This window comes from Caulobacter sp. ALps2, assembly GCF_058681635.1.
The window spans coordinates 3,185,980-3,297,543 of record NZ_CM178743.1 but is presented as its reverse complement, the minus strand read 5'-3'; the positions used below and the strand labels follow the sequence as shown (position 1 = coordinate 3,297,543).

Annotated in this window: 108 protein-coding genes and 1 pseudogene (2 of these 109 cut by a window edge); 45 read left to right on the top strand and 64 right to left on the bottom strand. The window is 68.2% G+C overall.

Annotated elements, in window-relative coordinates; genetic code table 11:
- Positions 1–207: the beginning of a Sec-independent protein translocase protein TatB gene (tatB, locus tag ACW173_RS15670; protein ID WP_492080930.1), read on the bottom strand. The gene continues 408 nt to the left of window position 1, outside the view; only the first 207 of its 615 coding nucleotides appear in the window; its start codon is at positions 205–207; its stop codon lies beyond the left edge, outside the window.
- Between the two features lie 92 nt (positions 208–299).
- The gene (tatA, locus tag ACW173_RS15665) at positions 300–524 is read right to left on the bottom strand and encodes a twin-arginine translocase TatA/TatE family subunit (RefSeq protein WP_492080929.1); all 225 of its coding nucleotides are present in this window, start codon (positions 522–524) and stop codon (positions 300–302) included.
- Between the two features lie 283 nt (positions 525–807).
- On the opposite strand from tatA, the gene ACW173_RS15660 reads away from it, so the two are divergent.
- Positions 808–1,122, top strand: coding sequence for a hypothetical protein (locus ACW173_RS15660; RefSeq protein ID WP_492080928.1), 315 nt, complete (start codon positions 808–810; stop codon positions 1,120–1,122).
- On the opposite strand, the gene scpB is transcribed toward ACW173_RS15660, so the two are convergent.
- The 5 genes from scpB to ACW173_RS15635 form a co-directional block, all read right to left on the bottom strand.
- Positions 1,123–1,797 carry an SMC-Scp complex subunit ScpB gene (scpB, locus tag ACW173_RS15655; RefSeq protein WP_492080927.1) on the bottom strand — a complete coding sequence of 225 codons (675 nt, stop codon included), beginning with the start codon at positions 1,795–1,797 and terminating at the stop codon, positions 1,123–1,125.
- Positions 1,794–2,618 (bottom strand): segregation and condensation protein A, encoded by an 825-nt coding sequence (locus ACW173_RS15650; protein ID WP_492080926.1) that lies wholly within the window; start codon positions 2,616–2,618, stop codon positions 1,794–1,796. The genes scpB and ACW173_RS15650 overlap by 4 nt, the downstream gene beginning before the upstream one ends.
- Positions 2,615–3,655, bottom strand: a complete 1,041-nt coding sequence (gene nagZ, locus ACW173_RS15645; RefSeq protein ID WP_492080925.1) for a beta-N-acetylhexosaminidase — start codon at positions 3,653–3,655, stop codon at positions 2,615–2,617. The genes ACW173_RS15650 and nagZ overlap by 4 nt, the downstream gene beginning before the upstream one ends.
- Positions 3,652–4,440, bottom strand: a complete 789-nt coding sequence (gene ftsN, locus ACW173_RS15640) for a cell division protein FtsN (protein WP_492080924.1) — start codon at positions 4,438–4,440, stop codon at positions 3,652–3,654. The genes nagZ and ftsN overlap by 4 nt, the downstream gene beginning before the upstream one ends.
- Before the next feature lie 194 nt (positions 4,441–4,634).
- Positions 4,635–5,819, bottom strand: coding sequence for a deoxyguanosinetriphosphate triphosphohydrolase (locus tag ACW173_RS15635; RefSeq protein WP_492080923.1), 1,185 nt, complete (start codon positions 5,817–5,819; stop codon positions 4,635–4,637).
- A gap of 88 nt (positions 5,820–5,907) precedes the next feature.
- Between ACW173_RS15635 and erpA the strand changes: the two genes are divergently transcribed.
- Positions 5,908–6,240, top strand: coding sequence for an iron-sulfur cluster insertion protein ErpA (erpA, locus tag ACW173_RS15630; RefSeq protein ID WP_492080922.1), 333 nt, complete (start codon positions 5,908–5,910; stop codon positions 6,238–6,240).
- A 25-nt stretch (positions 6,241–6,265) separates the two neighbouring features.
- On the opposite strand, the gene ACW173_RS15625 is transcribed toward erpA, so the two are convergent.
- Positions 6,266–6,889: a hypothetical protein gene (locus tag ACW173_RS15625; RefSeq protein ID WP_492080921.1), complete on the bottom strand. Its 624-nt coding sequence runs from the start codon at positions 6,887–6,889 to the stop codon at positions 6,266–6,268.
- A gap of 269 nt (positions 6,890–7,158) precedes the next feature.
- Positions 7,159–7,497, bottom strand: coding sequence for a hypothetical protein (locus tag ACW173_RS15620; protein WP_492080920.1), 339 nt, complete (start codon positions 7,495–7,497; stop codon positions 7,159–7,161).
- A gap of 35 nt (positions 7,498–7,532) precedes the next feature.
- Between ACW173_RS15620 and xth the strand changes: the two genes are divergently transcribed.
- From xth to ACW173_RS15605, 3 genes are all read left to right on the top strand, one after another.
- On the top strand, positions 7,533–8,321 hold the full coding sequence (xth, locus tag ACW173_RS15615; RefSeq protein ID WP_492080919.1) for an exodeoxyribonuclease III: 789 nt from the start codon (positions 7,533–7,535) through the stop codon (positions 8,319–8,321).
- 47 nt (positions 8,322–8,368) lie between these two features.
- Positions 8,369–9,358 (top strand): hypothetical protein, encoded by a 990-nt coding sequence (locus ACW173_RS15610; RefSeq protein WP_492080918.1) that lies wholly within the window; start codon positions 8,369–8,371, stop codon positions 9,356–9,358.
- Positions 9,359–9,480: 122 nt separating this feature from the next.
- A complete protein-coding gene (locus ACW173_RS15605; RefSeq protein WP_492080917.1) occupies positions 9,481–11,451 on the top strand; it encodes a potassium transporter Kup in 1,971 nt (656 codons plus the stop codon).
- Here the strand turns inward: ACW173_RS15605 and ACW173_RS15600 are convergent.
- Positions 11,441–12,325 carry a LysR family transcriptional regulator gene (locus tag ACW173_RS15600; protein WP_492080916.1) on the bottom strand — a complete coding sequence of 295 codons (885 nt, stop codon included), beginning with the start codon at positions 12,323–12,325 and terminating at the stop codon, positions 11,441–11,443. The genes ACW173_RS15605 and ACW173_RS15600 overlap by 11 nt on opposite strands.
- 118 nt (positions 12,326–12,443) lie before the next feature.
- On the opposite strand from ACW173_RS15600, the gene ACW173_RS15595 reads away from it, so the two are divergent.
- Entirely contained in the window at positions 12,444–13,628 is a 1,185-nt protein-coding gene (locus tag ACW173_RS15595) for an MFS transporter (protein ID WP_492080915.1), read from the top strand.
- On the opposite strand, the gene ACW173_RS15590 is transcribed toward ACW173_RS15595, so the two are convergent.
- Positions 13,625–14,542, bottom strand: a complete 918-nt coding sequence (locus ACW173_RS15590) for a Gfo/Idh/MocA family protein (RefSeq protein WP_492080914.1) — start codon at positions 14,540–14,542, stop codon at positions 13,625–13,627. The two genes, ACW173_RS15595 and ACW173_RS15590, sit on opposite strands and share 4 nt — an antisense overlap.
- Positions 14,543–14,670: 128 nt before the next feature.
- Between ACW173_RS15590 and ACW173_RS15585 the strand changes: the two genes are divergently transcribed.
- Positions 14,671–15,696: an NADP-dependent oxidoreductase gene (locus tag ACW173_RS15585; protein ID WP_492080913.1), complete on the top strand. Its 1,026-nt coding sequence runs from the start codon at positions 14,671–14,673 to the stop codon at positions 15,694–15,696.
- A gap of 6 nt (positions 15,697–15,702) precedes the next feature.
- Here ACW173_RS15585 and ACW173_RS15580 read toward each other — a convergent pair whose 3' ends face one another.
- The gene (locus tag ACW173_RS15580) at positions 15,703–16,050 is read right to left on the bottom strand and encodes a copper-binding protein (protein WP_492080912.1); all 348 of its coding nucleotides are present in this window, start codon (positions 16,048–16,050) and stop codon (positions 15,703–15,705) included.
- Between the two features lie 284 nt (positions 16,051–16,334).
- Between ACW173_RS15580 and mdoH the strand changes: the two genes are divergently transcribed.
- Positions 16,335–18,326, top strand: a complete 1,992-nt coding sequence (gene mdoH, locus ACW173_RS15575; protein ID WP_492080911.1) for a glucans biosynthesis glucosyltransferase MdoH — start codon at positions 16,335–16,337, stop codon at positions 18,324–18,326.
- A gap of 87 nt (positions 18,327–18,413) precedes the next feature.
- On the top strand, positions 18,414–19,310 hold the full coding sequence (locus tag ACW173_RS15570; RefSeq protein WP_492080910.1) for a cobalamin biosynthesis protein CbiG: 897 nt from the start codon (positions 18,414–18,416) through the stop codon (positions 19,308–19,310).
- Here ACW173_RS15570 and ACW173_RS15565 read toward each other — a convergent pair.
- The gene (locus ACW173_RS15565; protein WP_492080908.1) at positions 19,307–20,707 is read right to left on the bottom strand and encodes an MATE family efflux transporter; all 1,401 of its coding nucleotides are present in this window, start codon (positions 20,705–20,707) and stop codon (positions 19,307–19,309) included. The two genes, ACW173_RS15570 and ACW173_RS15565, sit on opposite strands and share 4 nt — an antisense overlap.
- A 146-nt stretch (positions 20,708–20,853) precedes the next feature.
- Here ACW173_RS15565 and ACW173_RS15560 point away from each other — a divergent pair, with 146 nt between their 5' ends.
- Entirely contained in the window at positions 20,854–21,870 is a 1,017-nt protein-coding gene (locus ACW173_RS15560) for an SDR family oxidoreductase (protein ID WP_492080907.1), read from the top strand.
- Here ACW173_RS15560 and ACW173_RS15555 read toward each other — a convergent pair.
- On the bottom strand, positions 21,867–22,370 hold the full coding sequence (locus tag ACW173_RS15555) for a hypothetical protein (RefSeq protein ID WP_492080906.1): 504 nt from the start codon (positions 22,368–22,370) through the stop codon (positions 21,867–21,869). The two genes, ACW173_RS15560 and ACW173_RS15555, sit on opposite strands and share 4 nt — an antisense overlap.
- Positions 22,371–22,474: 104 nt before the next feature.
- On the opposite strand from ACW173_RS15555, the gene ACW173_RS15550 reads away from it, so the two are divergent.
- The 3 genes from ACW173_RS15550 (at position 22,475) to ACW173_RS15540 (ending at position 24,386) form a co-directional block, all read left to right on the top strand.
- Positions 22,475–22,885, top strand: coding sequence for a VOC family protein (locus ACW173_RS15550; protein ID WP_492080904.1), 411 nt, complete (start codon positions 22,475–22,477; stop codon positions 22,883–22,885).
- Entirely contained in the window at positions 22,870–23,943 is a 1,074-nt protein-coding gene (locus ACW173_RS15545) for a ThuA domain-containing protein (RefSeq protein WP_492080903.1), read from the top strand. The genes ACW173_RS15550 and ACW173_RS15545 overlap by 16 nt, the downstream gene beginning before the upstream one ends.
- 62 nt (positions 23,944–24,005) lie before the next feature.
- Positions 24,006–24,386 (top strand): helix-turn-helix domain-containing protein, encoded by a 381-nt coding sequence (locus ACW173_RS15540; protein ID WP_492080902.1) that lies wholly within the window; start codon positions 24,006–24,008, stop codon positions 24,384–24,386.
- 53 nt (positions 24,387–24,439) lie between these two features.
- On the opposite strand, the gene ACW173_RS15535 is transcribed toward ACW173_RS15540, so the two are convergent.
- Both ACW173_RS15535 and ACW173_RS15530 read right to left on the bottom strand, forming a co-directional pair.
- The gene (locus tag ACW173_RS15535) at positions 24,440–24,808 is read right to left on the bottom strand and encodes a hypothetical protein (RefSeq protein WP_492080901.1); all 369 of its coding nucleotides are present in this window, start codon (positions 24,806–24,808) and stop codon (positions 24,440–24,442) included.
- Between the two features lie 64 nt (positions 24,809–24,872).
- Positions 24,873–25,550 carry a helix-turn-helix domain-containing protein gene (locus tag ACW173_RS15530; RefSeq protein ID WP_492080900.1) on the bottom strand — a complete coding sequence of 226 codons (678 nt, stop codon included), beginning with the start codon at positions 25,548–25,550 and terminating at the stop codon, positions 24,873–24,875.
- A gap of 162 nt (positions 25,551–25,712) precedes the next feature.
- On the opposite strand from ACW173_RS15530, the gene ACW173_RS15525 reads away from it, so the two are divergent.
- Positions 25,713–26,138 carry a hypothetical protein gene (locus ACW173_RS15525; RefSeq protein ID WP_492080899.1) on the top strand — a complete coding sequence of 142 codons (426 nt, stop codon included), beginning with the start codon at positions 25,713–25,715 and terminating at the stop codon, positions 26,136–26,138.
- Between the two features lie 329 nt (positions 26,139–26,467).
- Positions 26,468–28,855: a TonB-dependent receptor gene (locus ACW173_RS15520; RefSeq protein WP_492080898.1), complete on the top strand. Its 2,388-nt coding sequence runs from the start codon at positions 26,468–26,470 to the stop codon at positions 28,853–28,855.
- Between the two features lie 46 nt (positions 28,856–28,901).
- Here ACW173_RS15520 and ACW173_RS15515 read toward each other — a convergent pair whose 3' ends face one another.
- Both ACW173_RS15515 and ACW173_RS15510 read right to left on the bottom strand, forming a co-directional pair.
- A complete protein-coding gene (locus tag ACW173_RS15515) occupies positions 28,902–32,126 on the bottom strand; it encodes an amidohydrolase family protein (protein WP_492080897.1) in 3,225 nt (1,074 codons plus the stop codon).
- A 13-nt stretch (positions 32,127–32,139) separates the two neighbouring features.
- Entirely contained in the window at positions 32,140–34,368 is a 2,229-nt protein-coding gene (locus ACW173_RS15510; RefSeq protein ID WP_492080896.1) for a TonB-dependent receptor, read from the bottom strand.
- Positions 34,369–34,663: 295 nt separating this feature from the next.
- On the opposite strand from ACW173_RS15510, the gene ACW173_RS15505 reads away from it, so the two are divergent.
- The gene (locus ACW173_RS15505) at positions 34,664–36,337 is read left to right on the top strand and encodes an amidohydrolase (protein ID WP_492080895.1); all 1,674 of its coding nucleotides are present in this window, start codon (positions 34,664–34,666) and stop codon (positions 36,335–36,337) included.
- On the opposite strand, the gene pdxR is transcribed toward ACW173_RS15505, so the two are convergent.
- Positions 36,334–37,812 carry a MocR-like pyridoxine biosynthesis transcription factor PdxR gene (gene pdxR / locus ACW173_RS15500; protein ID WP_492080893.1) on the bottom strand — a complete coding sequence of 493 codons (1,479 nt, stop codon included), beginning with the start codon at positions 37,810–37,812 and terminating at the stop codon, positions 36,334–36,336. The two genes, ACW173_RS15505 and pdxR, sit on opposite strands and share 4 nt — an antisense overlap.
- Positions 37,813–38,002: 190 nt before the next feature.
- On the opposite strand from pdxR, the gene ACW173_RS15495 reads away from it, so the two are divergent.
- Positions 38,003–38,635 carry an FMN-binding negative transcriptional regulator gene (locus ACW173_RS15495; RefSeq protein ID WP_492080892.1) on the top strand — a complete coding sequence of 211 codons (633 nt, stop codon included), beginning with the start codon at positions 38,003–38,005 and terminating at the stop codon, positions 38,633–38,635.
- Between the two features lie 68 nt (positions 38,636–38,703).
- Here ACW173_RS15495 and ypfJ read toward each other — a convergent pair whose 3' ends face one another.
- From ypfJ to ACW173_RS15480, 3 genes are read right to left on the bottom strand one after another with little or no spacing between them, the layout of a single operon-like run.
- Entirely contained in the window at positions 38,704–39,552 is an 849-nt protein-coding gene (ypfJ, locus tag ACW173_RS15490) for a KPN_02809 family neutral zinc metallopeptidase (protein ID WP_492080891.1), read from the bottom strand.
- A gap of 15 nt (positions 39,553–39,567) precedes the next feature.
- Complete coding sequence (locus ACW173_RS15485; RefSeq protein ID WP_492080889.1) at positions 39,568–39,954, bottom strand: hypothetical protein; 387 nt, start codon at positions 39,952–39,954, stop codon at positions 39,568–39,570.
- 57 nt (positions 39,955–40,011) lie between these two features.
- A complete protein-coding gene (locus ACW173_RS15480) occupies positions 40,012–40,572 on the bottom strand; it encodes a tetratricopeptide repeat protein (protein ID WP_492080888.1) in 561 nt (186 codons plus the stop codon).
- 164 nt (positions 40,573–40,736) lie between these two features.
- On the opposite strand from ACW173_RS15480, the gene cuyA reads away from it, so the two are divergent.
- Together cuyA and cuyB are read left to right on the top strand one after the other, a co-directional pair.
- Positions 40,737–41,735: a D-cysteate sulfo-lyase gene (cuyA, locus tag ACW173_RS15475; protein WP_492080887.1), complete on the top strand. Its 999-nt coding sequence runs from the start codon at positions 40,737–40,739 to the stop codon at positions 41,733–41,735.
- Positions 41,732–42,406, top strand: a complete 675-nt coding sequence (cuyB, locus tag ACW173_RS15470; protein WP_492080886.1) for a cysteate racemase — start codon at positions 41,732–41,734, stop codon at positions 42,404–42,406. The genes cuyA and cuyB overlap by 4 nt, the downstream gene beginning before the upstream one ends.
- Here cuyB and ACW173_RS15465 read toward each other — a convergent pair.
- On the bottom strand, positions 42,390–42,572 hold the full coding sequence (locus tag ACW173_RS15465) for a hypothetical protein (protein WP_492080885.1): 183 nt from the start codon (positions 42,570–42,572) through the stop codon (positions 42,390–42,392). The two genes, cuyB and ACW173_RS15465, sit on opposite strands and share 17 nt — an antisense overlap.
- A 555-nt stretch (positions 42,573–43,127) precedes the next feature.
- On the opposite strand from ACW173_RS15465, the gene ACW173_RS15460 reads away from it, so the two are divergent.
- Entirely contained in the window at positions 43,128–44,768 is a 1,641-nt protein-coding gene (locus tag ACW173_RS15460; RefSeq protein WP_492080884.1) for a pectate lyase, read from the top strand.
- A 1-nt stretch (position 44,769) separates the two neighbouring features.
- Here ACW173_RS15460 and ACW173_RS15455 read toward each other — a convergent pair whose 3' ends face one another.
- From ACW173_RS15455 to ACW173_RS15440, 4 genes are all read right to left on the bottom strand, one after another.
- Positions 44,770–45,345 (bottom strand): SRPBCC family protein, encoded by a 576-nt coding sequence (locus ACW173_RS15455; protein ID WP_492080882.1) that lies wholly within the window; start codon positions 45,343–45,345, stop codon positions 44,770–44,772.
- A gap of 53 nt (positions 45,346–45,398) precedes the next feature.
- A complete protein-coding gene (locus ACW173_RS15450; protein ID WP_492080881.1) occupies positions 45,399–45,656 on the bottom strand; it encodes a helix-turn-helix domain-containing protein in 258 nt (85 codons plus the stop codon).
- Between the two features lie 103 nt (positions 45,657–45,759).
- Positions 45,760–48,585, bottom strand: a complete 2,826-nt coding sequence (locus ACW173_RS15445; protein ID WP_492080880.1) for an ATP-dependent DNA helicase — start codon at positions 48,583–48,585, stop codon at positions 45,760–45,762.
- Between the two features lie 51 nt (positions 48,586–48,636).
- Positions 48,637–49,617 carry an SEL1-like repeat protein gene (locus ACW173_RS15440; RefSeq protein WP_492080879.1) on the bottom strand — a complete coding sequence of 327 codons (981 nt, stop codon included), beginning with the start codon at positions 49,615–49,617 and terminating at the stop codon, positions 48,637–48,639.
- A 147-nt stretch (positions 49,618–49,764) separates the two neighbouring features.
- Here ACW173_RS15440 and ACW173_RS15435 point away from each other — a divergent pair, with 147 nt between their 5' ends.
- Positions 49,765–52,311 carry a ligase-associated DNA damage response DEXH box helicase gene (locus ACW173_RS15435; RefSeq protein ID WP_492080878.1) on the top strand — a complete coding sequence of 849 codons (2,547 nt, stop codon included), beginning with the start codon at positions 49,765–49,767 and terminating at the stop codon, positions 52,309–52,311.
- The gene (pdeM, locus tag ACW173_RS15430) at positions 52,308–53,015 is read left to right on the top strand and encodes a ligase-associated DNA damage response endonuclease PdeM (protein ID WP_492080877.1); all 708 of its coding nucleotides are present in this window, start codon (positions 52,308–52,310) and stop codon (positions 53,013–53,015) included. The genes ACW173_RS15435 and pdeM overlap by 4 nt, the downstream gene beginning before the upstream one ends.
- Positions 53,016–53,033: 18 nt before the next feature.
- Here pdeM and ACW173_RS15425 read toward each other — a convergent pair whose 3' ends face one another.
- The 4 genes from ACW173_RS15425 to ACW173_RS15410 form a co-directional block, all read right to left on the bottom strand.
- Entirely contained in the window at positions 53,034–53,495 is a 462-nt protein-coding gene (locus tag ACW173_RS15425) for a DUF3429 domain-containing protein (RefSeq protein ID WP_492080876.1), read from the bottom strand.
- A 3-nt stretch (positions 53,496–53,498) separates the two neighbouring features.
- Positions 53,499–54,260: a TIGR02186 family protein gene (locus ACW173_RS15420; protein WP_492080875.1), complete on the bottom strand. Its 762-nt coding sequence runs from the start codon at positions 54,258–54,260 to the stop codon at positions 53,499–53,501.
- The gene (locus ACW173_RS15415) at positions 54,257–55,180 is read right to left on the bottom strand and encodes a sulfite exporter TauE/SafE family protein (protein ID WP_492080874.1); all 924 of its coding nucleotides are present in this window, start codon (positions 55,178–55,180) and stop codon (positions 54,257–54,259) included. The genes ACW173_RS15420 and ACW173_RS15415 overlap by 4 nt, the downstream gene beginning before the upstream one ends.
- A 130-nt stretch (positions 55,181–55,310) precedes the next feature.
- Entirely contained in the window at positions 55,311–58,256 is a 2,946-nt protein-coding gene (locus ACW173_RS15410) for a peptidoglycan-binding protein (protein ID WP_492080873.1), read from the bottom strand.
- A 209-nt stretch (positions 58,257–58,465) separates the two neighbouring features.
- On the opposite strand from ACW173_RS15410, the gene ACW173_RS15405 reads away from it, so the two are divergent.
- Positions 58,466–58,681 carry a hypothetical protein gene (locus ACW173_RS15405; RefSeq protein WP_492080872.1) on the top strand — a complete coding sequence of 72 codons (216 nt, stop codon included), beginning with the start codon at positions 58,466–58,468 and terminating at the stop codon, positions 58,679–58,681.
- Here the strand turns inward: ACW173_RS15405 and ACW173_RS15400 are convergent.
- Entirely contained in the window at positions 58,678–60,342 is a 1,665-nt protein-coding gene (locus tag ACW173_RS15400) for a phosphatidylglycerol lysyltransferase domain-containing protein (RefSeq protein ID WP_492080871.1), read from the bottom strand. The two genes, ACW173_RS15405 and ACW173_RS15400, sit on opposite strands and share 4 nt — an antisense overlap.
- Positions 60,343–60,516: 174 nt before the next feature.
- Between ACW173_RS15400 and ACW173_RS15395 the strand changes: the two genes are divergently transcribed.
- The 5 genes from ACW173_RS15395 to ACW173_RS15375 all read left to right on the top strand — a co-directional run bounded on the left by ACW173_RS15395 (position 60,517) and on the right by ACW173_RS15375 (position 65,442).
- On the top strand, positions 60,517–61,722 hold the full coding sequence (locus tag ACW173_RS15395; protein WP_492080870.1) for an acyl-CoA dehydrogenase family protein: 1,206 nt from the start codon (positions 60,517–60,519) through the stop codon (positions 61,720–61,722).
- Between the two features lie 4 nt (positions 61,723–61,726).
- Positions 61,727–62,338, top strand: coding sequence for a 2-hydroxychromene-2-carboxylate isomerase (locus tag ACW173_RS15390; protein ID WP_492080869.1), 612 nt, complete (start codon positions 61,727–61,729; stop codon positions 62,336–62,338).
- Positions 62,338–63,465: an acyl-CoA dehydrogenase family protein gene (locus ACW173_RS15385; RefSeq protein WP_492080868.1), complete on the top strand. Its 1,128-nt coding sequence runs from the start codon at positions 62,338–62,340 to the stop codon at positions 63,463–63,465. Before ACW173_RS15390 ends, ACW173_RS15385 begins: the two co-directional genes overlap by 1 nt.
- A gap of 121 nt (positions 63,466–63,586) precedes the next feature.
- Positions 63,587–64,255, top strand: a complete 669-nt coding sequence (locus ACW173_RS15380) for an SH3 domain-containing protein (protein WP_492080867.1) — start codon at positions 63,587–63,589, stop codon at positions 64,253–64,255.
- Between the two features lie 500 nt (positions 64,256–64,755).
- Complete coding sequence (locus ACW173_RS15375) at positions 64,756–65,442, top strand: Crp/Fnr family transcriptional regulator (protein ID WP_492080866.1); 687 nt, start codon at positions 64,756–64,758, stop codon at positions 65,440–65,442.
- Positions 65,443–65,488: 46 nt separating this feature from the next.
- On the opposite strand, the gene pyk is transcribed toward ACW173_RS15375, so the two are convergent.
- From pyk to ACW173_RS15360, 3 genes are all read right to left on the bottom strand, one after another.
- Entirely contained in the window at positions 65,489–66,919 is a 1,431-nt protein-coding gene (gene pyk, locus ACW173_RS15370) for a pyruvate kinase (RefSeq protein WP_492080865.1), read from the bottom strand.
- Positions 66,920–66,941: 22 nt separating this feature from the next.
- Positions 66,942–69,413, bottom strand: coding sequence for a glycoside hydrolase family 3 protein (locus ACW173_RS15365; protein ID WP_492080864.1), 2,472 nt, complete (start codon positions 69,411–69,413; stop codon positions 66,942–66,944).
- 307 nt (positions 69,414–69,720) lie between these two features.
- Entirely contained in the window at positions 69,721–70,752 is a 1,032-nt protein-coding gene (locus ACW173_RS15360) for a LacI family DNA-binding transcriptional regulator (protein ID WP_492080863.1), read from the bottom strand.
- A gap of 150 nt (positions 70,753–70,902) precedes the next feature.
- On the opposite strand from ACW173_RS15360, the gene ACW173_RS15355 reads away from it, so the two are divergent.
- Positions 70,903–71,679 (top strand): hypothetical protein, encoded by a 777-nt coding sequence (locus ACW173_RS15355; protein ID WP_492080862.1) that lies wholly within the window; start codon positions 70,903–70,905, stop codon positions 71,677–71,679.
- Positions 71,680–71,684: 5 nt separating this feature from the next.
- Here the strand turns inward: ACW173_RS15355 and glk are convergent, their stop codons facing one another.
- The 9 genes from glk to fliL form a co-directional block, all read right to left on the bottom strand.
- Complete coding sequence (gene glk, locus ACW173_RS15350; RefSeq protein ID WP_492080861.1) at positions 71,685–72,680, bottom strand: glucokinase; 996 nt, start codon at positions 72,678–72,680, stop codon at positions 71,685–71,687.
- Between the two features lie 14 nt (positions 72,681–72,694).
- Positions 72,695–74,497, bottom strand: a complete 1,803-nt coding sequence (gene edd / locus ACW173_RS15345) for a phosphogluconate dehydratase (protein WP_492080860.1) — start codon at positions 74,495–74,497, stop codon at positions 72,695–72,697.
- A gap of 5 nt (positions 74,498–74,502) precedes the next feature.
- Complete coding sequence (gene pgl, locus ACW173_RS15340; RefSeq protein WP_492080859.1) at positions 74,503–75,189, bottom strand: 6-phosphogluconolactonase; 687 nt, start codon at positions 75,187–75,189, stop codon at positions 74,503–74,505.
- Between the two features lie 4 nt (positions 75,190–75,193).
- Complete coding sequence (zwf, locus tag ACW173_RS15335; RefSeq protein WP_492080858.1) at positions 75,194–76,657, bottom strand: glucose-6-phosphate dehydrogenase; 1,464 nt, start codon at positions 76,655–76,657, stop codon at positions 75,194–75,196.
- Positions 76,658–77,006: 349 nt separating this feature from the next.
- Positions 77,007–79,865 (bottom strand): tetratricopeptide repeat protein, encoded by a 2,859-nt coding sequence (locus ACW173_RS15330; protein ID WP_492080857.1) that lies wholly within the window; start codon positions 79,863–79,865, stop codon positions 77,007–77,009.
- Positions 79,866–79,874: 9 nt separating this feature from the next.
- Positions 79,875–80,678, bottom strand: a complete 804-nt coding sequence (locus tag ACW173_RS15325; protein WP_492080856.1) for a MotE family protein — start codon at positions 80,676–80,678, stop codon at positions 79,875–79,877.
- Positions 80,678–81,262: a DUF6468 domain-containing protein gene (locus ACW173_RS15320; RefSeq protein WP_492080855.1), complete on the bottom strand. Its 585-nt coding sequence runs from the start codon at positions 81,260–81,262 to the stop codon at positions 80,678–80,680. Before ACW173_RS15320 ends, ACW173_RS15325 begins: the two co-directional genes overlap by 1 nt.
- Positions 81,259–82,401, bottom strand: coding sequence for a flagellar motor switch protein FliM (gene fliM, locus ACW173_RS15315; RefSeq protein ID WP_492080854.1), 1,143 nt, complete (start codon positions 82,399–82,401; stop codon positions 81,259–81,261). Before fliM ends, ACW173_RS15320 begins: the two co-directional genes overlap by 4 nt.
- A gap of 27 nt (positions 82,402–82,428) precedes the next feature.
- The gene (fliL, locus tag ACW173_RS15310; RefSeq protein ID WP_492080853.1) at positions 82,429–83,046 is read right to left on the bottom strand and encodes a flagellar basal body-associated protein FliL; all 618 of its coding nucleotides are present in this window, start codon (positions 83,044–83,046) and stop codon (positions 82,429–82,431) included.
- A gap of 227 nt (positions 83,047–83,273) precedes the next feature.
- Here fliL and flgF point away from each other — a divergent pair, with 227 nt between their 5' ends.
- From flgF to ACW173_RS15285, 5 genes are all read left to right on the top strand, one after another.
- A complete protein-coding gene (flgF, locus tag ACW173_RS15305; protein ID WP_492080852.1) occupies positions 83,274–84,011 on the top strand; it encodes a flagellar basal-body rod protein FlgF in 738 nt (245 codons plus the stop codon).
- Between the two features lie 12 nt (positions 84,012–84,023).
- Positions 84,024–84,812, top strand: coding sequence for a flagellar basal-body rod protein FlgG (flgG, locus tag ACW173_RS15300; RefSeq protein ID WP_492080851.1), 789 nt, complete (start codon positions 84,024–84,026; stop codon positions 84,810–84,812).
- A gap of 4 nt (positions 84,813–84,816) precedes the next feature.
- On the top strand, positions 84,817–85,596 hold the full coding sequence (flgA, locus tag ACW173_RS15295) for a flagellar basal body P-ring formation chaperone FlgA (RefSeq protein ID WP_492080850.1): 780 nt from the start codon (positions 84,817–84,819) through the stop codon (positions 85,594–85,596).
- A gap of 15 nt (positions 85,597–85,611) precedes the next feature.
- Complete coding sequence (flgH, locus tag ACW173_RS15290; RefSeq protein ID WP_492080849.1) at positions 85,612–86,346, top strand: flagellar basal body L-ring protein FlgH; 735 nt, start codon at positions 85,612–85,614, stop codon at positions 86,344–86,346.
- A 116-nt stretch (positions 86,347–86,462) separates the two neighbouring features.
- Positions 86,463–86,930, top strand: coding sequence for a hypothetical protein (locus tag ACW173_RS15285; RefSeq protein WP_492080848.1), 468 nt, complete (start codon positions 86,463–86,465; stop codon positions 86,928–86,930).
- Between the two features lie 25 nt (positions 86,931–86,955).
- Here ACW173_RS15285 and ACW173_RS15280 read toward each other — a convergent pair.
- The 7 genes and pseudogenes from ACW173_RS15280 to ACW173_RS15250 form a co-directional block, all read right to left on the bottom strand.
- Positions 86,956–87,038, bottom strand: a pseudogene (locus ACW173_RS15280) (hypothetical protein); the annotation flags it as partial.
- Between the two features lie 64 nt (positions 87,039–87,102).
- Positions 87,103–89,025, bottom strand: coding sequence for a 1-deoxy-D-xylulose-5-phosphate synthase (gene dxs / locus ACW173_RS15275; protein ID WP_492080847.1), 1,923 nt, complete (start codon positions 89,023–89,025; stop codon positions 87,103–87,105).
- 17 nt (positions 89,026–89,042) lie between these two features.
- Positions 89,043–89,942: a polyprenyl synthetase family protein gene (locus ACW173_RS15270; RefSeq protein ID WP_492080846.1), complete on the bottom strand. Its 900-nt coding sequence runs from the start codon at positions 89,940–89,942 to the stop codon at positions 89,043–89,045.
- Positions 89,943–89,979: 37 nt separating this feature from the next.
- Positions 89,980–90,234 (bottom strand): exodeoxyribonuclease VII small subunit, encoded by a 255-nt coding sequence (locus tag ACW173_RS15265; protein WP_492080845.1) that lies wholly within the window; start codon positions 90,232–90,234, stop codon positions 89,980–89,982.
- Positions 90,235–90,331: 97 nt separating this feature from the next.
- Positions 90,332–91,012: a histidine phosphatase family protein gene (locus tag ACW173_RS15260; RefSeq protein WP_492080844.1), complete on the bottom strand. Its 681-nt coding sequence runs from the start codon at positions 91,010–91,012 to the stop codon at positions 90,332–90,334.
- On the bottom strand, positions 90,987–91,907 hold the full coding sequence (locus ACW173_RS15255) for a histone deacetylase family protein (protein ID WP_492080843.1): 921 nt from the start codon (positions 91,905–91,907) through the stop codon (positions 90,987–90,989). Before ACW173_RS15255 ends, ACW173_RS15260 begins: the two co-directional genes overlap by 26 nt.
- A gap of 3 nt (positions 91,908–91,910) precedes the next feature.
- Positions 91,911–92,252 carry a winged helix-turn-helix transcriptional regulator gene (locus ACW173_RS15250; RefSeq protein ID WP_492080842.1) on the bottom strand — a complete coding sequence of 114 codons (342 nt, stop codon included), beginning with the start codon at positions 92,250–92,252 and terminating at the stop codon, positions 91,911–91,913.
- A gap of 117 nt (positions 92,253–92,369) precedes the next feature.
- Between ACW173_RS15250 and ACW173_RS15245 the strand changes: the two genes are divergently transcribed.
- From ACW173_RS15245 to ACW173_RS15235, 3 genes are all read left to right on the top strand, one after another.
- Positions 92,370–93,377, top strand: a complete 1,008-nt coding sequence (locus tag ACW173_RS15245; protein WP_492080841.1) for a zinc-binding alcohol dehydrogenase family protein — start codon at positions 92,370–92,372, stop codon at positions 93,375–93,377.
- 42 nt (positions 93,378–93,419) lie between these two features.
- Complete coding sequence (locus ACW173_RS15240; RefSeq protein WP_492080840.1) at positions 93,420–93,926, top strand: GNAT family N-acetyltransferase; 507 nt, start codon at positions 93,420–93,422, stop codon at positions 93,924–93,926.
- A gap of 179 nt (positions 93,927–94,105) precedes the next feature.
- Positions 94,106–95,284, top strand: coding sequence for a vWA domain-containing protein (locus ACW173_RS15235; RefSeq protein ID WP_492080839.1), 1,179 nt, complete (start codon positions 94,106–94,108; stop codon positions 95,282–95,284).
- Here ACW173_RS15235 and ACW173_RS15230 read toward each other — a convergent pair.
- Together ACW173_RS15230 and ACW173_RS15225 are read right to left on the bottom strand one after the other, a co-directional pair.
- A complete protein-coding gene (locus ACW173_RS15230; RefSeq protein WP_492080838.1) occupies positions 95,281–96,699 on the bottom strand; it encodes a calcium-binding protein in 1,419 nt (472 codons plus the stop codon). The two genes, ACW173_RS15235 and ACW173_RS15230, sit on opposite strands and share 4 nt — an antisense overlap.
- 12 nt (positions 96,700–96,711) lie before the next feature.
- Complete coding sequence (locus ACW173_RS15225; RefSeq protein ID WP_291870269.1) at positions 96,712–97,056, bottom strand: helix-turn-helix domain-containing protein; 345 nt, start codon at positions 97,054–97,056, stop codon at positions 96,712–96,714.
- Positions 97,057–97,213: 157 nt separating this feature from the next.
- Here ACW173_RS15225 and ACW173_RS15220 point away from each other — a divergent pair, with 157 nt between their 5' ends.
- The gene (locus ACW173_RS15220; protein WP_492080837.1) at positions 97,214–98,200 is read left to right on the top strand and encodes a glycosyltransferase family 2 protein; all 987 of its coding nucleotides are present in this window, start codon (positions 97,214–97,216) and stop codon (positions 98,198–98,200) included.
- Between the two features lie 30 nt (positions 98,201–98,230).
- Positions 98,231–98,731, top strand: coding sequence for a hypothetical protein (locus tag ACW173_RS15215; RefSeq protein ID WP_492080836.1), 501 nt, complete (start codon positions 98,231–98,233; stop codon positions 98,729–98,731).
- Here ACW173_RS15215 and ACW173_RS15210 read toward each other — a convergent pair.
- Positions 98,728–99,225 carry a surface-adhesin E family protein gene (locus ACW173_RS15210; protein WP_492080835.1) on the bottom strand — a complete coding sequence of 166 codons (498 nt, stop codon included), beginning with the start codon at positions 99,223–99,225 and terminating at the stop codon, positions 98,728–98,730. The genes ACW173_RS15215 and ACW173_RS15210 overlap by 4 nt on opposite strands.
- Positions 99,226–99,357: 132 nt before the next feature.
- Between ACW173_RS15210 and ACW173_RS15205 the strand changes: the two genes are divergently transcribed.
- The 4 genes from ACW173_RS15205 to ACW173_RS15190 all read left to right on the top strand — a co-directional run bounded on the left by ACW173_RS15205 (position 99,358) and on the right by ACW173_RS15190 (position 102,168).
- Complete coding sequence (locus tag ACW173_RS15205; protein WP_492080834.1) at positions 99,358–100,041, top strand: TetR/AcrR family transcriptional regulator; 684 nt, start codon at positions 99,358–99,360, stop codon at positions 100,039–100,041.
- Positions 100,042–100,132: 91 nt separating this feature from the next.
- On the top strand, positions 100,133–101,023 hold the full coding sequence (locus ACW173_RS15200) for a transglutaminase family protein (protein WP_492080833.1): 891 nt from the start codon (positions 100,133–100,135) through the stop codon (positions 101,021–101,023).
- Between the two features lie 31 nt (positions 101,024–101,054).
- The gene (locus tag ACW173_RS15195; protein ID WP_492080832.1) at positions 101,055–101,201 is read left to right on the top strand and encodes a hypothetical protein; all 147 of its coding nucleotides are present in this window, start codon (positions 101,055–101,057) and stop codon (positions 101,199–101,201) included.
- A 112-nt stretch (positions 101,202–101,313) separates the two neighbouring features.
- Positions 101,314–102,168, top strand: coding sequence for a hypothetical protein (locus ACW173_RS15190; RefSeq protein WP_492080831.1), 855 nt, complete (start codon positions 101,314–101,316; stop codon positions 102,166–102,168).
- On the opposite strand, the gene ACW173_RS15185 is transcribed toward ACW173_RS15190, so the two are convergent.
- On the bottom strand, positions 102,169–103,311 hold the full coding sequence (locus tag ACW173_RS15185) for a hypothetical protein (protein ID WP_492080830.1): 1,143 nt from the start codon (positions 103,309–103,311) through the stop codon (positions 102,169–102,171).
- 95 nt (positions 103,312–103,406) lie between these two features.
- Here ACW173_RS15185 and ACW173_RS15180 point away from each other — a divergent pair, with 95 nt between their 5' ends.
- Entirely contained in the window at positions 103,407–104,822 is a 1,416-nt protein-coding gene (locus ACW173_RS15180; protein WP_492080829.1) for an MFS transporter, read from the top strand.
- On the opposite strand, the gene ACW173_RS15175 is transcribed toward ACW173_RS15180, so the two are convergent.
- The 6 genes from ACW173_RS15175 to ACW173_RS15150 all read right to left on the bottom strand — a co-directional run bounded on the left by ACW173_RS15175 (position 104,797) and on the right by ACW173_RS15150 (position 109,147).
- Positions 104,797–105,000, bottom strand: coding sequence for a UvrB/UvrC motif-containing protein (locus tag ACW173_RS15175; protein WP_492080828.1), 204 nt, complete (start codon positions 104,998–105,000; stop codon positions 104,797–104,799). The genes ACW173_RS15180 and ACW173_RS15175 overlap by 26 nt on opposite strands.
- A 47-nt stretch (positions 105,001–105,047) precedes the next feature.
- Positions 105,048–106,109, bottom strand: coding sequence for a Leu/Phe/Val dehydrogenase (locus ACW173_RS15170; protein WP_492080827.1), 1,062 nt, complete (start codon positions 106,107–106,109; stop codon positions 105,048–105,050).
- A 61-nt stretch (positions 106,110–106,170) separates the two neighbouring features.
- A complete protein-coding gene (locus tag ACW173_RS15165) occupies positions 106,171–107,229 on the bottom strand; it encodes an alpha/beta hydrolase (RefSeq protein ID WP_492080826.1) in 1,059 nt (352 codons plus the stop codon).
- A complete protein-coding gene (locus ACW173_RS15160) occupies positions 107,226–107,810 on the bottom strand; it encodes a uracil-DNA glycosylase family protein (RefSeq protein ID WP_492080825.1) in 585 nt (194 codons plus the stop codon). Before ACW173_RS15160 ends, ACW173_RS15165 begins: the two co-directional genes overlap by 4 nt.
- A 48-nt stretch (positions 107,811–107,858) precedes the next feature.
- Positions 107,859–108,785, bottom strand: coding sequence for a S1/P1 nuclease (locus tag ACW173_RS15155; RefSeq protein ID WP_492080824.1), 927 nt, complete (start codon positions 108,783–108,785; stop codon positions 107,859–107,861).
- Positions 108,786–108,835: 50 nt separating this feature from the next.
- Positions 108,836–109,147 carry a DUF3253 domain-containing protein gene (locus ACW173_RS15150; protein WP_492080823.1) on the bottom strand — a complete coding sequence of 104 codons (312 nt, stop codon included), beginning with the start codon at positions 109,145–109,147 and terminating at the stop codon, positions 108,836–108,838.
- Positions 109,148–109,252: 105 nt separating this feature from the next.
- On the opposite strand from ACW173_RS15150, the gene ACW173_RS15145 reads away from it, so the two are divergent.
- Positions 109,253–109,705, top strand: coding sequence for a PaaI family thioesterase (locus tag ACW173_RS15145; protein ID WP_492080822.1), 453 nt, complete (start codon positions 109,253–109,255; stop codon positions 109,703–109,705).
- Here ACW173_RS15145 and ACW173_RS15140 read toward each other — a convergent pair.
- The 3 genes from ACW173_RS15140 to ACW173_RS15130 all read right to left on the bottom strand — a co-directional run.
- Positions 109,702–110,325 (bottom strand): glutathione S-transferase family protein, encoded by a 624-nt coding sequence (locus ACW173_RS15140; protein WP_492080821.1) that lies wholly within the window; start codon positions 110,323–110,325, stop codon positions 109,702–109,704. The two genes, ACW173_RS15145 and ACW173_RS15140, sit on opposite strands and share 4 nt — an antisense overlap.
- A gap of 39 nt (positions 110,326–110,364) precedes the next feature.
- Positions 110,365–110,778 (bottom strand): endonuclease domain-containing protein, encoded by a 414-nt coding sequence (locus ACW173_RS15135; protein ID WP_492080820.1) that lies wholly within the window; start codon positions 110,776–110,778, stop codon positions 110,365–110,367.
- A gap of 70 nt (positions 110,779–110,848) precedes the next feature.
- Positions 110,849–111,564: the 3' portion of a NupC/NupG family nucleoside CNT transporter gene (locus ACW173_RS15130; protein WP_492080819.1), read on the bottom strand. It continues 565 nt past the right edge of the window; 716 of the gene's 1,281 nt are visible here — the last part of the coding sequence; its start codon lies off the right edge, out of view; the stop codon is at positions 110,849–110,851.

The window sequence follows — 111,564 nt, the reverse complement described above, 5'->3', positions numbered from 1 at the left end:
GGCCTGCACTTCGCGACGCAGTTCATCCAGTTCGGACTGGCGAGCCATCTCGTCGAAACTGGCCCGGAACTCCGAGGCCATGCCGCGCATGCGCCCGACGAACTGGCCGAGCTTGCGCAAGAGAACGGGCAAATCCTTGGGACCGACCACGATCAAGGCGACGGCGGCGATGACAAGGAGTTCTGTGCCGCCGATATCAGGTAGCATGGACGCGCCTTACGAACGGCGGAGCCTTGAACAGCCCCCCGCGAGGTTGGATCGTCGCGCGCGGAGAACCCCTCCCCGCGCGCCTCGAAGCCTTACGACTTGCGAAGCTCTTCGGCTTCCTGCTCGGTGCGCGGCAGGGCGCCCTTGGCCTTGTTGTCGGCGACTTCATCGCTGGTGTCGTCCTTCAGGCCGTCCTTGAACGCCCGGATGCCCTTGGCCGCGTCACCCATGATGCCCGACAGCTTGCCGCGGCCACCGAACAGCAGCAGCACGACGATGGCGACGATGATCCAGTGGATAGGACCGAAACTTCCCATAACCTAGACTCCTTGCGACAGCGCCAGATAGCCGCTGCGACGCGTCGTTACAACATGTCGGAGAATATAGGCGCTCCGGGGGCCGCCGACCATCGTTACCCCATGAAGCGCCCGTGCGGTGAGAAGTCGCGTGAGCATCGGCAAGATCTGCTCGGTCAAGTTGACCGGCCAGTGCCGCTTTCGCCAAACCCTTACGCCACAAGCCTTTGAAAAGCATAGCGAAGCGCAACTGGCGCGCTTCTTGCCAGAGTGTCGCACCCCTTGTGTCCGGGAGTGCGTTCGTATGTCGATTTCCTCGATCGGTTCTTCCTCGCCGTATGCCGGCGCCTATGGCGGCGTCAGCGCCTCGACCTCGTCGCCGGTCGGCGAGATGTCGGCCAAGGACGAGTTCCTGAAGTTCCAGGCCATGACGCCGGCCCAGAAGATGCGGGCCATGATGCTGGCCAAGCTGGGCGTGACGGAGGATCAGCTGAAGGCGATGTCCCCCGAGGACCGCAAGAAGGTCGAGGACAAGCTGAAGGAAATGATCAAGCAGCAGGTCCAGAACGATCCGGAAAAGAAGGATCAGAAGGGCCTCGTCGCCAACATCATGGCGTAGCTAGCCATCGGCCTTCTCCGGCTCGCCCAGGAAGTCCTGGGCGAATTCCGGCGTTTCTCCGTCGTCGAGGTCCAGCGGATCCTCTTCCTCGTTCGGGCGCAGGCCCAGCGGATCGGGCACGTTGAAGCCCGGCGGCAGGTTCATTTCCAGCAGACCCGCGGCCTTCATCTCGGCGATGCCGGGCAGGTCACCCAGGTTGGCCAGGCCGTAGTGCTCTAGAAACGCGTCCGTCGTCCCGAACGTCACGGGCCGGCCCGGCGTGCGGCGGCGGCCCCGCATGCGGATCAAGCCCAGCTCCAGCAGGACGTCGATCGTGCCCCGGCTGGCCTGGACGCCGCGCACGGCCTCGATCTCGGCGCGCGTCACCGGCTGGTGATAGGCGACGATGGCCAGGGTCTCCTGGGCGGCCTTGGACAGGCGGCGCGGCTCCTCGCGTTCTTCGGTCATCAGGAACGACAGGTCGTTGGCCGTCTGGAACCGCCAGCGCCCGGCGACGGCGACCAGTTCGATCCCCCTGCCCTCGTAGCGCGCCCGCAGCGCCGCGATCGCGACCGCGATGTCGGCGCCTTCCGGCAGGCGCTTGGCCAGGTCGACGTCGCTGAGCGGCTCGGCCGCCGCGAACAGCAGCGCCTCGATGCAGCGCTCGACGAAGAGGGGTTCCAGTTCGACGGTCATTCGACGATTTCCAGCGGTTCCGCCCGGGTCCGCAAGTAGATGTCCTCGAACGCCCCCATCTGACGGGCCTCGAGTATGCCTTCCTTCACCAGCTCCAGCGAGGCCGACAGGGTCGAGGCCAGGTACGATGCGGGCGTCGGGCCGTCGTCCTCTTCCAGCGCCCGCTCGATCGGAGCGACGGTGGAAAGGACGGTCCAGTCCTCCATCTTCGGCAGCAGGCCGCGCAGCCGGTCGCGGGCGTCTTCCAGCGGATAGGCGGTCGGCGGGCGCGGGGCGTAGTGGCGGCTGTGCTCGCGTTTGCGCTGTTCGATATAGGCGCTCATCAGGCCGTAGAGACTGCCCTCCAGCCGGGTCGAGGAGACGATCTTCACGGCTTCCGGGTCGCCGCGCATGAAGACGTCGCGGCCGATGATCGGGCGCTCCTTCAGGGCTTCGACGGCCTTGCGCATGACGTCCAGCTTGGCCAGGCGGAAGGCCAGCTGCGCGGCCATCTCCTCGGCGGGCGGCTCCTCGGCCTTGGCGCGCTCGGGCTTGGGCAGCAACAGGCGGGACTTCAGATAGGCCAGCCAGGCGGCCATCACCAGATAATCGGCGGCCAGCGAGAACCGCACGCGGCGGGCCTGCTGCACGAAGGCCAGGTACTGCTCGGCCAGCTTGGTGATCGATAGCTGCAGCAAGTCGACCTTCTGGCTACGGGCCAGCGCCAGCAACACGTGCAGCGGGCCTTCGTAGCCGTCGATGTCGATGACCAGCGCCGCGCCGTCTTCGGCCGCTTCGTCGGCGGCGGCAAAGTCGAAGGTGGGCTGGAAGCCCGTGCTCAAGCGTATTTGCCGTCGAAGGCGGCGTCGAAGCGGGCTCGGGCCTGCGCCACATCGAAGGGTTCCGGAACCTTGACCAGGCGGCCCATCACGGCCTGAGCCCGGCGGCGGGCTTCCTTGGAGAGCTTGCCGACGCCCGACATCACGGCCTTCATCTCGGCCATGTCGCCATTGCAGTGCAGGACGACGTCGCAGCCGGCGGCCAGGCTGTCCTTGGCGCGCTGCTTGAAGTCGCCCGACAGCGCCTTCATCGACAGGTCGTCGCTCATCAGCAGGCCGTCGAAGCCGATGGATTCGCGGATGATTTTCTTGATGGCCTTCTTGGACGTCGTGGCCGGGTTCTTGCGGTCGATGGCCGTGTAGACGACGTGGGCCGTCATCGCCATCGGCATGTCGGACAGCACGCGGAACGGCGCGAAGTCGCGGATTTCCAGCTCGAGCAGCTTGGCCTTGACCACCGGCAGCTCCAGGTGGCTGTCGCTGAGGGCGCGGCCGTGGCCGGGGATGTGCTTGATGATCGGCAGGACGCCGCCAGCCAGCAGGCCCTCGGCGGCCGCGCGACCCAGGGTCGCCACCTGCTCGGGCGTGTCGCCATAGGCGCGGTCGCCGATGATCTCGTGGCCCTTGGGGTCGGGCACGTCCAGCACCGGCACGCAGTCGACATTGACGCCGATCGACCGCAGGTCGTGGGCGATAAGGCGCGAGCCCAGGCGGGTGATCTCGCGCGCCGTCAAAGGGTCGTTGGCGACCAGCTCGCCATAGGCGCGGCCTGGCGGATAGATGCGCCAGTGCGGCGGCTGCAGGCGGGCGACGCGGCCGCCCTCCTGGTCGATCAGGATCGGCGCGTCGGGCCGTCCGATCGTCTCGCGCAGAGCGGCGGTCAGCGCTCGCACCTGCTCGGGGTCGGCGATGTTGCGCTTGAACAGGATGAAGCCCCACGGCTTCACGTCCCGGAAGAAATCGGCCTCTTCACGCGAAAGCGTGGTCCCGGCGCAGCCGAGGATAGCGGCGGAAGAGGAGGCGCCCATCAGCAGGCTCATTTGACGAAGCAGGACTTGCCCGAGGCCGAGATGGCCTCGCAGAACGCCCTGGCCGCTTCACGCGAAGCAAAGCCGGTGACCGAGGTTCGGTAGAGGGTCGCGCCATTCTTGTCGATCGCTTCCACCTTCTTGCCCTTGCCGGCGGCCAGGCCGGGGGCCAGGCGAGTGGCTTCGATCCAGGCCTTGTCGGCCAGGGCGGGCGAGGACAGCGCGCCGATCTGCACCGAGGCCGGACCAGACGCCGTGGCGACGGGCTTAGGCGCAACTGCGGCGACCTGAGCCGGCTTCGGCTGGGCCACGACGGGCTTCTGGTTGGCGGCGGTGGCCAGGGACTCGATGGTCGGGGCCGGCTTGGCGCCCTGGGGGGTTGGCGGGGTAGCCGGCTTGGCGGCCGGCAGGGCCGCGCTCTGCACCGGCGTCGTCGGCAGCGGCGCGGCTGGGCGAGCCTGAGGCGTTTCCGGCGGCGCGGCGAAGGTCGCCGACGGCTGCGGGTCCTCATTGTGATAGATCTGCAGGCCCGCGGCCGGATCCTGCGGCTGGCTGGCGGCGGCCGGCGGGGTCTTCATCTGGGCCACTTCCGTCCCGACGGCTTGTGGCGGCTCGTTCGGATTCCGGATGCCGCCGCGATAGATCATCACCACCGCGACGACCAGGGTCACCAGCACCACCGCGCTGATGATCAGGGTCATGGGCAGGGGGCGAGCGCCGCGCACGGGCTGACGCGCGTCGAACGACAACGGCGCGTCGGTAGGCGGCGTATAGGCTCCGCGGTGCGGGTCGGACATCTCGAACAGGCTCCAGATACTCTTGGGCCCCAAAAAACGGGGGGCGCACGGATCGAACGCATCGAATCAGACGCGCGCGACCCTAGGTTACCCTTCGCCGGCCCGTCTCAGAAGCGCCCGCCCCGCTCAGGTGGCAGACTTCAAGCCGCTCGCGTCCCCGTTCCGAGTCCAAGGAAGGCCCTGGGGCCTAAGGCTCAGTTCCAGACGTCGAGATGGAACAGCTTGCGATGTTCTTCTATCGCGAAGCGGTCGGTCATGCCCGCGATATAGTCGCAGACCACGCGGGCTCGGCCAGCTTCGTCGCGATTCTGCGACTTGGCGAACCAGACGGTCGGCAGGACCTCCGGCTCCTTCAGGAATAGCGTGAACATTTCGCCCAGAATACGGCGAGCCTGGCTGCGGGTGCGGTTCACGCGCCAGTGGCGGTACATGCGCTCGTGCAGGAAGGCGCGAAGGCGAGCCAGGTCCTCGGCCATGTCCGGCGAGAAGGCGACCAGGGCGTGGTCCAGGCCGCGCACGTCGTCGGCCGACGATACCCCGGTGGCCGCCGCGCGCTGCAGGGTCTCGCCCATCACGTCGTCGATCATCGCGCCGATCATCCGGCGGATGGCTTCCAGATGGGTCAGGCGCGGGTCGAGGTCGGGACGCTCGCTCTTCACCGCCGCCAGGATCGGACCGATCAGCGGCACGTCCATCAGATCGTCCAGAGTGAACAGACCCGCGGTGACGCCGTCATCGACGTCGTGGTTGTTGTAGGCGATGTCGTCGGCCAGCGCCGCGACCTGCGCCTCGGCCGAAGCCCAGGTGTCCAGGCCCAGGCCGTACTCGTCGTCGTACTTCTGGATCGCCTTCCACGAAGGCTTGCCCAGCTTGTTGGTCACCGGACCGTTGTGCTTGATGATCCCTTCCAGGGTTTCCCAGGTGAGGTTGAGGCCCAGGAAGTCCGGATAGCGGTGCTCCAGCTCGGTCACCACGCGGAAGGTCTGCACATTGTGGTCGAAGCCGCCGTACGGCTTCATCTGGATTTCCAGCTCGTCCTCGCCGGCGTGGCCGAACGGCGGGTGGCCCAGGTCGTGGCCCAGGGCGATGGTCTCGGCGAGGTCGCTGTCCAGGCCCAGAGCCGTCGCCAGCGAGCGGGCCACCTGCGCCACTTCCAGCGAATGAGTCAGGCGGGTGCGGAAATTGTCGCCCTCGTGCGCCACGAAGACCTGGGTCTTTTCCTTCAGTCGACGGAAGGCCGAGGTATGGATGATGCGGTCGCGATCCCGCGCGAACGGCGTCCGGGTGCGGCTCTCGTCCTCGTTGAACCGGCGCCCCTTCGACTTGAAGGGATCTTCGGCGTAGGGCGCGCGAGGAACGAAGAACGGAGCCTGTGACATAAACCGCCTTTATCGCTTTGGACGATTTGGCCCCTTCCGAAGAGGCCGCGACACCCTCATATAGTCCGAAGGTGACTTTTCCACAGCCATGACCCAGACAGACTTAACGCTTTCCGAAAACGCAGCCCGCCGGATCAAGACCATCGCCGCCAGCGAAGGTCGTCCTTTGATGCTGCGCGTCGCCGTCGACGGCGGCGGCTGCTCGGGCTTCCAGTACCGCTTCGACCTGGTCGACACCGTCGAGGACGACGACCTGAAGGTCGAGCGCGACGACGCCGTGGCCCTGGTCGACGTCGTCTCCCTGGCTCTGCTGAAGGGCTCTGAGATCGATTTCGTCGACGAACTGGCCGGCGCCGAGTTCCGCGTCCGCAACCCGAACGCCAAGACCAGCTGCGGCTGCGGGGTCAGCTTCTCGATCTGAAGCCGCCCCGCCCGGCGGTCTTAGTTCATCGACATTGGAAGAAGCAGGCCACGGCGTAGGTCCCGTACGGCAGGCTGAAGATGCAGCCGAGGAACGCGGCGACCTTCTGGTACCAGAAGCGCTTCTTCATCGCCGTATTCCAGCAGCTCTGCCACTTGGTCTTGATGTTGTTCCAGACGCCCTGGGTGATCTTGCCGATCATGCAGGGGAAGAAGCAGTCCCAGAACCCGCCGCAGGCCATGGCCGCCGCCGTCGCGGCCTGGGCCTGGGTGCGCTCGATATAGGGCGCGGGGCTGTCGCCCTCCATGATCGAGGTGCTGTGGGTCGCGCCCTTGGGCCCGATCGACTCGACCTTCGCCGCGCCCTTCTCGCCGCCGCTGACCCGGAACAGATGCCGCTCGCCGTTGGCCAGCACGACCGCGAAGCTCTCGGCCATCACGCCCTTGGCCAGCGGCTTGAACTTGGCCGCCTCGGCCTTGGTCAGTTCGGTCGTCTTGCCCTCGCGGGCGTCCAGCTTGGGCTCTGGTCCGGCGGCCAAACCGATGGCCGGCGCAAAACCGAAGAAGGCCAGGCCCGACCAGGCCGCCGCGCGCATCAATCCACGCCTGTCCATAGGCGAAGCAACGACATGCGAAATCTTGGTTTTCATGTGTTTCCTCCTTGCCCGCTCAATGAGCCGAGCACCAGCGGCCCGGACGCGGGGTCGCGACCGGGAGAAAAATCGGCGTTAAACGCTCGTTTTACCTAGGAAAGCGGCCCGAACACTTGCAACGCTCGGGAACAGGTCCAGCGGATACGGTAAGCTCCGTGGAGGACGTGAATACAGCGCCTTGCAATTCTGGCTGTCAAGCTGACGCCGCTCGCGCTCATGGCGAGAGTCTTGGGCGAGAGTCTGGGGCGAGAGTCTGGGGCTAGCGTTCAGACCGGCACGAACTGCAGCAGGGTCAGCGCCACCGCGCCCCAAGCCAGCGGGATGGCCATGGCCGCCCAGGCCAGAGGCGTGTCGCCCTTGCGCCACAGGATCCAGCCGGCCAGCGGGGCCAGCAGGCACACCACCCAGAAGGCGGCGGCGAACACGAAACCCAACCAGGCGACGGGGTTCATTAGGTTGCCCGAGCGGTCGAAGACCAGCGGCGTGAAGATCGCCAGGATGCCGCCCAGCACGGCCAAGCCCAGGCATGCGATCGTCGCCAGGACCATCAGCAGGACCTGTCTCCTGTCGATCGATCGTTTGCTCGACTTGAGCGCGCCCGTCATGAGCTCTAGCCTCCGCCCGCTGTCTGGAGCCGTCAATGCGTATCGCCACCTGGAACGTCAATTCGATCAACGCTCGCCTGGAAGGCGTGCTGGCCTGGTTCGAATCGGAAGCGCCGGACGTCGCGGTGCTCCAGGAGATCAAATGCGTCGACGAGAAATTCCCGACCGAGGCCTTCGAGCGCCTGGGCTACAATGTCGTGGTCCACGGCCAGAAGACCTATAACGGCGTGGCCCTGCTGTCGAAGTTCCCGTTGGACGACGTGCGCAAGGGCCTGCCCTTCCTGGTCGACGACGAGATCGACGAGCAATCGCGTTATGTCGAGGCCGTGATCAACGCGCCGACGCCGTTCCGGGTGGTCGGTATCTACCTGCCCAACGGCAATCCGATCGGAACCGAGAAGTTCGACTACAAGCTGGCCTGGATGCGCCGGCTGCACGCCCACGCGCGAGGCCTGCTGGCCTTCGAGGAGCCCCTGGTGATCCTGGGCGACTACAACGTCATTCCCGAGGCCGAGGACGTCGCCAATCCGGAAGCCTGGCTTGGTGACGCGCTGTTCCAGCCCGAAAGCCGCGGCGCGTTCCGGGCGCTGAAGAACCTGGGCTTCACCGACGCCTACATGCAGGTCGACGGCGCGCCGGGCGGCTACACCTTCTGGGACTATCAGGCCGGCGCCTGGCCCCGGAACCTGGGGATCCGCATCGATCACCTGCTGTGCTCGCCCCAGGCCGCCGACCGCCTGGAGGCCGTGGTCATCCACCGCGATGAGCGCGACAAGGAAAAGCCCTCCGACCACGTGCCGGTTGTCGGCCACTTCCGCGACTAGCCGCCGCCTGTCGCGAAAACACGACTCTCGCTAGCCTGAGCTTCATTATGAGCGAGCTTGCCCGCCTCCTGTTGTTTGTCGCCATCGCCGGCACGGCGGTGACGTTCCTCGGCAGCCTGGCCATCTGGTACGGCGACGAGGACCGCCGCATCCGCCGGGCCCTGCGCAATGTGCTGAAAAGCGAACCGGAAGGCGTGGTCGTCGCGCGCGGCCGGGGGCGCGGCGCGGGATTCTCGTTCGCCACCAACCTGCTGGCCGTGGCCTGGGACCGGGGCGCCTGGTGCCTCGTCTATCGCCTGGATGAGATGATGGGCGCCGAACTCCTGGTCGACGGCCAGGTGATGGGTCGGGTTTTCCGGGGCGAAGGCCGCCGGGCCATCGACCATGTCGCGCCCCAGGCCGAGCGGGTCACCCTGCGCCTGATCTTCGACGACCCGCGTCATCCCGACTTCACCCTGGACCTGTGGGCGCCCGGCGACGAGCAGCGCCGCGAGAGCGCCTCGCCCAGCGAACTGGTGCAGGAGGCCAACCGATGGCTGGCCCGCTGCGAGGCGATCGTCCGCCGTCCCCTGCCGCCGCGTCCGGAGCGTCCGGCGCCCGCCGCGCCCGCCGCCCCCGCCGCGCCCGCCGTCGCGTCGCGCCAGGCCCCTCCGCCTCCGCCTCCGCCTCTGGTGGTCGAAGACGATTCCGACGACGTGTTCGATGCGGACGACACGTTCGAGGATGACGACGACTTCCGCCCATCACCGCCCCTGCCCGACACCCCGCCGCCGCCGCCGCGCCGCTCGTCGTTCAACGAGATCCCCCGCGCCGCGGCGGCCCGTCCGATCTCGCGCCCGACCACGCCGCCCCCGAGGCCCGAGCCCGCCCGCGCGCGCCCGGTGGAGCCCGACATGTTCGACGACCCGCCCTGGGACGACGAAAGCGACGCCCCGCCCGCGCCCGCGCCCGCGGAGCCCAGCTACAAGCCCGTCTCCAAGGCCCGCCGCGAAACCGCCGCCGACCAGGACGAGCTGCCGTTCGACCTGGACGACTAAAGGCCATCACGGTTTCGAGACCGGCGACCACCGTTCTGCCTTTTTCGATTGCTGCGGCGCACAAGCGGGCGTAAAGCGCCGGCCGCCGGTCGTGAGCCGGCGCTTTGGAGCCTCGTGCTTGCATGGCGGGTAAAGACCCCCTCGCCGCGTCCGATCCAACCACCCCGACACCTCCAGCTTCCCATCACACCGGTCACGCGGCGTCGCGTTTCTGGCCGTTGGCGCTGGGCAGCGTGGGTGTCGTGTTCGGCGATATCGGCACCAGCCCCCTCTATGCGTTTCGCGACGCTTTGGGCGAGGCCGCCCGCGACGGGCTGGTCCGTCCCGAGATCATGGGCGTGTTGTCCCTGGCCCTGTGGGCGCTGATCCTGGTCGTGACGGTCAAGTACGTCCTCTTCCTGATGCGCGCCTCCAACAAGGGCGAAGGCGGCGTGCTGTCGCTGATGGCCCTGGCCCAGCAGGGCGCGGCCGGTCGCACCGGCCTGATCTTCGCTCTTGGCGCCATCGGCGCGGCCCTGTTCTACGGCGACGGCGTCATCACCCCGGCGGTCTCGGTGCTATCGGCGGTCGAGGGTCTGAAGTCGGTGAAGGGCTTCGAGCACTGGTTCGGCACGCAGGAAGTCATCGTCGTCAGCCTGGTGATCCTGACAGCCCTCTTCAGCTTCCAGGCCAAGGGCACGGCCAAGGTGGCCGGCGTCTTCGGTCCGATCATGGTCTGCTGGTTCCTGTGCCTGGGCGCGCTTGGCGTCTGGCACATCAAGGACGATCCCGGCGTGCTGGGCGCGATCTCGCCGACCTACGCCATCTATTTCCTGACCCATCACGGCCTGACCGGTTTCCTGGTCATGGGCGCGGTGTTCCTGACCGTGACCGGGGCCGAGGCCCTGACCGCGGACATGGGCCACTTCGGCCGTGGTCCGATCCAGATGTCGTGGTTCGGCCTGGCCCTGCCGATGCTGGCCCTGAACTATTTCGGCCAGGCCGCCCTGGCCTCCAAGGCCCTGGCCATCGCCGAGGCGTCCAACACCGCTCTGCCCAACGCCGACTGGTTCTTCCTGATGGCCCCGCAGCAATGGCGCCTGGGGCTCGTGCTCTTCTCGGGCGTCGCCACCGTCATCGCCAGCCAGGCGGTGATCACCGGCGCCTTCTCCCTGACCCAGCAAGCGATCCAGCTCGGTTTGCTGCCGCGCATGGACATCAAGATCACCTCGTCGACCGAGGCCGGCCAGATCTATGTCGCGCCGATCAACTGGCTGCTGTTCGTCGGCGTGGTGCTGGTGGTGCTGTCGTTCCGCTCGTCCAGCGCTCTCGCGCATGCCTACGGCATCTCGGTGACCGGTACGATGGTGGTGACCACCCTCCTGGCCTACATCGTCGTGCGCCACGTCTGGAAATGGCGTCTGGCCACGGCCCTGGCCCTGATCGTGCCGCTGCTGGTCCTGGACCTGACCTTCTTCACCGCCAACCTCCTGAAGGTGCTCACCGGCGGCTGGGCGCCGCTAGCCCTGGGCGCGGGCCTGTGCCTGATGATGTCGATCTTCGTCACCGCCACCGAGCGGCTGCGGAGCAAGCTCAGCAAGGACGGCCTGCCCTTCGCCGACTTCCGCGAGATGATCCTGCGCCGCTCCACGGCCTCGACGCCCGGCACGGCCGTGTTCCTGACCTCGGACCCCGACACCACCCCGCCGGCCCTGATGCACAGCCTCAAGCACTTCAAGGTGCTGCACGAGCGCAACGTGCTGCTGAAGGTGGTCAACGAGACCCGTCCCTATGTTCCCGAGGCCGAGCGGATCGAGACACAGGGCCTGGACGACCGCTTCTCGCTGGTCACCCTGCGCTACGGCTACATGGAAAGCCCGAACATCCCGCAGGCCCTGGCCGCCTGCCGCAAGCAGGGCCTGAAGTTCGACATCATGAGCACGTCGTTCTTCGTCAGCCGCCGCACCGTCGTGCCCTCGACGGCCAGCGACGCCCTGCCGGCCTGGAAGCGCAAGCTGTTCACCTTCCTGACCCGCAACGCCGCCGACCCGACGACCTTCTTCCACCTGCCGCCGGGACGCGTCGTGGAGCTGGGGACGCAGGTCAGTTTGTAGACGCCTTCAAATGCTGGCCCAGGGTGTCGATGAACAGGCGCGTCTTGGCTGGAACCAGGCGAGCGCTGGGATAGACCGCCCAGATCGACCATGACTCCAGGACCGCGTCGGCCAGGGGGACCTCGACCAGGCGGCCGGCGGCGACGTCCTCGCGGATGTTCCAGTCCGACAGCATGGTGATCCCCAGCCCGCCCAGGCAGGCCATGTGCAGGGTCTCCACGCCGCTGGCGGTGAAGCGTCCAGACACCCGCTGCTGGACTGGCTTGTCGCCGATCATGAAGGTCCAGTGGGAAACGCCGGTGATGGCCAGGCACTGGTGATCGGCCAGGTCCGCCAGGATCTTCGGCGCGCCGTGCTCGGCCACATAGGCCGGCGACGCGTAGAGCTTGCGCGGATTGGCGTCCAGGCGGCGGGCGATCAGCGAATTGTCGCGCAGCACCGCGATGCGGATGGCCACGTCGATGCCGCTGGCGACGATGTCGGTGATGGCGTCGGTCACCTGCAGGTCGACCTGCAGATCCGGGTTGGCTCGCATGAAGGCCGGGATCATCGGCGCGACCACTTTGCGGCCGAACGGGGCGGAAGCCGTCACGCGCAGAATTCCCGACGCGCCGGCGCCCGAGGGCCGGATCGCCGCCCGCGCGGCGGTCTCGTCTTCCAGCATGGCCTGGGCGTGCGGCAGGAACGCCCCGCCCTCGGGCGTCAGGGACAGGGCTCGCGTGGTGCGATGGACGAGGCGCGCGCCGACCTCCTGCTCCAGCGCCGCCAGCCGGCGCGAGGCGGCCATGGGCGCGATGCCCAGCCGCCGGGCCGCCGCCGCCAGGCTTCCCACCCGCGCCGCCTCGACGAACACGCCTACATCCGCGAGATCCATTATATCAAATTCCGATCGGCCGACCTATCAATCCACCATAATTATAGATCAGATCGATACGTCATACATCCCGCTCCAGCTGGTGGCCATCAGGCCCGAGCCAGCCGGAGCCGATGAGATGACCTTCATTCTTCCCCGCGCCGCCTTCCGGGCCGCGCCACTGGGCCTGGGCCTGACCTTCGCCATGGCCGCCGCCGCCGGGCTGGCGGTCGCCAACATCTACTACAGCCAGCCGATGCTGGGCCTGATCGAGCGCGAGCTGCCGGGCCGGCTGACGGCCTTCACACCCACCGCCACGCAGCTGGGTTATGCCGCCGGCCTACTGCTGCTGGCCCCGCTGGGCGACCGCGTCGAGCGCAAGACGCTGATCGTCGGCCAGTTCCTGGTGCTGGCCTTCGCCTCGGCCTTAGCGGCCCTGGCGCCCAGCGCCGGCTGGCTGCTGGTCTCGTCGTTGCTGCTGGGCATGGCCGCCACGGTCGCCCAACAGATCGTGCCGCTGGCCGCGCATCTCGCCCCAGCCGACAAGCGCGGCGCCACGGTGGGCGTCGTCATGTCGGGCCTGCTGTGTGGGATCCTGCTGAGCCGCGCCGTCGCCGGCTTTGTCGGCACGGGTCTGGGCTGGCGGGCGATGTTCTGGCTGGGCGCGCCGATCGCCTCGGCCGCTGGCTTCCTGATGGCCGCGACCTTGCCGCGCAGCAAGCCCGACAGCGACCTGTCGTACGCCGCCCTGCTGGGCTCGCTGGCCCAGCTGTGGCGCGAGTTTCCCGCCCTGCGACTGGCCGCCTTCACCCAAGCCAACCTGTTCGCCGCCTTCACCGCCTTCTGGACGATCCTGGCCCTGCACCTGCAAGAACCGCGCTTTGGCCTCGGCGCCGATGTGGCGGGCGTCTTCGGCATCGTCGGCGTGGTTGGCGTGATGGCCGCGCCCCTTGCCGGTCAGCTGGCCGACAAGCGCGGGCCGCGCCTGGCCATCGCCCTGGGCGCCTTCCTGACCCTGGTCGCCTGGCTGATCTTCGGCCTGTGGACCTCGATCGCCGGGCTGCTGGTCGGCGTGGTGGTGCTGGACTTCGCGGTGCAGGGCGCGCTGGTCTCGAACCAGCACCTCGTCTACGCCCTGAGGCCCCAGGCCCGCGCCCGGCTGAACACCCTGTTCATGGGCGCGATGTTCCTGGGCGGCGCCGGCGGCTCGGCCGCCGCCGCGGCGGCCTGGACCCACGGCGGCTGGAGCGCGGTCGCCCTTCTAGGCGGCGGCCTCGCGGCCATCGCGGCGCTGCTGGAGGTGTCGGGCGGCCGGCGGCGCTAGCCTTCCGCCGCTTGCTCGACCGCCAAGGCCAGGTCCAAGGCCCGGGCGGCTTCCTCGCCGGTGACGACCGGACGCGGCGCCTCACCGCGCACCGCCGCGAGGAAGCCGGCGACCGACAGGCCCAGCGGGTCCTTGCCGGCCGGGGTCTCGGTGAAGTTCTCGATCAGCGGGAACGGGGTGGTGTTGCGGAAGGTGCGCTGGAGGAAGTCGATCTCGACCTCGCCGGAGGGGTAGACGACCTTCATGGTCCGCTCGCGGGCCTCGGCGACGCGGGAGCTGTCGAACACGGCGATGAAGCCGTTCTCGAACATCGCCTCGACCTTGACCCAGTCCAGGGAGGTCGAACGGGTGATCGCGCCCTCGCCGTCCACCGTCATCGGCTGGGCCTCGCACAGAGCCAGGGCCAGGTCGATGTCGTGGATCATCAAGTCAAGCACCACCGAGACGTCGAGATTGCGGTCCGAGGGCGTGCCTCGGCGAACGGCTTCCAGGCGCAGCGGCTGCTCGGGAATGTCCAGCAGGCCCATGGCCTGGAACACCACCCGCTCCTGATGGCCGCAGGCCAGCGGCACGCCGGCCTTGGCGGCGGCGGCGACCATCCGGTCGGCGTCCTCGGGCGTCACGGCCAAGGGCTTTTCGGAGTAGACCGGCTTGCCCGCCTTCAGCGCCTTCAACGCCGCCTCGGCGTGGTGGACGGCGGGCGTCGCGACCGTGACCACGTCGACGGCGGCCAGGAAGGCGTCCATGTCGTCGAAGGCCTGGGCGCCCAGCGGCTCCGCCAGGGCCTGGGCGCGCGCCAGATCGATGTCGTAGACCCCGACCAGGGTCACGCCCTCCAGCTCGGCGTACTTCTTGGCGTGGTAGCCGCCGAACACTCCGGCGCCGACGACGCCCGCTTTCAAGGTCTGGGTCATGGGCCGCTGTCTACCGCGCTTCGGCGCCGCATAGAAGCACTGGAGCCTCCGTCGCGGACGCGCTAAACATCCGTTTAAATTAGCAACGCTCGCCAAGAGCAGCCGTAATACCCCTGGAGAGGAAGCCCATGACCACCTCGCGTGAGATCCGCCTGAAGAGCCGCCCCGTGGGCCTGCCCAAGGCCTCCGACTTCGAGCTCGCCAGTGTCGAGCTGGCCGCGCCGGGCGATGGCGAGGTGCAGGTCAAGAACCTGTGGATGTCGGTCGACCCCTATATGCGCGGCCGCATGTACGATCGTCCCAGCTATGTGCCGCCGTTCCAGATCGGCCAGGCTCTGCAAGGCGGCGCGATCGGCGAGGTCGTGGCCTCCAACGATCCTGACTTCAAGCCGGGCGACATCGTCAATTCGATGTTCGGCTGGCGCGAGGCCTTCAACGCCAACCCCAAATCGCTGGCCGCCGCCGGCATGGGCGCGATCACCAGGATCGACACGCAGGGTGTCCCGCCACAGGCGTTCCTGGGCGTCGCCGGCATGCCGGGCATGACCGCCTATGTCGGCCTCCTGCGCGTCGCGGCGCTGAAGGACGGCGACGTGGTGTTCGTCTCGGCCGCCGCTGGCGCGGTGGGTTCGGTCGTCTGCCAGATCGCCAAGCTGAAGGGCCACACCGTGATCGGTTCGGCCGGCGGTCCAGAGAAGGTCGCGTTCCTGAAGTCGATCGGCGTCGACCATGTCATCGACTACAAGGCCACGCCCGACGTGGTCGCCGAACTGGCCAAGGTCGCGCCAAAGGGGATCGACGTCTATTTCGAGAATGTCGGCGGCATTCACCTGGAGGCGGCCATCAATTCGGCCCGCCCGTTCGCGCGCTTCGCTCTGTGCGGAATGATCTCGCAATATAACGAGACCGGTAAGCCGGAAGGCCCCTCCAACATCATCCTGGCCGTCGGAAAGAGCCTTCGCCTGGAGGGCTTCATCGTCTCGAACCACTATGACCTGTTCCCGCGGTTCGCGAAGGACATGTCCGAGTGGATCAAGGCCGGGAAGATCACCTGGAAGGAGACGGTCGAGGACGGCGTCGAGCGCGCCCCGGACGCCTTCCTGAAGCTGTTCTCGGGCGAAAACCTGGGAAAGATGCTGGTGAAGCTGGGGTAGCGAGCCTTAGCCGCGGGGTTCGAGCTTCGACAGCTCGAGCCCCGTCGAGGTCTTCTTGAACTGGAACTTTACCCGCGCGCCCGCCGTGATCGGCGCTTCGGCGATCACGTCCGCATAGACCTTGAATTTGTCGCGACCGGGCTTCAGACCCGCCGCGCTCGCGCCTTCGTGATCGAGCGTGAGAATCTGGCCATCCAGGCTCGAAATCACGCCCTGCGCGTCGTACGCGGGTAGCGATTCCGTCGACGGCATCACCTCGACGGCGCCCGGCGCCGACTGACCCTCTTGTGAAGCTTCTCCACACGCGGCGAGGGTCAGGACGGCGATAGCAGCGATAGAATGTCGAAAATTCATAGCCCTAGTGAAACTCCCCAGATCGGCGAGCGATGCTCGCGCGATGCGTTTCCGACGTATTTTCTCGCAATTGCGAAATCGCCGTGATTTCCGGTAGCGAATTTGTGATCGAAGTTTTACTGTAGGGGCGCCGGCGGCTCTCCACGTCGGTTTTCGACCGTCGTGAACCTGTTACGCCCCCCGCCCCGTTTCCTAACGGACGCGCGGCCGAGCGGAAAGGGCCGAAGGCGGCGAAATGCGCGGAGAGAGCCCGGCCCGCCGGAAAAAGTCCGAGAACTGACGATATGAGCGATCGCTCCGCCCTCTTCGACGTGCGCTCCTCCACGAGCGTGACCCTCGATCAGGTCGTTCGCCGTGACACGGTTGAGATCCCGGCCGAGGTTCCGCTGGCCATGCCGGTTCAGCCGCTGGGCTTCTGGCAAGGCGGTTCACGCCGCGCCACCGCCCTGGCGGCCAACATGACCCTGCGCCGCTGGATGGTGGCCCTGGCGACGATCGTCATGGGCTTCGCCGGCTGGAAGGCGACCTTCGACACCGTGGCCCTAGGCGGCGTGACCCGTCTGGAAACGGTGGTCATGGTGCTGCTGGCCCCGCTGTTCCTGGCCCTGTCGTTGTGGTTCTGCACCGCTGTGGCCGGCTTCGCGATCCTGCTGGGCAAGCCCAAGGATCCGCTGGGCATCGATGGCGAGAGCCCGATGCCCAAGCTGCACACCCGAACCGCCATCCTGATGCCGGTGCACAACGAGGACGCCGCCGGCGTCTTCGCCCGCCTGCGCGCCATGGACGCCTCGATCGCCGAGACGGGCATGAGCCGTCACTTCGACATCTTCGTCCTCAGCGACACCCGCGACGCCCAGGTGGCCCTGGCCGAGCAGGCCTGCTTCGCCCGCTTCCGCCGCGAGGCCCACAGCAACGTCTTCTATCGCGTCCGCAAGGAAAACACGGGCCGCAAGGCCGGCAACGTCGCCGACTGGGTGCGCCGCTGGGGCAGCGCCTACGAGCACATGCTGGTGCTGGACGCCGACAGCCTGATGACCGGCGAGGCCATGGTCCGCCTGGCCGACGCCATGGAGCGCCACCCGGGCGCCGGCCTGATCCAGACCATGCCGATGATCATCAACGCCCAGACGATCTTCGCGCGCACCCTGCAGTTCGCCACGCGCCTTTACGGTCGCGTCGCCTGGACGGGCCTGGCCTGGTGGTCGGGTAGCGAGAGCTCCTTCTGGGGCCACAACGCCATCGTCCGCACGCGCGCCTTCGCCGAGACCTGCGGCCTGCCGCACCTGGGCGGTCCCAAGCCGTTCGGCGGCGAGGTCATGAGCCATGACGCCCTGGAAAGCGCCCTGCTGCGCCGCGGCGGCTGGAGCGTGCACCTGGCTCCATACCTGGAAGGCTCGTACGAGGAGAGCCCCTCGAACCTGCTGGACTTCGCCACCCGCGACCGCCGCTGGTGCCGGGGCAACCTTCAGCACGTGCCGCTGATCGCCCTGCCCGGCCTGCACTGGATGAGCCGCCTGCACCTGGTCATCGGCGTGCTGAGCTACGCCCTGTCGCCGCTGTGGTTCATCGCCCTGACGGCGGGCGTCACCTCGCGCGCCCTGATGCCCGAACTCAAGAAGGCGGCCTTCACCATGGCCGACCTGCAGGCCGCCGCTCACGCCCTGATCGACTGGCGCGAGATCCAGGCCACCGCCTGGGCCATGATCATCACCTTCGTGCTGCTGTTCGGCCCCAAGATCCTGGGCTCGATCCTGGTCTTTTCGCGCAAGCATGAAACCAAGGGCTTCGGCGGCAAGCGCCGCGTGGCCGCCGGCCTGGCCGTCGAGATGCTGCTCTCGGCCCTGGTCGCCCCGATGCTGATGTTCACCCAGACGCGCGCCATCGTGGAAATCATGGCCGGCAAGGTCGGCGGCTGGGCCACCCAGCGCCGCGACGCCGACAAGGTCAGCTTCAAGGAAGCCTGCGCCGCCATGGGCTGGATCAGCGCCACGGGCCTGACCCTGGGCGCTGTCTTCTGGTTCACGCCGGATCTGTTCACATCGACCGCCCCGATCCTGTTGGGCCTGATCGTGGCCGTGCCGCTGACCATGCTGGGCGCCAACAAGGTCGCCGGCCTGAAGTTGAAGACCAACGGCCTGTTCATGACCCCGGAAGAGCGTCGCCCGCCCGCTATCGTTCGCGCCGCCCTGGGTCCGTCGTGCGAGCCGCCGATCCGCTGGTTCGCCCGCGACGGCCGCCCGATCGGCCCAAGCAACGAAGTGCGCGACGCCGCCTGATATCGCGTCAAGCGCTTTCCTAGTATGGCCGGAAGGCTCCCGGGGGAGTAGAAGCGCGGCTTCGTTTCTCTCTCGGAGCCGCGTGCCGTGTCGCGTCTGTTCAGCGCCTATGTGATCGTCGACTGGAGCGCCGCGGCCAAGCCGACCACCGGCGCGGATTCCATCTGGATCGGCGTGCTCAAGCGCGACGTGCGCTTCCGGCTCACCTTCGAGAGCTACAACCCCGCGACCCGCGGCGAGGCCGAGACGCGATTGGCCGCCGTCCTCGACGACCTGAAGAAGCGCGGCGAACGCGCCCTGGTGGGCTTCGACTTCCCGCTGGGCTTTCCGCGCGGGCTCTCGCAGGCGCTGGCCCTGCCGGGCGAGACCCGCTGGCGCGCGGTCTGGGACCAGTTGGCCAAGATGGTCAAGGACAAGGCCGACAACACCAACAACCGCTTTGGCGTGGGCTCGGAGATCAACCGGCGCCTGACCGGCGGCCCGTTCCCGTTCTGGGGCTGCCCGCCCAAGGACGCGCTGACGACCCTGCAGCCCAAGCGCCCGCGTGAGCATGGTCCGGACGACCTGCCGGAGTTCCGCTATGCGGACGAGGCTGCGAAAGGCGCGCACTCGATCTGGAAGCTCTATTACAACGGCTCGGTCGGCGGTCAGGCGATCGTCGGCATCCCGGCCGTGCGCCGCCTGAAGGACGCGCGCGGCGAGACCGTGCGGGTGTGGCCGTTCGAGACCGGCTTCAAGGCCCTGACCGAGGCTGACCTGGACGGCGTCTCCACCGTGGTCGCCGAGGTCTATCCGTCGCTGATCAAGGCCGTCCCGGGCGCCGGCGAGGTCAAGGACCTGGCCCAGGTGCGCGGCCTGGCCGAGCATTTCGCCAAGTTGGACGAAGCCGGCAAGCTGGGCGCGATCTTCGCCGCGCCCAAAAGCCTGTCCGAAGACGCCGTCGTGGCCGCCGAGACGGAAGAAGGCTGGATCCTGGGGGCCTAGGCGCTCTCCTCCTCGGCCAGCCTCCGATCCCGCCAGTCCAGCATCCGGAACCGGGTCAGCAGGAAGCCCGCCGCCAGGAAGCTGGTGACGATGATCGAGATCAGCACCCCGTTCAGGCCCATGCCGCGCGGGATGGCCAGGAACCAGGCCAGCGGCCCCATGACCAGGGCGTAGCTGATCAGGTGGGTCACCGTCGGGACCCACACCTCGCCCCGCGCCCGCAGCGCTTGGGCGGCCACCACCTGCACCGCGTCCGGGGCCAGGAAAAAACAGGCCAGCACCAGGGCGGGCAGGATCAGCGTCAGCGCCGCCGGGTCGGTCGTGTAGGCCAGGGCCACCCAGTGGCGTGTCGGATACAGCACCAGGCCCGACAGGACGCCGACGGCGGCGATCACCGCGAAGGCGATCCAGCCGGCGCGCTTCATGCCTTCCGGATCGCGCGCGCCATAGGCCCTGCCGACCTGGACGGCCGTGGCGGTCGCCATGCCGAGCGGGATCATGAAGATGATCGCCGAGACGTTCAGCACCACCGTATAGGCGGCGACGGCCAGGGCGCTGATCCAGCCGCAGACCAGGTTCATGCCGGCGAAGGCCGAGACCTCGAAGAAGTTCGACGCGCCGGCGCCGTAGCCGATCTTGCGCTGCTCGATCTCGGCCGGGCGGTCGCTGGCCGGCTTGTCGAAGACGCCCAGCTCGCGGGCCTCCTTCATGCGCAGGACGTAGATGGCCAGGGCCAGCGCCAGGGCTGTGCGGGCGATGAAGGTCGACCAGGCGCCGCCGGTGGCGCCCAGGGCCGGCAGGCCAAAGGTCCCCGGCACGAGCAGCAGGTTGGCGGCCAGGTTGACGATGTTGGCCAGCCACATGAACACCGCGCCCGGCCCCGGCCGCGACAGGCCCTCCAGCCAGAAGGTCAGGGCCACCGACACCGAATAGACCGGCAGCGACAGCGAGAAGACGATCAGCGGCGCGGTCGCGCCGTCGGCCAGGCCGTCCTTCAGGCCCAGACTGTGCAGGAACAGCGAACCGAACAGCGCCAGCAGCGCCATCGAGCCCAGGCCCAGCCACAGGCCGTAGGTCAGCCCGCGCCGCAGCACCGCGCCGGTCTCGTGCCGCTTGCCGGCCCCGATGGCGCGGGCGGTCATCACCTGGATGCCGACCAGCAGCCCGACATTCATGGTCACGAAGATCGACGACGGCGCCCAGGCCATGGCGTGGAAGCCCAGCTGCTGGGCCGAGAAGTGGCCGACGACGATGGCGTCCGTCAGGCCCATGACCATGATGCCCAGGCGCGACAAGATCACCGGCCCCGCCAGGCGGAGCAGTTCGATCAGATCGGTCATGATGGGGCCGCGCGGCCGCTTCGGAGGAAGCGTCGTTCCGGCCGCGTCGCGCGGCATGGTCGTCACCAGATGTCAAAGAAGGCCGGCAAGGTGGCCCATGCCCGCTTTTGCGGCAACACGCATTCGGTCCCGCTTGGAACATCGCGCCGAGCCAGTGGTTTTCCGGGCTCAGTCCCCCAATGCGGAGCAGAGCGGAGCGCGCCATGGCCGAGACCCAGACCCCCGAGTTCCAGAATGCCGGCGAACACGTCGCCCAGGCCGAACGCGATATCCAGGCTCCGCTGGACGCCAAGGAGCAGCGGTCCTTCGAACCCAAAGAGGAAAAGGACGACAAGCGCGGCCACGCCATGCAGGCTGGCGCTCGTCCCTACCCGGCCCCGCCCTTCCCCGAGCAGCACCAGGCCAAGCCGGGCGAGGAGTACAAGCTCGATCCGGCCCCGATGTACGACGCGCCATTCTACAAGGGTTCGGGCAAGCTGGAGCACAAGGTCGCCCTGATCACCGGAGCCGACAGCGGCATCGGCCGGGCCGTGGCGGTGCTGTTCGCCCGCGAAGGCGCGGACGTGGCCATCGGCTATCTCAGCGAGGACACCGACGCCGAAGAGACCAAGGCCGCCGTCGAGAAGGAAGGCCGCCGCGCCATCCTGCTGCCCGGCGACGTCGCCGACCCGGCCTACGCCAAGGCGGCGGTCGAGCGGACCGTCGCCGAGTTCGGCCGGCTGGACATCCTGGTCAACAACGCCGCCTTCCAGGAGCACGTCCTGGACTTCGAGGACCTGACCGAGGAGCACTTCGACCGCACGCTGCGCACTAACCTTTACGGCTATTTCCACATGGCCAAGGCGGCTGTGAAGCACCTGCCCAACGGCGGATCGATCATCAATACCGGCTCGGTGACCGGCCTGCTGGGCAACAAGGACCTGCTGGACTACTCCCTGACCAAGGGCGGCATCCACGCCTTTACCCGCTCGCTGGCCACGCACCTGATCGAGAAGGGCATCCGCGTGAACGCCGTGGCGCCCGGCCCGGTCTGGACCCCGCTGAACCCGGCCGACAAGCTGGGCCCCGACGTCGCCCAGTTCGGCGCCAAGACCCCGATGAAGCGGGCGGCGCAACCCGAGGAGATCGCGCCGGCCTACGTCTTCCTGGCCTCACCCCAGACCTCGAGCTACATCACGGGTGAGATCCTGCCGATTATCGGGGGGTATAACGGTGGCTAGTGCGGCCATACCTCCGCCAGCACCTTGGCCTTGCCGTCCTTCAGACTGACTTCCATCGAGGGCTCGTCGGGCTTGCCGGCCGCGAACAGCTCGTAGATCACCATGCCGTCGGCCTGCTTGCTCTCGATCACGCGGACGGGCTTGATGGCCTTGCCCGAGGCCGCGGCCGTGTCGCGCACCAGCCGCGGGGCGGAGGCCCAGGCGATGTCGCGCTGGGTCTCGACGATATCCCAGGCGCCGTTCTTCTCCAGCAGGTCGAACTCGATCTCCGAGCCGTCCGGCATCACGCCCTCGACGTCGTAGTAGCGGCGGTCGGCGCGTTCCTTCAGTTCGGCTTCCTTGATCGTCATGCCCGGCGCGGCCGCCTTGACCACCGACACCACGGCGGCGGGGATATCCTTGACCGCGACCTCGGTGACCTTGGTCTTGGGCCCGTCGGCCAGGGCCGGAGCCGGGGCGATGGCGAAGGCGGCGAGGGTCAGGATGAGGAAGCGGTTCATGACGTTTCTCCAGTCTTCGGGAAGGATGGGCCAGGGTTTAGAACCCCGACGCTGACAACCGGCTGACGCATGCTATGCAATCGGCCCCGAACAAGGAGTCGCAAATGGCCCGCCGCGTCGCTCTCGTGTCCCTGCTCGTCGCCGACTACGACGAGGCGATCGGCTTCTATGTCGGCAAGCTGGGCTTCATGCTCGTCGAAGACACCGACATGGGCCACGGCAAGCGCTGGGTCGTGGTCTCGCCCGGCGGCGATGGCACGAACTTCCTGTTGGCCCGCGCCACCGGCGATCAAGCCCAGGCGATCGGCAATCAGGGCGGCGGCCGCGTCTGGCTGTTCCTGCACACCGACGACTTCGCCGGCGACCACGCCCGCATGAGCGCCGCCGGCGTCACCTTCCTGGAAGAGCCCCGCCATGAGGCCTACGGCACGGTGGCGGTGTTCGAGGATCTTTCCGGCAATCGCTGGGACCTGCTGCAACCCAAGAACCGAGAAGAACAATGGCCCGCCTGCTGACCCTCATCGCGGCGGTGGCCGCGCTCTCGACATCCGCCGCTGAAGCCGCGCCCAAGATCCGGGTGCTGTACCTCGACCAGTCGGTCGGCTTCGTGCACCGGCCGGTCGCGCGGCCCAAGAACAGCAATGGCCCGACCCCGTCCGAGATCGCCCTGGCCGAGATCGGCGCCAAGTCGGGGGCCTTCACGGTGGAGTCGACCCAGGACGCCCGCACCATCACGCCCGAAAAGCTGAAGGACGTCGACGTCCTGGCCTTCTACACGACCGGTGAGCTGCCGATTCCCGCCGAGAGCTGGGCCGCCATTCAGAAGTGGGTCGAGAGCGGCAAGGGCGGGTTCGTCGGCCTGCACAGCTCGACCGACACCCACTGGGACTATACGGGCCCCGGCCAGACCTATACCGCCTTCATCAACGGCAAGTTCGCCGGCCACCCGTGGACGCAGGGCACGCCTATCACCGTGCAGGCCTTGGGTGGCAAGGACCCGCTCAACACCGCCTGGCCAGCCCGTTTCGCCTTCGCCGAGGAGATCTATCAGTACTCGGACTATGACCCCGCCAAGGTCCGCGTGCTGCAGGCCCTGGACTTCACCGAGACGCCACTGAAGCGCCCGTGGTTCGTGCCGATCACCTGGACCCGCCAGATCGGCCAGGGCCGCCTGTTCCACACCAATCTCGGCCACACCCCCAGCACCTGGGACGACCCGCGCTACCGCGCCCAGATTCTGGACGCCGTGCGCTGGACCGCCCATCGCGCGCCATTCGCGGCAAAGGAGGGCGCCGCCAAGCCGAATGCCGATGAGCAGGCGCTGTGGGCCCTGCGCTCGCTGCTGGCCTATGACGGTCGCCCCAAGGCGGATGTCGAGGCCCGCGTCGCCAAGCTGGCCAAGACCGACTCCGCCTGGCTGCGCGACGCCGCCGGCCGCACAGCCGCCCTGCGCCCGCTGTGGCCGGCCAAGCCCGACAGCGACAAGGCCCCGTTCGAGACGGCCTACAAGGCTTTGCTCGCGGAGGTCGTCGCGAGATCGGATTCGATCCCGTCCAACGGATCTCCAGACTGAACATCCAGGCCGCGCCGCGCCCAAGGCTTGAGCTCGCGCCCCACTACGGTCTAGGGTTGCACATGAACGCGCTTGCCCCGGACGCTCCAGACCCCATCGACGTTCACGTCGGAAAGCTGCTTCGCGCGAGGCGCCTGGCCGCCGGCGTGACGCAACAGGATCTGGGAGAAACCCTCGGGGTCACCTTTCAGCAGATCCAGAAGTACGAAACCGGCGCCAACCGCATTTCGGCCTCGAAGCTCTACAAGGCCGCTCGGGCCTTGGGACTCGCGCCGAGCGCCTTTTTCGAGGGTTTGGACACCAGCGAAGATACAGGCCTGACGCGCCAGTTCGTGGACTTTCTGGCCGCGCCGAACTCGAACCGATTGGCGGTCGCTTTCACGCAGTTGACCCCGGTGCAGCAGCGTGTGCTGACCGATCTGGCTGAGACCCTGGCCTCCTGATCTTGCGTTCGGCGGATGTCGCGGCGACCGTCGGCGGCCGCCGCGCTCCGGCCTCAGGCGGCGCGCCCTTGGTCGCCCACGATCCGCGGCGCGGCGATCTCACCGGTCGGAGGCACGCTGGTGTCGGGCTTGTCGACGCCCGTGCCATGCAAGGTCGCGGGGCGCACGCCGATCTGCGGCGCGGCCGCGGCGAGCGCGGCATGGGCGGTCATCATATGCGCCCGCGTCTGACCCAGGGTTTCGATCGAGCGCGTGATGGCGGTGACGCCCTCGTGTCCCAGCACGGCCGAGAAGTTGTGATCCCGTCGCAGGCCGGACGTATGAGCGATGAAATGGGCCGCCTTTTCCAGCGCCAGATCGACGGCGCGTTCGGCCTCGAAGAAGGCGTCGGCGACGGATTGAGCAATTTCGCGTCTTTGCATGCGGTCTCGATCCCGCCGGCGGGCGGGCTCCTTGTTGGAGAGGTTCGATGAGGTGTTGTCCGGCCTACCGACGCCTGAGCCAGGCGTCGTAGGAGTCGGACAGGTGGCCGACCTGGATCACCAGAGCCAGGACGACCAGGGCGAGGACGACGGACGCCAAGGCGGCCGCCAGGATCAGGATCAGCCGCTCGGCCTTGGACCGACTCGGCGGGGCGGCGCGTATCCGCTCGGCGAAGGATCGCTCGCGGGCGTCAGCACGAGAGCGATGCAAATAATCTCGCGCATCAGATCGAGCGGAGACAGGTGAGGACTCATGAGCCGCGTGATCGTCAGCAGATGCTGCACGGCTTCCTTCTCCACCCGCGTCACCGCCAGGTCTTCGTAGATCGCTTCCAGGTCGCTCCAGCTGATCGCCGGAAAGGCTGGAACCGCTTCCGTCGGGTCGAACATGGACCACTCCTTTCGCCGTTTCATTGGCGAGCGGTGAAGGTTCGAACGGAAGTGGTATTGGGCGCCCCTGGTACAAAATGGGGAGGCCCGCCTCGCTCAGATGGATGACCAGCGCCATCGCCGCCTGGCGGCGCGTCACGGCTTCCAGCTTGCCCATGGCGCTGGCGAAGTGCTTGTCGACCGTGGCCTTGCGGAGATCGAGATCGAAGGCGATCTCCTTGGACGACTTCAGCTGCGCCGCTCCCAAGAGGACGTCGCGCTCGCGCGGAGTCAGTCGGTCGAAGCGATTCATGGCCAAGCACATCCGCGCGCGACGCGGACGAGACGAAGCTCCGCGCCGGCGCATTACCTCACGACATACGAGCGCCGAGCAAGGTCCCCGACGCCGAACGAGCGCTTTGCCCGGCTTGACCGCGACACGCCTTCGACAGTCCTATCGCCCTGGGAGGCGCCAATGTCCCATTCACCCGTGCAGACCCTTGGGGCGGCCCTCACGCCGATCGTCACCCTGGTGGTGATGTGGCGTGGCGGCCGTCCGGAGCGCATCGTCGCCCTGGCGTCCCTGGCGGCGTATCTGATTTCCCCCTACGCCCAGCGCCTCAGCGGCGGTCGCTGGCCCCTGCTTGGCGTGGCGCTGGTCGATGTGACGTTCTGCGCTCTGCTTGTCGTCCTGGCCCTGAGATATGACCGCGCCTGGCTGCTGCTGGCCGCGGGCGTCGAGTTGGCGACCGTCATGGCCCATCTGGGCATGATCCTCGACCCGACCCTGATGGCGCGGGGCTACGTGATCTCATTGTGGATCTTCTACTTCATCTTCCTGGCTGCGCTGTCCTACAGCCTGGTCGAGGCGCGCGGCGTTCGAGCGCGCGCTGATCGCTGACACGACCAGCCTGATCAAGTCGGCGCCCGGCGTTCGCGCGTCGGGCGCCGACTTCGTTCGCAATTAAGACCCTATCACGCCCAGCCAGGCGGAGAGGCTTGACGTCTCCCACCCCATACCCGTCAGATCAGCCGGCAGTTCCAGTGCGTCGCCATCTCTACAGGTCGCGACGACGTACTGCATTGCGAATATCGTAGTCTATATTTGCGATGTTCATGAATTGAACACCACTGAGCGCAATCAGGACTGATTGAACATATGTCCTTGTCCTGAGAAATTCCGAATTTACCCAAGACGACGCCACGGCAACGCTATCTCGATCAAAGTGATTGGGGATAGTGATGACCATTCGAAACCGACGGCACGCGGCCACCGGCTTGCGCGCGCTTCTGCTCACCGCCACCGTGCTTGGCGGCGCGACCCCCGCCCTGGCCCAGGAGGCGTCCGAGGTCGACACCGTCGTGGTGACCGGCAAGCGCCTGTCCGAGGCCAGTGTCGCGATCGGCACCGACCACGCCACCGCGACGGTCTCGATCACCCGCGAAGCGCTACTGTCGGCGCCGGCGGGCATCACCGGCCTGAAGATGCTGGAGTCCCTCCCCGGCTTCAACGTCCAGGCCAACGACGCCCTGGGCATGTACGAGTTCGGCAATTCAGTCTCGGTGCGGGCCTTCAACTTCCAGCAGATCGGCTTCCTGCTGGACAACATCCCGATGGGCCGCAGCGACCAGTTCGGCGGCAGCCCGATCTATCGTTATGTCGACAACGAGAACCTGCTGCGGGTGACCGCCTCGGCCGGCGCGGGCGACGTCGCCCTGCCCAGCTACGCCTCGCTGGGCCCGATCGTCGACTACTTCACCCAAGCGCCTTCGAAGGACGCTGGCGGCGCGATCAGCGGCACCCTGGGCAGCGACAACCTGCGGCGCGGCTTCCTGCGGCTGGAGACTGGCGAGCACGGCGGTTTCTCGGGCTACGCCAGCGGCTCGTGGATCAAGGGCGACCTGTGGCGCGGCCCGGGCACGATCGACCGCAAGCACTATGAGGGCAAGCTGCGCTACGCCCTGCCCAACGGCGGCGACATCAGCTTCCAGACCGTTCACAACGACTATTTCGACTACGACAGCCCGTCGATCAGCAAAGCCCAGTACGCGGGTACGGCCGGCGACCTGTTCGGGCGGTCCGGTCGGTACTTCGCCTATCTGGGCGTGGTCCCTACCCCCGGCGCGGCCGGCACGGCCCAGACGGCCACCAACCTGCCAGCCGTGGCCGGCGGCCCGACCTATTCGAACGCCAACTACGCTCAATACTACAAGTTCGCGGTCAACAAGCGGAAGGACCACCTGTATGGCCTGACGCTGAACACGCCGATCACCGACAATGTCGACCTGACCACCACGGCCTACTACGAGGACAAGGGCGGCTACGGCGTCTCGCCCGAGGCCTATGCGACCTCGAAGGCCAGCTATGACGCCGAGGTCGGCAAGGTGGCCGGCATCGTCGCCCCCAAGGGCATCCAGTACGGCCTATCGGGCGTCGACGGCGTCCGCCAGGGCGTGACCGGCAAGGTCTCCTGGCATCTCGGCTTCAACAAGATCGAGGCGGGTCTCTGGCTGGAGAACGACGACTACCACCGCACCCAGAACCGCTACAACGTCGAGAATGGCAATCCCGACGGCGCGCCGCTGTTCAACGAGCGGGTCCACGCCCAGCGGGATTACAAGTCGCTGCGGGAGACCAAGCAGTTCTTCGTCAAGGACACCCTGACCCTGCTGGAGGCCAAGCTGAAGGTCGAGCTGGGCTTCAAGGCGACCGACATCGACTACAAGATCGCCGGCTATCGCAATCCGGCCGACTACATCAACGGCCGTCACCCGATCCTGAAGGCCAACTGGAAAGACAGCTTCCTGCCGCAGGTCGGCGCGGTCTACAGCCTGACCGGCCGCGACCAGGTGTTCGCCTCGTACTCGGAGAACATGGCCCTGCCGCGCGGGGCCGACGACATCTTCTCGGCCGCCAGCCCGACCGTCACAGCGCCCGAGCCCGAGACCTCGACCAACTGGGAGATCGGCTATCGCGCCAATCACCGCACGTTCAACGCCTCGATCGTCGCCTACCAAACGGAGTTCAAGAACCGCCTGCAGGCGTTCGCGTCCCTGGTGCCCGGCGGCGGCGGCGTGACCGAGACCTTCTTCCAGAACGTCGGGGCGGTGAAGGCCAAGGGCGTCGAGTTCAGCGGCCAGTGGAAGCCCGAGGTCTTCGCCGGCAAGGCCTATTTCAACGCCAACGTCTCGTACAACGACGCCAAGTTCCAGGACGATGTCCTGAACTATCGCGCCAGCACCACGGCCACGCCGACCACCCTGGCGATCGCGGGCAAGAAGGTGCCGGATTTCCCCGACTGGGTGTTCACGACCGGGGTGACGGTCGAGCCGTTCGATGGCCTGCTGGTCAACGTCTCGGCCCGTCACCTGGAGAGCCGCTTCACCAACTTCGTCAACAGCGAGAAGGTCGGCGGCTACACCATCGTCAACGCCTATATCGACATCGGCGACGGCTTCGCGGCCGGGCCGTTCAGCCAGGTCAAGGCCCGGGTCAATGTCGATAACCTGTTCGACAAGGACTATCTGGGCACGATCAATACGACGGTGAACACGCCGGCCAGCTTCCGCCCGGCCCCGCCCCGGACGGTGCAGTTCACGATCTCGGCCGACTTCTAAGGCCGGGGCGTCGGCGGGCTTCGATGGAACCCGCCGACGCTAGCGACTAGGGCTGGATCGGCGCTTCGTTGGCGAACCACCGCGCGGGCAGCGGTCGCTTGACCGGCCACACCTCGTCCAGGGTCGCGGCGTCGTAGAGCCGGCCGTTCTTCATCACTTGGCCCAGCTTCTCGACATTGGCGATGTCCGCCAGCGGATCGGCGTCGAAGATCAGCAGGTCAGCGAACTTGCCCGGCTCCAGGCTGCCGATGTCGTGGGTCCGGCCGATGGCCTCGGCTGAGCCCATGGTCGCCGCGCGGATCGTCTCGAGCGGCGTCGCCCCGCCCGAGGCGAACAGTTGCATCTCCCAGGCGAAGCCCAGGCCCTGGACCTCGCTGTGGCTGCCCAGGCCCACGACTCCGCCGGCGCGCTGGATGGCCAGGGCGTCCTTGGCGAAGCTGGCGTAGGACATGTTCTCCGGCGGCGTCCAATGGCGGTCACCCAGCTTGGACGACAGGACGCCCGGCGGCATGAAGCGCTTCAGGCGCGGCTCATCCTGTGGCCGGCGGGTGATGATCAGGTCGAACAGCGGCGGCTCGCCGCCGTAGAGAACGTTCAGGGTCGGCACCAGGCTGGTGCGCGACAGGGCGAACAACCGCACCACGTCCTCACGCAGCGGTGAAACCGGCAGGGCGTGCTCGTTGCCCGAGAAGCCGTCCAGGGCGTGGGTCAGGTTGAGGTTGAGGTCGGACGCCCCCTCGGTGGTCGGCATCATCCCTAAGGCCTTGGCGGCCTCGACCATGTACTGGCGCTGGGCGCGGTCGCCGACCATGTACGACTTGATGTTCCGCGTCTGGTATTCGTCGCGATAGCGCTTGAGGACGTCTTCCGCCTCGGCCTCGCTGTCGATGCGGCTGGCCATGAACACCCCCGGCCCGGTCGAATAGAGACGCGGGGCCAGGGTCAGGCCGGCGTCGGCCATGTCCTGGTAGACGAACTGGTCGTTGGTGAAGGTCTGCGGGTCCAGGCTGCTGGTGATCCCGAACGACAGGCTGACCAGGAACGACCAGGGCTGCGGGTCCTGCACCTGCCGGCGGATGTCGAACCAGTGGGCGTGAGCGTCGATGAAGCCGGGGGTGATCACCTTGCCCGCGACGTCGCGGACCACCGCGCCCTTGGGCGGCGGCGCCACGCCGGCCTTGCCGACCGAGACGATGCGGCCATTCGAGACGACGACGTCGGCGTTCTGGATGACCTCGTCGCCACGCATGGTGACGACCGTGGCGCCGCGCAGGACCATCGCCCCCGCGGGAATGTCGCGCGGGACCTCCACGGGCGCGCTGACCGCCAAGGCCTTGGCCTCGCTGGCGCCCGGCGACGCGCGGTCGATATCGGCCACCGCGATCTTGCGCAGGGTCGAGCCGACCGACCAGACGATCGACTTGCCGCCGTCGGCCCAGTCGAAGAAGTCCGCGCCGATCTTCGTGAGCTTCACGAAACCAGACGTCGCCGTCTCCAGATTGACCTCCGGAGTCTTGTCGGCGGCGACGGCCGGGACGTCGACCAGATAGAGCTCGGCGGCCGTGCGGACGATGGCCTTGTCGCCGGCGGGGCTGAGCTTGATCTCCTCGGCCGGGACCTGGACGCCGACATATTGCGACCAGGGGCGGACCTTGCCGACGAATTCGGCCTTGGGCTTTTCGTCGCCCTCGAGCGCCACCGACTGGACGGCGCCCGCATAGAACCGCACGCGCTTGGGATCGGCGCCGAAGGACAACAGGCGGGCCGACGATGTATGGGCCACCAGCGCTTGCGCACCGCCAGCGGCCGGCACGCGGACGATGTCGGTCGGCCAGTCGGGCGAGGCCTCGCTGGCCCGGCGCAGGCGATCGTACTGGCTGGACTTCAGGGCCACGATCGACGCGCCGTCCGGCGAGAAGGTCGGCTCGGTGTAGAAGGCGCCGTCATCGGTCAGGCGCGCGGCCTTGCCGCCGCTGGCCGGCATCCGCCAGATCGCCCCGCCCTCGCGCGGGTCCCAGGTGACGAAGACCAGCGCCTTGCCGTCCGGCGACCAGCGCGGTTGGAAGGCCTGGGCCGGCGCGCCCTTGACCTTGGCCGGTTTGCCGTCCGGCTTCAGGTCCTGAACGTAGAGGCCGCCGAGAGCGGTGAAGGCGAAGCGCTGGCCGTCCGGCGAGACGCTGGGCGCCTGAATGAGACGGGCGCGAACCGGGCCGGTCTCCTCGACCTGGCTGACGCGGGTCAGCGGACCCAGGTCGACCTTGGCGTGGACGGTGAACGGGATGGGCGTCACGGCGCCGGTGGCGACCTCGATCCGCCGGAGCTTGCCGTCGACGCTGGCGATCAGGGCCTTGTCGTCGGCGGTGAAGGTGAAACGCGGCGTCAGGCCGGCATAGTAGCCCTGCTCCTGGCCGTCATGATCGATCGGGAAGGCCAGCCAGCGGTCGGCGCCCGTGGCCAGTTCGCGCAGGCGCAGGCCGGTCTGGTTCTTCCAGCGGCTGGCATAGGCGATGAAACGACCGTCATGCGACAAGGCAGGGCTCATCGCCCCGCCCTGCCCCTGGATGATCACGTCCTCGACGTCGGTCTTGAGGTCGCGGCGGGCGATCGACCAGGCGGGCGGCGCCTTCTCGGTCCAGGTGTGGCCGGTCTTGCGGGCGTAATAGGCGTAGCGGCCGTCGGCCGTGATGGCCGCGCCCATGGCGTTGATGCGATTGTCCCAGTCCTCGCCATTCGGCTGGGCCTTGACCACCGCCTTGCCCTCAGAGCCGTCGAGCGGGAAGCGCCATAGCTCGAAGGCCAGCACCGGGTGCTTCATGCGCGAGATGTAGACGGCCGAGCCGTCCGGGGCCCAGACCGGCGTGGCGAAGACGGTCAGCTTGTCCTCGCGGCTGACCTGGCGCGGGCTCGTCCCGTCGGCGTTGGCGACCCACAGGTTGGTCACGCCCGAGCGGTCGCTGACGAAGGCGATCGACTTGCCGTCCGGCGAATAGACCGGCGCGGTCTCGAAGGCCTGACCGGTCAGGACCGGCCGGGCCTCCCCGCCCTTGGCGTCGATCACGTAGATGTCGCCCAACAGGTTGAAGACGATCGTCTTGCCGTCGGGCGAGAGATCCGGCTGCATCCAGGTGGCCTCGCCCAGGGTGAGGTGCAGGGTGCGCGCCGGCTTCAGGCTGAGGCCGTCAGCGGCCGCGGCGCTGGCCGAAGCCAGCATCGTCGCCGCCAGGAGGACGCGGCGAACCGCTTTCGAAGTGTTCGGAAGGGTCCGCCGCATTTTACTCGAGCTCTTAGAAGGTCACGTCCACGCGCACGCCCGCCGTGCGCGGACGCACGATCGAATAGGCCGGAGCGGCCTGGTCCGTGAAGGGCGCGTTGAGGATGCCGTACTCGTTGGTGAAGTTGTTGACGAAGCCCAGCACCCGGACCTTGTCGGTCGGGGCGATCGAGGCCCGCAGGTCGAAGATGTTGAAGTCGCCGCGCGTATTCGGATTGCCGAACGCCACTGGGGCCTTGCTCAGGTAGCGGTGCGCCACCTCGAAGGTCGGGGCCAGTTTCACTTCCGGGAACTCGAACGACAGGGTGTTCGAGGTCGACCACTTGGACGAGCCCGGCAGGGTCGTGCCGGCCGCGTAACCGCCGCCGACCGCGAAGCTGTCGGGCAGCAGGGTCGTCAGCTTGGCTTCCTGGTAGGTCGTGCTGTTGCTGAAGGTGATGTGCTGGCTGACCTTGAACTGGCCGGCGAATTCGACGCCGTCGACCTTGGCCGAGCCGGCGTTGGTCACGTACGAGTAGTAGTACGGCGCGGCGGTGAACAGGCGGGCCTGGATGTCCTTCCACTTCAGATGGAAGACCGAGACGTCCAGGGACAGGCGGTTATCCAGCAGGGTGGTCTTCAGGCCGGCCTCGTAGTTGTCGACCGTGTCGCTGCCGTAGCTGGTCGGGATGCCGGCCAGGATCGCCGCGTTCGGGTTCGGACCGCCCACGCGGAAGCCGCGCGAATAGGTGGCGTAGGCCATGACGCCCTTCTGCGGACGGAAGGCCAGGGTCACCTTCGGCGTGAAGCCGTTTTCCTTCTGGCCGGTGCCGAACGACGAGGCGGTCGGCGAGAAGCTGCCCGCGCCCAGGCTGCCGGCGGCGTTGGTGATCTCGGCGGTGTTCTTGGTGTCGTAGTAGCGGCCGCCCACCGTGATCTCCCACTGCGGGGTGAACTTGTAGGACACCTCGCCGAAGACCCCGAAGTCCTTGTTGAGGGTGTCGGAGATGTAGCCGTAGATCGCGTCGCCCGGGGCCAGGATCGCGCCGCCGTAGCCGCCGAAGTCACCCGGGTGGGCGTTGATATAGGCGGCCGCGCCGGGCTGGTAGATACGGTCGGCGCTGGACTTCTTGGCGCGCATGTAGCTGGCGCCGATCAGCCACTTGAGGCGGTCGTCCGCCTTCGAGGCCAGGCGACCTTCCAGGGTGTCGATGTCGGCCTTGGCCGCGCCGATGCTGTAGGCCGAGGCCGCGCCGGTCGTGACGCCGGTCACGTAGGCGTAGGGATAGGAATAGGTCGTCGTGTTGGTTTTGTGGTTGGTCGAGCCGATCACGGTCATGTCCGCGAAGCCGACGTCCTGGTCCAGGCGCAGGCTGTTGAGCCAGAAGTCGGTCTCCTGCGGCTCGGCGCGCGGGGTGTTCCGGACATAGTCGTGCGAGAGGTAGGTCTGGTCGTCCAGCAGGCTGTCCTGGTAGGCCGACAGGAAGGTCAGCTTGGTCCCGTTACCCGGATCGAACACCAGCGAGCCACGCACACCGCGGGTACGGAAGTCGTTGACCCCGTCTTCGTTAGTGCCCGGATTGTCCAGGAAGCCGGCGTCGAAGCGTTGCAGCGCGACGATGCGCACACCCAGCTTGTCGGTCACGATCGGGATGTTGACCATCGCCTTGGCCGCGTAGTTGGCCTGGCCGGCGTTCTTGGTCGTCCCCAGCAGGCCCGAGGCGGCGGCCTCGTACTTGCTGACATTGGCCGTCTTGGCCACGTAGTTGACCAGGCCGCCCAGGGTCGAGGAACCAAACAGCGTGCCTTGCGGACCGCGCAGCACTTCGACCCGCTCCAGGTCGAACGTGTCGACGTCGGGGATGCCGATCGGGAAGCCCGGCTCGACCACCACCACTTCGTTCAGGTAGTAGCCTGTCGTGGTCTGGCCCTGCTCGTGATAGGTCGTCGCCGAAATACCGCGCACCACCACTTCCGAGATGCCGGGCTGGTAGTCGTTGAAGGTCACGCCGGGCAGGCGGACGATGTAATCGGCCAGGCTGTTGGCGTTGACCTTCCGCAGGTCGGCGCCGCTGACCGCGCTGATCGGCATGGCGACGTCGCGCACGCTCTCGTTTCGCTTGGTCGCCGTGACGATCAGGGCGTCCAGCTCGGTCACCGGCTGCGCCGTGGTCTGGGCGCTGGCGGCCGTTCCTAGCGAGAGGCCCGCCGCGACGATGCAGGCCGACAGCGACGCCGCGCCCATCAGTTTGGTCTTGCGCATATCTCGATCCCCTTATTGGGGCCGACGGCGAGATGACCGACGCCCCTGTTCAAACCCCTTGAAGCCCCACGGACGCCGGCGGTCGGCTCGCTTGGTTCGCGATGCTCAGCGACCGGTCACAACGTTCGTGAGGGTGAGGCTTGTCCTTTCGTGGCGGAGCAAAAACATCCAAAAATGGCAGGCCGAGGGGACCAAGCGCTTGCAAGCTGGACCCGTGACCAGCCACGGATTGGATGTTCCGGCCCCTGAGCGAAGCGATCAGGCTGGCCCGACTGAGAGATATGACGAGGGGTCCATGATCGATCGACGCAGCCTTCTTTGCGCTGGCCTTGGGGCGAGCGCGGGCCTGGTGATGCTGGCGCCGCCGCAGGCGCTGGCGGCCGAGCGCGGCCTGGACGTGGCCCTGATCAACGCGCGCGTCTGGACGCCCGGCGCGGGCGGCTCGCGCCTGTCGGCCGTCGGCATCGTGGGCGAGCGGATCGCCGCCGTCGGGGCCGAGCAGGTCAAGGCGCTGGTCACCCCCAAGACCAAGGTCATCGACCTGAAGGGGGCGTTCCTGACGCCGGCCTTTACCGACAACCACACCCACTTCCTGATCGGCTCGACGACCCTGTCCCAAGCCGACCTGCTCAGCGCCAAGGACCGCGCCGACTTCGCCGCCCGCATCGGCGCGGTGGCCAAGGCCCGTCCGGGCAAGTGGATCCTGGGCGGCTCGTGGGACGAGCAGCGCCTGGGCGGCGCCCTGCCTACCCACGAGTGGATCGACGCGGTGACGCCCGACACGCCGGTCGCGGTGCCGCGCACGGATTTGCACCTCTACCTGCTCAACAAGGTGGCGATGAAGCTGGCGGGCATCACCCGCGACACCCCCGATCCGCCGGGCGGCGTCATCGTCCGCGACGCCAATGGCGAGCCGACGGGCGTGGTCAAGGACAACGCCAAGACCCTGGTCGAGCGTGTCATCCCGCCGATCAGCGACGCCGAGACCGACGCCATCATGCGCCAGGGCATCGCCTACGGCCTCAGCAAGGGCGTCGCCCAGATCCACAATCCCGAGCTGGACTGGCGCACCTACGAGTCGCTGCGCCGCCTACGGGCCAAGGGCGAGACGGACGTGCGCTTCTACGCCTTCGTCCCCCTGCCCGACTGGGAGAAGATGGCGGCCATCGTCGACAAGGAAGGCCGCGGCGACGACTGGGTGCGTTGGGGCGGCCTGAAGGCCCTGGCCGACGGCTCTCTAGGCTCGCGCACCGCCGTCTTCCACGAGCACTATGACGACGCGCCCGACCAGACCGGCGTGCGGGTCACCACCCTGGCCAATCTGCGCGAATGGATCACGGCGGCCGACGCCAAGGGCCTGCACATCACCACCCACGCCATCGGCGACCAGGCCAACGACGACGTGCTGGATATCTATCGCGACGTCGAGAAGACCAACGGCGTCAAGGATCGCCGTTTCCGCATCGAGCACGCCCAGCACCTGAGCGCGACGGCCATCCCGCGTTTCGCCCAGCAGAAGGTGATCGCCTCGGTTCAGCCCTATCACGCCATCGACGACGGACGCTGGGCCATCAAGCGCATCGGCGCCGAGCGCCTGAAGGGCACCTACGCCTTCAAGTCGCTGATGGACGCCGGCGCGACCGTGACCTTCGGCTCGGACTGGCCCGTGGGCCCGCTGGACCCGCTGACCGGCGTCTACGGCGCGGTGACCCGCCGGACGATCGACGGGGCCAATCCGGACGGCTGGCTGCCCGAGCAGAAGGTGACCGTCGAGCAGGCCCTGACCGCCTACACGCTCAACAACGCCTTCGCCGGGTTCATGGACGACCGCACCGGCAAGATCGCGCCGGGCTACTATGCCGACCTGACGGTGATGGACGCCGACCTGACCACGATCGATCCGCTGAGGATCCAGGACGTGAAGGTCCTGCACACCTTCGTGGGCGGCAAGGCGCGGTACTCGGCCTAGATCCCCGCCGCCTTCGCGAGCGTGAACAGCGCCTTGCGCGCCTCGTCCTCGCGCAGGCTGGCGAAGCCGATGCGCAGGCCCCGGCCGGCGCCCTCGCGGCTGGCGAACGAGCGCGACGAGGCCAGGCGGACACCCAGCTCCGGTCCTCGAGCCTCGATGCGATCCAGGTCGCTCTCGTCGGGAAAGGTCAGCCAGAAGGCCAGGCCGCCGTCGGGGGTCTTGAACCGCACGCGGTCGCCGAACGCCTCGGTCACGGCCTCGGCGAAGGCCAGCCGGCGGGCGGCGTAGACCTGGGTGGCCTTGCGGGCGTGGCGGCGCAGCTCGCCGCTCTCGATCAGCTCGGCGGCGGCGTCCTCGGTCAGCATGTTGCCCATGCCGTCGGTCAGCGACACCGTGTGGGCCACCGCGTCGATGAAGGCCTTGGGCGCGGCGATGTAGCCGATCCGCAGGGCCGGCAGCAGCAGCTTGGACAGCGAGCCGGCGTAGATCACGTACGACGGGGCGTAGCTGGCGATCGGCAGCAGCGGCTGCGACTCGAAATGGAACTCGTGGTCGTAGTCGTCCTCGATGATCGCGAAGTTGAACTGTCGGGCCAGCAGCAGCAGGCGGAGGCGGCGCTCGGGCCGCAGGGCCACGGTGGTCGGGAACTGGTGGTGCGGGGTCAGGAAGATCGCCTTCACGCCCCCTTCCCGGCAGCGGCGCTCGACGTCCACGACATCGACGCCCTGGTCGTCCAGGCCAACGGCCTCGACCTTGGCCCCGCAGGCGCGGAAGGCGGCCACGGCCGGCTCGTAGGTCAGGGCCTCGACCAGCACCGTGTCGCCCGGCGCGATCAAGGTGCGGGCGGCCAGGAAGATGGCGTTCTGGCTGCCGCGCGTGATGCAGATGTTCTCGGGCCCCACGGCCAGTCCGCGCTCGGTGCGCAGCATCTCGGCGATCCCCTCGCGCAGGCCCGCCGAGCCGCGCGGGTCGCCATAGAGCATGCGGTTGTGGCGCGCCGCCCGCTGGATCGCCGAGCGATAGGCACGGCCCAGCACTTCCTCCGGAAACAGCCGGCTGTCGGGCGAGCCCTCGTCCAGGCGGGTGCGGGTGTCGCTGGGCAGGGCCAGCGGCCGGGCCGGCGGCGCGTTGAAGGCATAGGCCGGGGCCTTGGCGTCGACGGTCTCGACCACCCGCTCGGGCTGGGTGGCGCGGATCGGCGCCGACTTGGGCAGCACCTCGGAGACCATGGTCCCGCGTGTGCCGTGCGAGGTCAGCCAGCCTTGGGCGATCAGGTCCTCGTATGCCAACACCACGGTCTTGCGGTTGACGCCCAGCATGGTGGCCAGGCCCCGGCTGCTGGGCAGATAGGCGCCCGAGGTCAACCGGCCGCGCTCGACCTCGTGGATCAGACCGTGGACGATCTGCAGATACAGCGGCATCGGCTTGGAGGCGTCGATCACCTCGCCCAGCGCCATGTTCCATGGTCGCGCCATTGGCCCCCTCCACTCGTTACTAGTCTTCTTCTTATGGGTCCAACATGCGCCGAAGCCAGCGCCACGGCAATCGTCCGGCTGGACCCGTGACGCTGTCAGTCTTGGTGCTTGTTCGGCGCCAGACCGTTTCCGATTGTGCTCAGGAAAGCAGCGTCGGCCGGGGGTCGGCCTTCAGTCCGCGAGGCCAAGCATGTCCGAGTCGACGCCGTCCGGCGCCCCAGATCCCTACCAGGGCGGCCCCGGCGACGTGATCGACCTGATCCGCGAGTTCCCCCTCGCCTGGGTGGCGCCGCGCGACGATCGGGGGGGCCAGGTCGCGACCCTGCTGCCGATGCTGGCCAATACCGACGCGGAAGGCCACGTCGTCTCCCTGCTGGGCCACATGGCCCGCCGCAATCCGCTGTACGCCGCGCTGGAGGCTCAGCCTCGCGCGGTGCTGCTGTTCACCGGCCCGCAGGCCTATGTCTCGCCGGGCCTGGTCTCGAACAAGACCTGGGCCCCGACCTGGAACTACGCCCAGGTGCGTGTCGAGGCGACGATCCGCTTCCGCCCCGATCTGAGCCACGAGGCGCTGGATCGCTTGACCGGGGTCATGGATGAGCGGGACCAGACGGGTTGGCGGCCGCGCGACGTCGGCGGTCGCTACGACGCCATGGCCCAGGCCATCATCGCCTTCGAGGCCGACGTGACCGACCTGAGCGCCAAGTTCAAACTGGGCCAGGACGAGTCCGACCAGGCCCTCGCGGAGATCTTGGCGGGTCATCCAGACCCTGTGCTATCCCGCTGGATGCGACGCATGAACGCCTGTCGGCTCGGCTCGTAGGGGTTCGCCGCGTCCAGGTGGCCGCCGTGGTCGAAACGCCCCTGACACGCCAGAAACGGCCTCGGCTGTCAGAGCCGTGACGCCGAGAACGTGTCGCAGACCGCCGGGTCGCCCTGATCGTAGCCGCGCGTGAACCAGCGCTGGCGCTGGGCGCTTGTGCCGTGGGTGAAGCTGTCGGGCACGACCTCACCCTGGCCGCGCTTCTGGATGGTGTCGTCGCCGACCGCCGCCGCCGCGCCCAGGCCGTCCTGGATGTCGGCGCGGTTGATGACGATCTTGCCGCCCGAGGCCGCGCCGGCATGAGACGCCCAGACGCCGGCGTAGCAGTCGGCCTGCAGCTCCAGCCGCACCGAGCCGCTCTCCTCGCCCCGCGCGCCCAGGCGGCGAGCCTGCTGGTCCGCGCCCAGCAGATGCTGCACGTGGTGGCCGATCTCGTGGCTGATGACGTAGGCGCGGGCGAACTCGCCCTTGGCCCCGAAGCGGCCTTCCAGTTCGCTCCAGAACGACAGGTCCAGATAGACCTTCTGATCGGCTGGGCAGTAGAATGGCCCCATGGCCGACTGGCCCGTGCCGCAGCCGGTGCCGGTGGCCCGCTGGTAGAGCACGATGGCCTCGGGCGGCCGGTAGTCGACGCCCTGGTCGCGCAGCATCGGCGTCCAGATCTCGCGGTTCGAGGTCTCGATCACGTCGACGAACTGGCCCTCGCGATCGCTGACCTGGCCGCGCTGGCCCTGTTGCTCGGCGGGCTGCTGCAGACCTTGGGTCGCCTCCAGGGTCGTGCGCGGGTCGATGCCGAACACGAAATAACCGATGGCGGCCAGCACCACCGCGCCCACGCCGCCGCCGGCGATGCCGACAGGCCCCAGACCACGCCGGTCCTCGATGTTGCCGGACCGGCGGCCGCCTTCCCACTCCATGGGTGTTCCTTGCTGTTAGCGTTGTTTCGGTTCGCTGGCCGGCCGGATGGCCCGCATGCGCGCATTGCTCTCGTCCAGGGCTTCCTGCGTCAAGCGCTCAAGCCGCTGAGTTTGAGCCGAAAGATCGGTGTCGCGCCGGGGCGGCTCGTCCGCCGTCAGCGGCCGCAGGCTGAGGCCGGCGCGCTGGGCGTCCAGACCACGCAGCCGCGCGGCCGTATCGGCCCGGGTCTGGGCGTTCGAGATTTCGGTCTGGCTGGCCGACAAGTCACGCCGAGCGTCCTGCAGGGCATGCTCGCTCATGAAGCGGTCTTGCAGCGCGGTCTGGGCGTAGGCCGCGCCACCCAGCGCCGCCAGGCCTCCGAAAAGAAGACCGGCGGTCAACAGAAGAAACCCGCGCGTCATCGAACGCTCCTCGTTACAGGACGGCCGACGACGCGCCAAAGTCTTTCGGGTTGCGCGTCAGGGCCGCTTGACCGTGAAACGCGCGAGCTCGGTCTTTGGCGCCAGCCACTCGGGCGCCAGCTCGGACGCGCGACCATAGTCGCGATAGGCCGCGCTCAGATCACCCAGGCCCTCGTTGGCCAAGCCGCGATTGAAGAACGCCTTCTCGGGATCCTTCACGCCCAGGGCCAGGCCCTTGTCGATCTGCTCGACCCCTTCGCGATAACGGTCTTCGCCGACATAGGTCGCGCCGCGATTCACATAGGCTTCGCCCAGGTTCGGATCGATGCTGGAAGCCTGGTCGAAGTCAGCGCGGGCGGCGCCGAACTGGCGCTGGCGCATCTGCAGCACGCCGCGGTTCACATAGGTGCGGGCGCGGTCGCGGAAGTTCAGGGTCTCGACCTGAAGGGCCTTGGTGCAGGCCAGCACCGCGCGACCGTCGGCCCGGCCCTTCAAGGCGGCTTCAGAACACTCCTGGGCCGAGCCGCTGCCGATCACCAGGTTCGATGCGCCGGCCCCGCCGGCAAAGGACAAAAGCGCCGCCGCGCTCAGCGCGGCGAGCGGGATCGCTCTGGTCATGTCGTCCTCCCATGGGCCGGTCTCGAGGCCGGCCTCATGACGCCCATGATAGCACCAACAGGTGTTGTCCGACATGGTTTCCAACCGCGGAGTCGCGCTTTGCCCGGGCCGTGCTAACAGAGGCGGCGAGTCCCTTCATGAACCCGTCTCCAAGGTTTTTTGGTATGCATCTCGCCCGCTTTTCCCGCGCCCGCTTCGCCCACCTGCCGACGCCGCTGGAGCCCCTGCCCCGCCTGGGCGCGGCGCTGGGCGTCGACCTGTGGGTCAAGCGCGACGACTGCACGGGCCTGGCCGGCGGCGGCAACAAGACCCGCAAGCTGGAGTTCCTGCTCGGCGAGGCCCTGGCCCAGGGCGCCGACACGCTGGTCACACAAGGCGCGGTGCAGTCCAACCACGTGCGCCAGACCATCGCCGCCGGCGCCCGCTTCGGCCTCAAGACCGAGGTGATCCTGGAGGAACGCACCGGATCCAAGGCCAGCGACTACATGGGCAACGGCAATGTGCTGCTGGACAAGCTGATGGGCGCGGCGATCCGCTACGTGCCGGGCGGCACGGACATGGTCGCCGAGCTTGAGAGCACCGCGGAAAGCGTCCGCCAGCGCGGTGGCAAGCCCTATGTCATCCCCGGCGGCGGCTCGAACACGGTCGGGGCGCTGGGCTATGTCGACTGCGCCCGAGAACTGGTGGTCCAGGCCGACCAGATGGACCTGAAGATCGACCGCCTGGTCACCGCCACCGGCAGCGCCGGCACCCATGCGGGCCTGGTCGCCGGCTTCGCGGCCCTGTCGGTCGATGTGCCCATCCTGGGTTTCGGCGTGCGCGCGCCCAAGGCCAAGCAGGAAGAAAACGTCTTCAACCTGGCCGTCGCCACCGCCGAGAAGATCGGCGCGGCCGGCCGCGTGAAACGCGAGGCCGTGGTCGCCGACTGCGACTATGTCGGCGAAGGTTATGGCTTGGTGGATCAGGGCGTCATCGACGCCTTGGCCCTGGCCGCGCGCACCGAGGGCCTGCTGTTCGACCCCGTCTATTCGGGCAAAGCGCTGAAGGGCCTGATCGACCAGGCCGGCAAGGGCGCGTTCAAGGGCGAGCGGGTCGTGTTCCTGCACACCGGCGGCGCCCAAGGCCTGTTTGGCTATCAGAGCATCCTGGAACCCGCGCTGTGAGCAAAATCCTGGGCGTCCTCGGCGGCATGGGCCCGGCCGCCACCCTGGACTTTCTCGCGAAGCTCCAGGCGGCCACGCCGGTCAAGCGCGAGCAGGACCACCTGCGGGTGCTGGTCGACATCAACCCGCGCGTCCCGGACCGCAACGTCAGCGACTCCGATCCTGGCCCTGTGTTGGCCGCCATGGCGGCCGGTCTGCGCGACGGCGGGGCTCAGGTGCTGGCCATCGCCTGCAACACCGCCCACGCCTATGCCGACGAAGTCCGCGCCAGCGGCCTGCCGCTGATCGACATGCTGGAGACGGCGGGCCTGGCCGCCCAGGCCAAGGGCGCCAGCGTCGTCGGCGTGCTGGGCACCAGCGTGGCGCTGGGCCTCTACCGCGACCGCTTCTCGCACATGGGGCTGGAGGTGGTGATGCTGGACGACCACGAGCAGGTCGAGTTCATGGCCCTGCTGTATCGCATCAAGCAGGGCGATCTGGGCGAGGCCTCGCGCGAGACCATGGCCGCCCTCGCCCATCGCCTGGTCGGCAAGGGCGCGCGGAGCGTGGTGGCGGGCTGCACCGAAGTGCCGCTGGTGCTCAGCGCCGCGAACCTCTCGGTCCCGTTCCTGGATGCGACGGAAGAACTGGCCAAGCGCTGCGTGGCCGCCTGCCTCAGCGAGTCAACCTAGGCCGGACCTCATCGTACGAGGCCTCGAACATGCCCAGCAGGGCCGCCGCGCCGCGTGAGGCCTGGGCCATGCGTAGCAGCGCCGCCCGGGCGTGGGCGTTGTCAGCGATCTCGGCCTGGCGCTCCAGGCGCTCGGCTTCGCAGAGGTGATCGTTTTGGCTTCCCATGCCGCAAACGTTTACAGGACATGAACGGCGCCGCCATGCGACCGCTGGACGCACACCGTTCATTAACCAAGGTTTGGTGTGCGCCCGATTGTCACGGAATGTTAAAAGCCAAGCATAGCCACGAACGAAAACGCCCCCGGACCTTGCGGGTCCGGGGGCGTTGTCCTGTTCCCCAACAGGACGGCGTCGGCTGCGCTAAAATCGAGCGCGGCGGCGTCGCCTCAGAAACTTGATGACGCCTTTTCGCCGAACGCGGATCGTCAGGCAACGCGTCGCCCTGTCGCAGGCCCCATTTTGAGGACACGGTCAAGCTAGAAATCGTTTTCAATCAATGGGCTCGCCCAGAAATGTTTATTTCTCCCGCGACGAGTCGCCGCAGTTCGGCCTGCCTATGGCGCCGCGCGCAAAAATGGGTGGTCAAATCGATGACACCGGTAGCAAGCTGCGTCCAGATCGTCGCTGCAAGACGACGGGGCCCCTGCCGGCCCGGGAGGAACGCTACTAGGCTTGCCCCTTCCGGTACGATGGCGGCTCCGCGCCAGTCGGAGTTATCGCATGCCGCTCAGCCCCATTTCCCGTCGCCGCCTCATGACCACCACGGCCGCCGCCTTCGCGGCCGCCGGGATCGCCAGTCCGCTCAAGGCCTTCGCCCAGACCAGCAAGACCCAGGCGCTGGACGTGATGAAGAAGGCCTCCAAGTTCATGGTCGAGAAAGCCGCCTATAAGGGCGGCTACGTCTGGAGCTACCTGCCCGACTTCTCGCGCCGCTGGGGCGAGATGGAAGCCTTCCCGACGATGATCTGGGTGCAGCCCCCCGGCACCGGCACGGTCGGCCACCTGTTCCTGGACGCCTATCACGCCACCGGCGACGAGTATTATTACGACGCCGCCTGCAAGGCCGCCGACGCCCTGATCGCCATCCAGAACCCGGCCGGCGGCTGGAACTATATCGGCGACATGGCCGGCGAGGCCTCGCTGAAGAAGTGGTACGACACCATCGGCAAGAACGGCTGGCGCCTCGAGGAATTCCAGCATTACTACGGCAACTGCACCTTCGACGACGAAGGCACCGCCGAGTGCTGCAAGTTCATGCTGCGCATGTACGTCGAGAAGAAGGACGCCAAGTACAAGGCCGCCTTCGAGAAGGCCCTGAAGTTCGTCCTGGACAGTCAGTACCCGGTCGGCGGCTGGCCGCAGCGCTATCCGCTGAAGGACGAGTTCCACCATCACGGCAACCCGGACTACACCAGCTTCATCACCTTCAATGACGACGTGGTCGGCGAGAACATCGAGTTCCTGATCATGGTCTATCAGGCCCTGGGCGATAAGACCGTCCTGGACCCGATCCGCCGCGCCATGGACTGCTACGTCGCCTGCCAGCAACCTGCGCCGCAGCCGGGCTGGGGCCTGCAGCACACCGTCGCCGACCTGAAGCCGGCCGGCGCGCGCACCTACGAGCCCAAGGCTTTCGCGACACACGCCTCGGCCAGCTGCCTGTCGCAGCTCATGACCTTCTACCAGCTGACCGGCGACCCGAAGTACATCGCCCGCGTGGCGGAAGCCCTGGACTGGCTGGACAGCGTGCGCCTGCCCGACAACGTCATGCCCGGCAAGCCGCGCTACCCGACCTTCATCCAGATCGGCAACGGCCGGCCCCTGTTCGTGCACCGCACGGGCTCGAACGTCGTCAACGGCCGCTACTACACCGACGAGAACCCCGAGAAGACGGTCACCCACTACTCGTCGTTCCGGAGCATCGACGTGAAGGGCATGCGCGCCCGCTATGAAAAGCTGAAGGCCATGGGGCCGGAAGAGGCCAGCAAGCATTCGCCGCTGAAGGGCCAGCGCCCGCTGCCCAAGTACTTCATGGTCAAGGATCTCTCGGTCGATGACCTGACCGTCGGCGGCGATCTCAGCAGCTCGGCGACCAAGGGCGTCCAGGCCGATCCGGCCAAGGTGGCCAAGCTGACGGCCGAGCTGAACGCCGAGGGCTGGTGGCCCACGCCCCTGACCTCGACCAGCCAGCCCTATATCGGCGATGGTCCCGCCACCCCGACGCCGGGCGACTTCTCCGAGACCAAGGTCGGCGACAAGTACGACACCTCGCCCTATCCGGATCCGCATCCGGCCATCGGCATCTCGACCGGCGCGTTCATCGCCAACATGGCGACGCTGATCAAGTTCGTGGACGCCTAGGTTACTCGCAGGCGCGCCGGAGGTTCATCAGGACCTTCGGCGTGTCCTTGCGCAGGGCTTCGCGCATCATCGCCTTGGGCACGGGCCAGTCCACCGCCAGACGATTGTCATAGAACACGCGCGTACCTCGCCCGCCGTTCAGCGGCTGCAACCGCCACTCGCCCTGCTCGACCTTCAGATCGCCCTCGACCAGATGAAAACGGATCCGGCTGACCGGCTCGTAGTCCGAGCGGAAAACGATCCGCATGCCCGGGAAGACAAAGGTGCGCCGGGTCACGTGCTCGCGCACGTCCCAACCTCGCCGTTGGTCGCCCGAAACTACCCGGCAGCTGGCCAGGTTGGTGATCATCCGACCAGCCGTCGCGCAATCGGTCATGATCGCCCAGACCTTCTCGGGTGGCGCGGCGATATCGATCACGGCCCGGACTCGGCCGGAAATCCCGTCGGGATCGGGCGTCACCTCCGCATGCGCCTCGCCCCTGTCCAGGGCGGCTCGCGCCTTGGGCGTCAGCTCGAACGCCAGGGCTGGCCCGCCCAGGCTCCACCCGATCGCCATCGCCAAGATCCACCGCCGCATGCGCGCGCTCCTTTGTCGTGGAGCAGCTACGACGGCCGGCGGCGAATGGACGCCTAGAGCGAGCGGTCCAGGGCTTCACGCACGACCTCGGGCGCGTGGTCGATAACGTGCAGATAGGCGGTCAGGGCCGCGTCCGGGCGTGCGTCGCCGTGCTCGAGGTCCTCCAGCAGCGTCTGGTCGATATGGAAGACGCGGGCGAAGTCAGTCTGCGATAGCCCGGTGCGCCAGCGAACCGCCTGGACCAGAGCGCGGGCGGAACGCGCGCGCGCGGGGGTGGCGGCTTCGTCGATCGCGGGGTCTCGGGTCATCATGGCTACGCTCCTGAACTGCCCCCCTCCCTAGGCGGACTTTAGGACGTCCCCATTGCAGAAATTCGACGGCTTTGAGTCAGCGCGTATTTGTCGGGAGCCGTTCCTAAGATCGATCCTTCGACAAAAATGCCGCGGTGGCCTCGATGGCCTCGACCAGGCTTACCCGTTCCAGGGTCACGCCCTCCGGCAAGCTGGAGAACAGCCGCGTTGGGGCGGCGGCGTCCAGCATCACGAAGACGCCCCGGTCGTCGGCGCGGCGGATCAGGCGACCGAAGGCCTGGCTGATGCGAGCCCGAGCCACGGCGTCGTCATAACCCTTGCCGCCGAAGCGCAGGCGGCGGGCCTTGTGCAGCACGTCCGGACGCGGCCACGGCACACGATCGAAGACCAGCAGGCGCAAGGACCGGCCCGGCACGTCCACCCCGTCGCGGATGGCGTCGGTGCCCAGCAGGCAGGCGTCCTCCTCGGCCCGGAAAATGTCGACCAGCGCGCCCACCTCCAGCGGATCGACGTGCTGGGCGTAGAGGGCCAGGCCGTTGTCGGCGAGGGGCGCGGCGATGCGCTCATGCACGGCCTTCAGGCGGCGGATGGCGGTGAAGAGGCCCAAGCCCCCGCCCCCGGCGGCCAGGAACAGCTCGCGCATGGCGGCCGAGACCTGGCGCGGGTCTTCCTTGTTCACGTCGGTGACCACATAGGCCTTGGCGTGGTTCTCGTAGTCGAACGGCGAGACCAGGCGCAGCACCTTGGGCGCGGTCGGCAGGCGGGCCGCGCCGGTGCGCATCTCGGCCAGGGCGAACGGGTCCTCAAGCGCGGGATCGACCAGGGTGGCGCTGGTCACCAGCACCCCGTGGGCCGGCGACAGCACCGCCGCGCGCAGCGGCTCGGTCGGGTCCACCCAGTGGCGGCGACAGGCGGCGTCGACGACGCGGCCGTACAGGAAGGTGGCTTCGAACCAGTCGACGAAGTCCGGGTCGGTCTCGCTGGGCTCGACGTCGTCGTCCTCGATGGCCTTCAGGATCGAGCGCCAGGCCGGCAGGGTCATGCGGGCCCGGCGGTCCAGGCCGCGCAGAGCCCCTTCGATGCGGGCGCGCTCGGACGTCCCCAGGTGCTCGGCGTCCTCGTCCAGCACGTCTTCCAGGGCGCGGGCCAGGGCCAACAGCGGGGCCTCGATGGCGGCCAGGGCCTTGGCGGCTTCCGGCGCGCGCTCGCGGACCAGGTCGGTGGCCGGCCGGGCGTCGCACTGCAGGCCAAGATCCGCCCCGCCACGATCACTGGTGCGGGCGCGCAGCTGTTCGATCACCGCGACCAGGAAGTTCTCGATCGGCCCGATGGGGTTGATCTGGCCGTCCGGCGGCGCGACCCGGCCCGACCAGCCCTCGCCCGGCAAGGCGGCGGCGGCCTGGATGACCTGGTTCATCGCTCCCCGCGCGCCCTCGCGGTCGCCCAGGATGTCGAGCAGTCGCGTCTCGAGTCCCCGGCCCCGTCGGCCACGCCCTTCGGGACCACGGATCCAGCGGCGCAGCTCAGCGGCCTCCGCGCCCGACAGCGCGGCCGAGAACGCGCTATCGGCGGCCTCGAACAGGTGGTGGCCCTCGTCGAAGACGATGCGCTTGAGGCTGGTGGTCTCGTTGTCGCTCTTCAGCCCCCGCGCCGTCCGGGCGCCGTCGAAGGCGGCCTGGGTCAGGACCAGGGCGTGGTTGGCGATCACCAGGTCGGCGCGCTTGGACGCCCGTACGGCCTTCTCGATGAAGCAGATACGATAGTGCTGGCAGCCGGCGTGGATGCACTCCCCGCGCCGATCGACCAGGTTGGATGCGCTGGCCTGGGCCGAAGGTGGCACAGCCGACAGCGTCGGCAGCCATGCCGGGAAGTCGCCGCCGGTCATGTCGCCGTCACGGCTGGCGCGGACCCAGCGCGCCGTCAGCGCCAGGCCAACCAAATCGCCATTGCCCAGCTGGGCGCTATTGATCTGCTCCTGGAAGTTCAGCAGGCACAGATAGTTCTCACGCCCCTTGCGGACGACGGCCTTCTTGGCCCGCTCCTTGGGGTCGGGATAGATCGACCGACTCTCGCGCTCGATCTGCCGCTGCAGGGCGCGGGTATAGGTGCTGATCCAGACCGACGGCCCGTTGGCCTCGGCCCACAGCGAGGCCGGCGCCAGATAACCCAGGGTCTTGCCGACGCCGGTGCCGGCCTCGGCCAGCATCATGCGTGGCTCGCCCTCGCGCTCGCGCGGCTGGAAGGCGTAGGACGCTTCCTTGGCGAAAGTCGCCTGGGCCTCGCGCACCTCCTCCAGCCCCGAACGCTGCAGAAGTTCGTTCAGTCGCAGTTCGACGCGTTCGGGATCGATCGGGCGCGAGCCGGACTCGCCGGGCGGCGCCTGGTCTTCCCACTCGACCATGCGCGCCCAGACGTCCAGGCCCGAGCCCCGGAAGTGGTTGCCGGCCTGGACCGAGCGCAGCGCCCCGATCACGGCGGGGCCCCACGACCAGCCGGCCTTGGCCAGGGTCTCGGCGACAGCCAGGGCCTCCTCTCGCGAGGGGACGGGCGCCAAGGCCAGGTCGCGCAGCAGGGCGTCGGCGCTCTCGCGCAAGCTCTGGGCCTGTTCGGCGGCGCCATGCGGTTCGCGCAGGCCCAGGGCCATGGCCAAGCCCACCGCCGACGGCGCGCAGAAGGTCGCCGGCCGGACGAAGGCGTGCAGCTCCAGCACGTCGAACAGGCGTGGGTTACGCGAGGGTGGCGACAGGTTCAGGCGGCGGGCGGTCATGGCCGCGTGGGCCACCAGGACGGGGCCGTGCTCGAACAGGTCGCGGGCGTCCGGCGGACGCAGCATGCGGCCTTCGCCGCCGCCGTCGGCCACGCCAGCGCGCGGCCCGGGCAGGACGACCAGGGCGGGAGCCAGGTCCAGAGTCGGCGGGAAAGCGGTCACGCGAGTCTGTTAGCAAAAACCGGCGCGAAACAGAATAAGAACAACAGCCTCTCAGCCGATCGAGCCGTCGTCTTCCTCGTCGTCCAGCCCCAGCAGCCGGTTGACCGCCTTCTGAGCCTTGCGGCGCAATTCGGGCTCATGGCTCTCGGCGGCCTTGCGGTACATCAGCAAGGCCAGATCCTCGTCGGCCGCGATGCCCTGGCCGCGCTCGCACATGACGCCCAGATCGTACCAAGCCTCGAGATAACCCCGGTCGGCGGCCAGCTGGAACCAGCGCATGGCCTCGATGTAGTTGACCGGCACGCCCTCGCCATTGTGGTGCACGACGCCCAGGTTCGACATGCCGGCGGCCAGGTCGTTGCGGGCGGCGGCGGTGTAGAAGCGCAGCGCTTCGCCATGGTCGCGCTTCACGCCCGTGCCTTCCGAGTGCAGCCGGCCCATCTCGTTCATGGCGTCGGCCGAGCCCATCTCGATCGCCCGACGCAGCATGGCCACGCCCTTGGCGTTGTCGACGCGCGTGCCATAGCCGTCCAGATAGGCCTCGCCAGCGCTGTAGGCGCCGCGCGCCGAGCCGGCCTCGGCGGCCTTCAGGTACCAGATTAGCGCCAGGCGCGGGTTCTCGGGCAGGCCGTCTCCGCCCTCATGGCTGACCCCGACATTGTACATGCCGTTCGGATCGCCCCGCCGCGCGGCCTCGCTGTAGAGCTTCAGCGCCGCGCGCCGGTCCTTTGGCACGCCGTCCGCCCCGTCGAAATAGACATTGCCCAGCTCGACCATGGCGTCGGTGTCGCCGCGCGCCACGCCTTTGCGCAGCCAGGCCAAGGCCTGGGGCACGTCGCGTGTGACGCCCTCGCCGTCCAGGTAGAACTTGGCCAGATCGACGAAACGGGTGGCGTCGCCACCCTGGGCCTCGCGCAGGGTGGCTTCGAAGGTCGCCTTGGCTTCGGATGCCCCCGTGTCCGCCCACGCGGAGGCCGCGCCAGCCGTCGCCAGCGTCAGGGCCAATATCGCGGGCAGCACTCTGGTACGCATCACGTCCCCACCGTCCCCTTGATCGTCGCACTGACGAGCGAGGCGTCAAGCCAGTCACCTTCCCGCGCGACACCACGCAACCGGACTCGCCCGATACGGGTTCAAAAGACGGGTGAAACAGAAGGGGAACATGCTATATCGCGATCAATGCTCGCGGCTGACGCCCTTCCCCAACGCTTCCAGGACTGGTTCGCCGCCCGCGGCTGGAGCCCGCGCGAACATCAGCTGGCCATGCTGGAGAAGGCCCGCGCCGGGCGCGGCGCACTGCTGATCGCCCCCACGGGCGGCGGCAAGACCCTGGCCGGCTTCCTGCCCAGCCTGATCGAGCTGTCCGAGCGCCCGCCGCGCAATACGCCGGCCGGGATCCACACCCTCTACATCTCGCCGCTGAAGGCCCTGGCCGTCGATGTCGAGCGCAACCTCCTGACTCCCATCCGCGAGATGGGCCTGCCGATCGTGGCCGAGAGCCGCACCGGCGACACCGGCGAAAGCCGCAAGGCCCGCCAGCGGATCAAGCCGCCGGACATCCTGCTGACCACGCCCGAGCAACTGGCCTTGTTCTGCGCCTGGGAAGGCGCGCGCGAATACTTCGCCGACCTGCGCTGCGTGATCATCGACGAGGCGCACGCCATCTGGCCGTCCAAGCGCGGCGACCTGCTGGCGCTGGACCTGGCGCGCCTGCAGCGGTTCGCCCCCAACCTGCGGCGCGTGGGCCTGTCGGCGACGGTCGACGACCCGGACCTGGTGCGCAAGTGGCTGGGACATAATGCTCCTCCCCCTCTGGGGGAGGTGTCGCGGAGCGACGGAGGGGGCAGCACCGCCATCGCCGAGCTGGCTCCCTCCGGCCCTTCGGGCCACCTCCCCCAGGAGGGGAGGATCGACCTCGTTCTCGGCTCCGGCGGCGCCCAGCCGGTCGTCGAGGTCCTGGTCTCCGGCGGACGCGTGCCGTGGGCGGGCCATACGGCCGAGCACGCCATGGCCGAGGTCTATGAGATCATCAAGTCGTCCCAGACCGCGCTGATCTTCGTCAACACCCGCTTCCAGGCCGAGTTCGCGTTCCAGCGCCTGTGGGAGCTGAACGAGGCGGACCTGCCGATCGCCCTGCACCACGGCAGCCTGTCGGCCGAGCAGCGCCGCAAGGTGGAAGCCGCCATGGCGCGTGGCGAGCTGCGGGCCGTGGTCTGCACCTCCACGCTCGACATGGGCATCGACTGGGGCGACGTTGATCTGGTCATCCAGCTCGCCGCGCCCAAGGGAGCCTCGCGGATGGTCCAGCGCATCGGCCGCGCCAACCACCGCCTGGACGAGCCCAGCCGCGCCCTGTTCGTGCCCGCCAGCCGCTTCGAGATGCTGGAGTGCCGCGCCGCCGCCGACGCCATCCTGGAGAACCACCTGGACGGCGATCCGCCCCGTGTCGGCGCCCTGGACGTCCTGGCCCAGCACATCATGGGCTGCGCCTGCTCGGAGCCCTTCAAGCTGACCGACCTCTATGCCGAGGTCTGTTCGGCCGGTCCTTATGCCGAGCTCGGCTGGGAAGACTTCGAGACCGTCGTCGATTTCGTCTCGACCGGCGGCTACGCCCTGCGCACCTACGACAAGTTCCGCCGCATCGTGCAGACGCCCGAGGGCCTGTGGACCGCCCGTAACGCCCAGGCCCGACAGCAGCACCGCATGAACGTCGGCGTCATCGTCACGCCGGGGATGATCAACATCCGCATCGGCGGCGGACGCAGGCCGATGGGTGGCCGCAAGATCGGCGAGGCCGAGGAAGGCTATTTCGAGCAGCTGACGCCGGGCGACACCTTCGTCTTCGCCGGCCAGGTGTGGCGCTACAACAGCTTGGTCGGGGCCGACGCCTTCGTCTCGCCCGCCCCGAACGACGATCCGAAGATGCCCAGCTGGGGTGGCTCCAAGTTCCCACTTTCCACCTATCTGGCCAGTCGCGTGCGCCAGATGATGCACGATGAGCGCGAATGGACCGCCCTGCCCCCCGACGTCCAGGAATGGCTGGCCTGGCAGAAGATCCGCTCGGCGATCCCAGGCGATGGCGAGATGTTGCTGGAGACCTTCCGGCGCGGCAAACGCTTCCACATGGTATGCTATCCGTTCGACGGACGCCTGGCCCACACCACCCTGGCCATGCTGCTGACCCGGCGGCTGGACCGCCTGGGCGTCGGGCCGCTGGGCTTCGTCTGCAACGACTACGCGCTGAACATCTGGTCGCTGCGGCCGATGGACAACCTCGATCTCGACGAACTGTTCGCTCAGGACATGCTTGGCGACGACCTGGAGGCCTGGCTCGACGAGAGCTTCATGATGAAAAGGGCCTTCAAGCATTGCGCCCTGATCGCCGGGCTGATCGAGCGTCGCCACCCCGGCGCCGAGAAGTCCGGGCGCCAGGTGACCTTCTCGACCGACCTGATCTACGACGTGCTGCGCAAACACCAACCCGACCACCTGATGCTGCGCTGCGCCCGCCACGACGCGGCCACCGGCATGCTCGACATCGCTCGCCTGGGCGACATGCTGACCCGCGTGCAGGGCCGTATCCGACACGTCCGGCTGGACCGCGTCTCGCCGTTCGCCGTGCCGATCATGCTGGAGATCGGCCGCGAGCGCGCGCCGGGCGACGCGGCCGGCGAAATGATCCTGGCCGAGGCCGAGGAAGACCTGATCGCCGAGGCCATGTCGTGACGCGTTTTTCCCCTTCCACCTGTGGCGGCCTGCGGATCGCGCTGTCCAATGTCGAGGTCATGCTGCGCTGGTCCGGCGCCCTGTGGCTGGAGCGCGAAAGCACCCTGGTGGTCGCCGACCTGCACTTCGAGAAGGGCAGCAGCTACGCCGCGCGTTTTGGCCAGATGCTGCCCCCCTACGACACCCGCGAGACGCTGGACCGGCTGGACCGCGAGCTCAGCCTGCTCTCGCCCGCGCGGTTGATCTTCCTCGGCGACAGCTTCCACGACGGCGATGGCGAGGCGCGGCTGGCGGCGGACGACTACAGGCGCCTGGAAGGCCTGGCCCTGGGTCGTGACCTCGTCTGGGCGGTGGGCAACCACGACGCCGACGGCCCCAAGGTCCTGCCTGGCGAGATCATCGATGAAGCGGAGGTCGCCGGCCTCATGCTTCGCCACGAACCCCTGCCCGGCGTCCAGCTGGGAGAAGTCGCCGGCCACCTGCACCCGGCCGCCAAGATCACCAGCGGCCGCGCCACGACGCGCCGCCGCTGCTTCGTCACGGATGGCCAGAGGCTGGTTCTGCCCGCGTTCGGAGCCTTCACCGGCGGCCTGAACATCCTGGACGAGGCCTTCTCGAACCTGTTCGCGGGTCCGCTGCTGGCGGGTGCGCTGGGTCCCAAGCGGGTCCACGCCGTGGGCCGGAAGTCACTGCGGCCGGACTAATCCTGGCCACGAGCAGCGCTACATATGCAGCGCCTGCTCCAGCGAGAAGGCCAGGGAGATCGCCGCGCCGGCGGTCAGCAGGGTGCGCATGCGGGGGCGCCAGGTGGGGCCTTCGTGGTCGGTGACGTCCCAGACCCATTGCAGCAGGAACACAAGCAGGAAGCCCGACAGCTGCCAGGCCGGTTCGAACTTCAGTTCGCCCAGCAGCAGGCCAAATCCGGCGAAGGGGAACAGCAGCGAGATGCCCAGCACCGACCAGCGCGGGCTGATGTTCTCGATCTCGAGGCCGCTGCGCACGCCACCGAAGTACGAGACCATCGCCGCCGAATAGGCAAGCAGCGAGATCAGCGCCGGCTTCTGCACGGGCCCGGGGCCGTAGCAGAACAGGCCCGACGCGATGAAAAAGGGAATCAGGGTCGATAGGCCAAAGACCCATACCGCCGGCGGCACCGGCGTCCGCACCCCCGCGGACTCGTTCATGACTCAACTCCTTCGGAAGGCGACCGAAGCCGCCCACCCTGCCCCGAGCGCGACTATTACCGACACGAGCCCATAGGTCCACGGACGATCTTTGGAGAAGACGTAGAGCGCCCGCTCGACGCCGGCTTTCTCGACCACGAAGACGCGATCGCGAATCGAGACCGGCTTGCCGTCCTGAAAGAGGACGATCCGGGCGGTGTATTGGCCGATCGGAGCCTCGGCCGGCAAGTCGAGTTGGGCGCGGAACAGGCCCTTGTCCACAAAGCGGACGCCTTGCGGATCGGCGGCGTAGAGCCCGGCCCGCTCCTTCAGGCGCAGCACCGCGCGCCGCCAGTCCAGATAGTCGGCGCCGAGTCGACTGACCACCACGTCGCGAACGCCGTAGGTGGTCTCGACCCGCTGCTCCATCGGCGCGGCGATCGCCAGGTGCTCCAGGCCCGCGCCCAGGTGGCGTAGCGGCGCGAAGCCAGCGATGTCCTGCAGCTTGCGGGTCGAGGCCACGTGATAGAAGCCCGGCGCGCCTCGGAACACCACCGGGCGGCAGTTCAGCCACAGGCCGGCGACCTGGGTCTTGCGGGCGATGCGCAGCGGGGTGTCCGGGCCGCGCACGATGACGACGATGTCGCTGGGCCGGTCCTTGGGATCGAAGACCGCGCCATAGAGCACGATCCGCGCGCCTCGGAAGCCGGAACTGACCCGGATCTCGGTGTCGGTCAGGGCGCCCGAAATCGCCGGCGTCGGTGGAGCCTCGACGAGAGGGATCATCTCGGTGTCCCCGTCATGATGACGAAGGCTTCGTCGGGCCTGATGAACAGGTCCGCGCCCATGCGCAGGCCGACCAGCAGCACCAGGAGCGCCAGGAGCGCCCGCAGTTCCTCGGCGCGGAAACGACCCGAGGCCCGCGCGCCCAGTTGCGCGCCGATCACCCCGCCGATCAGCAGCAAGGTCGCCAGCACGATGTCGACCGTCTGGTTGCGCCCGGCCTGCAGCACGCTGGTCAGCGAGGTGGTGATGACGATCTGGAACAGGCTGGTGCCCACCACCACGGGCGCTGGCATACGCAGCAGGTAGATCATGGCCGGCACCAGGATAAAGCCGCCGCCCACGCCCATCACCGCCGACAGGACGCCGACGAACACGCCCAGCAGGATCGGCGGAATGACGCTGATATAGAGCCGCGAGCGCGGGAAGCGGACCTTGAACGGGAGGGCGTACAGCAGCGGCGGTCGGCGATCGCGGCGCGGCTTGGGCGGCTGGCCGCCGCGCCGGCGCAGGATGGCCCCGACCGACTCGGCCAGCATCAGCGCGCCGATCACGCCCAGGAACAGCAGGTACGAGACCGAAACGGCCAGGTCCGCCTGGCCGATCAGACGCAGCCAGCGGAACACCTCGACCCCGACGAACGAGCCGATCGCCCCGCCGCTGGCCAGCACCGCGCCCATCTTGAAGTCGACCGAGCGCTTCTTGCTGTAGGCGATGACGCTGGAGACCGACGAGGCGGCGACGTGGTTGGCCTCGCTGGCCACCGCCACGACCGGCGGGATGCCCATGAACACCAGCACCGGCGTCATCAGGAAGCCGCCGCCGATGCCGAACATCCCCGAGATGAAACCCACGAGTCCGCCCAGCACCACCAGCAGCAGCGCATTCACCGAGACCTCGGCGATGGGAAGGTAGAAATGCAAAGCTCGCGCGGCCCTTGCGACGTCAGGGATATCCCTGATTGCCGGTCGAGGCCTTGCGCGTCAACGCAATGCCCTTTGCTTAGGCGCGCGTCGGGCGGCGAAACCGCTCACACTTTCGCCTAACGCTTGCTTAGCGCGCGTAGACCGACAGCTTGGTCAGGGTCTCACCGTCAACGCTGCCCGAGGCCGGCAGGCCCTGGTCGCGCTGGTAGGCGGCGATGGCCATGCGCAGGGCCGGAGAAGCGACGCCGTCGCGCGGACCTTGGTAGTAGCCCAGTTGCGACAGAACCCGCTGGGCCAGACCCAGATTGGCGTTGGCGGCCGGCGCGGCGCCGGGCGACAGGCTGGCCGTGACTTGCGTCTGCGGACGGAATGCCAGGGCCGAGCGGTCGGCGGTCTGCTGGGCTTCGGCGGTCAGTTGGGCGCGCAGGGCCGTGGCGCGACCGCGGGCGGTGGCGTCGCCGGCGCGGCCGGCGATCACGTACCACTTGTAGGCCTCGGCCGGGTTCTGGCTGACGCCGTAGCCGCCTTCATAGAGCTGGGCCAGGTTGAACTGGCTGTCGACCAGGCCCAAATCGGCGGCCTTGCGGAACCAGGTGGCGGCGGTGGTCACGTTGCGCGGACCGCCCTCGCCCTTGAAATAGTAGAGCGCCAGGTTGTGCATGGCGCGCGGGTCGCCACCGGCGGCGGCGCGTTCGCTCCAGCGGCGGGCCTCCGGCATGTCCAGCTTCACGCCGCCCTTGCCGGCTTCGTACATCTTCGAGAGGTAGAACTGGGCGGCCGGATAACCCCCGTTGGCGGCCTTGCGCAGGCCGTCCAGGCCCGAGCGGTCACCGGTCTCGATCTTGCGGACGCCGTCCTCGAACAGGGCCTTGGCCTCGTCGGTCGGCTGGGCCGGGGTCTCGGCGGCCACGGGCGTGGCCTGGCCGGTCGTCAGGGCCACGGCGGCGCGCGGCGCGCCCGGCGTGGTGTCGGCTTCCGGACCGTTGATCTCGACATCGGACTTGCGGCCGGCGATGGCCTCGGCGACGCGGGGCGGCAACGCGCCTGCGCCGTCGGTGTTCAGCAGCAGCAGGCCGCCGACGCCAGCGCCCAGGGCGGTCGCCGAGCCGATGGCCACGGCGACCGTCGCCACGGTCGCGCCGAGGCGGCTCTTGGTCTTCTTGCCGGCGAAGCCGAAGCCGCTGAACAGCGACGAACCCGACTTGTCGGCCTTGGCCTTGCCCTTCTTTTCCGGCTTGGCCTTAACGTTACCCTTGGCGTCAGCGGCAGCCGCGGCGCGGGCGGCGGCCCGGGCCTGCTCGATGATGTCGCGAGTCGACATCGGGCGGGTCGGCTCGGCCGGGGCGAAGTCGGAGACTTCCGGTTCGATCTCGTAGCGCGGCGCTTCCGGCTCGAAGCCGTCGGCCAGGGCATAATCGTCGTGGCCAAAGTCGCGGTCTTCCGGCTCGGCGGCCGGGAACTCGGCGACCTCGTAGGCAGGGGCGCGCGACGGCGTCGGCGGGGCGTCGAAGACGTCCTCATCAACCTCGTCATGCCCGCTGAACGAGGCCGACTGGTTGAAGTAGCTCTCTTCGAACGGCGAGACCGGCGGCGGAGCGGCGCGGGTCGAAGCGGGGGCCGGAGCCGCGACGGGGGCCGGGGCCGGAGCGGCCTCCAGCTTGCGCGCGGTGTCGTGAAGGCGAGTGTCGATCTTCTCGCGCGCTTCCTCCAGCATGCGGAGCGTGCGCTCCTCGCTCTGGCGGATGCGGTCGATCAGCTCCTGGCTGGAGCGCTCGTGACGCTGGTTCAGGCGCTCGGTGACACGGGCGACCTGCTCACCGACATCGTCGATGGCCAGGGCGTTGCGGCGCTCGGCGCTGCCGATGCGCTCGGCCAGCTTCTCGGTGATGCGGGCGATTTCCGTGCCCAGCTTTTCCAGGGCTTGAGCCTGGACGCTGTCGGCGCGGTTCAACTTGTGCTCGACGGTGGCGGCGATGCGCGCCACTTCCCCGCCGACCTGTTCGATGGCGGTGGCGTTGCGCTGCTCGGCGGCCTGGACGCGACGGTTGAAGGCGTCGGCGACGCCGACCACTTCGCGGCCCATGCGCTCGATGGCTTGGGCCGAGCGCTGCTCGGCGGCCTGAACGTGCGCGGCCATCTCGCCCAGCTTGCGCTCCATGCGGTCGAAACGGCCGTCAGCGGTGTCGCGCAGCTTGGCGGCCATCTCGATACGAGCGGCTTCCATCTTCTGGGCCAGGTTGGCGGCCAGGCTGTCCAAGCGCTCTTGCACGCCGGCGGCCGGATTGGCGCCTTCGACCGCGCCCATGCGCTGGTCCAGGGCCGAGAACGACGAGCTCATATCGCGAAGAGCCTCGCTGGTGCGGGTCTCGGCGGCTTCCAGGCGTTCGGCCAGGCGCGCCACGACGGCGTCGACCAGGGCGGACGGGTCCTGCGGAGCCGCGGCGGCCGAAGCCGCTGATTGTTCGTTGATACGGGCTTCCAGAGCGGCGATCGCCTCTCGGGTGCGGGCTTCGCCGTCATAAAGATGGCCGGCGACCTTGCCCAGAGCGCCTTCAAGCGCGCGCAGGGCCTCGGCCGAACGCGGGCCAGCCGCCTCGGTCTCGATGCGACGCACGCGTTCGGTCGCGCGGGCCTGCTCGGTCTTAAGCTCGTCCACAGCGCCTTCGAAACGGGCGGCGACGGCGATCTGTTCACGCTCGGATTGTCCCAAACGCGTGAGCGCGTCGCGGACGGAGTGGTCGATGCCGGAAATGGCGGCGGCGTTGCGGCCTTCGGCGGCCTCGATACGCTGGGTCAGGCGGTCCAGGGCGATCGCCACGCGGCCGACCTCGTCCGCCGGATGTTCGGCGATCTCGATGCGCGACGGCGCGTCGTCCTTGACGATTTCCAGATAGGCGCGGTTCGGCGCGTTGTCGGAACCCGCATTCAGGTCCGCGCCCTGACCATCGCCTTCGATGATCATTCGGTTGAGCCATTCGCCCAGAGTCATGCCGGAGCGACGCGCGAGGTCTTTAGCGACCTCTCGTGCCTTGGGGTCTATCCCCTTAACGCTCCATGGCGACGCCGCGGTCATTGCGAATCGATCTCCTCGCATCTGAGGAAAACGCTAGTCACCGATTCCTAGGGTGTAAACGCGACCAAAACGCCAGATGTAGTGGCGGGGCGATTCATTGTGGAGGAATCGGAACGGAGTCCCAAGGTTCTGTAGCGTGGTTAAAACGCAAGAGGGTTAACGCGGGTTAACCATTTGCCAGGCCGATTGTCGCAGGCCTAGAAGCGGCCATGGACCTGACCTTAACGATCATCGCCGCGGCGACGTTCCTGATCCTGGCCGTCTTCTGCGGCTGGCGCGGCGCGCGCCCGATCAATGTCTTAAAGGGTCCGCGCATGGTTCCATGGCGCCCCTTGATGATGGTCTGCGTGGTCGGCCTGATGCTGATGCTGGTGCACCTGTTCAACCTGCTGGGCGTCCAGACCGGTAACCAGCAGCGCTACTAGGTCGCAGGCGTCGCAGGCGCCTTCTTGGGCCGCTTGGTCAGCCCCGACATGCCGCCCGAGGACAGCAAACCGATGTCGGCGAGCAGAAAAGGGATGGCCCACTTGTGGGGCGCGGCAATGTAGCGCGGCTGCCAGACGGGGTCGTACTTATCCTTGTACCGCCGCACGCCCTGGAAATTGTAGATCTCCTCGCCGCGCTCGTAGAGCAGCCGGCCAACGCGCGACATGATCGGCGCCAGCGGGCGATCCTCCAGGCCGGCCAGCGGGGCCATGCCGAACTCGAACGCCTGGTAGCCCTCGTCCTTGCCCCACTGCAGGAGCTCGACGAACAGGTAGTCCATGACGTTCTTGGGCGCCTCGTCGGAGTAGCGCATTAGGTCCATCGAGAACGAGGTCTTGCAGGCCGTCAGCCACAGGGTGGCGAAGGCGACGATCTTGCCCTCCTCGCCCCGCACCACCGCGACCGGGAACTCGGCCACGTAGCGCGGGTCGAAACCGCCCATCGAGAAGCTCTTCTCGCCGCCAGCGTGGTGGCTCAGCCAGGCGTCGGAGATCGCCTTCAGCTCGTCCATGATCGCCGTGGCGGCGCCGACCGGCAGCACCTCGAAGGCCGCACCGCCCTCTCCCGCCTTGCGCCAGTTCCGACGCAGCACCTCGCGGCGGCGGCCTGCCAGGCTGAAGGCTTCCAGCGGCACGGCGGCGCTCTCGCCGGTCTTCTGGATGGCCAGGCCAAGATCCACGGAATCGGGCAGGTCTTCCGGGCCCAAGCCATAGAAGCCGGCGCGCGCGGCGTGGGCGTCGGCCAGCTCGCGGAAGCGCCAGAACAACTCCATGCGCTCCTCGTCCTTGCCGACCGGCGCGCCCAGGGCGATCCAGGACCGGCCGCGCACGCCGAACATCAGGAAACTCTCGCCCGAGGCCGAGAACAGGAAACGCTTGTCGCCCAGCAAGGCGAGATTGGCGCTGGGTTCGGCGTCCTCGGCCTTGGCCAGGATGGCGCGGACGCGGTCGAACTCCGGGTCGGTGTCATCGACCACCGACGGGGTGGCGGCGGTGGCGATCAGCCGCCAGATGCCGACGGCCAGCAACACGATGGCCGCGGCCACCGATGAGCGGATCGCACGAGCGGCCTCGTCATGGTCCCGCAGCACGCGGATCCAGGACTTGTCGGCGAATTCGGTGTGGTTGAACGACCACCAGCCCAGGAGACTGGCGCCCACGATGGCCGCCGCGGCCGACAGCAGCCAGCCGGGCGTGATCTCCATCCGGGTCAGGGCCGCCTTGCGCGGGAAGGCGTCGTGGAACGGGACGATGGCCAGGAAACAGACGGCCAGCATCGCCGTCTCTTCCCAGTTCAGGCCCTTGAAGATGGCCAGCACCGCCGAGGCGGCCAGCACGAACAGCGCCGCCCACCAGGCCGCGCCCAGGCGCGCGCGCAGGCCGAACGCCAGCAGCAGCAGGACGAGGCCCAGGATGGAGGAGAAGAAGTGGCTGATCTCGATCAGCAGGTCGGGCGCGAAAGCCAGCAGCAGCAGGAACCGGGTCGGCTCGGACGGCGTCGCGCCGGAGGCCAGCAGCATGACCCCGGACGACGCGGCCAGGATCGCCGCCAAGGTCGGGGCGATCGCCAGGGCCGCGGGCCTGAAAACTGTCGAGGACATCCAGATCCCGGAATGACGAATCCCCGGTGGGATCCAGCAACAGGTCATCCTATAGCGCGCAAACCGTGACGTGGTCGCGGATCAAGATGCGAACGACCGTTTGAATCATCTTGCCGCCGCCGTCGCGTGGCGTAGTGTGTCGGCTAACTAGACGTCCGCTTAGGGAGATGAACGATGGCCGATTTCGGGGGAACCGAACTCGACGCCTTCCGCGCCGAGACCCGCGCCTGGCTGGAGGCCAACTATCCGAAGTCCCTGAACGCCCCGATGGGCGAGGACGACGCCCCGTGGGGCGGCCGCAACATGGTCTGGAAGAACCCCGACGCCAAGCTGTGGCTGGACCGCATGGGCGAGAAGGGCTGGACCGCCCCGATGTGGCCCAAGGAATATGGCGGCGGCGGGCTGTCCAAGGCCCAGAACAAGGTGCTGGAGCAGGAGTTGCGCCGGCTGAAGGCCCGCCCGGCCCTGATGAGCTTCGGCGTCTGGATGCTGGGCCCGGTGCTGTTGGAATACGCGACCGAGGAGCAGAAGCAGCGCTTCCTGCCCCAGATCGTGAAGGGCGAGATCCGCTGGTGCCAGGGTTATAGCGAACCGGGCGCGGGCTCGGACCTCGCCGCCCTGCAGACCAAATGCGAGGACAAGGGCGACCACTATCTGATCAATGGCCAGAAAGTCTGGACCAGCTATGCCGACCAGGCCGACTGGATCTTCTGCCTGGTGCGCACCGACACCAGCAAGAAGCACGAGGGCATCTCGTTCGTGCTGTTCGACATGACCTCGCCCGGCGTCGAGGCCCGGCCGATCAAGCTGATCAGTGGCTCCTCGCCGTTCTGCGAGACCTTCTTCGACAATGTGAAGGTCCCCAAGGACCAGTTGGTCGGCAAGCTGAACGGCGGCTGGGACATCGCCAAGCGACTGCTGCAGTACGAACGCCAGAACATCAGCGCCTCGGGCTTTGGCGGCGGTGGCGGCCTGTCGGTCGTCGAGGCGGCCAAGAAGGAGATCGGCGTCGATGGCGAAGGCCGGATCGCCGACGGCGACTTCCGCGCCCGCCTGGCGGCCCATTCGATGGACGCCCACGCCTTCATGCTGACCGTGCGCCGCGCCGAGACCGAGTCCAAACAGGGCTCGGGCCCCAGCGCCGCCGTCTCGATCATCAAGTACGCCGCCGCGAAGATGAACCAGGAGCGCACCGAGCTGCTGGTCGAGGCGCTGGGCCTGCAAGGCCTGGGCTGGGGGGGCGAGGGCTTCGCCGCCGAGGAGCTGGCCGCCCCGCGCGCCATGCTGCGCGCCAAGGGCAACTCGATCGAGGGCGGCACCAGCGAGGTGAACCTGAACGTCGTCGCCAAGCGCGTCCTCGGGCTCCTGGACCACCAATAGTCCGATGATCGAGTTCTGGTACGAGTTCGCCTCGACCTATTCCTATCCGGCGGCCATGCGCATCGAGCGGCTGGCCGCGGAGAAGAGCGTGGCCGTGGCCTGGCGGCCGTTCATCGTCGGTCCGCTGTTCCATGAACAGCAGGGCCTGAACGACAGTCCGTTCAACGTGGTGGCGGTCAAGGGCGAGTACATGTGGCGCGACCTGGAGCGCGTCTGCGAGGCCGAGGGCCTGCCGCTGCATCACCCCAGCCAGTTCCCGCGCAACAGCCTGCTGGCCGCCCGCGTGGCCCTGGTCGGACTCGAGGATGGCTGGACCCCGGCGTTCAGCCGCGCGGTCTACCAGGCCAACTTCGTCGACGACCTGGACATTGGCAGCCCCGAGGTCTTGGCCTCGCTGATCGCCGAGGTCGGCGCGGGTCCCGAACACGTGCTGGCCGCCGCCCAGTCCCCGCCAATCAAGGCCTTGCTCAAGGACCATGTCCGCATGGCCAAGGAGCGCGGGCTGTTCGGCGCGCCCAGCTTTCTCACCGCCGACGGCGAGCTCTTCTGGGGCAACGACCGTCTGGAACAGGCCCTCGACTGGGCCGTCCGTCATCAATCCAGGGAGCACGCCTGATGGCCGTCCTGACCGAAGAACAGACCATGCTGCGCGACGCCGCCAAGGGCTGGGCCAGCGAAAGCGCCCCCGTCGGCGCCCTGCGCAAGCTTCGTGACGGCAAGTCCAGGCAGAGCTTCGATCCGGCCGCCTGGGCGCAGATGGGCGAGATGGGCTGGGCCGGGGTGATCGTCCCGGAAGACTATGATGGCTCGGCTTTTGGCTATCTGGGCCTGGGCTTGATCCTGGAAGAGACCGGCCGGACCCTGGCCGCTTCGCCCCTGCTTTCCACCGCCATGATCGCCGCCTCGGCGCTGACGCTGGGCGGCTCGGACGCGCAGAAGTCGGCCTGGCTGCCCAGGATCGCCACCGGCGCGGCCGTCGCCACCCTGGCCGTCGACGAGGGCTCGCACCACAATCCGGCCCGCACGGCCCTGACCGCGACCAAGGGCGACGCGGGTTTTGTGCTGAACGGAACCAAGACCTTCGTCCTCGACGGCGAGGCCGCCGACCTGCTGATCGTCGTCGCCCGCACCGGCGGCGCGGGCACGGAAGGCCTTACCCTGTTCCTGGTCCCCGGCGACGCCCCCGGCGTCACCCGCACCCACCTGTCGCTGCTGGACTCGCGTGGCGCGGCCCAGATCGCTTTCGACGCCGTCGAGGTCGGGGCCGACGCGGTGCTGGGCGAGGTCGACAAGGGCTGGGCGGTGCTGGAACCGGTGCTGGACCGCGCCTATGCCGGTCTGGCCGCCGAGATGCTGGGCAGCGCCTCGGCGGCCTTCGACATCACGCTGGACTACATCAAGACCCGCACCCAGTTCGGCCAGGTCATCGGCGCCTTCCAGGCCCTGCAACACCGCGCCGCCAAGTGGTTCACCGATTTGGAAACCACCCGCTCCTGCGTCGAGGCCGCGCTCGAAGCCCTCGATGCCGGTGGCGACAGCCGCGCCCTGGCCTCCCTGGCCAAGGCCAAGGCCAGCGAGCTCGTCCATCTGGCCAGCAACGAGATGGTCCAGATGCACGGCGGCATCGGCATGACCGACGCCCACGACAGCGGCCTGTTCATGAAGCGCGCTCGCGTCACCGAGGCCCTGTTCGGCGGCGCCAGCTTCCACCGCGACCGTTACGCACGGCTGATGGGGTTCTAATACCCCTAGTCCTGGGGATAGGCCGCCCTCGCGGGCTCCGGATACCGTCGTTCTCGAACTGACGGACCGGGGTCCCGCGGGGAGCGGGTTTCAATGACGGCTTCCGTCCAGGGGAGCCATCATGACCAAGCTTATCGCCACCATTACCGCCCAAATTTTCGTGGTTGGGGGCCTCGCCCTCGCCCTCGCCGCGACCGCCGCCCAGGCCCAGACGCCGCAGCTGACCTATCCGACCGACGCGTCGATGAGCTGCGACCAGATCAGCGCCGAGATGGTCCGCATGGACCAGGTGATGGGCGTTTCCAACGGCGCCATCGCCAGCGCCGAGGGCGCGGCGCGCGGGGCCGAGACCGCCGCCAGCCTGGGCGTCAACGCCGCGCTCTACAGTGGAGCCCTGGGCCGGGTGCCGGGCCTGGGCATGTTCGCCAACGCCGCCGCCTCGCAGGCCAAGGCCGCCGCGGCGGCCAAGGCCCAGCGCGAAGCCCAGAACATCCAGGTCGCCCAGCAACGCCGCGCCGTGATGGCCGGTCTCTACCAAGGCAAATGCGGCGCGGCCGCCGCCGTGGTCCCGGCCACGCTCACCACCGCCAGCCCGGCCCCGCCCACCCTGGCCGCGACCCAGGACGTCATCCTGCGCGGCGCCGCGGCGCCCAACGGCGCGGCGGTCGGCACGGTCAAGGCCGGCGGCGCGGTCTATCCGACCGGCCAGCGCAACGGCGTCTGGATCGAGGTCGACGACGAGAACGGCGCCCGGGGCTGGATGTCCTCGGCCTTCGCCAAGGCGAAGTAGCCGCCCGGCGCCCGGTCCTCCGACTTCAGGGTGGCCGCCTTCAGGGCAGCCGAGGGGCGGCCGCGCGCATGGGACCAGGCGACCAAGGCCCCCTCCCCTTCCCTAGGGTTGGGCCCGTCGCCTGAGGCGTGGGATCCGCCGCCCGCGCCAACCGCCCCTCCTCGCGGTTCCCCAATCGCGAGGAGGGGTCCCATGCCGATCCTTCAACTGACAGGGCCGCCTACTGGCGGCCCTTTTTCTTTGGTGAACCCAGATAATCTGAGGTTGTGACCAGCCTAGACTGAGTAGATATGTCGGGAACCCGACAATTTTGTCGCCAGGTAAATGATGACTACCCACAAAGGGTTCGTCGGACTCTTTTATTTTTGCCGCGCTCCTGACTGGATTGTGTCGGCTAAGCGACGGCGCGGCACAGCTGACCCACCTATAGCTTGCAACCCTTGCCGTGAGACGGCGTTCGATTCGGCATGACTGGGCCGTTAGCGACCTTGAAGAACCGCTTGCTTTCCGCATTGCCGTCCGAAGACCGGGGTCTTCTCACACCTCATCTTTCCACGGTCGATCTCGAAAAGGGCCGTCTGCTCTACGATCCGGGCGACCTTATCGATCAGGTGTACTTCCCCGCCGATTGCGTCATCTCGCTGATGACCCTGATGGAGAACGGCGCGGCCATTGAGTCCGCCACCATCGGTCGCGAGGGCGCGCTTGGCCTGATGGCCGCCGTGGCCCCGCGCCAGTCGCTGAGCCGCGCCATCGTCCAGGCCCCCGGAGCGGCGCTGCGCATCGCTTCGGGTCCGCTACACGAAGCCTGGACCCGCAGCGCGGCCCTGCGCGACCTGGTCGACCGCCACAACGAGGCCCTGTTCGGCCACGCCATCCAGTCGGTGGCCTGCAACGCTCTGCACGCGGTCGAGGCGCGCTTCTGCCGCTGGCTGCTGTCGTGCCACGACCGTCTGGACACCAACACGGTCAGCCTGACCCAGGAGTTTCTGGCCGACATGCTAGGCGTGCAGCGCACCACCGTGACGGCCGTCGCCGGCTCGATGCAGGCCAAGGGCCTGATCCGCTATCGCCGGGGCGTGGTCGACATCCTGGACCGCAGCGGCCTCGAGGTCATGACCTGCGAGTGTTACAGCGCGGTGCGCCGAGGCTACGAGCGGCTGCTGCCGGCGTCGTTCGCCCCATAAAGAAAATCCCGGGCCTTGGCCCGGGATCTCCATTCTCAGTTGGGTTTTACCTACGCCGCGCCGGCGCGGGCGCATGCGCCAAGCGCAGCAGATTCGCCGCGCCCGGAGCGCCGAACGGCGTGCCGGCCACGACCAGCAGGCGCTCGCCCGGAGCGACCAGGCCCAGCTCCAGAGCCTTGCTCGAGGCGTCGGTGGTGACGACCTCCAGGCTGTCGGGCTGGGCGCTGACACGGGGCTCGACGCCCCAGACCAGGGCCATGCGGCGCACGGCGTTGATGTCGGGCGACAGGGCCAGGACCGGCTGCAGCGGACGTTCCCGCGAGAGTCGGCGCGCGGTCGCCCCGGTGGTGGTGAAAGCCACGAGGCATTTGGTCGAGCCGGCCTTCGCGGCGCCAGCGGCGGCGACCACCAGCACGTCGGCGTCATCGTCGTCGTGATGCTGCTCGGCCTGCATCAGTTCGGGCCAGCGCGGATCGCGCTCCACCCGCTCGATGATGCGGTTCATCATCGACACCGACTCTTCGGGATATTCGCCGGCCGCCGATTCCGCCGACAGCATCACGGCGTCCGCGCCCTCGTAGACGGCGTTGGCCACGTCCGAGGCCTCGGCCCGCGTCGGCGTGGGCGAGCTGATCATCGATTCCAGCATCTGGGTGGCGACGATCACCGGGATGCCGCGCTCGCGCGCCGCCCGCAGGATGACCTTCTGGGCCACCGGCACCTCTTCGGGCGCCATTTCGACGCCGAGGTCGCCACGCGCCACCATGACGCCGTCGCACAGGTCGAGGATTGGACCCAGCACCTTCAGGGCCTGGGGCTTTTCGATCTTGGCCAGCACCGCGGCGCGGCCTTCGACGATGCGACGCAGCTCGGCCATGTCTTCCGGGGCCTGCACGAACGACAGGGCGATCCAGTCGACGCCCAGACGCAAGGCGAAGGCGAGGTCCTCGCGGTCCTTGGCCGTCAGGGGCGACATCGGGATGACGACGTCCGGCACCGCCACGCCCTTGCGTTCCGACAGCTTGCCGCCGTTGGCGACGGTGGTGTTGGCATAGCCCGGACCGGCGTCGGTCACGACCATGCGCAGCTTGCCGTCGTCCAGCAGCAACGTGGCGCCCGGCCGCATCGCGGTCAGGATTTCCGGGTGCGGCAAGTGCACTCGCGTCTCGTCGCCCGGCGTCGGGTCGCTGTCGAAGCGGAAGGCTTGGCCGGCCTGCAGCATCACCGGGCCGTTGGCGAACTTGCCGACGCGCAGCTTGGGACCTTGCAGGTCCGCCAGGATGCCCAGCGGACGGCCCACGATCTTCTCGGCCTCGCGGATCGCCGCATAGACGGCCGCGTGGGTCTCGTGCGCCCCGTGGCTGAAGTTCAGGCGGAACACGTCAGCCCCGGCCTTGGCCAGGGTGACGATCATGTCGAGCGAGCTGGAAGCGGGCCCGATCGTGGCGACGATGCGGGAGCGACGGGCGCGGATCATGCCGTCGCTCCTTCTTGTTGAATTAGTTGGATGGACAGACCGCGTCGCCCTCGTTGGACGCCAGCCTGATTTCCGTGAACGCGAGCGTCATGCGCCCCGAAGTGGACAGGGAGAAGGGGGACGAAACATGCGTCATGTCCGCGCCCTTGGCCTTGAAGCAGGAAAGTTTGATCTTGGCCGTACGCCATTCGCCGAGTTTCGCACCTGACAACGTTGACGTCACGTCTACCGTCGCCCCGCAGGATTCGCCACAGGCTATCCCAAGGGAAACCGGTTTCTCTGGGGACGCATCCAGCCGATAGCGGATCGAGACCGCCATGTCGCCGGTGGTCTGGCGCGACAGGTCGACGGGTTGGCCCAGCACATTCAACGACCCGGCGCCCTCGCCGCTCCATGTCGCCTGGCGGGCGTTTTCCTGCGCGCCGGCGTCGACGGTCTTCAGCGAAACGGCCCCGCCGACATTCAGGGTCCACGGCGCGGGCGCGCGGCCGGCGACGAAGTAGCGGTCGACATTGGCCTCGGCGCTGGCCGCGCCCGGGTTCTCCGACAGCTGGGTCACCTTCCCCGGCTTGGCGTAGCTCAGGCCATAGCCGTAGGCGAACAACGGGTCGTAATTGGCGTCGCCGACATTGAGCGGCTCCTGGTCGGCGCGCTTGGGCCAGCTGAACGACAGCTTGCCCTGGAAGTCGTTGCGCGGCTTGCCAGCCTTGTCGCCGACCAGCACGTCGGCCACGCCGCCGCCTTCCGAACCCGGCAGCCAGGCCGCGACGAAGGCGTCCGAGGCGTTGATCTCGGGATTGGTCCACATCGGCCGGCCGCTCAGGAACACAGACACCACCGGGACGCCGGCGGCCTTCAGCTTCTTGAGCAGGGCCAGGTCGGTCTTGTCGCCCGGCTGGTACTCGGTGCTGGCGACGTCGCCCTGGAACTCGGCATAGGGGTTCTCGCCGAACACCACGATGGCCACGTCGGGCTTGGTCTTGAAGTCGCCCGAGGTCGACAGCTCGGCGCTTCCGCCGCCGGCCTTCACCGCCTCGGCGATGCCGCCATAGATTGACTGGCCGTGCGGGAAGTCGCCGTTCTTGTTGCCGGTGCCCTGCCAGGTCAGGGTCCAGCCGCCGGCCGCCTTGCCGATGTCGTCGGCGCCGTCGCCGGCCACCAGCACGTGGGCCGAACTCTTCAGCGGCAGCACGCCCTCGTTTTTCAGCAGGACCAGCGACTTGCGGACCGCCTCGCGGGCCACGGCGCGGTGGGCGGCTGACCCCAAGAGCTCATACTTGCCTTCAAGAGGCCGCTTGTTCTCGAACAGGCCCGACTTGACCTTGACCCGCAGGATGCGGCGCACCGCGTCGTCGATGCGCGCCATCGGGATCTGGCCGGACTTCACCTGAGCCAAGGTGTTGTCATACAGGCCCTTCCAGCTGTCGGGGGCCATGATCATGTCCATGCCGGCGATATAGGCCTGGGCGCAGTTGGTGTTGGTGCAGCCCTCGACCTGGCCGTGGGCGTTCCAGTCGCCGACGACGAAGCCCTGGAAGCCCAGACGGCCCTTCAGCACGTCGGTCAGCAGGCTCTTGTTGCCGGTGTGCTTGACGCCGTTCCAGCTGGAGAACGAGACCATCACCGACAGGATGCCCGCGTCGATGGCGGGCGGATAGCCGGCCGCGTGCAGGCGAACTAGGTCGGCTTCCGAGATCCTGGCGTCGCCCTGGTCCTTGCCGCCTTCCGTGCCGCCGTCGGCCAGGAAGTGCTTGGCCGAGCCGGCCACGTGGCTGGCGCCCAGCGGCTTGCCGGCGACCAGCGGCCCCTGCAGGCCCAGGGTCATCGGGCCTGAATAACTCTTCACCACCTCCGGATCCTCGGCATAGCCCTCATAGGCGCGGCCCCAGCGCTCGTCGCGCGGCACGGCCACGGTGGGACCAAAGGTCCAGTCGGCGCCGGTGGCGACCATCTCCTCGGCCGTCGCCTCGCCGATGCGGCGGATCAGGTCCGGATCGCGCGCCGCGCCCAGGCCGATATTGTGCGGGAAGATCGTCGCGCCCACGACGTTGTTGTGCCCGTGCACGGCGTCGACGCCGAACATGATCGGGATTTCCTGGTGGCCGCCACGGCTTTCCAGCGCCGCGGCGCGGTAGGCGCGGATCCACTCGACCCAGCGCTGGGGCGTGGCGCGGTCGTTGCCGTCGGGCGCGCTGTTGCCGCCAACCAGCACCGAGCCCAGGCGGTACTTTTTCAGCTCTTCCGGTGTGATCGAGGCGCCGTCGGCCTGGATCGTCTGGGCGACCTTCTCCTCGACGGTCATCTGGCCCATCAGCTGCGTGATGAAGGCCTCGGTCTTGGCGTCGGTGATCGCGGCCGGGCTGGCGGCCTTGGGCCAGACGTCAGGGTGGGCCGTGGCGTCGGCAGGGGTCTGGGCCGAGGCGGCGCTCCCGAGGCCTCCGGCGAGAACGAGGGCCAAGGCGGAGGCGGCGGCGAGACGACCGTATGCGGACATGGTGTTTCCCAGGATACGCCCGCCCCCCTGGCGGACCATGTGAACTGTCGAGAAAAACGCTCGGCGCGGTGCTTGCGGGATGACCGCGCCGAGCGAAAGAGAAGCGGTCAGGGCCGCTTGGAGGGGAGTGATCGTGCGCACAGGATGGCGCGACGGGCGCTGGTCAGGCCAGGCGAGGTCATGGGGTTTCCTCCTGACGCCGCCTTGCGTGGGCGACCGTCTTGATCACCGCGATCTCACGTAGATTGGACAGCGCTGTCAAGGACAATATGATCACGGTAACATCGATTGGATCCCGAAAAGGCGGTTAGCGCGGCGCCAAATGCAGTGCTGGGCCGGTGGATTCCCGGACGACCAGTTCGAAGTCTAGCAGGCGCGAGGGCGGCGGCGCGCCCTCCTCCCGCTCGACGCCGTGCATCAGCATGTCGGCGGCGGCGCCGGCCATGGCGTGGATCGGCTGGCGCACCGTGGTCAGCTGCGGCCAGGTGATCTTGGCCCCGGGCGTGTCGTCGAAACCGGCGACCGACAGCTGGGCGGGCAAGTCCAGGCGCATGCGGTTGGCCACGGCCATGACGCCCAGCGCCATGTCGTCGTTCGAGGCGAAGATGGCGGTCGGACGGTCGGCGCCGCCCAGCAGCTTCTCGGCCGCCTCGAAGCCCGAGCGGAACGAGAACCAGCCCTGCTCCACCCGGTCGTCGCGGATCGGCAGGCCGGCGTCGCGCATGGCGTCGATGAAGCCCTGGTGGCGCTGGTGCGAGGCGCCGTGGTCGGGGTGGCCGATGATGAAGCCGATGTCCGTATGGCCCAGCGCGATCAGGTGCTTGGTCATCTCGTAGGCGGCCAGGCGGTCGTCCATGCTGACCCACGGGGCGCGGTCGATATCGCCGCCTGGCGCGATACGGACATAGGGTACGCCCTCCCGCTCAAGCGCGGCCAGGACGATCGGATGGTCGCTGAGCGGCGGCGTCAGGATCACCCCGTCCATGCGCAAGGTCGCCAGCATCGGCGCGACCTGGTCCTCGACATCGGCGGTCGAGTCGATCGGCTCGACGATCAGGTGGAAGCCTTCCTGCCGGCAGCGCGCGATGGCGCCCAGCTGCACGTCGGTGACGTAACCGGGGCTGGGATTGTCGAAGAAGACGCCGATCAGATAGGCCTTCGAACCCGCGAGGCTGCGGGCCGAGATGTTGGGGCGATAGTTCAGCGCGGCCACGGCGGCCTGCACCCGGTCGCGGGTGTCGGCCTTGACGTTAGGCTCGCGGTTGAGGACCCGCGAGACGGTCTTGATCGAGACGCCGCTCTCGCGGGCCACGTCGTGGATCGTGATCTTGGCGCTCAATTCCGTCCCTCGCCGCCCCGATTCGTTCGGTGTGGCGGTTACTAAGCCATGACAAGGCTGTCATGGCGAGCCCCCTCGCACATGCCCTAAAAAGGCCCAACGCCAGCCCTGGCATCGGACTGTCGCGCTCACCGCTCGGGGCTTGCTCGCATGAAATTCTCCGACCTGCTCGCGGCGCTTGTCGTCGGGGCGTTCACCGTCGCCCCATCAGTGGCCATGGCCCAATCGTCCATACCGACGCAGACGATGGGGCGGCTGGAGGTGCTGGGCCGCTTCGCCGGCGACGCGCCGTTCTGCGAGGACCTAGGCTACACCCTGATCGATCGCGACGGGCAGACCTTCTCCAGCGAAATCGGCAAGCTGGCTGACCGCGCCGGAGCCAACCCGCAGGAGGCCGAGGCCGCGGTGACCGCCTCGAAGGCGCGACAGACCAGCGATATCCAGGCCGCACGGGATCGCGTCCAAGCCAATCTGAAGGATCCTAGCGGCGACAGGACCCTGCGCGAGTTCGCCGACGGACTCTCCTTCCGCTGCCGCCGCGCGGTCGACGACCCGGTGGGCAGCGTGCTCATGAGATCGCCACCAGGGGCGATCAGCACCCTGTCGCTGCGCTACGTGGACAGCCAGCTCGCGCCCTACGGGCGGGCCGGCTGGCAGTCACCGTATGTGCTGGCGGGCGGCGACCTGGCCGAGGCGGTCGGCGTGTGCGACGCGCGGCTGAGCCGGGCCCAGGGCCGCGCCTATCTGGCCGAGATGCGGGATCCGACCCGTTTCTCGCCCGACATCAACGACACCATCCAGGCCTGGCTCGATACGCGGATCGCCAAGGGGCGCGAGGCCGCCAAGACGACTCCGCCCAGCGCCGCCCAGTGCGGCCAACTGCTGGCGAAGCGGAAAGCGGCGCTGCTGAAGGCGCCCGTGGACTAGCCTCTTTAAGAGACCGCCGCCCGGCCCTCGGGCGTCAGGGCCATCGCGGCGCCGATCAGCGCCGTGTGCGGGTGCAGGATGACGTGGGTCGGGATCGCCTGGGTGAAGCCCGACAGGCGGCCCTTGGCGTCGAAGCGCTCGCGGAACGGGCTCTTTTCCAGGATGTCGATGATGCGGGGCGCGATGCCGCCGGCGATGAACACGCCGCCGCGCGCGCCCAGGGTCAGGGCGATATCGCCGGCCGTCGAGCCCAGCACCGCGCAGAAGCGATTCACCGTGGCCAGGCTGTCGGCGCAGCCCTCGACCGCGCGTTCGGTGATCTGCTTGGCGGCCAGGGCCTCGACCTTGCGGCCTTCGGCCTCGGCCAGGATCACGTGCAGGTCTTCCATGCCCGGACCCGACAGGATGCGCTCGACCGAGACGCGACCGCCGTCCAGCTGCTTGGTCAGGGCGCGCAGCACCTCGATCTCCACCTCGTCGACCGGGGCGAAGGCGACGTGGCCGCCTTCGGTGGCCAGCGGGATCTCCTGGCCGTGGCGGCGCACCAGGCCGGCGACGCCGAAGCCGGTGCCGGGACCCAGGATGGCCAGGTCCCCCTCGCCCGAGGTCGGCAGATGGCCGATCTGGCGCAGGTCCTTGGGACCCAGGCGCGGCGCGGCCAGGGCCTGGGCGGTGAAGTCGTTGATCAGCCTGGCGTTCCGGAAACCGCCGGCGCGACGCAGGCTGTCTTCCGAGATCCGCCAGTCCAGATTGGTCATGTGGACCGAGCCGTGCTCGATCGGGCCGGCCACGGCCACCACCGCCTGGTCGGGATGGCGCACGCCGACCTTCTGCAGATAGGCCGCGATGGCGTCCTCGGCCGTGCCGTAGTCCTCGCCCTTATAGGTCGTGGGCTCGATCAGGCGCGGGTCCTGACCGTCGAATTCGACCAGGGCGAAGCGGGCGTTTGTGCCGCCGATGTCGCCGACGAGACCCAGACCCGGGCTGTGATTGCCGTCCATAACCTAGCGCTTCCTCAAGCAAAGACGGAGGCGCCGGCATCGGCCGCGCCGACCCCGCCGCGCATCCATCCAAACAGTTCCCTACCAAAGCCCGGCTTGGACGCCGGGACGTTCGCCGGCGTACGGGCCAGCAGCGCCGCCTCGTCCACCAGGATCTTCAATTCGCCGGTCTCGGCATTGACGCTGATCACGTCGCCGTCCTGGACATAGGCCAGCGGCCCGCCCTTGGCGGCTTCCGGCGTCACGTGGATGGCGGCCGGGGTCTTGCCCGAGGCGCCCGACATCCGGCCGTCCGTGACCAGGGCGACCTTGTAGCCGCGATCCAGCAGCACCGAGATCGACGGCGACAGGTTGTGCAGCTCGGGCATGCCGTTGGCGGCGGGACCTTGGAACCGCATCACCACGACGACGTCGCGGTCCAGCTCGCCACGCTTGAAGGCGGCGATGAAGTCTTCCTGCTCCTGGAACACGGCGCAGGGCGCTTCGATCACGTGGTGCTCGGGCTTCACGGCCGAGATCTTCATGACGCCGCGACCGAGGTTGCCGGCGAGGAGACGCAGGCCGCCCTCCTTGCTGAATGGGTCGGAGACCGGGCGGACGATGGCGGTGTCCAGGCTCTCGGCCGCGCCCTCGCGCCAGCTCAGCACGCCGTCCTCGAGGTGCGGCTCCTGGGCGTACAGCGACAAACCAGGACCGGCGATGGTCTGGACGTCCTCGTGGACGAGACCGGCCTTGAGCAGCTCGCGGATGATGAACGCCATGCCGCCGGCGGCCTGGAAGTGGTTCACGTCGGCCGAGCCGTTCGGATAGACCCGGGCCAGCAGCGGCGTCGCCTTGGAGATGTCGTCCAGGTCTTCCAGCGTCAACTGGATGCCGCCGGCATGGGCCATGGCGATGATGTGCAGCGCCAGGTTGGTCGAGCCGCCGGTGGCCATCAGGCCGACCACGCCGTTGACGATCGACTTCTCGTCAATCATCCGGCCGACCGGAATGAATTCATTGCCCTTGTTGGTCACGGCGGCGGCGCGGCGCGCGGCTTCCTTGACCAGGGCCTCGCGTAGCGGCGTGTTGGGGTGGACGAAGGCCGAGCCGGGCAGATGGAAGCCCATCAGCTCCATCAGCATCTGGTTGGTGTTGGCCGTGCCGTAGAAGGTGCAGGTGCCCGGGCCGTGATAGCTGGCCTGCTCGGCTTCCAAGAGCTCGGCGCGGCCGACCTTGCCCTCGGCGTAGAGGGCGCGGATGCGGGCCTTCTCGCTATTGGGCAGGCCCGAGGTCATCGGGCCGGCCGGCACGAATAGCGCCGGCAGGTGGCTGAAGGTCAGGGCGCCCATGACCAGGCCCGGGACGATCTTGTCGCAGACGCCCAGATACAGGGCCGAGTCGAAGGCGTCGTGGGTCAGGGCGACGGCCGTGGCCATGGCGATGACGTCGCGCGAAAACAGCGACAGCTCCATGCCCGGACGGCCTTGGGTCACGCCATCGCACATGGCCGGCACGCCACCGGCGAACTGAGCGGTGGCCCCGACCTCGCGCGCTGCGGTCTTGATCAGCGCCGGATACTCTTCCAGCGGCTGGTGGGCCGACAGCATGTCGTTATAGGCCGAGACGATGCCGATGTTCGGCGCGTTCGGGTCCAGCGCGCGCACCTTGTCGACGCCCGGCGAGGCGGCGAAGGCGTGGGCCCAGTTGGCGCAGGACAGCTTGGCCCGTCCCGGCTGGCTGTCGATCGCGTGTTGCATGTTGGCGAGATACGCCGCGCGGCTGTCCTTGCTGCGTTCGACGATGCGAGCTGTGACTTCGGCGATGACCGGGTTCATGGCGCTTACTCCGCCCAGAGGATGCGGACCTTGGCGCGGTCCTGCTTCAGGATGGCGGCGACCGGCAGGGCCGGATCGACGTCGCCTTCCAACAACGCTTTCTTGGCCGCGCCGGTCACCAGCAGCACGATCAAATCGGTGCGGGTCAGGGCGGCCAGGGTCAGGCTCAGGCGCTGGATGTCCGGCGCGGGATCACCAGCCGGCACGGCCAGGACCGAGCGCTCGGAGTGAAGATCCAGGCCGCGCGCCAGCACCGGATTGCCCGGGAACAGCGAGGCGAAGTGGCCATCGGCGCCCACGCCCAGCAGCACCACGCCGAACGGCGCGGCGGCGATGACGCCCTCTTCGGCCTTCAGCGCGCTTTCCTCGTGGCTGACGCCCTCGAAGAACAGCGGCGCGAAGTCAGCTTTCGCGGCCTCGCCCGTCAACAGGTGACGACGGACCAGGCCCTCGTTGCTGCCCGGATCGGACGGCGGGACGAAGCGCTCGTCGGTCAGGGTGACCGTGATCTTGTCCCAGGGCGCGGTCATGCCGGCCATGCGGTCATAGACCGGCGCTGGCGTCGTCCCGCCGGTGGCCGCGAAACCCGCCTTGCCGTGGGTCGCCACGGCCGTGGTCAGCGCCCCGACCAGGATCGAGGCGGCGGCGTCGTAGAGGTCTTCGCGGGAGCCGAAAGCTTCGAACTTGGCCATGACCTTAAGCCTTCCAGGACCGGCCGCCGGGCGAGATCAGCCCTTGCGAAGATTGCGGACCCCAGGTGCCGGCGGCGTAGTGGGCCGGCTCGATGCCGGCCTCGGCCCAGGCGGCCGAGACGGCGTCGATGAACTTCCAGGCCTGCTCGACCTCGTCGCGGCGCACGAACAGCGTGCGGTCGCCGCGGAAGGCGTCCAGGAACAGCTTCTCGTAGGCGATTCGGCGGCGGCCGCCGCTCTGGCCGAACGACAGCGACAGCGGCAGCGACTGGAGGCGCATGCCCTCTTCCGACAGGCCCGGACGCTTGTTCATGATCGTCAGCGAGATGTCTTCGTCCGGCTGCAGATCGATGACCAGGCGGTTGGCGCACAGCTCGCCATCCGTCGCGGGACCGAAGATGTTGTGCGGCAGCGGCTTGAACTGAACGACGATCTGGGTGCGGCGGTCGGGCAGGTTCTTGCCGGTGCGGAGGAAGAACGGCACGCCGTCCCAGCGCCAGTTGTCGATCGCCACCTTCATGGCCACGAAGGTCTCGGTCTTGGTGGGCTTGCCGACTTCCTCGACATAGCCGGGCCGGGCCGAACCCTCGACCACGCCGGCCACGTACTGGCCGCGCACGGTGTCGTGGGCCACCGTCTCCTTGGTGAAGGGACGCAAGCTGCGCAGAACCTTGACCTTCTCGTCACGGACCGCGTCGGGGTCGAAGCCCGACGGCGCCTCCATGGCGACCAGGCAGAGCAACTGCAGCATATGGTTCTGCACCATGTCCCGCAGCGCGCCGTATTCGTCGTAATAGGGCCAGCGGTCGCCGACTTTCTCGGTCTCGGCGATGGTGATCTGGACGTGGTCGATCCTGTTGCGGTTCCACAACGGCTCGAACAGCACATTGGCGAAGCGCAGGGCGGTCAGGTTCTGGACCGTCTCCTTGCCCAGATAGTGATCGATCCGGAAGACCTGGCTTTCGTCGACCACGGCGGCGACGGCGGCGTTGGTGGCCTTGGAGCTCTCGAGGTCGCGACCCAGCGGCTTTTCCAGGATCAGGCGCGTGTTGGGACCAGTCAGACCGGCGGCTTGCAGCGCTTGGCAGGCCGGGCCGTAGATGCTGGGCGACAGAGAGAAGAAGATCACCAGGTCGCCATGCGCGCCGATGCGCTCGGCCAGCTTCTTGGTGTCGTCCTCGCTGGTGATGTTGGCGGGCACGTAGTCGAGACGGGCGGCCAGGCGGCTCCAGACCGACTCTTCCACCGTCGCGCGCTTGCCCAGTTGCTCGCGAACCAGGGCGCGATAGCTGGCGGCGTCATGGTCCGCGCGAGCAACGCCGATGATCCGCAAGTCATGCGGCAGCAGTCGATCAAGCTCGAGGAAATAGAGCGAAGGCAAAAGCATTCGCAGGGCCAGATCCCCCGCGCCGCCAAGCAGCACAAGGACCTCGCGGCCGTTCTCGCCGTCTTCTTTCTTCTTAACCAATGTCGTCCACCCTATGACAACGTTGTCATGACATGCCCGTGGCAGAAAGGCAAGCGCGGGAGCGTGATAGCCGAAAGTGTGAGCGGTTTCGGCGGGTCTCACGCTCCAATACTTGCAACCGAGCCTGTTTATCCGTTTCGGAAATCAGAAACGGACAGGCTCGGGCTCCTCCCGTCATATGGGACGGTGAGCGGGCTCTAACTAGGCTAAACGTCTAGAGCCCGCCATAAGACCAATCGGCTTTTGACGGGTGAATTTTCGGTGACGCAGGCGCGCTCCGAGGCGGGTCATGCCTCGAAGTTCGGCGGAATCCGTGCTGGCGGGAAAGCCCCTGCCCCAATGCCTCGCCTTAGCGAGCGCCGGCGGGCTTCCCGGTGCGGAAGCGCTCCTTCATCCGACCGATCCAGCCATTGAAGGCTTCGTTGTCGGCGGTGACGCGGCCGAAGTCGGACGCCGACAGCGATTCGACGTTCATGCCTTGCAGGGCCACGCGCAGGCCGTCCGGATTGCCCGCGTTCTCCACGAAACCCGACCAGCGCTGGCGCAGACGCGCCAGGGACTTGTCGTCGTCGGCCAGGCTATAGGCCACGGCCGACCGCAGCAGACGGGCCTCGTCGCCGGGACTCAGCGCGCCCGGCGTCTTGAAGCGCTCACCCAGCGAGCGCTCGTACATCGCGCCGGCCAGCGGCCAGGTGTGCTGTTTCCAGGCGATCTCGGCGCGGATCTCCTGGCCGTCGCGGCTGGCGTCCTTGTCGATCAGCTCCAGGGCGTCGTCATAGCGCCCCAGGCTCATCAGGGCGCGGGCCGTGGCCAGGCGACGCTCGACGTTCAGGGCCGGCGGCAGGATCGTGGACCGGGTCGCGTTGATGGTCTCCAGCGCGTCTTCCGGCTTCTTGTTCATCAGGTAGATCCAGGCCAGGTCGGTGGCGACCTGGGCCTTGGGCACGCCGTTCAGACGGTTGTCGACCTGGTATTTCAAGAGCTTGCCGGCGTCGTCCAGCAGGTCGACATCGACCAGGCGGCGCACCAGGTTGCGGACCATCTGGTCGCCGTCGGCGCCGATCGGCGTAAGGTCCTGGAAGTCGTAGAACAGGCCCACGGCCTGGATCGGCTGCATGCCGTCGGCCAGGCCTTGCAGGAACAGCTGCCGGAAGGTGTTGGACAGATCGTTCTGCAGCGCCACGGCTTCCGGGCGGTCCGGCAGCTGACGACCGGCCGAGCGCAGCACTTCCAGCGCCTCGCGATAGCGGCCCTGGTCGATATAGAGCTTGCCCAAGGCGCGGATGACTTCCAGCTCGACGCCGTCGCCGCGCCAGCGATAGCGCAACTGGTTCAGGGTCTCGGCGGTCTTGGCGGCGTTGATCTGGCCCTTGGCGTAGCCCAGCTGGGTCGCGTGCAGTATGGCCGGCGTGGCCAGTCGGTCGATCGGCGACTTGGCGATGGCCTGGAACATGCGCTGGGCGCGGACCTTCTCGCCCTTGGCCTCGAAGATGCGGGCCTGGGTTAGGCGGATTTCCAGCTGGTCGGCGACCGGGACCTTGGGCACGGCCAGGGCCTTGGTAATCAGCTGCATCGCCCCGGTCAGGTCGCCGACGCCCAGCGCCGCCTGGGCCTGGGCGTGCAGGAATCGCGCGCGCCAGACCGGCGGGAACAGGTCCAACGCTCGACCGCCGCCGGCGAACTTGCCGCGCGCGTCGGCCCACTGGCCCTGCTTGGCCGAGATGTAGCCGCGCCACATCGCGCTCGACGGATCGTCGCTGAGCACGGGCGAGGAGAAGTCGGCGTCGGCCTCGGTCAGGCGGTTGGCCATCACCTTGGCCACGCCGCGCAGGCCGCGAAATTCGGCGTCGCCCAGCAGGGTCTGGTGCTTGCGGCCCGCGGCGTTCAGCACGCCGATGGCCTCGAACGACATCTGCGAGCCGACCAGGAAGCGGGCCAGCGCCATACGGGCGCCCGTGTCGCTGTCCTTGCCATCGCCTTCCGGCGCGGCGGGAATGGCGCCTTGCAGGGCGTTGTAGCGGGTCAGGAAACCGCCCGAGCCGGTCTTGGGCCAAGTCTCCAAGTCGATCAGGGCCGGCATCGACATCGGCTGCGGCGCGCCGGCGGCGGCCTCTTCCGGCGGCGTGTTGGCCGAGATCGGCGACAGGATCAGGCCCTTGGGCCGACCGATGCGTAGTAGGTCCCCGTCGGCCTGCACCAAGAGGTCGGAGGCGTAGGTCTCGATGGCCAGGCCCTGCACGGACTGCAGCAGCGCCATCTCGACATATTCGCGACGCGACGGCAGGCCCTTGGACGGGGCCAGGGCCGGAGCCACGATCATCTTGTCGCCGACGGCCGGGTCGTCGACCCACACCGCCTTGGTCACGCCCGAGGCGGTCGCCGAAAGGGTCGCGGGCTGCACGCTCTCGTCGCGCGCGACCTTGATGACGTCAGGGCTCTCCTGCGAGCCCGGGCCCAGGCTGATCTTCCATAGACCGCCCTGCCCCTCGGCCACATAGGGCGTGCCGGCCTGGGTGACGATGCGCAGGGCGCTGTAGTCCGCGCCCTTGAAGGTCTGAATCTTGGAATAGCGGATACTGGACGCCGGCAGCTTGGACGTATCGAGGCGCGCGGGCGTGTCGAACACGATCCAGACGGCCTCGCCGCGTCGGAAGACCGCGGCCCCAGCCGGGGCGGCCCAGTTGAACGCCAGCGTGACCTGCTGGTCCTCGCGCTCGAACTCGACCTTGACCACGCCGCCGGCGGGCATCGGGTTCGGGCGGCCGATCGGCGCGGCGGCGGTGGCCGTCTGGCTGGCCGGGGACGCGCCCGGACGAGCGAAGATGTTGACGAAGTCGATCCCGTCCGCGTTGCCCAGACGCGCGTCGGCGTCGTCGGTCAGGGTCAGCACGATCTCGAGCACGCCGTTGACGTGGCGGGCTTCGGACGCTTTCACCCAGCGCGGCGGAGCGATCTTGAGACTGGAAAGATCGGGATTGGCGTCACGGCTGAACCGCAGCACCAGCGTCTGGCCCTCGCGGTGCGAGACCATCCGCGCGCCGCCAGCCCAGTGGAACTCGACCCGCGAGAAGTCAGCCGCCTGCGCGACGCGCACGTCCAACGCGCCGCGCGCCGCGACGGGCGGCGGCGCGGCGTAGCCGGACGGCGCCAGCGTCCCCGCGATACACGCGGCGGCGACGCTGGAACGCAGGAGCTGACGAAGGGTCATGGGCCTCCCTTAACCAGCCTTCTTGGGAGCCGACTTGGCCTTGGGAGCCGCGGGGTCCGTGGCGCCGGCCAGGCCGGCGTCGGCCTGCTGATTCGGCGCCGCGGCGGCGGCGTTGTCGGCGATCGCGGCCTTGCCCTTCTCGACCGCCGGATTGGTCAGGCGCGAAGCCAGACGCTCGGTCAGGATCTTGGCCTCGCCCGGCGACATGTTGGCCAGGATCATCGCCAGGGTGCGTTCCTTCATCTTGGCGGCGATCGGCAGGCGAACCTCGTCCGACAGCAGGGTCATGCGGGCGGCGGCGTCCTTGGGCTTCATGCCGCCATAGACGGTGACCAGGCGATCGACCTCGGCTTGCTTCTGGCTGTCGACCTGGCCCAGCAGGCCTTGGATGTCGCCCTTCAGGCCCGTCAGGGACTTCATCTTGGCGTCCAGCTTGGCTTCCGCGGCGGCCAGCAGCTGCAGCTGGACGTCGATGTCCTGCTCACGCTGGTCCAACTGGCCGCGACGGGCGCCCAGGCTCTGCAACACCCGCAGTTCGGCGGGCGAGAGACCGGCTTCCTTGGCGAGAGCGTCGGCCGACGGGGCGCAGACGCGCGGCGGCGGCGCGTTGGCGGCGGCCGGCTGGCCCGCGCCCTCGGCCGAAGCCGCCTGTTCGCCGGCCTTCTTGCCCTCGGGCTTGGCGACGCCTTCGGCGAAGGCCTTGGCCCCGCCCAGCAGGTCCGGCAACGACTTGGCGCCGGCCATGGCGTTGATCGCCAGGACGCCGCCGACAGCGACGCCGACCAGGGGGAGGATGCGAGGAACGTTCTTCATCAGCGAGGCGCTCTGGGGTTGCTTCCGGGACGCGGGGCTTCGCCCGGTCCATCGAAGAGGTCATCATCGATCCGCGTCCGTGAACGCGGGGTTTCGCGGGAGGCGCTAGGCGCGCCCAAGTTGGGGCGAGCGGCCGGCGGGAGACGGTCTTCCCGGTCCAGCAGGCGCTCGAAATCTTCGGCCTTCAGCCGGCGCTCCGCTTGCGGCGCGGCTTCCGGCTCGCGGCGGGCCGGCGCCGGACGTTCGAAGCGCTCTTCACGCTCCGGACGCTCGGCGCGTTCCGGACGAGCGCTCGGCGACGCCAGCGGACGGCTGGTCCGCTCTTCCAGCTGGGCCGCGAGGGCCTGGGCGCGCTCGATGCGCACCGCCAAGGTCTCGGCGGCCTCGTCGGTGGCCGCGCGCAGATCCGCCAGCCCCTGCTCGGCGCGGGCCGCGGCCCTGTCCAGCTCCGTCACCGCCTTGGCGAAGCCCTCATGGCTGTCGCGCAGGGCCTTCAGGCGGCGCTCAAGACGCCAGCCAAAGGCCAGCGCCGCGATCAGCAGCACCGCGAGGAACCCGTTCATGGCGAAGGCGATCAGGCTCATTTCAGCTTCTGCACGGCCTTCTTGGCGGCGGGCGTCAGCGGCGCCTCGGCCCGCACGGCGATCGAATGGTTGCGACGGCCCATGCGGCCGCGCGTCAGCGGGATCGCCCCGGCGCGCAGCTCGACCAGGCTGTCGGGCGTGGCGTTCAGCATCAATGTGTCGCCGATCTGCATGTTCAGCACGCGCGACAGCGGCACCTGCTGCTCGTCCAGGACGGCGCGGACTTCCATCTGCGTGGTCCACAGCTCGGTGGCCAAGTGGCCTTCCCAGATGTTGTCGCGACCGAACTTCTCACCCATGAACTGCTGCAGCAGCATCTTCCGGATGGGTTCCAGCGTGGCGTAGGGCAGCAGCAGCTCGATGCGGCCGCCGCGGTCTTCCATGTCGATGCGCAGCTTCACCAGGATCGCGGCATTGGCGGGCCGGGCGATGGCGGCGAAGCGCGGGTTGGTTTCCAGGCGGTCCAGCGAGAACGAGACCGGATGCAGCGGCTCGAAAGCGGCCTTCAGATCGTGCAAGACCACCTCGATCATCCGCTGCACCAGCACCCGCTCGATGGTGGTGTAGGGGCGGCCTTCGATCCGCATCGCCGCGGTGCCGCGACGGCCGCCCAGCAGCACGTCGACGATCGAGTAGATCAGGTTCGAGTCGACCGTCAGCAGGCCGTAGTTGTCCAGCTCCTCGGCCCGGAACACGGCCAGGATGGCCGGCAGCGGGATAGAGTTCAAATAGTCGCCGAAGCGGATCGAACTGATGTTGTCGAGGCTGACCTCGACGTTGTCTGACGTGAAGTTCCGCAGGGACGTCGTCATCAACCGCACCAGGCGGTCGAAGACGATTTCCAGCATCGGCAGGCGCTCGTACGACACCAGCGCCGAGTTGATGATGGCGCGGATACCCGTGCGGTCCTCGCCGCCGTCACCCGAGAGGTCGAAACCCAGCAGGCTGTCGATCTCATCCTGGTTCAGGATGCGTTCGGAACCAGCCTCGCCGCCGCCGTCATCCCAGCCGCCCATGCCGCCGGAGAAGTCGCCGAACTCGTTGCCGCCGCCAGCATCGCCGCCTTCACCGAAGGCGCCGGGGGGATTTTGCGAGGCCCATTGGGCCATCGCCGCCTGATCGTCGATTTCGTCCGCCATGATCTTTCGCCCAACCAGCCCAAGGGCCTAGTTGATCAGCATCTCCTCGATGAGGACCGCGTTCACCTTGGCCGGCGCGGCGACCAGGTTCACCCGGCGCAGCAACTCGACACGCAGTTGGAAGGTGCCCTGCGAACCATTCAGGTCCTCGGGGCGCAGTTCGCGCAGGAAGGTCTGGAACATGTCCTGCAGCCTGGGCAGATTCGGCGTCAGCGCCTCGGCGGTGTCCTCATCGGGCAGCTCGAAGGTCAGCTTCAGCTTCAGGAAGGTCGACTTGCCGTCGGCCGTCTGCATGTTCACGACGATGTCGGGCAGCGTGTAGAAGACCACGCCGTCGGGGCCTTCCTTGATCACGGGCGCGGGTCCGCCGGCGGCGCCTTCCTTGCCGCCTTCGCCCTCGCCTTCCTTTTTCTTCTCTTTCTTCTTTTCCTTCTTCTCCTTGCCATGCTCGGCGCCGGCTTCGCCATGAGCCTCGGGCTTTGGCTTCATCAGGAAGAAGGCCGCGGCCCCGCCGCCGCCCAGCACCAGGACGCCCGCCGCGATCGCGATGATCAGGATCGGCGGCTTCTTTTTTGCAGGAGCTTCGCCCTCGGCGCCCTCTTCGCCTTCCGGAGCAGGAGCTTCCTTTTCGGGTTTCTTGGCCACGCGCGCGGTTCCTTGGAATCTATGCCCGTACACATGCGGGGGACATGGTTAACGATGTGTTTTGGAAGCCATTCTGTCGCAGGCTGAATCTGCCCGGCAGACTCCTCCACACACCCCTGCGTTAACCTTCCTATTTGTTGATTTATAACGTTTTTTAGGGCTGGCACGAAGGTTGCTTCTGGAGATGCGGCGCATTTGTCGCGCCAGTCGCCCCGAGTTAACCCGCCATGGACAACGCGCTCTACGTCGGCCTTTCGCGTCAGATGACGCTGCGCCGCCAGCTCGACATCGTGGCCAACAACATCGCCAACGCCAACACGACCGGCTTCAAGACCGAGGACCTGATGGTCCGCACCGAACAGGCCAAGCCGGCCAAGACCCTGGACGGCGCGGCCCCGGTCAAGTTCGTGCTGGACGACCGTGTGGCCCGCGACTTCACGCAAGGCGCCATGACCAAGACGGGCGGCGACTTCGACGTGGCCATCGAGGGCAATGGCTTCTTCCACATTCAAACCGCCTCCGGCGATCGCTACACCCGCGACGGCCGCTTCACGACCAATCCTGAAGGCCAGTTGGTCACCCAGCAGGGTAATCAGGTCCTGGACGAAGGCGGCGGCGCGATGACCATCGACCCGACGCTGGGCCCGGTCTCGATCGGCAAGGACGGCACGGTCAGCCAGGGCGCGGTCCGCGTTGGCCGCATCGGCGTGGTCCGTCCCGACGACCTGGCCTCGTTGGCCAAGGATGGCGACAACCTCTATCGCAACACCACCAACACCACTCTGGCGGTCGCGCCGGACGCCCGCGTCCATCAGGGCATGCTGGAATCCTCGAACGTCCAGCCGGTCATCGAGATCACCAAGCTGATCGAGATCCAACGCGCCTACGAAGGCGTGGCCAAGATGATGGACAACACCGCCGAACTCTCGCGCAGCGCCGTCGAGCGTCTGGGCAAGCTCAACTAAGGGACGCTAGCGATGCAAGCTCTCCGCACCGCCGCTTCGGGCATGTCGGCTCAACAGCTGAACGTCGAAGTCATCTCGCACAACATCGCGAACATGAACACCGTGGGCTTCAAGCGCCAACGGGCCGAGTTCCAGGACTTGCTGTACCAGCAAGTGGAGCGCGCGGGTTCGCAGTCGTCCAGCAACGGCAATATCGTTCCGACCGGCGTTCAGGTCGGCGGCGGCGTCAAGGCCGGCTCGGTCTATCGCATCACCGAGCAAGGCACCCCGACCCTGACCGACAACCCGCTGGACATCGCCATCCAGGGCAAGGGCTATCTGCCGATCCTGATGCCCTCGGGCGAGACGGCCTATACCCGCGCCGGCAACTTCTCGACCAACGACCAGGGCCAGATCGTCACCGAGGACGGCTATACGGTCCAGCCAGGCATCACGGTTCCGCAGAACGCCACCGACATCATCATCGGCAAGACCGGTCTGGTGCAGGCGAAGCTGGACGGCCAGACCGAGCCGCAGACCATCGGTCAGATCCAACTGGCGACCTTCATGAACGAAGGCGGCCTGGAACAGATCGGCGACAATCTGCTGCTGGAAACCGCGGCCTCTGGCGCGGCCACCCTCGCCGCTCCTGGCGAGCCGGGCTTCGGCACGCTGATGCAGCACTACACCGAAGCGTCGAACGTCGACGCGGTGACGGAAATCACCCAGCTGATCACGGCCCAGCGCGCCTACGAGATGAACTCGAAGGTGATCACCACGGCCGATCAGATGCTCCAAGCCACCTCGCAGCTGAGGGGTTAAGTTCATGAAGACCCTTCTCCTCGCCGCCGCCGCCACCCTGGTGATCACCGCTATCGCCGCCCCGGCCTTCGCCGGGACGCCGGTGACCCTGCGCAACGACACCACCGACTCCGACGGCCGCATCACGCTGGGCGACCTGTTCGACGGCGTCAGCGGCCCGGCCGCCAACATGGTCGTCGCCGCCCGTATGGGCCCCACCGCCGTGCTCGACGCCGGCCAGGTGCAGGTCTCGGCCCGCCGGGCCGGCTATGACTGGACGAACGGCAACGGCATCCGCCGCATCATCGTCCGTGAAGGCGTCGACAACGGCGGCGTCTCGGGCAATGGTGCCGCGTCCGCCACGGCCTCGCGCGGCAATGTGGAAGTTCTTGCCTATGCCCGCAGCATGTCGGCCGGCGAAATCGTCCAGCCCCAGGACCTGATCTACGTGAAGATGGCCGGCGCCCCCGCCGACGCCCCCCGCGATTCCGAGGCCGTCATCGGCCTGGCCGCCAAGCGCCCCCTGCGTGAAGGCGCCGCGGTCTCCCTGCGCGATGTTGCCGCGGCCCAGGTCATCAAGAGCGGCGACCTGATCACCATCACCTATGATGACGGCGGAATTTCCCTTTCGCTTCAAGGGAAAGCCATGGCCGCCGCCGCCGCCGGCGACGTCTTCGCCGTGCAGAACACCCTGTCCAAGAAGATCATTCAGGCTGTCGCGACCGGTCCCGGCAGCGCCGCCGTGGGTCCGCAGGCCCGGAGCTTGCAAGCCCGTTCGCAACCCGTCCGTTTCGCCGCTCGCTAAGAGGTAGCTCACCCCATGCGTCGCCCCGTTCTCATCGCCGCCGCCGTCCTGCTCGCTCCGCTGGCCGCCTGCTCCACCGTCACCGAAGCCGTGAAGGGCCCGAACCTCGCTCCGGTCGGTTATCCGGCCGCCCTGGCTCCGATGGAGCAGCAGTACGTCTCCTCGCGTGAGCCCGCGCCGCAGGCCGCCTCGGCCAACTCGCTGTGGCGGGTCGGCGCCCGCGCCTTCTTCAACGACCAACGCGCCAGCCGCGTGGGCGACATCCTGACCGTGATGATCGACATCGACGACAGCGCCAGCACCAAGAACCAGACCGCCAGCTCGCGCACCTCGAACATGAAGGCCGGCGTGCCGAACTTCCTGGGCCTGGAGTCCAGCCTGGGCAAGGTCCTGCCGGGCGGCTTCGATCCGGCCAACGCCGTGAACACCAACTCGGCCACCACCAACGCCGGCGCGGGCAGCGTCCAGCGCTCGGAAAAGATCAGCCTGACGATCGCCGCCGTGGTCAGCCAGGTCCTGCCGAACGGCAACATGGTCATCCAGGGCACCCAGGAAGTCCGCACCAACGCCGAGCTGCGCCAGCTGACCGTGGCCGGCATCGTGCGTCCGGAGGACATCTCCTCGGCCAACACCATCAAGCACACCCAGATCGCCGAAGCCCGCATCAGCTACGGCGGCCGCGGCGACATCAGCCGCGTCCAGAAGACCCCGGCCGGCCAGTCGCTGGTCGAGAAGTTCTCGCCCTTCTAAGCGAGACGCTGCGTAAAGCCTGAACGGGCGCGGCGGCCGCGAGGCTTCCGCGCCCGATTTCATTTCAGGAGCCATTCAGGTCCCCGCTGCGTTGATCGAGCGAGGAGGACCATCCCATGGCGTCCCGTATCGCTCTTGCCGCTCTCGCGCTGCTGACCGCCAGCCTGGCTGGCTGCGCGCACGAGAAGGTGGCGGTGGGCGGCTACCGCTGGGCCTATCTCGAAGGCGCGCAGGAAGCGCCGCGCTTGGCCTATGGTCGGCCCAACAGCGACGACGTCGTGCTGATGATCAGCTGCCAACCGGGCCAGGATCAGGTGAACGTCTCGGCCGTGGGCCTGTCGGGCGGAGAAATTGTGCTGGCCTCGGGCCGGAACGAGAGCCGCTTCGCCGCCGACGCGCTGGAAGACGAGGTTTCTGGCGGCAAGCTCCTGGAAGGCCGTGGCCGCACCAGCGCCCCGGCCCTGGCGAACTTCCGCAAGTCAGGCGACCTGGACCTGCTGACCGAGGGCGAGCGCCACAGCCTAGCGGCGGGCTCTGCCGACCAGGGTCACGTGAAGGCCTTCTTCAAGGCCTGTAGGGTTTAGGGCTTCCACCTCAAACACTCCAACCGTCATCCCGCGCTTTATGCGCGGGACCCATTTGTCCGCCGCAAGTGAAGTGCGGGCGTAACTCGCACGTGGAAGCTGAACCATGGGTCCCGCGCATAAAGCGCGGGATGACGTTCGTGGTCGTAGTGATAGCGGTGGGAACGGAACCTTATGCCCGCCGCCCCGTCCCCGCCGCGCTGACATTGTCCATGCCCAGGGCCGACAGCGCGCCGCGCAGGATGCCGTCGGCGTCGAGGCCGGCCTGGGCGTACATGGCGTCGGGCTTGTCCTGGTCCTGGAAGACGTCGGGCAGGCACAGGGTGCGGATCTTCAGGCCGCGATCGAAGGCGCCGTGCTCGGCCAGGGCCTGCAGCACGAAGGCGCCGAAGCCCCCCATCGAGCCCTCTTCCACGGTGATCAGCGCCTCGTGCTCGCGCGCCAGGCGCAGCAGCAGGTCCAGATCCAGCGGCTTGGCGAAGCGGGCGTCGCAGACGGTGGCCGAGAGGCCACGCGCGGCCAGCAGGTCAGCGGCCTTGAGGCTTTCGGCCAGGCGCGTGCCGAACGAGACGATGGCGACGCTGGTCCCCTCGCGGACGATGCGGCCCTTGCCGATCTCCAGCGGGTCGACATGGGCGGGGATTTCCAGACCCAGGCCCTCGCCGCGCGGATAACGGAAGGCGCTGGGGCGGTCGTCGATCGCGGCGGCGGTGGCGACCATGCGGGCCAGCTCCACCTCGTCGGCGGCGGCCATCAGCACCATGCCGGGCAGAGCGCCCATGAAGCCGATGTCGAAGCTGCCCGCGTGGGTCGGGCCATCGGCGCCGACCAGGCCGGCGCGGTCCATGGCGAAGCGCACCGGCAGGCCCTGGATGGCCACGTCGTGCACCACCTGGTCATAGCCGCGCTGCAGGAAGGTCGAATAGATCGCGGTGAACGGCTTCATGCCGTCGGCGGCCAGGCCGGCGGCGAAGGTCACCGCGTGCTGCTCGGCGATGCCGACGTCGAAGGTGCGCTCCGGGAAGGCCTTGCCGAACAGGTCCAGACCCGTACCCGAGGGCATGGCGGCGGTGATGGCGACGATCTTGTCGTCCTTCTCCGCCTGCTTGATCAGTTCCTGGGCGAAGACCTTGGTGTAGCTGGGCGGGCCGGCGGCCGCCTTCTGCTGCTGGCCGGTGACGACGTCGAACTTGGCCACGGCGTGCAGCTTGTCGTCCGCGCCCTCGGCCGGGGCGTAGCCCTTGCCCTTCTGGGTGACGCAGTGGACCAGCACCGGCTTGTCGCCGAAGGCCTTGGCGTTCTTCAGCACGCTGACCAGGGCGTCCATGTCGTGGCCGTCGATCGGGCCGACATAGTGGAAGCCGAGTTCCTCGAAGAAGGTGCCGCCGGTGACCATGCCCCGGGCATATTCTTCCGCCTTGCGAGCGGCTTCGCGCATCGGGGTCGGCAGCTTCTCGACCACCGTTTTGCCCAGCTTGCGCACCGAGCGGTAGGCGCCGCCAGAGACCAGGTTGGCCAGATAGGCGCTCATGCCGCCCACCGGCGGGGCGATCGACATGTCGTTGTCGTTGAGGATGACGATCAGGCGCTTGGTCGTATCCGTCGCCGCGTTCATCGCCTCATAGGCCATGCCCGCGCCCAGCGAGCCGTCGCCAATCACGGCGATGACGCTGTTGTCCTCACCCTTGGCGTCGCGCGCGGCGCAGAAGCCCAGCGCCGCCGAGATCGAAGTGGCCGCGTGGGCCGCGCCGAACGGGTCGTATTGGCTCTCGGCCCGCTTGGTGAAGCCCGACAGCCCGCCGCCCTGGCGCAGCGTCTTGATGCGGTCGCGGCGGCCGGTGAGGATCTTGTGCGGATAGGCCTGGTGACCGACGTCCCAGATGACGATGTCCTTGGGCGTCTCGAACACGTGGTGCAGCGCCACGGTCATCTCGACCACGCCCAGGCCCGCGCCCAGGTGCCCGCCCGTCACCGACACCGCGTCGATCATCTCGGCCCGGACCTCGGCGGCAAGCTGCTTGAGTTCCGATACCGACAGGCCTCGCGTGTCGGCGGGCGAGGCGATGGTGTCGAGCAGTGGCGTTTTGGAAGACATGTTTGACAAAAGCGCGGTCAGTTGCGGCGGTCCAGCACGAAATCAACGCTTTCGCGCAGATGTTCGGCTCGATCGCCAAAGATTTCGAGATGAGAGCGGGTCTGTTCGGCCAAAAGCGTCACGCGCTCCTTCGCCGCGTCCAGCCCCAGCAGGGTGACGTAGTTGGCCTTGCCCATGGCGGCGTCCTTGCCGCCGGTGGCCTTGCCCATCGCTTCGGGGTCGCCCTCGGCGTCCAGGATGTCGTCGACGATCTGGTAGGCGAGACCCAGGTCCTGGGCGAAGGCCATCAGCGCGGCGCGCTCGCCCTCCTTGGCCCGGCCGATGATCAGCGGGATCTCGAAGGCGAAGGCGATCAGGGCGCCGGTCTTCAGGCGCTGCATGCGCGCCACCGCGCCCAGGTCGTCGCGGACACCCAGGATATCGATCATCTGGCCGCCGGCCATGCCGCGCGCGCCCGAGGCGATCGCCAGCTTGCGCACCAGTTCCGAACGGACGTGGCCGTCGTCGTGGGTGTCGGGGTGAGCCATGATCTCGAAGGCCGCCGTCTGCAGGGCGTCACCCGCGAGGATGGCGGTGGCCTCGTCATATTGCTTGTGCACGGTCGGACGGCCGCGACGGACGTCGTCGTCGTCCATGGCCGGCAGGTCGTCGTGGACCAGGCTGTAGGCGTGGATGCATTCCAGCGCGCAGGCCGCGCGCAGCACTGGCCGTTCGGGCAGGTCGAACATCTTGCCGGTCTCGAGCGCGAAGAACGGACGCAGCCGCTTGCCCGGGCCCAGGGCCGCATAACGCATGGCCTCGGTCAGGCGTGTCTCCGGACCATCGGCGCGCGGCAGCAGCTCGTCGAGCGCCACGGTGACGATGTCGGCGGCCTGGACGATCCGCCTGGCCAGGTCCGAGGGGGCGAGATCGGTCAAGGGCGGCTCCCCTCGGTCTGCGCGCAGGCGCCTTTCATCAGTTGAACTCGGCCGCTTCGGCGGTCACGGCGCCGCCTTGGCCGAGGACGATCTTCTCGACCTTCAGGCGCGCGGCTTCCAGCTTCTTCTCGCAGTGGGCCTTCAGGGCCGCGCCGCGCTCATAGATGTCGATGGAGTGCTCCAGCGGCGCCTGGCCCGACTCCAGCTCGGCCACGATCCGCTCCAGCTGCGCCAGGGCTTCCTCGAAGCTCAGGGCGGAGATGTTTGCGGAGGGGCTGGCGGCGTCGGTCATTTCAACTCTCAGGTGAACAGGCGTGAGCCTAGTGTCCCAGGCCGGCGCGAGCAACGGCCTAGAGCCTAGGCGTGGTTAAGGGAAGAGGGTTTGAACCTTAGGCGCGACGGAAGCGCTTGATGCTCCAGTAGGCGTGACCCTCATCCACCAGTTTCGTCAGCCCACGCGCCTTCAACGCATCGGCGATCATCCAGTTGAAGAAGCCGTGGGCCACCACCAGCACGTCCTGGCCCTGGTCCGCCAACGCGATCAGCAGGTCCGCCGCCTTGCCGGCCCGGACCTCGGCCTCGGCGCGGGTCTCCTGGCCGCCGTGGTTATTGAAGAACCACCACCAGAAGCGGGCGAAGAAGCCCAGGCGCTTGGGCGACATCCTCAGCCATGGCGGCCATGGCGGCGGCGGCAGCGGGGCCTCGATGAAGGTCGGGTCGGTGGCGAAGGCCCGGTCGCCGGTCACCGCCTGGGCGGTTTCTATGGCGCGGCGGCGGGTCGAGGCGATGATCACGTCGACCTCGAGGGCGATCTGGATCAGCTGCTCGGGCGGGGTCTGGCCTTCCTTCAGGCCGCCCACCTCATAGCGCGCCCACCACTCGCCATATTCAGGCGCGTTGAGACGCACCTTGCGCGACAGGGCGGGTTCGCCGTGACGGGCCAGGGTGACGACGCCCGGCGTCGCGGGCGGGGATGTTTGGTCGGCGATCGTGACGTCGGCCATATTATGGAGAAGTCGGTCGGCCGATGGCCGCCCCGTCCTCTCACCCCTCCTGAAGAGCGCGCACATGCGCGGCGGCGGAACGCCCCAGCGCCTGGAGGTCGTAACCGCCCTCGAGCGAGGACACAACCCGGCCCTTGGCCCGGGCCTTGGCCACCGAGACGATCGCGCGGGTCGCCCAGGCGAAGTCTTCCTCCTCCAGGCTCTGCGCCGACAGCGGATCGCGGACGTGGGCGTCGAAACCGGCCGAGACGATGACCAGTTCGGGCGCGAAGGCGTCGACCTTGTCCATCAGCCCCTCGAATCGCGACCGCCAGGTCTCGCGCGGCGCATGCGGGGCCACGACGGCGTTGGCGATGTTGCCGACGCCCCGCTCCGAGGGATCTCCGGTGCCGGGATACAGCGGCGACTGGTGGATCGAGGCGAAGAACACGGTCGGATCGTTCTCGAACACGGCTTGGGTGCCATTGCCGTGGTGGACGTCGAAATCGACGATCGCCACCCGCTTCAACCCCGCGCCTTGCGCCGCGCGGGCCGCCACGGCGACGTTGGAGAAGACGCAGAAGCCCATGGCCGTTCCGGGCTCGGCGTGGTGGCCGGGCGGCCGGACGGCGCAGAACGCCCGCTGGGTCTCGCCCGCCGCCACGGCCCGCACCGCCGCCGCGCTGGCCCCGGCCGCGCGTCGCGCCGCCGTCAGGCTGCCCGTCGACATCACCGTGTCCGGATCCAGCGACCGCCGGCCACCGCCGGGCGCGGCGGCGAAGACGGCCTCGACGAAGGCCCGGGGATGCACCCGCAGCAGATCCTCGACATCGATCAGCGGCGCGTCCCGCGGCTCCAGCCGCAGATTGGGATCATCGTTCAGCGCGTCGATCACCGCCCGCAGGCGCTGGGGGCTCTCCACGTGGCCGTCGCCCGGCTGGTGGTCCAGCATGTCGAGGTGGGTGTAGAGCGCCAGGGTCATCGGTCAGCCGGCCTTCCGCTCGGGCTCGACCACCAGGCCCAGCACATTGGCGTCGCCCCAGACCTTCAGCGCGCAGATCACCGGCTCCAGGCTCTTGCCCTTCGTCGACAGCGAGTACTCCACCTTGGGCGGCACCTGCGCATAGACGGTGCGGATGATCAGGCCGTCGGCCTCCAGCTCGCGCAGCTGCTTGGTCAGCATGCGCTGGGTCACCGCCCCTAGCTTCCGCGCCAAGGCGTTGAAGCGCATGCGGCCGCTCATCAGGTGGAACAGGATAACGCCCTTCCACTTGCCGTCGATCAGGCCCAGCGCCGCCTCGACGCCGCACTCCTTGGGATCGTCCATGACGCCTCACGGTATACAAATGGGTACTACATACAGAAAATGACCGTACTTGCGAAGATCGTAGCATAGCGCGATCTCCTAGGCGCGGTTCGAAACCGCCCATCTTTGGAGACCCCCATGAAGATCGTCGGCTTCCGCGAGCTGCTGCCCGCCACCGATCCCAACGCCCTGCTCGACCTGGAAGCGCCCGATCCCGTGGCGACCGGCCACGACATTCTGGTGCGGGTGAAGGCCGTCTCGGTGAACCCCGTCGACACCAAGGTCCGCGGCCGCGCGCGACCCGCCGACGGTGAAGTCCGTATCCTGGGCTATGACGCCGCCGGCGTGATCGAGGCGGTCGGCGAGGCCGTGACCCTGTTCTCGCCCGGCGACGAGGTGTTCTACGCCGGCGCGATCCACCGCGCGGGCTCGAACGCCGAGCTGCATCTGGTCGACGAGCGCATCGTCGGCAAGAAGCCCAAGAGCCTGGACTTCGCCCAGGCCGCGGCCATGCCGCTGACCTTCATCACCGCCTGGGAGCTGCTGTTCGACCGCCTGGGCGTCGTCCGCGACGGCGGCGAGGGCCAGAGCCTGGTGATTATCGGCGGGGCCGGCGGCGTCGGCTCGGCCCTGATCCAGCTGGCCCGCAAGCTGACCCGGCTGAACGTCGTGGCCAGCGCCTCACGCGACGAAACCCGCCAGTGGGTCGAGAGCCTGGGCGCCCACCAGATCTTCGACCACGGCAAGCCGCTGGCCGACGAGCTGAAGCGCCTGGGCCTAGAGGCGCCAACCTATATCGCCGTCCTGACCCACAGCGCCCAGCACTTCCCGCAGGTTTCCGAAGCCATCGCCCCGCAAGGCAAGATCGGCATCATCGAGGCCGATGGCGACCTCAACATCCGGCCGCTGCAGGCCAAGGCCGCCTCGATCCACTGGGAATATATGTTCGCCCGCCCGCAAGGCACGCCGGACATGATTGAGCAGCACAGGCTGCTGACGCAGGTCTCGGACCTGGTCGACCAGGGCGTTCTGCGCACCACCCTCACCCAGGTGGTCGGCAAGATCCGCGCGGCCGACCTCCTGGAAGCCCACCGCATCGTCGAGAGCGCTCGCACCATCGGCAAGGTGGCGCTCGAGGGCTTCTAGAGCGCGTTGCAAAGGTCCGGTCATGGCGGCTACCAAGTCGTCATGACCGACACTCTCCGCCGCGCGACCATCGAAGACGCCGACACCGTTTCCAGCCTGGGCGCGCGGACCTTCACCGAAACCTTCGCCCACCTCTATCCGCCCGAGGACCTGGAGACCTTCCTGGCCTATGCCTACGGGCTGGAGCGGACCCGCAACGACCTGGCCCATCCCGACAAGGCGACCTGGATCCTCGAGGACGAGGACGGCGAGGTCATCGGCTACGCCCTGGCCGGTCCCTGCGACCTGCCGCACGACGAGGCCGCGCCAGGCGATGGCGAGCTGAAGCGGGTCTATGTGCTCAAGAGCCACCAGGGCGGCGGCCGCGGCTCAAGGCTGCTGAACACGGCGCTGGAGTGGCTGGGCCCGCGCCGGGTCTGGATCGGCGTCTGGTCCGAGAACCACGGCGCCCAGAAGCTTTACGGTCGCATGGGTTTCGAGAAGGTCGGGGAATACTTCTTCAAGGTGGGCGAGACCAACGACCTGGAATTCATCCTCAGGAGAGGTTGAAATCTGCTCCCCCACTGGGGGAGCTGTCGGCTGAGCCGACTGAGGGGGCCAGCTGTGCGTAGGCCGCGCTGCCCCTTCCGGCCCTCTGGGCCACCTCCCCCAGAGGGGGAGGAGATGCGCTCGGTTGCGTCTGCTTTCAGAACCCTCCACAATCGAACATCTGTTCGAAAGCCGTGCCGATGTTCCTTCGCTTCTTCTCCGAGCTCCGCCAGGCCAAGGTGCCGGTGAGCCTGCGCGAGTACCTCCTGCTGATGGAGGCCCTGGACAAGGAGGTCATCGATCGGTCGGTCGAGGACTTTTACTACCTGTCGCGCGCCAGCCTGGTGAAGGACGAGAAGAACCTCGACAAGTTCGACCGCGTGTTCGGCCACGTGTTCAAGGGCCTCGAAACGGTCAATGAGGGCCTCGCCGCCGATATCCCGGAAGAGTGGCTGAAGGCCCTGACCGAGAAGTTCCTGACCGACGAGGAAAAGGCGCAGATCGAGGCGCTGGGCGGCTTCGAAAAGCTGATGGAGACCCTGCAGGAGCGACTGCGCGAGCAGAAGAAACGCCACGAGGGTGGCAACAAGATGATCGGCTCGGGCGGGACCAGTCCGTTCGGCAACAACGGCTACAACCCCGAAGGCGTGCGCATCGGCCAGGACAAGAGCCGCCACGGCCGCGCGGTGAAGGTCTGGGACAAGCGCGAGTACAAGAACCTCGACGACAGCGTCGAACTGGGCACCCGCAACATCAAGGTCGCCCTACGCCGCCTGCGCAAGTTCGCCCGCACCGGCGCGGCCGAAGAGCTGGACCTGAACGGCACCATCAAGGGCACGGCCGAGAAGGGCTATCTGGACATCCAGCTGCGCCCCGAGCGTCGCAACGCCATCAAGGTGCTGATCTTCTTCGACATCGGCGGCTCGATGGACGGCCACATCAAGCTCTGCGAGGAGCTTTTTTCCGCCGCCAAGACCGAGTTCAAGAACCTGGAGTTCTACTACTTCCACAACTGCCTCTACGAGACGGTCTGGAAGGACAACAAGCGCCGCCACACCGAGAAGATCCCGACCTTCGACGTGCTCCACAAGTTCCCGGCCGACTACAAGATCATCTTCGTCGGCGACGCGACCATGAGCCCGTACGAGATCACCTATCCGGGCGGCAGCGTCGAGCACTGGAACGAGGAGCCGGGCGCGATCTGGATGCAGCGGGTCACCGACATCTACCAGAGCTGCATCTGGCTGAACCCCACGCCCGAGCGGCATTGGGACTACACCCAGTCGATCGGCGTGATGAAGCAGATCCTCTCCGACCGCATGTATCCCCTGACCCTGGAAGGCCTGGACAAGGCGATGCGCGAGCTGGTGCGGGGCTAGTGCGTCGCGGGCGGATCGCCCGCATGGCCGCCGATGTCGGTGGTCGACTGGCCGACCAGCGGCACGGTGATCTCGATACCGTGGTCGTTGGCGATCGTCGTGCCCACCTTGAACGTGGACGTCGTCGCGCCGCCCAGCAGGATGAACACGTCCTCGCGCCCGTCGCCGTTCAGGTCGAAGCCGACGCGGACGCCCGACACGGCCCTGGCCACGTCGGTCACCTGCGCGGCGGTCGCCTCGCCCAGCGTCGCGCCCTGCGCGGCCAGGACGTCGTTGACGGCCGCCGTATTGACCACGGTCAGTTCACCCTTGCCGATCACTGAAAGGTGGTCGCCCTTGGTCGCCGCGTAGTCGAGCACGACGCCCAGCAGGGTTTCGGCCCTGTCCTTTGGCTGCTCGGCCGAGACGAGGAAGGTGTCGGCGCCGGCGCTGCCGGAGGCGACCACGCGCGCATTCATGACGATGCGGTCGTCGCCCGCGCCGCCGTCGATGCGGTCGATCTGGCCCTGACGCGCGCCGCCGCCGTCGATGTAGTCGTCGCCGCCGCCGCCGGCGATGACCTCGCCGTCGGCCGTTCCGTGAAGAACGTCGGCGCCGCTGGTGCCAACCGTGGCGGCCTTGGCGCCGGCGAAGGCCAGCTCTTTGATGTCGCCGCCGCTCAGTGACAGCTCGTACTGGCCTTCAGGCTCGGCCTCGTCCCGCGGCGCGGGGACCGTGGCCGAGGCGGACGCCGCCTGAACGTGATTTACATGCGCGGGATCGGCCGACGGCAGGCCGTCGTGGCCCGACGTGATCGTCTCGACGACGACACCCTGGGCCGTGACGGCCTTGACCGGGGTCGCGCCAGCGGTCTCGCCGGCCGCGGCGGCATGCGCCGCCGTCTGACCCTGGTCGCGATCGGCCTCGAGGTTGAGGGCCGCGATCAACTTGGACGCCACGCCCTCGATCGCCGGATCGTCGGTGCGCGGCAGATTCTCGAAGTTCAGGCGGCCGGCCTCGCCCAGGTCGACGCCGCGCAGCTCCAGATACAGGCCCACGGCGATGACCAGCGACAGGAAGGACTGGGCCTCGCGACTGGACGGATTGAACGCCACCACGACGCCGGTGGGGTCGTCGACGGTCGAGGCCAGCACCTGGCGCAGCGCGCCCCACAGGCTGCCGACCTGGTGGAACATGTCGACCGCCGCGTCGTGCACCACGAATTGGCCGTCGATACGGGCGATGTGGACCAGGACGTCCTGATTCCCGTCGGTCACGACGTACCAGGGGTCGCCGGAATCGGTCTGACCGAAAACGCCGTCGACTTCGCCATAGGACGAGGCCAGTTGCTGGGTGAGCAGCAACAGCAGGCCCCGCTCGTTAGCGGACCAGTCACTGGCCGGAGGCCGGGGGCTGAAGGCTAGGATCTCACCCATTCAAGCGGCTCGTCAGGCTTGCGCCGCTCTGTCCGCGACAGGCTCGGCCTCTTCGGCCGCGCCGTCGAACAGCAGACGGTAAAGCTCAGGTTCGTAGTATCGCAGCAATGTGCGGGCGAATTGCCCGGGTTCAAGCCCCAGACTCTCGGCCCAGACGGCTTGAGCCTCGATCGGCACGCGACCAAGACCGTTCTCCACCTGGGACACGAAGGTGTAATAGCGCAAACCGGTCTTCTCGGCCAATTCCGCTTGAGTCAGGCCCACCGCTTCACGCGCGGCCTTGAGCCAACGCCCCGCCTCGCGACGGAGAGTCTTGGTCAACGCCGCCTTGGCGGGGTTCATCGCCGTTCTGGACATCGCTAAGCCGCTTTCGCGTCCAACTGCGGACGCTCCCCTAGTTGTTACACATTGCGTAAAAACGCAACAATCCGTTGTCGACCTCTTCAAGAGGCCTTGCGGATCATGATTTCCGCACATACAGTTTTTATGCAACTATTTTGAGCGCAACAAACGCATGTTCGTCTCGATCGACCCCGCCCACTCTCGCGCCGCGGCTCTGGCCGTACAGCCGCGCCTGTCGCTGATCATGGTCGTCTACATGACCGGCCCGGCGCTGATGGAAAGCGTGCGCCACGTGCTGGCCGAGCCGCTGGTCGAGGAGTTCGTCATCGTCGACAACGGCTCGTCCCTGGCCGACGCGGCCTGGCTGCGCGAGCTGGCCCGCCGCGAACCGCGTGTGCGGCTGCTGCAGGGCCTGGGCAACATCGGATTCGCCCGCGCCGCCAACCTGGGCGCGGCGGCGGCCAAGGGCCAGGCTCTGGTCTTCCTCAATCCCGACGCGTTCCTGACCCCCGGCGCGGTGGCGGCCCTGGCCGACGCCGCCCGCGACCGCCCCTCGCCCTGCGTGATCGGGGCCCGGGTCTTCAACACCGACGGCACAGAACAGCGGGGCGCGCGACGCGGCGAGATCACGCCCGTCACGACCCTGCTTACCCTCTCGAAGCTTAGCGCCACCCTGCCCCCGCTGCGCCGCTTCGAGATCCACCGGGAGAGCGAAGCCCCCCCTTCGCACCCGGTGGACACCCCTACGATCTCGGGCGCCTGCTTCTATATGTCGGCGTCCGACTTCCACGTCCTTGGCGGCTTCGACGAGGGCTTCTTCCTGCATGTCGAGGACGTCGACCTGTGCTGGCGCGCCCGCCAGCAGGGCGGCAGCGTGCTGTTCCAGCCCAACGCCCGCATCATCCACGTCGGCTCGACCAGCAAGGAAAACCCGCTGATCGTCGAGTGGCACAAGGGCAAGGGCCTGGTGCGCTACTTCCTCAAGCGCGCCGACAGTCCCCAGCGCAAGCTGCTGGCCCTGGTGCTGGCTCCGCTGATCCTGGGCGTGGCCGTCGCCCGGCCGCTGCTGCGCCAGCTGCTGCGCGGCCGCATGGGCCGCCCGGTCGAGCGCCTTGCGCCCCTGACGAAATCGGCGCCCTTGACGAAACCAGCCGCCTGAAGCCTCACTGGATCACCCGAAGGTTGATCCATGCGCCCACGCCTTGTTCTCACCGCCCTCGCCTGCGGCCTGCTGGTCGCCTCGACCGCCCACGCCCAGCGCCAGCGCGGCGACGAGAGCTGGGGCAAGACGGGCGTGTCGTACCTGCAGTATCGCACCGACGCCGTCGAATGCGCCTACCGCGTGGGCCAGGACGCGCCGGTCGAATACGCGCTGGTCGACATCATCTTCGCGACCAACATCTACATGCCTGGCGCCGAGAAGGACGTCGACATGCCGATGCGCGAGATGGTCGACGCCGCCTCGCCCAATCCGGGCCGCATGAGCCGTCCTTTCCGCGAGATCGCCAGCCAGCTCCAGGAGCCGCTGGCCAAGTGCCTGGGCGAGCGCGGCTATCACCGGTTCCGCCTGACCAAGGATCAGACCAAGGAACTGCGGTCGCTGTCGGCGGGCTCCAAGGCCCGGCAGGTCTATCTGTGGAATCTGGCCGTCGACCCGCGGGTCCAGCAGCGTCAGACGGCCCGCCGCTAGCCGGCGAGAGGCTTCATGCACGCCGCGTCGACGACGCTCTCATCGAACGCTCCGGGCTCGGGCTTGGTCCAGCCGCGCTCTTCGAAGGCGTAGGCCGTCTCGGCGCCCTTCAGATTGTTCTCGGGGTAGCGATAAACCGCCAGGCTACGGAACGTGCGCGCCTGGCAGTCGACGTCCTGAGCCATGCGCTCGGAGAGGAAGGTCAGGCCCGCCTCGCTTTGCGGGGCGCGGAACTCGTGGCGAACCCAGACCCGCTGCCAGGATTGCCCCGCCGGCGTCCTGCCGGTCTTGGCGAAGGTGATGACGCCCTTGTCGTCGCCCACGCCCAGGAACGGCCAGCCGATGCCCTCGATGCGGGTCGACCACCGGGGCGCGGCCTTGGACTTCTGGTCGGGCGCGGTGATCGTGACGGAGTCGACCTTGGCCTGGTCGTCTTGAACCGGGGCCGGCGCCTGCCCGCTCAGCAGCAGAAAGGCCGTCAGCATGCCGATCATTGGTCGCACCCCGCGCGTTTAACGGGAAAAGCCTAAACGTGAACGGCGTTACGCGCTACAGGGCGCCATCTTGACGCTTGCGCCAAATTCGAACGCCCGTAAGACTTCCCTACGGGTAAAGGGGAATATGTAGTGAGTCCGACCACCGACGCCGCCGCTTCAACCGCCTTGAATGAAGGAGGGGTCGAGGCCGCCGAGACCGAAGCCGCCACCAAGAACCTGGTGTTCGTGGCCGCCGAGCGTCTGTTCGCCCTGCACGGCTTCCAGAACGTGTCGGTGCGCGACATCACCGCCGCCGCCGGCGTGAACCTGGCCTCGGTGAACTACCACTTCGGGTCCAAGGACGCCTTGCTGTTCGAGATCTTCCGGCGTCGCACGGCCGAGCTCAATCGCGAGCGGGCCAAGATGCTGCACGAGGCGAACGACCGCAACGCCGGCGCCCCGCCGGTGCGCGAGATCCTGGCCGCCCTGCTGACCCCGCCCCTGCGCTGGCTGGCCCCGGACCACGAGCGCCGCATCTCGCTGCAGTTCCTGATCCGCGCCCGCAGCGAGGGCACCGACGAGATCCGCACCGTGCTGAAGACCGACGTCTCGCACCTGCGCCGCTTCTCCGACGCCCTGCTGCGCGCGCGCCCGGACCTGTCGCCCGAGGACGTCTACTGGCGGCTGCACTTCACCCTGGGCATGCTGCACAACAACCGCTTCGCCGAGTTCGACCGCCTGAACGTGCTGTCGGAAGGCCAAACCAGCGAGTCCGACGTCGTGGCCCTGCTGGAGCGCATGCTGGCCTTCGCCGAAGCGGGCTTCAAAGGCTAGCGCGCCAGGCGAAAGTGCAAGCGGTTTCGCCGCCTGGACGCGCGCCAGGCAAGGAGGAACCTCGACCATGCCGGTGCGTTGAAGCTCCGGCATGGGACGGCTGCGGATCCTTCATGAGACCCGGTACTATTATGAACGCCCGGTGCGGTTCGGACCGCAGCGGCTGTTGATCCGTCCGCGCGACAGCCACGCCCTGCGCATCGTCGAGGCCAGCTTGCGCCTCTACCCGCCCGGCGCCACGCGCTGGAGCTACGACGCCAACGGCAACTGCGTCTGCATCTTCGAGCCGACCGGCAAGTCCGACGCCATGCGGGTGGCCAGCGAGCTCGTCATCGACCGCTACCCCGCTCCGCTGGTCCCGCAGCGGGTCGAGAACCCCGACACCTTGATGCCGATCGTCTATTCCCGCGAGGACCGGACGACGCTCGAGCCGTTTATCGCCCCGGTCACCGACGATCCGGACGCGGTGCTGCTGCGCTGGCTGCGCGGTCTGGCGACGCACAAGGACGAGCCGGCCCTCGCCTTCCTGCTGCGGATCAACGAGCTGATCCACAGCCAGTTCAGCTACCGCACCCGCTTCGAGGAAGGGGTGCAGTCGCCGGCCGAGACCCTGCGGAAGCGCAGCGGCGCCTGTCGCGACCTGGCCTGGCTGATGGTCGAGGGCCTGCGTCGCCTGGGCTACGCGGCCCTGTTCGCCACCGGCTACATCCACTCGCCCGCAAGCCCCTCACAAGGCGCCGGCATTCGCGGCGCGGGCGCGACCCACGCCTGGTGCGAGGTCTTCCTGCCGGACCTGGGCTGGCTGGAGTTCGACCCGACCAACGGCCTGGCGGAATCGCCGGACCTGATCCGCGTCGCCGCCACCCGAACCCCGGCCCAAGCGTTACCCGTGTCGGGCGCCATCATCGGCGACCCCGGCGCGGCGCGTCTTCACGTCTCCGTGGACGTGCGGTTAGTCGACGCCGCCAACCCGGCAGTGTGATAATTTCAGTGGCGTACGGGAGGAAAAGCCAATGACCAAAGGCTTCCAGAACCAGGACCCGATGCAGAACTTCAGCTTCCCCAAGGCCGAGCCCAAGGCTCAGCATGGCCAGAAGCCCGACGAGGCCTGCGTGAAACTGAAGGAAAAGCGGACTTTCCAGCCCAGGCCGGGTCACTAGACGCGGCGTTTGCCTCCAGGTCAGCTCGCGGTTCGGTTGTCACGCGAGTGATCTATACACGCGCGCTTGGGACCGTTAACTTACGTTAAGGGGAATGGGGAGCTGAACGAGCATGCGACGCGTCGCGCTCGGCTGTTTGCTTGTGACGACCGGCGTGGCGATCGTGGGATCGGCGACGGCGCTGTCGATGCGCGCCCCTGAAGCATTCAACCAATCCCTGACGTTGGCCGGCGGGCCCGATGTGGCGCGCCCCGCCTATATCGACGATCCCGACGCGCCGATCGCGACGGCCCGTTATGGCGGCGAGCGTTCGCGCGCCCCCTCCGTCGAAACCCATGCCGCGCCGGCGACCGCCACGGTCGCCCTGGCCGGCGGTCCCGCCGAAGTCGCCCTGGCCGGCGCGCCCGAGCCGGCCCCTGAGCTGGTTGCCGAGCAGACGGCTCCGAAGCCGGTCCCCGCCAAGGCCGAGCCCGTGCGTCCCGCCGCCCGGCTGTTGGCCGAGGCGCCCGCGCCACGCCGCGCGCCCGTGCTGGCGCTGACCAAGGTTCATGAGATCCGGCCCTACGGGAAGGTCCTGAAGGTCGAGGTCAACGATCAGCCCCTGGCCTTCACGCCGCTGGGCATGCAGTCCAGCGCCGTCAAACGCATCACCCTGACCGCCTCGAACATCATGTCCAAGACCCGCGCCTCGGCCGAGGACCTGCGTCGCGGCCGCTGGATGCTGTTCGCCGCCAGCTCGGGCAAGGCCTATGGCCTGAACCTGATCCGCGACACCATCGATGGCTGGCGCAACGCCGGCTACAGCGAGGAAAAGGTCGCCCGTTTCGGCAGCCGCCAGATCGGCCTGGGCTGGCGCAAGGACAACCGCCAGGTCTCGCTGACGGCCACCCGCCGCAAGCTGACCTCCATCGACTATTCCGACAAGGACACGGTCGTCGGCGTGACGGTCTCGGTGCGCGGGAAGTAGCTAGGCGTTCTTCACCGGCCACAATGCATCCGCCGGTCGCCGCAACACCTCTGCCGCCTTGGCGTGCAGGCTGGCGGGCGCGAGCTTCCCACTCTTGGCCGCCGCGATCGTCCAGCCTTCCAGATTGCCGCCCGTCCGGTCGTAGCCGTCGGCCTTCAGCAGGCCGTAAAGACCGGCCGCCAACACGTGCATGCCGTCGTCGGCCAGCTCCCAGCGCTTGTGAGGCTCGACGGCGAAGCCCAGACGCTCGCTGACGATCTGCTCCAGAGCCTCGACCATGTCCTCGTTCAGCAGTCCCTCCAGGCTGTTGTAGCCGAAGGCCGGGTTATGCTCGGCGACGATCTTCTTGAGCAGGACGTCCGTTTCCAGCACCGCCAGGGCCGCCTTGGCGGCGGGACCGTCCATCGGGAACGGCGGGTGCAGCACCTCGTGGGCGGCGTTGCGCAGCACGATCTCGTCGGGCCAGACAATGCCGGTGATGAAGCGCTGGCCCTGCACGCGGATGCCGTGCGGCTTGTTGAACCACAGCAGGATGATCTCTAGCGAAGCGTCCAGCGGCCGGCCCAGCAGGCGTTCCTGCTCGGCGATCACGTCATAGCCGGCCAGCTTCTGGCGCAGGGCCGGCAGGCGGGTCTCGACCGTCGGGGCCAGCATCCGCCGGCGCAACTCGACGAAACCCGCCTGGCGCAGGCCGTCCAGCACCAGCCGGATCCGCGGCCGGCGGGCGATGAACCGGTCCCAGTCATCGGCGTCCCAATAGGCGCTGGCCTTGTAGGGCGGCAAGATCGCGGTGTCGGCCGCGTCCAGGGCGGCGATCACGGCGTCCAGCGTGTCGAGCCACGCGCCCGACATCAGGGTGCACAGGCCCGGCCCCAGCAACTGATTCTGCTTATCCGCCTCGGCCTGCAGGCTGGCCATGGCCTCCATCGCGGCCTTGGGCATGCGCGGCAGGATCTCGGCCAGTTCGTCCTTGTAATAGCGGGCGTAGAAGTCCTTGCCCGAAAGCGGGCCCAGGAAGCAGAGGGCGTCGAAGCCCTCCGAAAGACTGACCTTCCACTGTGTGCGGATCGGCGCGGCCAGGGCGGGCGAAGCGGAGATGGCGGCGAGCGCGGCGGCGGTGAGGAAAAGCTGGCGTCGGTTCATGGCGCGCAGCTTCTCCGCGCCGAGTGTCGCGGTCTTGAAAGGATGTGACAAGCGGGCGTCTGGACCCTGGCGTCCCACGGGCGTAAAGCGCCCTCGTGTCCGATCAGCCTTCCGCGCCCTCCCCGCTCTCGACGCGTCTCGTCTCGATCGCGGTGGCCAGCGCGCTGTTGATGGAGTTCATCGACTCCACGGCCCTGTCGACCGCGCTCCCCACGCTGTCGCGCGCCTTCGAGGTCGACCCGATCCACCTGAAGCTGGCCCTGACATCCTACATTCTCGCGCTGGCGGTGTTCACGCCAGCCAGCGGCTGGGCGGCGGAAAGGTTTGGCGCGCGGCGGGTGTTCCTGTCGGCGATGAGCGTCTTTCTGCTGGGTTCTGCCCTGTGTGGCCAGTCGCGCGACCTGGAGACCCTGGTCGCCTCACGCATCGTCCAAGGCATCGGCGGGGCGATGATGACGCCGGTGGCGCGGCTGATCGTGGTCGGCGCCTCGCCCAAGGACAAGCTGCTGGCGGCCATGGGCTGGTTCACCATGCCCGCGCTCGTTGGGCCGCTGATCGGCCCGCCGATCGCGGGGCTGGTGCTCAGCGTCGCTGACTGGCCGTGGATCTTCTACATCAACCTGCCCGTCGGCCTGCTGGGCATGGTCGCGGTCATGCGCTTCGTGCCCAGGAGCGAGCCGCGCCGGGACCTGGGACGCTTCGACACCCCCGGCTTCATCCTGTCGGCCCTGGCGATCAGCGGCCTGGTGGTCGTGGCCGAGACGGCGGGCGGGAACCTGCTGCCGCCCTGGGTCCAGGCCGGGCTGCTGATCCTGTCGGTGGCCTGCGGCGCGCTCTACCTGCGGATCTTCAAGCGCACTGGCAGGCCGATCCTGGATCTCAGCTTGCTGCGCTATCCCACCTATCGCGCCAGCCTGCTGGGCGGGACGCTGGTGCGGCTGGGCATCGGGGCGACGCCGTTCCTGATGCCGCTGCTGCTGCAAGTGGCCTTGGGCTGGACGCCGCTGAAGGCCAGTTTCGTGACCATCGCGACGGGTTTCGGCATCCTGATCGCCCGCCCGTTCGGCGCGGCCCTGCTGCGGCGGGTCGGCTTCCGCTCGTCCCTGGCGCTGTTCGTGGTGCTGACGGCGGTGATGACCACCGCCCCGGCCTTTTTCCGCAATTCGACGCCGATGTGGGCGATGATGGCGATCCTGGTCCTGGCCGGCTTTGTCCGCTCGAACCAGTTCATCGCCGCCAACACCATCGCCTATGCCGACGTGCCGGAAACCTCGACGGCGGCGGCCTCGACCCTGGCGGCCGTGACCCAGCAGGTCGGCCTGGCCCTGGGTGTCAGCTTCGGGGGCATGATGCTGCACTGGGCGCGCGGCGCGGACGGGGCCTTGACACCGGATCGCTTCACGATGCCGTTCGTGGCCGTCGGCCTGGTGACCCTGCTGGCCCTGCCCGTCTATCTGGCGCTGGACAAGGACGCCGGTTCGGCGATCAGCGGCCGGAGCCGGGTGGCCTGAAGCCGTCTTCGTCGTGGCGCTGCTGGAAGTATGACGCCTGGGTCGAGGCCTCGACGCCCCGGATCTTGGCGCTGTGCTGGATCGAGTCGATCTCGGCCCGCAGCCTGACGGCCATGTCGAAGTCCTGGGCGGCGACCGCCTCGCCCAGTTGTTCCTTCAGTTCGTCGAGATGCGACATCGGCGCCTCCATGGGACTTGCCCACGGAGAACGCCTGAAGCCTCGGTTTAGCCCCGAGCCGCCGCGATGCGGGCGCGGGCGATCTCATCGGCGACCAGATTGGCCGGACGCTTCTCCGCGATCGACTGGTCGATGACCTCGGCCAGGGTCTGGGCCAGGCGGTCCAGCTTGGTCGCGACCCAGTCGCCGTCGAACGCGCCGCCGGCTTCCAGGGCGCGGATCTCGGCCGCCACATTGATGATGCCGCCGCCGTTGATCACGTAGTCGGGGGCGTAGAGGATACCGCGATCGAACACGGTCTGGCCGATCATGGCGTCGGCCAGCTGGTTGTTGGCGCCGCCGGCGATCACCTTGACCTTCAGGCGCGGCAGGGTCGTCGCCGAGATGGCGCCGCCAAGCGCACAAGGCGCGAAGACGTCGGCCTCGACGTCGAAGATGGCGTCGGCCGGGACGATCGTGGCGCCGGTCTTGGCGGCGACCTCGTTCAAGGCCTGCTGGTTGACGTCGGCGATGGTCAGGACCGCGCCAGCCGCGTGCAGCTTCTCGGCCAGGTAGGCGCCGACATGGCCAACGCCCTGGATGGCGACGTGGACGCCCTTCAGGTCACGTTTCAGGGCGCGCTCGACGCACAGGCGCACGCCGCGGAACACGCCCTCGGCGGTCACCGGCGACGGATCGCCCGAGGCGGCCGCGTGGCCCTCCAGGCCGGCCACGAAGCGGGTGGTCTTGCGGGTGCTTTCCAGGTCGGCCGGCGAGACGCCGACGTCCTCGGCCGTCCAGTACCGGCCGCCCAGGCTGTCGACCGCGCGGCCGAAGGCTTCGAACAGTTCCGGCGTCTTCTGGCCGCGGCTGTCGCCGATGATCACGGCCTTGCCGCCACCGAAGTCCAGGTCGGCCATGGCGTTCTTGTACGACATGCCGCGCGACAGGCGCAGGGCGTCGGTCAGGGCGGCCTCGCTGCTGGAATAGTCCCACATGCGGCAACCACCGGCGGCCGGGCCCCGCGCGGTCGAGTGGATCGCGACAATCGACTTCAGACCAGTTTTTTCATCGAAGAAAGCGTGGACGCCTTCGTGTCCCTCGAAATCGGGGGAATCGAACAAGGTCATGCCGTCGGTCTCGCGTCAGCTAGAATGAACGTGGCGGCGGTGTACGCCCCCTCGCCTCGGCTCACAAGCCCGAACGCTGACGCTGCGACGACTTGTGTTTCTTGGTCTTTGGCGGATCCAACGCGGTCATCGCCGCGGTGCTCGCCGGAATGGGCGGCGCGCCCGACGGCGGCCACGGTCCGGGCGTGTCGCGCAGGAAGGCCTCGGCGTCGCGCCAGACATTCACCGCCTGCTTGTCGACCAGCAGCAAGTGGTAGCCCTTGGCGTAGTAGGCGGTCTTGGCGCCGGGCTTCAGGCGGCCAACAGCCTCGACCGTCGGCTCGCGCGGGATGATGTGGTCTTTGGCGCCGTAGAACCAGGCGGTCGGGACGTTGACCCCGCCAGACGACCGCCAGGCCCGCTCCATCAGATTCACCAGGCCGTAGATGGTGTCGGAGCGCGCGCCCCAGATCATCAGCGGATCGCGGCCCATGCGCCGCAGTTCGTCGATATTGTCTGACGCCATGACCTCGCGGACCAGCCAGTCCGGCGGCTTGACCACCCAGCTCCCGGTGGCGTGCGCGGTGATCCACAGGCTGAGCCGGTTGGGCAGCGGCTGGTTCGACCAGCCCCACACGGCCGGGGCGAACAGCATCAGCTTGTCGACCGGCGGCGGATTGTCCGAAGCCATGGCGCTGATCGCCAGCCCCCCGCCCATGCTGATCCCGGCCAGGGCGACCTTCGCATTCGGATGCCGCTCGCGGACGGCGGTGATCAGGGCGCGGACGTCGTCCAGCACCAGGTCGGCCGGCGCCCAGACGCCGCGCTCGGGCGAGCGGCCAAAGCCCCGGACGTCCAGGGCGTAGGTGGCGACGCCCCGCCCCGCCCACCAGTCGGCCGCCAGGTGATAGGCGTTCGAATAGTCGTTCATGCCATGCAGGCCGACGATGACCCACTCCGGTTCCCCCGCCGGCAGCCAGCGCATCAGGCCGAGCTGGGCCCCATCGAAGCTGACGAAACCGTCGCCCAGGATCCGGGGACCGCGAAAGCCCAGGGCCGCCAGTTCGGGCCGTTGCCTCAGCGGCGCGCAGCCGGCCAGCGCGGCGGCGGACGCGGTCAGGATCAGGGCGCGGCGGTTCATCGTCCCAGAATGTCCGCGACACGCTGGCGAAGATAGGGCGTGACCTCGGCCTCGAACCACGGATTGCGCTTCAGCCAGCCGGTGTTGCGCCACGACGGATGCGGCATCGGCAGGACTTTGGGCCCGAACTCGCGCCAGCGGGCGATGGTCTCGGTCATGGTCTTGCTGGTCCGGCCCGGCAGCGCCCAGTCCTGGGCGTAGCCGCCGACCAGCAAGGTCAGCTCGACATTGGGCAACTCATCCAGCAACGCGGTCCGCCACGTCGCCGCGCAGCGGGGCGGCGGCGGATAGTCGCCGCCCTTCGGGTTCGTGCCCGGGAAGCAGAAGGCCATGGCCGCCACGCCGATCTCGGGCCGGCCGTAGAAGGTATCGCGGTCTATGCCCATCCACTGGCGCAGGCGGTTCCCGGACGGATCGTTGAACGGCAGGCCGGTCTCGTGAACCAGGCGCCCGGGCGCCTGGCCGGCGATCAGGATCTTCGTCTCCTCGCGCACCCGCGTCACCGGCCGAGGCGTATGCGGCAGGTACGGCGCGCAAGCCCGGCAGGCGGCGATGTCGGCCAGGATCTGGTCAAGCGGCATGCCTCGCCACTTAAGTCCGGCCGGCGCGAAAGCAAGCCTGACCGCGGTTCAGGTTGGCATCAGCGCCAGGACCTCGGCCAGACGATAGCCCGCCTTGGCGATCCGCGCGTCGGCGACGCCGCGCATCTTGTCCGTATAGCCGGCCGGCAGCGCCGGGGCCTTGGCCTGGGCAGGATCCGTCTTGATCGCCCCGTCGCGATAGGCTTCCGTCTTGGCCAGGTCCCAGCTCTCCTTTTGCCAGCCGTGCAGCGAAGCCTGGACGTCGGGCTTGAGGTCGCCGTGCGCCGGGCGCGGATGGCTTCTCTCGACCCGCGCGGCCATCATGTCAGCATCGACGTATCGGTCCGGCGCCGGACGATTGGGGGCCATGTCCCAGATGTAGTGGATCGAGATCGGCGCCCCGCCGGGCCGCGGACGGACATAGGCGATCGTCCCGCCCCGGTCGGTCTTGGGATAGGTCAGCGACAGCCAGTGCCCGGTATGCAGCGGCTGATGCAGGTCACCGACCAGATGCATGACCCAGCACAGGGCGATGGCCCGCTGAGCGCCGGGCGCCTTGGGATCGCGGGCGATGGCCAGCTTGTCCCGGAAAGCCTTGTCGGCCCCGCCCACCTGGAACGGGAACACGAACCGCGCCCACGAGACCACCTTCAGCGCATAGTGCCATTCGGGGTGATCCTGGGGCGTATCGCGGGCGTCGTCGGGCCAGACGGCCATCAGGGCGAACAGGCGCCGCTCGCGCGCCTTGCCGCTCAGACCCGCCAGCCGCTGCTCGAACAGCGCGCGGTCGGGGTGGTCGCGCATGATCGCCACGATGGCGGCGACGGTCTTGGGGTTGCGGGTCGAGAGAACGTCGTAGGCGATGTCGCCCGTCGCCAGATGGCCCGGAGCATCCCAGGCCCTGGCCGGCGCGGGCGTCAACGCGCCCAGGACGACCGCCGCCGAGACGACGGCGCGGATCACGGCTTTACGCATGACGCCCTCCCTTGTTGATTGAGAGAGGACACAGGTTCAACCTATCGAGGTCAAGCCTCTTGCGTATCGTCCCCGGCGTCATCCTCGGCGGTCTGGTCTTCGAACGAGGTCGGATCGCCTTCCAGGCGGGTGCGGATGCGATAGACGCCGCGGAATTTCTCGGGATTGACCGGCTTGTTGTGGCGCAGGATCACGACCTTGCCCTCGCGGGCCAGTTCGATGGCGTTGGTGCGCACGTGGCCCAGGATCTGCTGCCAGCGCTCGGGCTGGACCGCCTTGGCGACGTTCATCGGGTCGATCGACTTGCCCTCGGCCAGAGGCGCCAGCAGGGACAGGATCGTGTCTTGGATCGGGGAGGTCATGAGCGCTCCCTTGCCACGGATTGTCAGCAGAGGCGAGACCGACGGCTTGCGCGGATCGTCCCAGGCCCTTAGCTGGTCCTCAAAAGAGACTGAGGGGACATGGCCATGGACGGCGGAAACGACATCTGGAGCGGCCCGCGGCTGGTGGAAGACGGCGAATGGGCTGGCTGGCGCACCTGGTCGGGCATGGATCCGTTCGAGGATCAGTCCGGGCCGTTCTTTTTCAAGGAAGATGAGGACGGCGCGATCACCGCCGCCTTCCGCGCCGAGACCAAACACATGAATGGCGGCGGCTTCATGCACGGCGGCTGCATGATGACCTTCGCCGACTACTCGCTGTTCGCGATCGGCTGGAAGGCTCTGGCCGACAGCCGCGCCGTGACCGTCAGCCTCAATGGCGAGTTCATCGGCCCCGCCCGCCCCGGCGACCTCGTCACCGCGACCGGCGAGGTGATCAAGGCCGGTGGCTCGCTGCTGTTCATCCGCGGCCTGATCTCGACCGGCAGCGGCCCGATGCTGAATTTCTCGGGCGTCGTGAAGAAGATCCGCAGCCGTTAGGCCGCCATCCCCGCCTTCGCCGCCGGGCGTTCCAGCATGGCGTCGAACCAGCGGTTCACGTGGGCCAACTCCGGATCCGGCCGCCACTTGATCATGCGGCCGAAGTCGATGCTGGCCACGGCCACCACGTCGGCGATGGTCACCCGGTCGGTGGCGATGAAGGCGCTCTCGGCCAGGCGGCGATCCAGCATCTTCAGGCTGCGCTTGGCCCCTTCGAGGTTATAGGTCGCCACCTCGGGGATCTGCGCCTCCAGGGCCGCCATGCCCGGATGGCTGTGGCGCACGCCCTGCATGATCGGCGTGGCGACCATCATCTCGGTGCGTCTTAGCCACATCTCGATGATCGCCGTCTCCTTCGGATCGCGCCCGAACAGGTTCGGTTCGGGATAGATGCTCTCCAGGTACCGGCAGATGGCGACGGACTCGGTGATCACCGTCCCGTCGTCCAGCTCCAGGGCCGGCATTTGCGCGATCCCGGCCTTGGCGCGGTACTCGGCCGACCGGTGCTCGCCGCCCATGATCGACAGCGTCACGACCTCGATGTCGTCGATCCCCTTCTCCGCCATGAACCAGCGAACGCGCCGAGGATTGGGCGCGCGGAGGCAGTCATAGAGTTTCATGCGGTTTCCTCCCGTTGCCAGGAGGATGAGCGCTTTCCGTCACGGAACAAAAGCCCTTCCCCCTTGATGGGGGAAGGGTTGGGATGGGGGTGACTGCTGGATCGCCGCCGCGACGCGCTCGGCCACGAGGTACGGGTTGCCGAATGCCTCACCGTCGCGCACGCGCATCACCCGATAGCCCTGCTCGGCGAGCCAGGCGTCGCGTTCGGCGTCATGCAATTGCGCTTCGGGATGGTCGTGCCAGCCGCTGTCGACCTCGATCACCAGGCGTGCGCCATGATGGACGAAGTCGGCGATGTAGCGGCCGGTCGGCGCTTGGCGGCGGATGTGGAGGTCCAGGGCGCGAAGGGCCTTCCAGAGGGCCTTTTCGCTGACGGTCATCTCTTTCCGGAGACGACGGGCGCGCTTGACCGCGCCGGGGGCGTGACGCGGTCTTGGAGTTTCTTCGGACACGCTGTCACCCCCATCCCCAACCCTTCCCCCATCAAAGGGGGAAGGGAGAGGCGAGGCAACCAATAGTTGATTAAAGCCCGAACAACGCCCGGGGCATCAGGCCGATCAGGGAGCCGGTGAGGCACGTGGCCAGGAAGCCGGCCATCATGGCTTTCCAGACCAGGCTCAGCACCTCGGCGCGGCGCTGGGGGACCAGGACCGAGAAGCCGGCCACGTTCATGCCGACCGAGCCGATGTTGGCGAAGCCGCACAGGGCGTAGGTCATGATCATGCGGGTGCGTTCGTCCAGCGTGGTGGCGCCAATCTTGGCCATCTGGATGAAGGCGGTGAACTCGGTGAGGATCAGCTTCACGCCCAGCAACCCACCGGCCGCGCCGGCTTCCTTCCAGGGCACGCCCATCGACCAGGCCAGGGGCGAGAAGACCACGCCCAAGCCGCGCGAGATGCTCAGCGGCTGGCCGCCGACCATCGGCATGGCGCCCAGGATCTTGTCGACCATGGTGGCCAGGGCCACGAAGACGATCAGGGTCGCGCCGACGTTCAGCGCGATCTGCAGACCGTCGGTCGTGCCCTTCATCACCGCGTCGATCGAGCTGCCATAGGTCTTGTCCTCGGCCGAAAGATCCAGGTCTCCGCCCTTCTCCATCGGGTCCGAGGGCACGATGATGCGGGCCAGCAGAACGCCCGCCGGGGCCGAGATGATCGAGGCGGTCAGCACGTGGGCGGCGGCGTTGGGCAGCACACCGGCCAGGATCGTGGCGTAGGCGACCATGGTCGAGCCCGAGA

Coding starts and splice junctions, on each gene's coding strand:
- ACW173_RS15565 (WP_492080908.1), bottom strand. CDS start 20,707: ATGCCGCGCGACGCGGCCGGAACGACGCTTCCTCCGAAGCGGCCGCGC.
- ACW173_RS15580 (WP_492080912.1), bottom strand. CDS start 16,050: ATGAATTTTCGACATTCTATCGCTGCTATCGCCGTCCTGACCCTCGCC.
- ACW173_RS15480 (WP_492080888.1), bottom strand. CDS start 40,572: ATGACCAGAGCGATCCCGCTCGCCGCGCTGAGCGCGGCGGCGCTTTTG.
- flgH (WP_492080849.1), top strand. CDS start 85,612: ATGCGTCGCCCCGTTCTCATCGCCGCCGCCGTCCTGCTCGCTCCGCTG.
- erpA (WP_492080922.1), top strand. CDS start 5,908: ATGACCCAGACAGACTTAACGCTTTCCGAAAACGCAGCCCGCCGGATC.
- ACW173_RS15515 (WP_492080897.1), bottom strand. CDS start 32,126: ATGCGGCGGACCCTTCCGAACACTTCGAAAGCGGTTCGCCGCGTCCTC.
- ACW173_RS15595 (WP_492080915.1), top strand. CDS start 12,444: ATGACCTTCATTCTTCCCCGCGCCGCCTTCCGGGCCGCGCCACTGGGC.
- ypfJ (WP_492080891.1), bottom strand. CDS start 39,552: ATGGAGTGGGAAGGCGGCCGCCGGTCCGGCAACATCGAGGACCGGCGT.
- edd (WP_492080860.1), bottom strand. CDS start 74,497: ATGAACCCGGTCATCGCCGAAGTCACAGCTCGCATCGTCGAACGCAGC.
- ACW173_RS15365 (WP_492080864.1), bottom strand. CDS start 69,413: ATGTCCGCATACGGTCGTCTCGCCGCCGCCTCCGCCTTGGCCCTCGTT.
- ACW173_RS15555 (WP_492080906.1), bottom strand. CDS start 22,370: ATGAACCGCTTCCTCATCCTGACCCTCGCCGCCTTCGCCATCGCCCCG.
- ACW173_RS15330 (WP_492080857.1), bottom strand. CDS start 79,865: ATGACCCTTCGTCAGCTCCTGCGTTCCAGCGTCGCCGCCGCGTGTATC.
- ACW173_RS15225 (WP_291870269.1), bottom strand. CDS start 97,056: ATGTCCAGAACGGCGATGAACCCCGCCAAGGCGGCGTTGACCAAGACT.
- ACW173_RS15395 (WP_492080870.1), top strand. CDS start 60,517: ATGGCCGATTTCGGGGGAACCGAACTCGACGCCTTCCGCGCCGAGACC.
- ACW173_RS15425 (WP_492080876.1), bottom strand. CDS start 53,495: ATGAACGAGTCCGCGGGGGTGCGGACGCCGGTGCCGCCGGCGGTATGG.
- cuyA (WP_492080887.1), top strand. CDS start 40,737: ATGCATCTCGCCCGCTTTTCCCGCGCCCGCTTCGCCCACCTGCCGACG.
- ACW173_RS15585 (WP_492080913.1), top strand. CDS start 14,671: ATGACCACCTCGCGTGAGATCCGCCTGAAGAGCCGCCCCGTGGGCCTG.
- ACW173_RS15540 (WP_492080902.1), top strand. CDS start 24,006: ATGAACGCGCTTGCCCCGGACGCTCCAGACCCCATCGACGTTCACGTC.
- ACW173_RS15285 (WP_492080848.1), top strand. CDS start 86,463: ATGGCGTCCCGTATCGCTCTTGCCGCTCTCGCGCTGCTGACCGCCAGC.
- ACW173_RS15355 (WP_492080862.1), top strand. CDS start 70,903: ATGAAATTCTCCGACCTGCTCGCGGCGCTTGTCGTCGGGGCGTTCACC.
- ACW173_RS15440 (WP_492080879.1), bottom strand. CDS start 49,617: ATGCGTACCAGAGTGCTGCCCGCGATATTGGCCCTGACGCTGGCGACG.
- ACW173_RS15265 (WP_492080845.1), bottom strand. CDS start 90,234: ATGACCGACGCCGCCAGCCCCTCCGCAAACATCTCCGCCCTGAGCTTC.
- ACW173_RS15390 (WP_492080869.1), top strand. CDS start 61,727: ATGATCGAGTTCTGGTACGAGTTCGCCTCGACCTATTCCTATCCGGCG.
- ACW173_RS15450 (WP_492080881.1), bottom strand. CDS start 45,656: ATGATGACCCGAGACCCCGCGATCGACGAAGCCGCCACCCCCGCGCGC.
- ACW173_RS15530 (WP_492080900.1), bottom strand. CDS start 25,550: ATGAATCGCTTCGACCGACTGACTCCGCGCGAGCGCGACGTCCTCTTG.
- ACW173_RS15195 (WP_492080832.1), top strand. CDS start 101,055: ATGACCAAAGGCTTCCAGAACCAGGACCCGATGCAGAACTTCAGCTTC.
- ACW173_RS15635 (WP_492080923.1), bottom strand. CDS start 5,819: ATGTCACAGGCTCCGTTCTTCGTTCCTCGCGCGCCCTACGCCGAAGAT.
- pdxR (WP_492080893.1), bottom strand. CDS start 37,812: ATGGCGCGACCATGGAACATGGCGCTGGGCGAGGTGATCGACGCCTCC.
- ACW173_RS15620 (WP_492080920.1), bottom strand. CDS start 7,497: ATGACGGGCGCGCTCAAGTCGAGCAAACGATCGATCGACAGGAGACAG.
- ACW173_RS15140 (WP_492080821.1), bottom strand. CDS start 110,325: ATGAAACTCTATGACTGCCTCCGCGCGCCCAATCCTCGGCGCGTTCGC.
- ACW173_RS15465 (WP_492080885.1), bottom strand. CDS start 42,572: ATGGGAAGCCAAAACGATCACCTCTGCGAAGCCGAGCGCCTGGAGCGC.
- ACW173_RS15435 (WP_492080878.1), top strand. CDS start 49,765: ATGCTCGCGGCTGACGCCCTTCCCCAACGCTTCCAGGACTGGTTCGCC.
- ACW173_RS15510 (WP_492080896.1), bottom strand. CDS start 34,368: ATGCGCAAGACCAAACTGATGGGCGCGGCGTCGCTGTCGGCCTGCATC.
- ACW173_RS15550 (WP_492080904.1), top strand. CDS start 22,475: ATGGCCCGCCGCGTCGCTCTCGTGTCCCTGCTCGTCGCCGACTACGAC.
- ACW173_RS15385 (WP_492080868.1), top strand. CDS start 62,338: ATGGCCGTCCTGACCGAAGAACAGACCATGCTGCGCGACGCCGCCAAG.
- ACW173_RS15325 (WP_492080856.1), bottom strand. CDS start 80,678: ATGAAGAACGTTCCTCGCATCCTCCCCCTGGTCGGCGTCGCTGTCGGC.
- flgG (WP_492080851.1), top strand. CDS start 84,024: ATGCAAGCTCTCCGCACCGCCGCTTCGGGCATGTCGGCTCAACAGCTG.
- xth (WP_492080919.1), top strand. CDS start 7,533: ATGCGTATCGCCACCTGGAACGTCAATTCGATCAACGCTCGCCTGGAA.
- ACW173_RS15185 (WP_492080830.1), bottom strand. CDS start 103,311: ATGAACCGACGCCAGCTTTTCCTCACCGCCGCCGCGCTCGCCGCCATC.
- ACW173_RS15560 (WP_492080907.1), top strand. CDS start 20,854: ATGGCCGAGACCCAGACCCCCGAGTTCCAGAATGCCGGCGAACACGTC.
- fliM (WP_492080854.1), bottom strand. CDS start 82,401: ATGGCGGACGAAATCGACGATCAGGCGGCGATGGCCCAATGGGCCTCG.
- ACW173_RS15590 (WP_492080914.1), bottom strand. CDS start 14,542: ATGACCCAGACCTTGAAAGCGGGCGTCGTCGGCGCCGGAGTGTTCGGC.
- ACW173_RS15160 (WP_492080825.1), bottom strand. CDS start 107,810: ATGCCGCTTGACCAGATCCTGGCCGACATCGCCGCCTGCCGGGCTTGC.
- ACW173_RS15485 (WP_492080889.1), bottom strand. CDS start 39,954: ATGACGCGCGGGTTTCTTCTGTTGACCGCCGGTCTTCTTTTCGGAGGC.
- ACW173_RS15240 (WP_492080840.1), top strand. CDS start 93,420: ATGACCGACACTCTCCGCCGCGCGACCATCGAAGACGCCGACACCGTT.
- ACW173_RS15220 (WP_492080837.1), top strand. CDS start 97,214: ATGTTCGTCTCGATCGACCCCGCCCACTCTCGCGCCGCGGCTCTGGCC.
- ACW173_RS15610 (WP_492080918.1), top strand. CDS start 8,369: ATGAGCGAGCTTGCCCGCCTCCTGTTGTTTGTCGCCATCGCCGGCACG.
- scpB (WP_492080927.1), bottom strand. CDS start 1,797: ATGACCGTCGAACTGGAACCCCTCTTCGTCGAGCGCTGCATCGAGGCG.
- ACW173_RS15460 (WP_492080884.1), top strand. CDS start 43,128: ATGCCGCTCAGCCCCATTTCCCGTCGCCGCCTCATGACCACCACGGCC.
- ACW173_RS15405 (WP_492080872.1), top strand. CDS start 58,466: ATGGACCTGACCTTAACGATCATCGCCGCGGCGACGTTCCTGATCCTG.
- ACW173_RS15230 (WP_492080838.1), bottom strand. CDS start 96,699: ATGGGTGAGATCCTAGCCTTCAGCCCCCGGCCTCCGGCCAGTGACTGG.
- ACW173_RS15535 (WP_492080901.1), bottom strand. CDS start 24,808: ATGCAAAGACGCGAAATTGCTCAATCCGTCGCCGACGCCTTCTTCGAG.
- pyk (WP_492080865.1), bottom strand. CDS start 66,919: ATGATCCGCGCCCGTCGCTCCCGCATCGTCGCCACGATCGGGCCCGCT.
- ACW173_RS15400 (WP_492080871.1), bottom strand. CDS start 60,342: ATGTCCTCGACAGTTTTCAGGCCCGCGGCCCTGGCGATCGCCCCGACC.
- ACW173_RS15605 (WP_492080917.1), top strand. CDS start 9,481: ATGGCGGGTAAAGACCCCCTCGCCGCGTCCGATCCAACCACCCCGACA.
- ACW173_RS15235 (WP_492080839.1), top strand. CDS start 94,106: ATGTTCCTTCGCTTCTTCTCCGAGCTCCGCCAGGCCAAGGTGCCGGTG.
- ACW173_RS15380 (WP_492080867.1), top strand. CDS start 63,587: ATGACCAAGCTTATCGCCACCATTACCGCCCAAATTTTCGTGGTTGGG.
- ACW173_RS15170 (WP_492080827.1), bottom strand. CDS start 106,109: ATGACCTTGTTCGATTCCCCCGATTTCGAGGGACACGAAGGCGTCCAC.
- ACW173_RS15420 (WP_492080875.1), bottom strand. CDS start 54,260: ATGATCCCTCTCGTCGAGGCTCCACCGACGCCGGCGATTTCGGGCGCC.
- pgl (WP_492080859.1), bottom strand. CDS start 75,189: ATGGCCAAGTTCGAAGCTTTCGGCTCCCGCGAAGACCTCTACGACGCC.
- flgA (WP_492080850.1), top strand. CDS start 84,817: ATGAAGACCCTTCTCCTCGCCGCCGCCGCCACCCTGGTGATCACCGCT.
- ACW173_RS15175 (WP_492080828.1), bottom strand. CDS start 105,000: ATGTCGCATCTCGACGAACTGAAGGAACAACTGGGCGAGGCGGTCGCC.
- ftsN (WP_492080924.1), bottom strand. CDS start 4,440: ATGTCCGACCCGCACCGCGGAGCCTATACGCCGCCTACCGACGCGCCG.
- ACW173_RS15410 (WP_492080873.1), bottom strand. CDS start 58,256: ATGACCGCGGCGTCGCCATGGAGCGTTAAGGGGATAGACCCCAAGGCA.
- mdoH (WP_492080911.1), top strand. CDS start 16,335: ATGAGCGATCGCTCCGCCCTCTTCGACGTGCGCTCCTCCACGAGCGTG.
- ACW173_RS15190 (WP_492080831.1), top strand. CDS start 101,314: ATGCGACGCGTCGCGCTCGGCTGTTTGCTTGTGACGACCGGCGTGGCG.
- ACW173_RS15165 (WP_492080826.1), bottom strand. CDS start 107,229: ATGAACCGCCGCGCCCTGATCCTGACCGCGTCCGCCGCCGCGCTGGCC.
- ACW173_RS15505 (WP_492080895.1), top strand. CDS start 34,664: ATGATCGATCGACGCAGCCTTCTTTGCGCTGGCCTTGGGGCGAGCGCG.
- ACW173_RS15495 (WP_492080892.1), top strand. CDS start 38,003: ATGTCCGAGTCGACGCCGTCCGGCGCCCCAGATCCCTACCAGGGCGGC.
- ACW173_RS15455 (WP_492080882.1), bottom strand. CDS start 45,345: ATGCGGCGGTGGATCTTGGCGATGGCGATCGGGTGGAGCCTGGGCGGG.
- flgF (WP_492080852.1), top strand. CDS start 83,274: ATGGACAACGCGCTCTACGTCGGCCTTTCGCGTCAGATGACGCTGCGC.
- dxs (WP_492080847.1), bottom strand. CDS start 89,025: ATGTCTTCCAAAACGCCACTGCTCGACACCATCGCCTCGCCCGCCGAC.
- ACW173_RS15210 (WP_492080835.1), bottom strand. CDS start 99,225: ATGATCGGCATGCTGACGGCCTTTCTGCTGCTGAGCGGGCAGGCGCCG.
- ACW173_RS15200 (WP_492080833.1), top strand. CDS start 100,133: ATGGGACGGCTGCGGATCCTTCATGAGACCCGGTACTATTATGAACGC.
- ACW173_RS15155 (WP_492080824.1), bottom strand. CDS start 108,785: ATGCGTAAAGCCGTGATCCGCGCCGTCGTCTCGGCGGCGGTCGTCCTG.
- ACW173_RS15245 (WP_492080841.1), top strand. CDS start 92,370: ATGAAGATCGTCGGCTTCCGCGAGCTGCTGCCCGCCACCGATCCCAAC.
- ACW173_RS15250 (WP_492080842.1), bottom strand. CDS start 92,252: ATGGACGATCCCAAGGAGTGCGGCGTCGAGGCGGCGCTGGGCCTGATC.
- ACW173_RS15255 (WP_492080843.1), bottom strand. CDS start 91,907: ATGACCCTGGCGCTCTACACCCACCTCGACATGCTGGACCACCAGCCG.
- ACW173_RS15320 (WP_492080855.1), bottom strand. CDS start 81,262: ATGAGCCTGATCGCCTTCGCCATGAACGGGTTCCTCGCGGTGCTGCTG.
- nagZ (WP_492080925.1), bottom strand. CDS start 3,655: ATGAGCCTGCTGATGGGCGCCTCCTCTTCCGCCGCTATCCTCGGCTGC.
- ACW173_RS15215 (WP_492080836.1), top strand. CDS start 98,231: ATGCGCCCACGCCTTGTTCTCACCGCCCTCGCCTGCGGCCTGCTGGTC.
- ACW173_RS15525 (WP_492080899.1), top strand. CDS start 25,713: ATGTCCCATTCACCCGTGCAGACCCTTGGGGCGGCCCTCACGCCGATC.
- ACW173_RS15625 (WP_492080921.1), bottom strand. CDS start 6,889: ATGAAAACCAAGATTTCGCATGTCGTTGCTTCGCCTATGGACAGGCGT.
- ACW173_RS15260 (WP_492080844.1), bottom strand. CDS start 91,012: ATGTGCGCGCTCTTCAGGAGGGGTGAGAGGACGGGGCGGCCATCGGCC.
- ACW173_RS15150 (WP_492080823.1), bottom strand. CDS start 109,147: ATGACCTCCCCGATCCAAGACACGATCCTGTCCCTGCTGGCGCCTCTG.
- ACW173_RS15660 (WP_492080928.1), top strand. CDS start 808: ATGTCGATTTCCTCGATCGGTTCTTCCTCGCCGTATGCCGGCGCCTAT.
- glk (WP_492080861.1), bottom strand. CDS start 72,680: ATGGACGGCAATCACAGCCCGGGTCTGGGTCTCGTCGGCGACATCGGC.
- ACW173_RS15145 (WP_492080822.1), top strand. CDS start 109,253: ATGGACGGCGGAAACGACATCTGGAGCGGCCCGCGGCTGGTGGAAGAC.
- ACW173_RS15600 (WP_492080916.1), bottom strand. CDS start 12,325: ATGGATCTCGCGGATGTAGGCGTGTTCGTCGAGGCGGCGCGGGTGGGA.
- tatA (WP_492080929.1), bottom strand. CDS start 524: ATGGGAAGTTTCGGTCCTATCCACTGGATCATCGTCGCCATCGTCGTG.
- ACW173_RS15545 (WP_492080903.1), top strand. CDS start 22,870: ATGGCCCGCCTGCTGACCCTCATCGCGGCGGTGGCCGCGCTCTCGACA.